The sequence below is a fragment of the Pseudomonas sp. B14(2017) genome (assembly GCF_002113255.1).
In the GTDB taxonomy this organism is placed as follows: Bacteria; Pseudomonadota; Gammaproteobacteria; order Pseudomonadales; family Pseudomonadaceae; genus Aquipseudomonas; species Aquipseudomonas putida_Z.
Genome location: NZ_NEJY01000011.1, coordinates 56,919 through 172,261, shown reverse-complemented (window position 1 = coordinate 172,261; position 115,343 = coordinate 56,919). Strand labels below are relative to the sequence as shown.

The following is a 115,343-nucleotide window of genomic DNA, read 5'->3' as shown; positions in this document are numbered from 1 at the left end:
GCTGTTGGCCGACGTCGCCAAGGGCGCGGACGTGCTGGTGCACGAGGCCACGTTCACCCAGGCGGTGGTGGAGCGCACGGGGGTCACCTTCGGCCACAGCACCGCGGCTGCAGTGGCGCGCTTTGCCGAAGCTGCGGGCGTGCGCAACCTGGTGCTGACGCACTTCAGCGCCCGCTACCAGAACGACCCACGGCGCAGCCCGAGCATCGACAACGTGCGCGACGAAGCCCTCGCCTACTACAGCGGGCAGCTGACCCTGGCGCAGGACCTGCAGCGCTATCACATCGGGCGCGATGGCTGTCTCGAACCGGCCGGATGATTTAGCATGGCCGGTTTTCCAAAAGGACTTGGCCATGCAACGCATCGTGATTCTGGGCAACGCCGGCAGTGGCAAATCGACCCTGGCCCGGCAGATAGGCGCACGCTTGGGCGTGCCCGTGGTGCACCTCGATACGTTGTTCTGGGAGACCGGCTGGGTCGAGCCGGATGCCGAGACCTTCCGTACCCGCGTGCGCGATGCGGTGGCTGGGGAGGCTTGGGTATGCGAAGGCAATTATGCCCGCCGCACGTTCGACCTGCGTCTGCCGCGGGCCGACCTGATCATCTGGCTGGATACGCCGAGACTGACATGCCTCAAGCGGGTGATCCTGCGCAGTGTGCTGAACAAGCCCCGACCGGACCTGCCGGCAGGATGTACCGAGCGGCTGGACCGGGCGTTTCTGACCTTTTTGAAGTTCGTATGGACGTTCGACCGGGGGTATCGGCCGGGGATCGAGGCGAGCCGCCAGGCCACAGGGCCGCAGGTGCCGGTGGTGCATTTGCGAGGTGAACGGCAGATTGCGGCGTGTCTGGCGAGCCTCTCATTGCCTGTTCCGGCCTAATCGCCGGCAAGCCAGCTCCCACAGGTACTGCACATGCCTCAGGGCCAGTGCATCCTGTGGGAACTGACCCAGAGGCATACGCAGTACCTGTGGGGAATATGCAGTCCCTGTGGGAACTGGCCTTTGGGGCATATGCAGTACCTGTGGGAGCTGGCCTTTGGGGCATATGCAGTACCTGTGGGAGCTGGCTTGCCGGCGATAGGGCCGGCGCAGGCGCCTTCTATCTCCGCTCAGGCCGCCAACCGCCCACTGGCAATCGCCTCCGACGCCGCCAGCATCGCGCGCAGCAACACCGCGCAGCCCGCGGCCAGGTCCTCGGGCGTGGCGTTCTCGATCTCGTTATGGCTGATACCGTTCTCGCACGGCACGAAAATCATCCCCGCCGGCCCCAGTTCGGCCAGGAAGATCGCGTCGTGCCCCGCGCCGCTGACGATATCCATGTGCGGCAGGCCCAGCGCCTGCGCCGATTCGCGCACGGCATCGACACACCCTTGGTCGAAGTACAACGCCGGGAAATCGGCCGTGGGTACCAGTTCGTGGCTCAGGCCATGCCTGGCACAGGTCGCCTCGATCACCGCGCGCACATCAGCAATCATGGCATTCAGCTGCTCACCCTCCAGATGACGGAAATCCAGGGTCATGCGCACTTCGCCCGGGATCACGTTGCGCGAGCCCGGGTAGGCCTGCAGGCAACCCACCGTGCCACAGGCATGGGGCTGGTGGCCGAGGGCGGTGCGGTTGACTGCCTCCACCACCGCCGCCGCGCCGACCAGGGCGTCCTTGCGCAGGTGCATGGGCGTAGGGCCGGCATGGGCCTCGACACCGCGCAGGGTCAGGTCGAACCACTTCTGGCCCAGCGCGCCCAACACCACGCCGATGGTCTTGCGCTGATCTTCGAGGATCGGGCCCTGCTCGATATGCGCTTCGAAATAGGCCCCCACCGGGTGGCCTGATACGGCGCGCGGGCCGGCGTAGCCGATGGCGTTCAACGCCTCGCCAACGCTGACACCCTGGGCGTCGCGCTTGGCCAGGGTTTCCTCCAGGGTGAACTTGCTGGCGAACACCCCGGAACCCATCATGCACGGCGCAAAGCGCGAACCTTCTTCGTTGGTCCACACCACCACTTCCAGCGGTGCTTCGGTTTCGATGCCCAGGTCGTTGAGGGTGCGGAGCACCTCCAGCCCAGCCATCACCCCGAAGCAGCCGTCGAACTTGCCACCGGTGGGCTGGGTGTCGATATGGCTGCCGGTCATCACCGGGGGCAGCTTGGGGTTACGCCCCGGGCGACGGGCGAAGATGTTGCCGACAGCGTCGATGCTGACCGTGCAACCGGCGGCCTCGCTCCACTGCACGAACAGGTCGCGGGCCTGGCGGTCGAGGTCGGTCAGGGCCAGGCGGCACACGCCGCCTTTGGCTGTGGCACCGAGGCGGGCCAGGTCCATCAGGGACTGCCACAGGCGGGTGCTGTCGATGTGGTGGGCGGTGGTCTTCAGGATCTCTTTGACTGGGGTCACGGGTTTCTCCTTCAGGCTTTTTGTTGTCTGTGCCGGCCTCTTCGCGGGCATGCCCGCTCCCACAGGATCACCACAGGTCTGGAAAACCGTGCAGTACCTGTGGGAGCGAGCGAGCCCGCGAAGAAGCCAACGCGGTCTCACGGCAAGGGCTTGGCCACCCGCGCCGGGCTGCGCGCGACCACGCCGGCGAAGAGGTAATACAGCGCCCCACCCAGCAGCGAACCGGTGAACCAGCCGTAGTCGTAGAACCAGCTGAAACTGCTGTTGCCAATGGCCATCACGGTCAGCGCCACCGGCAACGCAAAGGCGGCAAAACCGGCCCAGTTCCACGCCGGGTACACGTCGTCGCGGTACAGCCCGGCCAGGTCCAGCTTCTGCCGGCGGATCAGGAAGTAGTCCACCACCATGATCCCGGCGATCGGCCCCAGCAGGCTGGAATAGCCCAGCAGCCAGTTGGAGTACACGCTCTCCAGGCTCAGGTCGGAGACGATCCAGCCCAGCTTCTTCAGCAGCTCATGGCCCATCAGCGCCAGGCCGATGAAGCCGGTCAGCCACACCGCGCGGGTGCGCCCGATCAGGCGTGGGGCGATGTTCTGGAAGTCGTTGGTCGGCGACACGATGTTCGCCGCGGTGTTGGTCGACAGCGTGGCGATCACGATCAGCGCCATGGCCAGGGCCACCCAGAACGGGCTGTGGATCTTGCCGATCAGGCTGACCGGGTCGGACACGGTCTCGCCAACCAACGACGCCGAAGCAGCGGTGAGTACCACGCCCAGCGCGGCGAACAGGAACATGGTCAGCGGCAAGCCGAAGATCTGCCCGAGGATCTGGTCCTTCTGGCTGCGGGCGTAGCGGCTGAAGTCGGGGATGTTCAGCGATAGCGTGGCCCAGAAGCCGACCATGGCGGTAAGCCCGGCGCAGAAGTAGCCGAGCATGTTCGCCCCTTCCGGGCGCTTGGGCGGCTGGGCCAGCAGTTCGGTCATCGACATGTGCGGCAAGGCCCAGAACAGCAGGCCGACGCCGACCGCCACCAGCAGCGGTGCCGAAAGCGTTTCGAGCCACTTGATCGACTCGGCGCCGCGCAGCACCACCCACAGGTTCAGGCACCAGAAGATCATGAAGCCGATCACCTCGCCGGTGCCGCCCAGGGCCTTCCAGCCGTCGAACACCGAGCCGAGGAACAGGTGGATGGCCAAGCCGCCGAACATGGTCTGGATGCCGAACCAGCCACAGGCGACCACTGCCCGGATCAGGCATGGCACGTTGGAGCCAAGGATGCCGAACGACGAACGCAGCAGCACCGGGAACGGAATGCCGTACTTGGTGCCAGGGAAGGCGTTGAGGGTGAGCGGGATCAGCACGATCAGGTTGGCCAGCAAAATCGCCAGCAGGGCCTCGCCCACGCTGAGGCCGAAGTAGGCGGTGAGCACGCCGCCGAGGGTGTAGGTGGGCACGCAGATGGACATGCCCACCCACAGGGCGGTGATATGCCATTTGTTCCAGGTGCGCTGGTGCACCTTGGTCGGGGCGATGTCGTGGTTGTAGCGCGGGCTGTCGAGGACATCGCTGCCCTCGGACAGCTCGAACAGGCCATCCTGCTCGACCACTTCCGATCTGCTCTGCTGCATGGGGGCCTTCTCCAGATGTTCTTGTAGTTGTTTGCCCATCGGGTTGATGCGATGGCCGGAGTACACACGCTTTATGTGCTTGAAAATCTCGACCAGATTTTCATCTTGTCAAGTCAGTCAAAGTTTCAAAAAGCCCCGTAGTCAGCACCGAAAAACAAATAATTTCCTTAATTTCAATGAGTTAAAAACCACAAAATTAATGGGAAAATTTTCTTGCTGAATGCCGTATCTGCATCTAGCCTCCAATCTTGTCAGGTCTGACAGGATTAACCGCCCTGTACGCCCTGCACCCAGACAATTCCAAGAACCGGCCCAGACCGGTCAGCCTGCGAGGAAAACGGCATGTCCCTGTTGATCCGTGGCGCCACCGTGGTCACCCACGAAGAGAGTTACCCCGCCGATGTCCTGTGTGCCGATGGCCTGATCCGCGCCATCGGGCAAAACCTCGAACCGCCCACCGACTGCGAGATCCTCGACGGCAGCGGCCAGTACCTGATGCCCGGCGGCATCGACCCGCATACCCACATGCAGCTGCCGTTCATGGGCACCGTGGCCAGCGAGGACTTCTTCAGCGGCACCGCCGCGGGCCTGGCCGGTGGCACCACCTCGATCATCGACTTCGTCATCCCCAACCCGCAGCAGTCGTTGCTGGAGGCCTTCCACACCTGGCGCGGCTGGGCGCAGAAAAGCGCCAGCGACTACGGCTTCCATGTCGCCATCACCTGGTGGAGCGAGCAGGTGGCCGAAGAAATGGGCGAACTGGTGGCCAAACATGGGGTGAACAGCTTCAAGCACTTCATGGCCTACAAGAATGCGATCATGGCCGCCGACGACACCCTGGTGGCCAGCTTCGAGCGCTGCCTGCAACTGGGTGCGGTGCCCACAGTGCATGCCGAGAACGGCGAACTGGTGTACCACCTGCAGAAAAAACTGCTGGCCCAGGGCCTGACCGGGCCGGAAGCCCACCCGCTGTCACGCCCGTCCCAGGTCGAGGGCGAGGCGGCCAGCCGCGCCATCCGCATTGCCGAGACCCTGGGCACGCCACTGTACCTGGTGCATGTTTCCAGCCGCGAAGCGCTGGACGAAATCGCCTATGCCAGGGGCAAGGGCCAGCCGGTGTATGGCGAAGTGCTGCCAGGCCATCTGCTGCTGGATGACAGCGTCTACCGTGACCCGGACTGGGCCACCGCCGCAGGCTACGTGATGAGTCCACCGTTCCGCCCGCGCGAACACCAGGAGGCGCTGTGGCGCGGGCTGCAGTCGGGCAACCTGCACACTACCGCCACCGACCATTGCTGCTTCTGCGCCGAGCAGAAAGCCATGGGCCGCGACGACTTCAGCCGTATCCCCAACGGTACTGCCGGCATCGAGGACCGCATGGCGGTGCTGTGGGATGCCGGGGTGAACAGCGGGCGCCTGTCGATGCATGAGTTCGTCGCGCTGACCTCCACCAACACCGCGAAAATCTTCAACCTGTTCCCGCGCAAAGGTGCCATTCGTGTTGGTGCCGACGCCGACCTGGTGCTGTGGGACCCGCAAGGCACCCGCACCATCTCGGCCAAGACTCACCACCAGCAGGTGGACTTCAACATCTTCGAAGGCCGTACCGTGCGCGGCATCCCCAGCCATACCATCAGCCAGGGCAAGGTGCTCTGGGCCGATGGCGAACTGCGTGCGGAAAAAGGCGCGGGCCGGTATGTGGAACGGCCGGCGTATCCGTCGGTGTATGAAGTGCTGGGGCGCAGAGCCGAAGTGCAGCGGCCGACGCCCGTGCAGCGTTAAGGCCATTGGGGCTGCTGCGCAGCCCATCGCCGGCAAGCCAGCTCCCACAGGAATAGTGCTGCTCTCAAGGGCATGGCTCTCCTGATGGAACCAGCTCTTACAGGGATGGCAATGCTCTCAAGGACAACACTGTACCTGTGGGAGCTGGCTTGCCGGCGATTGGGGCGCACCGCGCCCCCATTCCAAGCCCCATATAAAAAGAGAGGCTACAACCGTGATCGACGCCCTGAACCACTTGCCGCGCCCACGGGCCGGCGCCGACCAGCTGGCCGAGCGCTTCAGCGACCTGGCCCCACCCCTCACCGCCCGCCAGGCCGCCGTCGAAAGCGCACGCTGCCTGTATTGCTATGACGCCCCCTGCGTCAACGCTTGCCCCAGCGACATCGACATCCCGTCGTTCATCCATCGCATCAGCGACGAAAACCTGCAAGGCGCCGCCGAGCGCATCCTCTCGGCCAACATCCTCGGCGGCAGTTGCGCCCGCGTCTGCCCCACCGAAATCCTTTGCCAGCAAGCCTGCGTACGCAACAACGCGCAGGAATGCGCACCGGTGCTGATCGGCCAGCTGCAGCGCTATGCCCTGGACAACGCCCAGTTCACCGAGCACCCGTTCCAGCGCTCGCCGGCCACTGGCAAGCGCATCGCCGTAGTTGGGGCCGGCCCCGCCGGGCTGTCGTGCGCCCACCGCCTGGCCATGCACGGGCATGATGTGGTGGTGTTCGAGGCCAGTGACAAGGCCGGTGGCCTCAACGAGTACGGCATCGCCCGCTACAAGCTGGTGGACGACTACGCCCAGCGTGAAGTGGAATTCCTGCTCGGCATCGGCGGCATCGAGATCCGCCATGGCCAGCGCCTGGGCAGCAACCTCGGCCTGGGCGAACTGCGCGATCAGTACGACGCAGTGTTCCTCGGCCTGGGCCTGAATGCCGTGCGCCAGCTCGGCCTGCCGGATGAAGAGGCCCCCGGCCTGCTCGCCGCCACCGCATACATCCGCGAACTGCGCCAGGCCGACGACCTGAGCCAGCTGCCCCTGGCCGACCGCTGCCTGGTGATCGGCGCCGGCAACACCGCCATCGACATGGCCGTGCAGATGAGCCGCCTGGGAGCCCGTGACGTCAACCTGGTGTACCGCCGTGGCCATGCCGACATGGGTGCCACCGGCCACGAGCAGGACATCGCCAAGGCCAACCAGGTACGCCTGCACATCTGGGCCCGCCCCGATGCCGTGCTGCTGGACGACAGCGGCAAGGTGCGCGGCATGCGCTTTGCCCGCACCGAACTGGCAGACGGCCGCCTGCGCGACACCGGCGCAACCTTCGAACTGGCCGCCGATGCCATCTTCAAGGCCATCGGCCAACGCTTCGACGACGCCAGCCTCGGCGACCCGGTGGCCGCACAACTGGCTCGCGACGGCGAGCGCATCCGCGTCGACGAAAGGATGCAAACCAGCCTGCCTGGCGTATATGCCGGCGGCGACTGCACCGCCCTGGGCCAGGACCTTACCGTCCAGGCGGTGCAACACGGCAAGCTGGCCGCCGAAGCCATCCATGCCCAACTCATGCTCAACGTGGAGGCTGCGTAAATGGCCGACCTGTCCATCGAATTTGCCGGCATCAAGGCACCCAACCCCTTCTGGCTGGCCTCCGCACCGCCGACCGACAAGGCCTACAACGTGGTCCGCGCCTTCGAGGCCGGCTGGGGTGGCGTAGTGTGGAAAACCCTGGGCGAAGACCCGGCGGCAGTCAACGTGTCGTCGCGCTACTCGGCGCATTACGGCCCCAACCGCCAGGTGCAGGGCATCAACAACATCGAGCTGATCACCGACCGCTCGCTGGACATCAACCTGCGCGAAATCACCCAGGTGAAGAAGGACTGGCCCGACCGCGCGCTGATCGTGTCGCTGATGGTGCCGTGCGTGGAAGACTCGTGGAAGTTCATCCTGCCGCTGGTGGAAGCCACCGGGGCCGATGGCATCGAACTGAACTTCGGCTGCCCGCACGGCATGCCGGAGCGCGGCATGGGTGCGGCGGTCGGCCAGGTGCCGGAGTACGTGGAAATGGTCACCCGCTGGTGCAAGACGTACTGCTCGCTGCCGGTGATCGTCAAACTCACGCCGAACATCACCGACATCCGCCAGTCGGCCCGTGCCGCGCACCGTGGCGGGGCCGATGCGGTGTCGTTGATCAATACCATCAACTCGATCACCAGCGTCGACCTCGACCGCATGGTCGCCCACCCTATCGTTGGCGACCAGAGCACCCATGGCGGCTACTGCGGTTCGGCGGTAAAGCCGATTGCCCTGAACATGGTGGCGGAAATCGCCCGCGACCCGCAAACGCGCGGCTTGCCGATCTGTGGCATTGGCGGCATCGGCAGTTGGCGTGACGCAGCCGAGTTCATGGCCCTGGGCAGTGGCGCCGTGCAGGTGTGCACGGCAGCGATGCTGCACGGCTTCCGCATCGTCGAGGACATGAAGGACGGCCTGGCGCGCTGGATGGACCAGCACGGGCACCGCAACATCGAGGCGTTCCGCGGCCAGGCGGTGGGGCATACCACCGACTGGAAGTACCTGGACATGAACTACAAGTCGGTGGCGCACATCGACCAGCAAGCATGCATTGGCTGCGGGCGCTGCCACATTGCCTGCGAGGATACTTCGCACCAGGCGATTGCCAGTACGCTGAAGGCAGATGGCACGCATGCCTACAGCGTGATCGAGGAGGAATGCGTGGGCTGCAACCTGTGCCAGATCACCTGCCCGGTGGAGAACTGCATCGAGATGGTGGCTCAGGATACCGGCAAGCCGTACCTGAACTGGACGCAGGACCCGCGTAATCCCTACTGCGAGGCCAGTTGAGGCAATTGGGGCTGCCTTGCAGCCCTTCGCGGGCACGCCCGCTCCCACAGGGATCGCGCTGCTTGGGAGGACAGCGAAACACCTGTGGGAGCGGGCGTGCCCGCGAAGGGCCGCAAAGCGGCCCCAATCGCTCAGCGTACACCGACCTCAAGGCTCCAGCCCGATCCCCCGCAAGATCACGCTGGTCACCGTCTGCACGGCATTTTCAAAGGCCATGTCCGACAACGCCTCCCCGCCATTGAGCAACGTCACCTGGTAACCAAAGTCGGCATAGTGTTGGGTCGAGGCCCAGATCATGTACAAAAGCGCCGACGGCTCCACCGGCAGGATGCGCCCCTCCTCCACCCAGCGGCGGATCTTGGCTTCCTTCAACTTGGCCCAGGGCACCAGGCTTTCATCCAGGTTCACCCCCAGCACCGGCGCCCCATGCAGCATCTCTTCGGCCCAGATCTTCGAGCCCAGCGGCCGCGAGCGCGAGTGGCCCATCTTCGCCCGGATGTAACTGGTCAGCACCACGCGCGGGTCGTCGAAGTTCTCGAAGCACAGCGCGTCCTGCTTCCACACATCCAGCAGGTCCTGCAGCACCGCGCGGAACAGGTCGTCCTTGGTGCTGAAGTAATAATGCAGGTTGGAACGCGGCAACTCGGCCTGCTCGGCGATATCACCCATCGAGGTGGCGCCGTAGCCCTTCTCGGCGAACACCTTTTCCGCCGCCTGCAGGATCTTCTCGATATTGCGCCGGCGGATTTCGATCTTGTGGTTGGCCATCAGGCTTGGGCCGTCCACACCGCCAGCTCATAACCGTCTGGGTAGATGAAATTGAATTCGATGTTGTCGATCTGCCGATCAGTACCGCGAATGCCCATGTGTGCTCCGTGCCGAAGGGGTTTGCCCTAGTCTACTCCGCTTACTCCAAGCCAGCGCAATCCCTGTAGGAGCGGCCTTGTGTCGCGAAAGGGGTGCGTAGCGCCCCCGGGATTTCAGCCTCGCTGCATGAACTGCCGGGGCTGCTTTGCAGCCCGATCGAGACACAAGGCCGCTCCTACAGGGGGAGACCGCCACCTGACTTAGCTACAACTCGCCCGATCACGCACCGGGCACTGTGCGCGGTGCAGGTTCAGTGCGGTGTTGATGATGCCGATATGGCTGAACGCCTGGGGGAAGTTGCCGAGCATGCGCTGGCCCGCCGGGTCGTACTGTTCAGCCAGCAGGCCAAGGTCGTTGCACAGGCCGGTCAGGCGTTCGTACAGTGCCTGCGCTTGTGCCTGGCGGCCCAGCAATACATACACGTCGGCCAGCCAGAACGAACACACCAGGAAGGTGCCCTCCCCGGGTGTCAGGCCGTCGCTGCAGCGGTCACTGTCATAGCGCAGCAGCAGGCCGTTTTTCAGCAGGCGCTGTTCGACCTGTTCGAGCGTGCGCAAGAAGCGTGGGTCATCCGCCGGCAGGAAGCCGGTCAGGGCGATGTGCAACAAACTGGCATCCATCTCGGTCGAGCCATAGGCCTGGACGAAAAAGCGGCCGCTGGGGTCCAGGCCCTGCGCGCACACCTCACGACGAATCTCGTCAGCTACCTGGCGGTAATGCCGCCCGCGCTCGCGGCCTTCCTCGGTGGTGTCGGCCAGCCCCGCGGCACGGTCGAAGGCCATCCAGGCCATGACCTTGGAGTGCACGAACTGCTGCCGGCCGCCGCGCACTTCCCAGATGCCCTCGTCCGGCTGGCGCCAGATGCGCTCTACGTAAGGCAGGATCGAGCGGGCGATGGCGGCGCTGCGCGGGTGGCGGGGCAAGCCGCCCTTGATTGCCTGGGTCATGGCATCGGCGAGTTCGCCATAGATGTCCAGTTGCATCTGCGCTGACGCTGCATTGCCCACCCTCACCGGTTGCGAGTGCTCGTAACCGGCCAGCCACGGCAAGGTGTATTCCTGCAGGTCACGTTCGCCCGCCAGGCCATACATGATCTGCATCTGCTCGGGGTTGCCGGCCACCGAGCGCAACAGCCACTCGCGCCAGGCCTGGGCTTCGTCGAAGTAGCCGAGGTTCATGAAGGCCAGCAGGGTCATGGTCGCGTCGCGCAGCCAACAGAAGCGGTAGTCCCAGTTGCGCTCGTGGCCGATGCGCTCGGGCAGTGAGGTGGTGACGGCGGCAACGATGCCGCCGGTGGGCGCGTAGGTCATGGCCTTGAGGGTCAGCAGCGAGCGGCGCACCAAGGCGGAGTATGGGCCCACCTGTGGGCAGCGGGCGGCGAAGGCCTGCCATTGGTCGATGGTCTGCGCCAGCGCTTCATCGCTATCACAGCCGGGCTGCACCGGCAGGTGCGAGGGCTGGTGGCGCAGGCTGAACACCTGGCGTTCGCCCGCGCCAACGCGAAAGCGGGCGACGGTGTGCTGGTCACGGGCATGCGGGGGGACGGTGCTGCACAGGATCAGCCGGTCGGGGCCGGCGACGGCGCTGAGGGTCAGCGGGTCGAGCCGTTCAACCCAGGGCACGCTGCGGCCGTAGTCGAAGCGCATGACCAGGTCCATTTCGAAGTTGGTTTCGCCAGCGAGGCCCTCGACGATGCGCACCAGCGCGTTGGCCTCGCCCAGCGGCATGAAGTCGAGCACGCGGGCGCGGCCGGTGGCGGTGACCCAGGTGGTTTCCAGCACCAGGGTGTCGTCCAGGTATTGGCGGCTGCTGTGTTCGACCGGGTCGCAGGGGGCCAGGCGCCAGCGGCCGTTTTCCTCGTTGCCCAGCAGTGCGGCGAATACCGCGGGGGCGTCGAAGCGTGGCAGGCACAGCCAGTCGAGCGAGCCATCGCGGCTGACCAGGGCGGCGCTGCGGCAGTTGCCCAGCAGGGCATAGTCTTCGATGTGGGCAGGCATTGAGGCTCCTTTGTGTGGTTGCCTGTGACGGCCTCTTCGCGGGCATGCCCGCTCCCACAGGTGCACCACAGCCCGTGAAGGCGGTGCAATACCTGTGGGAGCGGGCGTGCCCGCGAAAGGGCCGGCACAGGCTTTACAAAAAACTCACCCCAACCGATGCCACTCGCGCTTGTCCCGCGCCAGCAATTCATTGCCGGCATCGGGCCCGTCCTCACCGGCCGGGTACTCATGCACCTCGCCACCCTGGGCCCAGGCATCGAGGAACGGCTGCACCGCGCGCCAGCCGTTCTCGATGTTGTCAGCCCGCTGGAACAGGGTCTGGTCACCGGTCAGGCAGTCGTAGATCAGCGTCTCGTAGCCGGTCGCCGGGGTCATCTTGAAGAAGTCCTTGTAGGCAAAGCCCAGCTCGACGTTCTCCATCACCAGCTCCGGCCCGGGGCGCTTGGCCTGCAGGTCGAACCACATGCCTTCGTTGGGCTGGATCTGGATCTTCAGGTAATTGGGCTTGGGCCGCTCCAGCTCCGACTCGCGGAACTGCGCATAAGGCGCCGGCTTGAAGCAGATGGCGATTTCGGTATCACGCACGCTCATGCGCTTGCCAGTGCGCAGGTAGAACGGCACGCCAGCCCAGCGCCAGTTGTCGATCATCACCTTCAGCGCCACATAGGTCTCGGTCTGGCTATCCGCCGCGACGTTGGCCTCGTGGCGGTAGCCGGGCAACTGCTTGCGCCCCTGCTTGCCGGCACTGTACTGGCCACGCACGGAGTTTTTCAGGGCCATCTTCGCCGACCATGGGCGGATGGCGCCGACCACCTTGGCCTTTTCGCTGCGCACGGCATCGGCGGCGAACGCGGCCGGGGGTTCCATGGCCACCATCGCCAGCAACTGGAACAGGTGGTTGGGCACCATGTCGCGCAACGCCCCGGTGCTGTCATAGAACGCACCACGGGTCTCGACGCCGACGGTTTCCGCGGCGGTGATCTGCACATGGTCGATGTAGTGGTTGTTCCAGAACGATTCGAACAAGCCGTTGGAGAACCGGCTGACCAGGATGTTCTGCACCGTCTCTTTGCCCAGGTAATGGTCGATGCGGTAGATCTGCCGCTCGCCCATCACCTTCAGCAGGCAGGCGTTGAGCGCCTCGGCGCTGGCCAGGTCGGTGCCAAAGGGCTTTTCCACCACGACCCGGCGAAAGCCGCCGGCCGATTCGTCGAGCAGCCCGGCCTGCCCCAGGCGCTGCGCCACTTCGGGGAAGAAGCGCGGCGAGGTCGCCAGGTAGAAGATGGCGTTGCCGTGGCGGGTTGTGTCGATGCGCTTGGCGAGGGCCTGGTAGGTGGCCGGGTCGAGGAAATCGCCGGTCTGGTAATCCAGGCGCTTGGCCAGGCGTGCCCAGAGCTTCTCATCCAGGCACTTGGCCGTGCCCTCGCCACCTTTGTCACGCTCGACCATGAACGCATGCAGGCGCTCGGCGAATTCCTCGGCAGTGGCCGGGTTGTGGTCGACACCGACGATACGCAAGTTACGGTCCAGCAGACCGTCACGGCTGAGGTTGTAAAGCGCCGGCATCAGCAAGCGCTTGACCAGGTCGCCATTGGCGCCGAACAGGAACAGGGTGCATGGCGGAGCGGCCGGAATGCTCTGTTTGGTCATTCGGCTTTTTTCTCGACGTGGCCACCGAAGCCCAGGCGCATGGCCGAGAGAATCTTGTCACCATAGGTGCCTTGCTGCTGGCGCGAGCGGAAGCGGGCGAACAGCGCGCTGGACAGCACCGGCACCGGCACCGCCTGCTCGACGGCGGCGTCGATGGTCCAGCGGCCCTCGCCACTGTCGGACACCGAGCCACTGAACTGCGACAGCTGCGGGTCGGCCACCAGCGCATCGGCGGTGAGGTCGAGCAGCCACGAGGTGACCACGCTGCCACGCCGCCACACTTCGGCGATTTCGGCCACGTTCAGGTCGAAACGCTGGTCTTCCGGCAGTTCGTTGCCGCCCTTGCTGCGCAGCAGGTCGAAACCTTCGGCATAGGCCTGCATCAGGCCGTATTCAATGCCGTTGTGCACCATTTTCACGTAGTGCCCGGCACCGGGTGGGCCGGCGTGGATGTAGCCGTGTTCGGCACGCTGGTGCTCGCCGCTGCGGCCATGGGTACGCGGGATGTCACCCACGCCCGGGGCCAGCGCCTTGAACAGAGGCTCCAGGCGCTCGAACACGTCCTTTTCGCCACCGATCATCATGCAGTAGCCACGGTCCAGGCCCCACACACCGCCCGAGGTGCCGACGTCCAGGTAATGCAGCCCGCGCTTGGCCAGCTCGGCGGCGCGGCGCATGTCGTCCTTGTAGAAGGTGTTGCCGCCGTCGATGATCGCATCGCCCGGCTCCAGCAGCTCGGCCAGCTGGGCGATGGTCTGCTCGGTGGGCTCGCCGGCGGGCAGCATGACCCACACCGCGCGCGGTGCTTTCAGCTTCTGCACCAGTGCGCCGAGGTCGTGCGCACCCTGGGCACCCTCGCCCTCCAGGCCAACGATGGCCTCACGGTTGCGATCGTGTACCACGGTGCGGTGGCCGGCGCGCATCAGGCGCCTTGCGATATTGCCGCCCATGCGGCCCAGCCCGATGATTCCCAGTTGCATGAGCCGATGCTCCCCTTTCGAAATAAATGACAACACAAATTAGCTTTTCAGCTTAGTCCAGCGAACCGCTCGAGGGTTCAGCGACGAACGGCGAGACCACGATAAACAAAAAAGTTCCCAAGACTTGCAAAAGAATTCAGAATGCGCCCGCGTGAAGCGTCTACGCTTTAACTTGTCACCAGCCAAAACCGCGAGGTGTGCTCATGGGTACCTTGATGCCTGCAACCCCAACCCAGACCCTCTATGTCTCCGTGCGCCGTGATGAGCTGCGTAAACTGAAGGACGAACGTGACCAGCTGCGCCAGCAGGTCGCTCAACTGAACCTGCTGCTGACACAACAGCGCGCTGAAGACAAAGCTGTCAGCCTCTGATTCTACCTTCTTCTTGTGGGGGCTGAATGGCTCCCACTCTGCTTGTCTCTCTCTGAATCCTCTTTTCCAGGCCCGGCCTCTTCGCGGGCACGCCCGCTCCCACGAAGATTGCGAAAGAATCCAACATCTGCCTTGCGCCCTACTCTGGTGCATCAGCACTTGAAAGCCACAATTTGGCGCACCATCCCTATCCCCCCTCCGCCCCTTTCCACCTCCGGTCACAAACGCCAACGTTTGCGTCTATTCCGCGGCATGACAATAGTGACCAGCGGGTCACCTTTTTATCTCTTTCTCTCCTACACTCGGGTTTCGGCCCGCCATTTGCTCAACGGAAGAGTGACGAAAAAAAGTCGAACTTTCCGGAACGCGGGCAGGTCAGGAACTAAGTAGGCCAAACGCAAAGGGACTTCCCAGCATCGGCCCACACACCCCAACCAGCGCAATCGCCTTCGGCCGGAATGCCGATCGCGCCGTGCCTGCGCGCACGACCCTGGGGCATGGAACGCACTACGCAGAATCCAGAATCAGAGAGAACCAACACGAAACATCGCCACGGGTGCCAGCACCCGGCCAAGCATAGGGACGGAGAGAAGTATGATCAGTGCCGCTGTCGAGCCTCACGTAGATTCATTCAACCCGGACAACCGCGAACCGCTCACCCCGGACTTCGCCACGACAGGCAAGGCACCCGGCGCCCAGCGCCAGCACAACCGCAACAAGCGCAAGATTTTGTTCGTGACCTCGGAAATCGCCGACCTGGTGAAAACCGGTGGCCTGGGTGACGTGTCTGCAGCCCTGCCCCGTGCCCTGGCGCACCTGCACGATGTGCGGGTGCTGATCCCCGGCTACCGCCAGGTGATGGAAAGCGACAACCCCATCCACATCGTCGGTGAACTGGGTGGCCACGCCGCCCTGCCACCGTGCAAGATCGGGCGCATGGACATGGCCGACGGCCTGGTCATCTATGTGCTGATCTGCCCCGAACTGTACCAGCGCGACGGCACCCCCTATGGCGCCAACAACGGCCGCGACTGGCCCGACAACCACATCCGCTTCGCCCGCCTGGGCCTGGCCGCCGCCGAAATCGCCGCCGGCGAAGGCAGGATCCACTGGAAGCCCGAAGTGGTGCACGCCCACGACTGGCCCGCCGGCCTGGCTCCGGCCTACATGCACTGGCGCGGGCTGAGTACGCCAACCCTGTTCACCATCCACAACCTGGCCTACCAGGGCGTGTACAGCCGCGGCTGCAGCCCGGAGCTGGCAATCCCCGAACATGCCATGCAGCAGGAAGGCATGGAGTTCTACGGCAAGCTGTCGTTCCTCAAGGCCGGCCTGGCCTACGCCAGCCACATCACCACGGTCAGCGCCACCTATGCCCGGGAAATCACCACCCCGGAATTCGGCTGCGGCCTGGACGGCTTCCTCGCCAGCAAGGCCCAGCAAGGCCTGCTCGGCGGCATTCCCAATGGCATTGACGAAAGCTGGGACTCGGCCACCGACAAGCACCTGCAGCACAACTTCAGCATCAACGACTGGGAAGGCAAGGCGCGCAATGCCCAGGAAGTGCGCGAGCTGTTCAAACTGCAGCCCTCCGAAGGCCCGCTGTTCGCCGTGGTTTCGCGCCTGGTCTACCAGAAAGGCCTGGACCTGACCCTGGGTGTGGCCGACTACATCGTCGAGCAAGGCGGGCAGATCGCGATCATCGGCCGTGGCGAGCCGGAAGAAGAGCAGGCCATGCGCGAACTGGCGCTACGCCACCCGGGCCGTATCGGCGTACGCATTGGCTTCAACGAGACCGATGCCCGGCGCATGTTCGCCGGCAGCGACTTCCTGCTGATGCCGTCACGCTACGAGCCATGCGGCCTCAGCCAGATGTACGCGCAGCGTTTCGGCTCGCTGCCGGTGGCGCGCAACACTGGCGGCCTGGCCGACACCATCGAGTGCGGCGTCACCGGCTTCCTGTTCAACGAGTCCACCGTCGAGAGCTATCGCCAGGCACTCAGCCGCGCCTTCTATGTATATGGCAAGAAGGACCTGCTGAACGCCATGCGCTGCCTGTCGATGACCCAACCGTTCAACTGGTGCCAGGCCGTGGAACCCTACGCACGCCTGTACGAAGAGTTGGTCAAGCAGGCACAGCACAGCCACTATTGAACGGGGAATCGAAGATGCACAGACATGGCGCACACCTGCTGGACGCCACGTCGGCGCGCTTCGCCCTCTGGGCCCCGGATGCGCGCAGCGTGAGCGTGGAACTAGAGCAACAGCCGGCCATCGAGCTGTTGCCCGACGATGATGGCTGGTTCACCGGCGTGGCCCCGTGCCAGGCCGGTGACCGTTACCACTACCGTATCGATGGTGCACTGCAGGTAGCCGACCCGGCCTCGCGCTACCAGCCCGATGGCGTGCAGGGGCCGAGCCAGGTAGTGGATGTGGCCAGCTATGCCTGGCAACACCCCTGGCAAGGCCGGCCCTGGCACGAAGCGGTCATCCAGGAGCTGCATGTCGGCCTGCTCGACGGCTACGCCGGGGTCGCCCGGCAACTGCCGCGCCTGGCCGAGCTGGGCATCAGCGCCGTCGAGCTGATGCCGCTGGGGCAGTTCCCTGGCGAGCGCAACTGGGGTTACGACGGCGTGCTGCCCTATGCGCCGCAAAACACCTATGGCAGCCCCGAGCAGCTGTGTGCGCTGGTCGACCAGGCACATGGCCACGGGCTGATGGTGCTGGTCGATGTGGTGTACAACCACTTCGGCCCCGACGGCAATTACCTGCACCAGTACGCCAGCCCGTTCTTCCGCGAAGACCGGCAGACCCCCTGGGGCGCAGCCATCGACTTCCGTCGCCCGCAGGTGCGCGAGTACTTCATCCAGAACGCCCTGATGTGGTTGTGCGACTACCGCTGTGACGGCCTGCGCCTGGATGCCGTGCACGCCATCGACCAGCCCGACTTCCTGGTCGAGCTGGCGCAAAGGGTACGTGCGGCGGTGGAACCCGGCCGCCACGTATGGCTGGTACTGGAGAACGAGCACAACCAGGCCTTCCTGCTGGAGCAAGGCTTCGACGCCCAGTGGAACGACGACGGCCACAATGCCCTGCATGTGCTGCTCACCGGCGAAACTGAAGGCTACTACGCCGACTACCAGCAGCGCCCCATCGACCAGCTGGCCCGCTGCCTTGCCGAAGGTTTCGTGTTCCAGGGCCAGGCCAACCGCCATGGCACGCCCCGCGGCGAGCCCAGCGCGCACTTGCCACCCAGCGCCTTCGTGCTGTTTCTGCAGAACCATGACCAGGTCGGCAACCGTGCCCTGGGCGAGCGCCTGACCCGCCTGTGCCCACCGCAGGCGCTGCGGGCGGCCACCGGGCTGTTGCTGCTGGCACCGATGATCCCTCTGCTGTTCATGGGCGATGACGATGGCAGCTGCCGGCCGTTCCTGTTCTTCACCGACTTCCATGACCAACTGGCCGACGCCGTGCGCGAAGGCCGGCGCGGCGAGTTCGCCCATTTCGCCGCCTTCGCCGACCCCGAGCAACGCCAAAGCATCCCCGACCCCAACGCCGAACAGACCTTCGAGGCCTCCCGCCCGCAAGGCAAGGAAGTGATCGCCGGCTGGCACGGCCTGTACCAGCACCTGCTCGAACTGCGCCGCCGCCATGTGATCCCGCACCTGCCCGGCAGCCGCGCGCTGGGCGCCGAAGTACACGGCGACAAGGCCCTGACCGCACGCTGGTGCCTGGGCAATGGCACCACCCTGCGCATCGACCTGAACCTGGCCGCCACCCCACAGGGGGTCGAGTTGCCCGCGCCGGCCAACCGCCTGTTCGACAGCAGCGACACCCGGCACCCCGATACCCACCTGGCCGCCTACAGCTGCGTGGTCAGCCTGCTTCCCCCTGCCCTGGAGCGCCCATGAGCGAAACCGCCCTGCACCGCCTGGCGACCCGCGTCGGGCTGAGCCGCGACTGGATCGACGCCAATGCCCGGCCCCAGCGTGTCAGCGACGAGGTACTGCGCAACATCCTTGAAGGCCTTGGCCACCCGGCCAGCGATGACGCCGCCATTGCCGCCAGCCTGCGCGCCGTGGACGCTGCCGAAGACAGTGAGCACCTGCCGCCGCTGCTGACCGCCGACCTCGGCCAGCCACTGGCACTGGCGCGCTACTTCAGCGCCGCCAGCGTCGCGCACTGCACCTTGGAGGACCACAGCGCCCTCACCCTCAGCCTTGACGACCAGGCCCGCCTGCCCGGAGCGCTGCCCATCGGCTACCACCAGGTGGAAATCGACAGCCGCCGCTTCACCGTGGCTGTGGCCCCGCCACGCTGCCACAGCCTTGAAGACCGCGTGCAGCAGCCGCCACCGCGCTGCTGGGGCCTGGCGGTGCAGCTGTACAGCTTGCGCCGCCCCGGCGATGGCGGCTATGGCGACTGCCTGGCCCTGGAACAACTGGCTCGCGCGGCCGCCGAGCGCGGTGCCGATGCCTTGGCCATCAGCCCGATCCACGCCCTGTCGGCCATCGACCAGACGCACTACAGCCCCTACTCGCCCTCCAGCCGCCTGTTGCTCAACACCCTTTACGCCAGCCCTGCCGCGCTGCTGGGCGAGCGGGAGGTGCGCGTGGCCATCGAAACCTGCGGCCTGGAGCAACAGCTGGAAGACCTGGAGCAAGGCCCGCTGGTTGACTGGCCGCGTGCCGCCAGCGCCCGCCTGCGCCTGCTCGAAGCCCTGTACCAGGGCTTCAGCCAGGGCGACCACCCGCTGCGCAAGGATTTCGACAGTTTCCGCGAAGCCGGTGGCCAGGCCCTGGAGCACCATTGCCGCTTCGAGGTGCTGCAGGCCCAGGCCGTGGAGCATGGCCTGGGCGCCGACTGGCGCCACTGGCCCAAGGCCTGGCACGACCCGTACCACCCGGAAGTGGAGGCCTTCGCCAACGCCTACCCGGCCAAGATCGAGTTCCATGCCTTTTGCCAATGGCTGACCGAACGGGGCCTGCAACGCGCCCAGGAAGCAGCGCGCGGCAACGGCATGGCGGTGGGCCTGATCGCTGACCTGGCGGTGGGCGCCGACGGTGCCGGCAGCCAGGCCTGGAGCCGCCAGGACGAGCTGCTGGCAGGCCTGAAGGTAGGCGCACCGCCCGACATCCTCAACCGTGCCGGCCAGGACTGGGGCATCTGCGCCTTCTCGCCCGAAGGCCTCAAACGCAACGGCTACCGCGCCTTCATCGAAATGCTGCGGGCCAACCTCGCCCACGCCGGCGGCCTGCGCATCGACCATGTCATGGGCCTGCGCCGGCTGTGGCTGATCCCGCAGGGGGCCAAGCCCAGCGAAGGCGCCTACCTCAACTACCCGCTGGACGACCTGCTGCGCCTGCTGGCGCTGGAGTCGGTGCGCCACCAGGCAATCATCCTCGGCGAAGACCTGGGCACCGTGCCGGAGGGCCTGCGCGAGCAACTGGCGGCCAAGGCCGTGCTGGGCATGCGCGTGCTGCCCTTCGAGCAGACCCAGCCCGGCCATTTCAAGCCGATTCTCGACTGGCCGGACAACGCCCTGGCCACCACCGGCACCCACGACCTGGCGCCGCTGGCCGGCTGGCTGGAAAACCGCGACATCGACTGGAGCCACCGCCTGCAACTGATCGATGCTGCCACCGAACTGCACTGGCGCCACGAGCGGCAGAAGGAGCACGACGGCCTGCGCCGCACCCTGGAGGCCAACTACGGCACGCTACCGGACAACGATGCGCTGATCGACGCCGCCATTCGCTACGTTGGCCACACCCGCGCACCGCTGGTGCTGGTGCCGCTGGAAGACCTGCTGGGTTGCGACGAGCAACCCAATCTGCCGGGCACCACCGCCGGCCACCCCAACTGGCGCCGACGCTTCGCCCGGCCGGTACGTGAACTGCTCGACGACGAAGACGCCGCACGGCGCCTGGAACTGCTGGCCCAGGCCCGCGAACAAGCCTGGGAGCGTGACCGATGAAAGCGCTGACCGCGACCCTGCGCCTGCAGTTTCACAGTGATTTCACCCTCGATCACGCCGTGCCGCTGGTGCCGTACTTCGCCCAGTTGGGTATCAGCCACCTGTATGCCTCGCCCATCCTCAAGGCCCGCGCCGGTTCGCGCCACGGCTACGACGTGGTAGACCCGACCTGCGTCAACCCCGAGCTGGGCGGCGAAGCGGCGCTGCAACGGCTGGTCGCCGCCCTGCGCCAGCACGGCATGGGGCTGATCCTCGACACGGTGTCCAACCACATGGCCGTGGGCGGTGCCGACAACCCCTGGTGGCAGAGCCTGCTGGCCTGGGGCCGGCGCAGCCCCTATGCAGAATTCTTCGACATCCAGTGGCATTCCAGCGACCCACTGCTGGCCGGCCAGCTGCTGTTGCCGTTCCTCGCCAGCGACTATGGCGTGGCGCTGAAAAATGGCGAGATACCGCTTGAGTTCGACAAGCACCATGGGCTGCTGCAAATCGCCCATTACCAACACCGCTTCCCGATCTGCCCGGTCGACTATGGCTGGATTCTTGCCCTCAGCCCGGAGCCGGCGCTCAAGGCCCTGGCCGAACGCTTCACCGCGTTGAACGCATCGGCCACGCCGCTGGCCGACGCCCTGCCCCTGCAAGCCGAACTGGCGCGCCTGGCAGGCGAAGGCGCCGACCTCGAATCGGCCCTGGTGGCGTTCGACAGCCGTAGCGAGAATGGCTTCAAGCGCCTGCACCTGCTGCTGGAGCGCCAGACCTACCGTCTGGCCAGCTGGCGTACCGCCGCCGACGACATCAACTGGCGGCGCTTCTTCGACATCAACGAGCTGGGCGGCCTGCGGGTGGAACGCGCGGTGGTGTTCGAGGCCACCCACGCCAAGCTGTTCGAACTGATCGAGCGCGGCCTGGTGGACGGCCTGCGCATCGACCATATCGACGGCCTGGCCGACCCGCGCGGTTACTGCCGCAAGCTGCGCCGGCGGGTCGATGGCCTGCTGGCACGGCGGCCGTTGAACGCCGCCCTGGAGCATTTCCCGATCTATGTGGAGAAGATCCTCGGCGCCAACGAGCACCTGCACCGCGACTGGCTTACCGACGGCACTACCGGCTATGAATTCATGAACCAGGTTTCGCTGCTGCAGCACGACCCGGCGGGCGAAGCAGCGCTGACCGAGCTGTGGGCCAGTGTGAGCGAACGCCCCGACTTCCCCGAAGAAGTGCGCCAGGCCCGCCACCTTGTGCTCAATGCCAGCCTGGCCGGCGACTGTGAGTCGGTGGCCCAGGCGCTGTTGCAGGTGGCGCGCAACGACCTGATGACCCGCGACCTGACCCTGGGCGCGATCCGCCGTGCCTTGCAGGCACTGGTGGCGCATTACCCGGTGTACCGCACCTACTTCAGTGCCTGCGGGCGCCCGGCAGAAGACGAAGGGTTTTTCCAGCAGGCCCTGGCCAATGCCCGGCAGGACCTGGGCGAAGCCGACTGGCCGCTACTCGAGCACCTGCAACAATGGCTGGGCGGGCAAGCCTGGCGCCGCCTGCCAGCAGGCCGGGCACGCAAGCAGCTGCGCCACGCCTGCGTGCGCTTCCAGCAACTGACCGCGCCCAGTGCCGCCAAGGCCGTGGAAGACACCGCGTTCTACCGCAGCGCGCGGCTGCTGTCGCGCAACGATGTGGGCTTCGACGCCGAGCGTTTCAGCGCCCCGCTCGAGCACTTCCACAACGAGGCCCAGCGGCGCCTGCGTGACTTCCCCGACAACCTGCTGGCCAGCGCCACCCATGACCACAAGCGCGGCGAAGACACCCGTGCGCGCCTGGCCGTGCTCAGCGAGCGCGGCCCGTGGCTGGCCAGCCGCATGGAACACTGGCGCGAACTGGCCACGCCGTTGCGCACGCAACTGGATGACGGCCCGGCGCCCAGCCCCGGCGACGAGCTGATGCTGTTGCAGACCTTGCTGGGCAGTTGGCCTCTGGACCTCGACCTGCACGATGACAACGCCCTTGGCCAGTACGCCGAACGCATCAGCAAGTGGCAGCAGAAGGCTTTGCGCGAGGCCAAGCTGCGCAGCAGCTGGAGCGCGCCGAACGAAGCATACGAAAACGCCTGCGCCCGCTACATCGATGGGCTATTGCTGGACGGCGAGAACCAGCAGCTGCGCAAATCGCTGGCCGATGCCGCCCATCTGCTGGCCTGCCCCGGTGCCCTCAACGGCCTGGTCCAGGCCCTGCTGCGCATGACCACGCCGGGCGTGCCGGACCTGTACCAAGGCAACGAATACTGGGATTTCAGCCTGGTCGACCCGGATAACCGTCGCGCCGTGGACTACGCCTGCCGGCGTCGCACCCTGGACGATGCAACGCCGGTAGCCGAGCTGCTGGAACACTGGCGCGACGGCCGCCTCAAGCAGGCGCTGATCGCCCGGGTGCTGGACTGCCGCCAGGCCCACGCCGAGCTGTTCCGCCGTGGCGCCTACCTGCCGCTGACCGTGCATGGCCGGCATGCCGACAAGGTGGTGGCGTTCGCCCGCCTTGGCGAAGGCGAACGGGCCGTCATCATCGCGCCACGCCTGGCCAGTACCCTGCTGGCAGGTGCACCGATACCCCTGATCCCGGCACAGAACTGGGACGACACCCGGGTAAGCCTGCCGTTTGCCTTGTCGCCTGCCAACTCGACGGGACTTTTCCCCAGTGCTGCTGTCAGCTCTTGCAGGGAGCTGTTGTTGAGCGCCGTGCTGGCGGAGTTTCCGGTCAACCTGCTGATACAACAATCTTGAGCATCAGGAGCGTCATGATGAGTGTTGATGAAAAACGTATCCGCGAATTTGCCTACCAGATCTGGGAATCCGAGGGTAAGCCCGCCGGCCAGGAGGACCGCCATTGGGACATGGCGCGCAAGCTGGCCGAAGCCGAGGCGCTGGCACCCAAGGCGGCGCCGCGCAAGCGGGCGCCGGCCAAGCCCAAGGTAGCGGCTGAACCGAAGGCGCCTGCCGAGCCCAAAGTGGCTGCCCTGCCGGGGGTTAAACCGGCTATGGCGAAAAAGACCCGGGCGGTGAAAAAGCCTTCTGCCGGTTAAGCCTGTCCTGGCCCTATCGCCGGCAAGCCAGCTCCCACAAGTACAGCGCCGGTTTTGAGACCTGTGGAGACCTTGTGGAAGCTGGCTTGCCGGCAGTAGGGCCAGGACAGGACTACACAACCCCCCCTTCACCACGGCCACTAGAGGACCGCCATGAGCCCCCGCACCCCGAAGAAAACCCGCTCGGTCGCCCCGTCGCGTATCCGCGAAGGCCTGCCCTTCCCCCTCGGCGCCACCTGGGATGGCCTTGGGGTCAACTTTGCCCTGTTCTCGGCCAACGCCACCAAGGTCGAGCTGTGCCTGTTCGACTCCACCGGCGAGCACGAAATCGAACGCATCGAGCTACCCGAATACACCGACGAGATCTACCACGGCTACCTGCCCGACGCGCACCCAGGGCTGGTCTACGGCTACCGCGTGCACGGCCCGTACGAGCCGGAGAACGGCCACCGCTTCAACCCCAACAAACTGCTGATCGACCCGTATGCCAAGCAACTGGTCGGCAGCCTGCAATGGTCCGAAGCACTGTTCGGCTACACCATCGGCCACCCCGACGGCGACCTGTCGTTCGACGAGCGCGACAGCGCGCCGTTCGTGCCCAAGTGCAAGGTGATCGACCCTGCCTTCACCTGGGGCCGCGACCAGCGCGTGCTGATCCCCTGGGAGCGCACGATCATCTACGAGGCCCACACCCGTGGCATCAGCATGCGCCACCCGGCGGTACCGGAAGAACTGCGCGGCACCTTCGCCGGCCTGGCCAATGACGAGTTGCTCAAACACATCAAGGAGCTGGGCGTTTCCAGCATCGAGCTGCTGCCGATTCACGCCTTCGTCAACGACCAGCACCTGCTGGACAAGGGCCTGAACAACTACTGGGGCTACAACAGCATCGCCTTCTTCGCCCCACACCCGCGCTACCTGGCCAGCGGCAAGATCGCCGAATTCAAGGAAATGGTCGCGCACCTGCACGACGCCGGGCTGGAGGTGATCCTCGACGTGGTCTACAACCACACCGCCGAAGGCAACGAGCGCGGCCCGACGCTGTCGATGCGCGGTATCGACAACGCCTCCTACTATCGCCTGATGCCGGACGACAAGCGTTACTACATCAACGATTCCGGCACCGGCAACACCCTGGACCTGAGCCACCCCTGCGTGCTGCAGCTGGTCACCGACTCGCTGCGCTACTGGGCCGGCGAAATGCACGTGGACGGCTTCCGCTTCGACCTGGCGACCATCCTTGGCCGCTACCACGACGGCTACAGCGAACGCCACGGTTTCCTCGTCGCCTGCCGCCAGGACCCGATGCTGAGCCAGGTGAAGCTGATTGCCGAGCCCTGGGACTGCGGCCCGGGCGGCTACCAGGTGGGCAACTTCGCCCCGGGCTGGGCAGAGTGGAACGACCGCTTCCGCGACACCGTGCGCGCCTTCTGGAAAGGCGACGAAGGCCAACTGGCCGACTTTGCCTCCCGCATGACCGCCTCGGGGGACATGTTCAACAACCGTGGCCGGCGCCCCTATGCCTCGGTCAACTTCGTCACCGCCCACGACGGTTTCACCTTGCGCGACCTGGTGTCGTACAACCACAAGCACAACGAAGACAACGACGAGAACAACCAGGACGGCACCGATAACAACCTGTCGTGGAACTGCGGTGTCGAGGGGCCAACCGACGACCCGGCCGTGAATGCCCTGCGCATGCGCCAGATGCGCAACTATTTCGCAACCCTGCTGCTGGCCCAGGGCACGCCGATGATCGTCGCTGGTGACGAGTTCAGCCGCACCCAGCACGGCAACAACAATGCCTATTGCCAGGACAGCGAGATCGGCTGGGTGAACTGGGACCTGGACCAAGAGGGCAAAGAGCTGCTGGCTTTCGTCAAGCGCCTGACCCGCCTGCGCCTGGCCTACCCGGTACTGCGCCGCTCGCGCTTCCTGGTTGGCGACTACAATGAGGCGATCGGCGTCAAGGATGTGACCTGGCTGGCACCGGATGGCAACGAGATGAGCGTGGAGCAATGGGAAGACCCGCACGGGCGTTGCCTGGGCATGCTGATCGATGGCCGTGCCCAGGTCAGCGGCATTGCCAGGCCAGGCGCCGAGGCCACCGTGTTGCTGATCGTCAATGCCCACCACGACATCGTACCGTTCGAGTTGCCGACCGTGCCCGAGGGGGATTACTGGAGCTGCCTGGTCGATACCGACCGGCCAGAGCTGCGCAAGGGGCAGCATCTGCAGTTCGACAGCACCTTTGAGGTGAAGGGGCGATCGTTGCTGCTGATGGTGTTGCAGCGTGATGAGGAGTGAACCCCGGGGGACCATCGTCGGTCCCATTGTGTATCGGTTGCCTGTACTGGCCTCATCGCCGGCAAGCCAGCTCCCACAGGTAATCCGCTGGCCGACGGGCCTGTGCGTTACCTGTGGGAGCCGGCTTGCCGGCGATAGGGCCGGGACATACAACACCCATGCACCCGCCATTGAGGAGTAACCGTGAACCCCGAAGCCGGCAGTAAAGGTTTCGCCAGTGTCAACCAGGCCCCGGCCGTGAAGCGGCTGCAGGTACTGACGGTGAATACCCACAAGGGCTTCACCGCCTTCAACCGGCGCTTCATCCTGCCGGAACTGCGCGAGGCGGTGCGCAGCACCCAGGCCGACATCGTCTTCCTCCAGGAAGTGCTCGGCAGCCACGACCGCCACGCCGCGCGCTACCCCGGCTGGCCGCAGACTTCTCAGTACGAGTTCCTCGCCGACAGCATGTGGAGCGACTTCGCCTACGGCCGCAACGCGGTCTACCCCGACGGCCATCACGGCAATGCGCTGCTGTCCAAATACCCGATCATCGAACATCGCAACCTCGACGTGTCGATCACCGGCCCCGAACGACGTGGCCTGCTGCACTGCATCCTCGACGTGCCCGGCCAACACCAGGTGCATGCCATCTGCGTGCACCTGTCGTTACTGGAAAGCCATCGCCAGAAACAACTGCAACTGCTGCGCAAGCTGCTCGAGTCCTTGCCCGCCGAGGCCCCGGTGATCATCGCCGGCGATTTCAACGACTGGAAATCCCACGGCAACCGCACCCTGGGCCTGCAGCGTGACCTGCACGAGGCCTTCGAGCGCCACCATGGGCACCTGGCCCGCACCTATCCTGCGCGGCTGCCGCTGTTGCGCCTGGACCGTGTCTACCTGCGCAACGCCGAAAGCCATGGGCCGCGGATTCTGGGGCACAAACCTTGGTCGCACCTGTCGGACCACCTGCCGTTGTCGGTCGAAGTCAGGCTTAGCAATCATTCTTCATAGCCACGCCACGACAAATAGCGAACCCCGCTATACCTCGCAGATTTATCAAAAGATTCAACACGTTGAACAAAACCACGGATCCTGAACACTTCCTTCACACTTTCTTGACGCAAGCGGCGGCCTCTCCTTAGCTGAACATATCAAGCAGTAAAGATCTCGCGCCGGGCCTCTAGCTCGCGCCTTCGTGCGCGCTGGCGAAAGCCTGGCGTGCTGGTTTGGGTCGCCCACTGTTTTTGCCGTACAGCTCGTGACAACAGGCCAGGTCCTAGGGCTGTAACACAAAAACAAAGGAGATCCGCCATGAAAAGCACCTCGAACCTCTTGCGCTTCGACAGCATTTTCTACGCGGTTTCCACGTCGCTGCTTCTGGCAACCCCGGTGGAAACTATCGCGTATGAACTGCAGGACGACCCGGCCTCGCCCGGTTTCCTGCACCAACCGGCAGTACCACAGCTGTCGCTCGACCCGGTCAGCGCCAGTGGCTTGAGTATCGGTACCTTGAATGCGTTCTCGCAGAAGATGAGCGAACGCCATGGGCAGGCTGCACCGGACCTGGTCGCCAGCCAGTGGGCGCAGTTCTTCCCCACCACCGCGCGCGGTGGCGCGCAGCCCCCGGAACAGCTGGAGGCACCCAGCCAGCAACTGACGATCGGCCCGGACCTGTTCGTGCGTGAAACTGCAGCGGGCAATGTGCACCGCGCGGGGATCTTCGTGGGGCAAAACAACCTGCAGACCAGCTTCAACGGCATGCGCCGGCTGTTGGGCGACAAGCAACGCAACGCCGTGAACCTCAGCGGTGAAAGCCTGGGGGTTTACTGGAGCATGACCCATGAACAGGGCTGGCACCTGGATGCCGTGGCCATGGGTTCGCGCATCGACGTCAATGGCCGTGGCGAGAACGGCCAGCGACTGGATGACAGCGGCCACGCGATGACCTTCTCGCTGGAAGGCGGCATCCCCATCGGCCTGGGTGGCGGCTGGGTGATCGAGCCGCAGGCGCAGTTGATCAACCAGCAGTTCTTCCCCGGCAGCCGGGCGCAGGAAGAGACCTTGCAGGCCTTCGACAGCCAGCCGAGCTGGAGCGGCCGGGTCGGCGCCAGGCTGTCCGGGCGTTATGAAGTACGCGGCATGCCGATCGAACCCTATGTGCGGACCAACGTGTGGTATGACTTCAGCAATGCCGATGAGGTGAAACTGGACCAGGTCGACAAGATCTCCAGCTCGCGCTACTCGACCACGGTGGAACTGGGGTTGGGGCTGGTGGCGCGGGTGACGCCTTCGGTGGCGCTGTTTGTCAGTGCCGACTACAGCAGTGATGTGGACGACAATGATCTGAACGGGTTGATTGGCAGCCTAGGGGTGCGGATGCGGTGGTAGGCGGCGCGGTCGAACGCAGCAGTTTGCCCACTCGGAAGATGACTACCTGATATTTCTGCCAGTTGTGTCGTTTTTGCTGCAACCCCAGGATTCGGATAAAGGCTCGCGCAGACCGCTCAAACAGTAGCGGGCCATTTCGATGACAGGGGAACAGTATGTCCAGCACATCGGCCTTGGTAGGTACTCGGCGATACAGATCCCAAGGAGTATCTTTACTCGCTGCAGGCATGGCATTGCTGTGCCTGCAGCCGCTTTCCGCCAGCGATGTTTACGCCGAAGCGGCGCCGAGGAGCGAGCCCTTCATCAAGAACAAATACCTGGTAGATGAGGGCAACCCAGCCAGCTGCCTGCGCGCGAAACGTGAAGGTAATGAACTTGAAATGGGCAATTGCACGATCAACGACTCGTTCGCCAGCTGGTCTGCGCGCGAGCAGGACGGACGTATTCTGCTGGTGAACGGTCACAAGGCATCCGACGGGACCGAGCGGTGCCTGATCAACGTGGGTTGGCAAGCGCGAACAGGGGCCTGCGATACCTCCAGGGATGAATCACTCTGGATCCTCAGAGACGGCTCTTCAGGCCATGTACGCCTGCAAAACAGCTACCCCACCGAGGAGCGTTGCCTGGACTATCAGGGCAGCAAGGTCGTGCTAGCAATCTGCGCCCCGACAGCGGCGCGGACGGCCCTGTGGTCACCGGCGGTATTACCGCGCAATCCTTCTTACACCCAGACAATGCCCGAAAGGTATCCACAACCCCGCAACTTTACTGTTTCGGCACTGCCGACGGACACCTCCGAGCGTAACCGTCTGAAACAGAACATGCTCTGGGCTGACTGGCAGCCCACAGGGTTCTACGTTACCCCCTTCACTGACCTGACCATCAATGTAAGCGGGTCGACAGCAAGCGCGAAAACAGAGTTGATGGTCGGTACCACATCACTGGTCCATCCGTGGAAGACCGAGCAAAATGAGCCCATACCGTCGCGCTATACGTTGAAAGAAGGGGCCAATGACCTGTTTTCGGTGCGCGGCGGGTTGATTTGGGTGCGCCACGTTACCGATTCGATCGACCAGAAGGCTCCAGACATCCAGGTCAGGCTTGGCGCGGCAGCGCAACCGATACCCTATTTCATCGCCAACTCGACCCAGCAAGCTGACTGGCAGTTCATGCTTGCCAACTCGGCCATCCCCTATGCCTTGCTGTCGAGCCAGCACGTTCTGGTCGTGGGTTCGCTGCAAAGTGCCAGGCAGGCCAACCCGGACGGGCAAGTGCTGCTGGATATCTATGAGCAAGGTATCAGAAAAGGCCAGGATGCTATCTCTGGGCTGGATAGCGTGCATCCTCGCAACAGACCCAGCCCACTAAGACCCATGGTCGTTGAATCGCGTTCGGGGATCAATCCTTCCGCCAGCGACTATCGGGCCATGCTGCCCTTTCCCGACTCGGGAATGTTCACCCCGGCGACTGTCAGAAGCAGTTGGGGAATTTGGCATGAACTAGGCCACCAACGCCAATCACCGATCTGGACATGGAGTGGGTCCAGCCTCGGCGAGGTCACGGTCAACGTGTATACCCTGGCTACTTTGCGCAACAATGGCTGGACGTCGCCTGAACAACCGGGCCCTGGCCATTGGGACAAGGCGCTTGTGCACCTGGCGGCGCCTGATGCAGACCGCGATTTCGATAACCGCAGCAAGACTGAAAACGCAGTCATGCTCGTCATGTTCGAGCAACTGCGCAATATCGACGGCCTGGGCGACCAGTTCTACCACCGGCTCGAACAGAGCGTCCGTGCGCAAGCCGACCCCGGAACCGAAGCTGGCCGGAAGAAACTGTTCCAGGTCGAAGCGAGCAAAGCGTCAGGGTACGACCTGACGGACTATTTCAAGAGGTGGGGCCTGCGCCCGGACGCCGACACTCTTGCAGCCATTGCTGCGCTCAACCTGCCAAAGCCCGGCAGGGATCTCACCACCATACCTGTCTTTGGCGGCAACAATGACGACAAGCTCCTGGACCTCTGGGGTTTCTGGCTACCTTCGCGCGACCTGCTCGTCGATGGCCACGCCAGCCCGCAAGGGAAACATATTCAGGTTCTGGACCGGCCCGGAAACCTCCCCTTGATTGCCACGGTCGACCAGCACCTGCAGTTCGTCAACGACCATTTGACAGCTGACTATCTGGAGGACGGCGAGCATCTGCTCAAGGCCCGGATCGAAGGCAAGCCCGATACCCTCAAGACGTTCCAGGTGGTCGAATACCCAACGGTGACGGAGCTTGTCGCGCAGCGGCAAGCGAACGGCAAGATCCGTCTGAGCGGGCAGGCTACCCCGCCAGGCGCCAAGATCGAGGTGTTCGCCGCCGGTGGTTCGTGGCCAGGAGTCGCGCATGTCGGTGGTGATGGCAAGTTCGAGAATGATCACCTTGAAGACCACCACATGTCCGATGGACGAGAAACCTTCGAGGCGCGGATGGAATACAAAGGACGGTCGTTCAAGGAACGATTCACAACCAAACTGCGTGAGTGAACCCCAGCGCCATCGCACCCGGCAGGAGGCTGTTGCTCCTGCCGGGCGACGCCACAACCTCAGGCCGGTTTCAACACCAGCACACCCAGCGGCGGCAGGTTCAGGGCCAGTGACTGCGGCTGCCCATGGCTGGCTATCTGGTCACTCTCCACCACCCCCAGGTTGCCGACATTGGACCCCGCATACAGCTCTGCGTCACTGTTCAACAGCTCCTGCCAGCGCTCGCCAAACGGCACGCCAATGCGATACCCCTCGCGCGGCACCGGGGTGAAGTTGGCCACCACCAGCACCGGCTCGCCACTGCTGCTCCAGCGCAGCCAGGCATACACGCTGTTCTGCGCATCGTCACCTATCAGCCACTGGAACCCCTGTGGCTGGCAATCCTGCTCGTGCAACGCCGGCACCTCGCGGTACAGGCGGTTGAGGTCGCCGACCAGGCGCTGTACGCCCTGGTGCTCAGGGTACTGCAGCAGGTACCAGTCCAGCTCGCCATCGTGGTCCCACTCGCGCCACTGGCCGAACTCGCAACCCATGAACAGCAGCTTCTTGCCCGGATGCGCCCACATGAAGGTGAGGTAGGCACGCAGGTTGGCGAACTTCTGCCAGCGGTCGCCGGGCATCTTGTCGATCAGCGAATGCTTGCCGTGCACCACTTCGTCGTGGGAGATGGGCAGAATGAAGTGCTCGGAATAGGCATAGATCAACCCGAAGCTCATCTCGTTGTGATGGTAAGTGCGGTGCACCGGGTCGTTCTGGATGTAATGCAAGGTGTCGTGCATCCAGCCCATGTTCCATTTGTAGGCAAAGCCCAGGCCGCCCTGCTGGGTCGGCTGGCTGACGCCGGGCCAGGCGGTGGACTCCTCGGCGATGATCAGCGCGCCCGGGGCCTCGTGGGCCGCCACGCCGTTGAGGTGGCGGATGAAGTCGATGGCTTCCAGGTTCTCGCGCCCGCCGTGGCGGTTGGGCACCCATTCGCCGGCCTTGCGCGAATAGTCGCGGTACAGCATCGAGGCCACTGCATCGACACGCAGGCCATCGATGTGGAAGTGCTTCAGCCAGTGCAGCGCCGAGGCCATCATGAAGCCGCGCACTTCGTTGCGGCCAAGGTTGTAGATCAGCGTGTTCCAGTCCTGGTGGTAGCCCTCCAGGGGGTTGTCGTATTCGTATAGGGCGGTGCCGTCGAAACGCGCCAGGCCGTGTTCGTCGGTGGGAAAATGCGCCGGCACCCAGTCGAGCAGCACGCCAATGCCGCCCTGGTGGCAGGCGTCAACGAAGGCGGCGAAGTCCTCGGCGCTGCCGTAGCGCGAGGTGGGCGCGAACAGCGACAGTGGCTGGTAGCCCCAGGAGCCGCCGAACGGGTGCTCCATGATCGGCAGCAGTTCGATATGGGTGAAGCCCAGCTCCTGAACGTACGGTACCAGGCGCTCGGCCAGCTCGCGCCAGTTGTAATAGCGCCCCACCTCGCCCGCCTCGTCCAGCTCGCAGCGCCACGACCCCGGGTGCAGCTCGTAGATCGACAGCGGCGCGCTGTAGGCATGGTGCTGCGCGCGTTGCACCATCCAGTCGTGGTCCTGCCAGTCGTGGCTGAGCGCCCCCGCTACCTTGGAGGCGGTGCTCGGCGGCAGTTCGGTGGCACGCGCCAACGGGTCGGCCTTCAGAGGCAGTATGCCGTCCTTGCCCAGCACCTCGAACTTGTAGGTTTCGCCCACGCCCAGGCGCGGCACGAACAGCTCCCACACCCCGGCGCTGTGGCGCAGGCGCATGGGGTGGCGGCGGCCATCCCAGTTGTTGAAGTCACCCACCACCGACACCCGCCGCGCGTTCGGCGCCCACACCGAGAAACACACGCCGTCGACCCCATCGACCTGGATAGGCTGGGCGCCGAAGCGCCCGGACAGGTCGCGGTGGTTGCCTTCGGCGAACAGGTACAAGTCCATGTCGCCCAGTTGTGGGCCGAAGCTGTAGGGGTCTTCGGTAATCTGCTCGCCACCGGCCCAGCCGATCTGCAGCAGGTACGGGTGTGCCTCATCGAGGTGCGCGGTGAACAGCCCCGGTAGGCTGCCCTGCTCCATTTCGGCGAGGATGCGCCCGTCATGCCGGGCCAGGATGCGCACATTCAGGGCAGTGGGCAGGAAGGCGCGGACCACCTGCCCGCCCGCGCCATCGCCATGGGGGCCGAGTACCGCAAATGGATCGGCGTGCTCGGCGCGGGCCAGGGCGTCGAGGTCCCGTTGCCGAAGGCCGCCGTTTTCACGCGTGGTTGCATTCATCTATGACTCTCCCCAGGTACTGATCAGTCCATGCAGGCCATGCAAAGGCACGGCCAGCCAGCTCGGACGGTTCTCGGCTTCGTATGTGATTTCGTAGGCAGCTTTTTCCAGGCAGAACAGCTCCAGTGCGGCGCGCTCGCCCTCGGCCTGTTGCCAGGCGTGAGGCATGGCCGCGGTGGCCAGGCCATAGGCTTCGACAAAGGCATGCCGCGATTGGTGCAGGTACTGCCTGGCAACCCGTTGCCGGGCTAGGCGCGCCGGGTCGGAAAGGTCGACCGCAGACGCGCTGCGCAAGATCATGGCAGCAGCATAGTCGAAGGATCGCAGCACGCCGCTGACATCCTTGTACGGGCTGTGTTTTGCCCGACGCTCTTGCAGCGGCCGGGCCGGTTCACCTTCGAAATCGATGAGGTAGGCGTCGCCCTGCACCACCAGCACCTGGCCCAGGTGCAGGTCGCCGTGCACGCGCATCAGCAGGCCGCCCTGGGCCTGGCGGGTCAGGTTGGCGATGTGCTGGGCCAGGCCGTCGCGCTGTTGCTGCAAGTCGTCGACCAGCGCCTGGCTTTCGCTGTCGAGGCTGTCGCGGTGCTGGGCCAGCAGGTCGAGGGCATGGGTGAGTTCGGCGCTGATCTGCGCACTCCAGCGTTCGCTGTCGTCGGCATCGCTTGGGCGCGGCTGAAAGGCCTCGTCATTGGTCGGTGCGGCCAGCAGCAGGTGCATCTCGCCCAGGCGCTGGCCGAGCAAGGCAGCAAAGCCGGTGAGTTCGGCCAGTGCATCGGTGTGCGCATCGGCGTCGAGGCTGGAAGGCTCCATCTGGTCGCGGATGGCCCGTTCCAGGGTGTTCTGGGTCCAGGCCCAGGCGTCACCCTGGTTGCTCAGGTAGCCCTGGGCGATCATCAGCAGGTGTGGCGCGCCCTGCTCATCCACCCGGCTAACCCAGGCCAGCAACGGCGAAATATTGGCAAAGCCTGCGGCGGTCAGGTAGGCACTCATTTCCAGCTCGGGGTGCACACCCGGGTTGACCCGGCGAATCAGCTTGAGCACCACCTGGTCGCCGATCACCACCGAGCTGTTGGACTGCTCGGCGCTGAGGTAGCGCACGCTGCTTTCGTCGTTCAACGCCAGGCCCGCCAACTGCTGCGTGCTTTCGAAGCGCAGCTCGCCCTCGCCGTTGCCACAAGGCAGATGCATGCCGCCCTCACAGGCACGCAGCACCGCGCGGATGAATGGCTCGAGGACGAAGGCATCGGTAATCAGCCCAACCTGATGGGCACGGCGCACCCGTGACAGGGCCAGCTGTTGTGGCAGCGCGCTGTTGATCTGCTCTTCGGGCAGCAGGCCGAACGGCAGTTGGTAGCGGTTGGCCACACCGTCGCTGAGCACTTCGATTTCACTAAGCAGCACCGGTGTGGTGGCGGTGCCGAAACGCACGCCGTAGCACAGGCGCACCTGGTCGATCGGCCCTTCCTTGCCGGCGAACCAGCGCCGCTTGGGCAGGTACTGCGGCAGGATGGCGCTTTGCAGGGTATCGCTGGAGGGGGCCTCCAGCAGTTCTTCCAGGCGTTTGCGCAATACCAGTGTGGTCAATTCGGGTAACCCCTCGGTGGCCTGGATGTGCCAGCTGGGCATGCGATCGTGGCTGGCCAGCAGGAACCAGTAGAAGGCGTAGGGTGGCAAGGTCAGCAGGAACGGCAGTTGCCCGATTGGCGGGAAAGCGCTGCCGCCGAGCATCTCCACCGGTACTTTGTCGGCGTATTGTGACAATTCCAGTTCAGCCGCCTGGGCGGCGCGGGAAACGTTGGCCACGCACAGGATGACTTCGGTGTTGCCATCGGCGTCGGTGTACTCGCGCAAGTAGGCGAGGATGCGCCGGTTGTTCGGCGTGAGGGTGCGCAGGCTGCCGCGGCCGAAGGCCTTCTGCTGCTTGCGCACCGCCAGCATGCGCCGGGTCCAGTTCAGCAGCGAGTGCGGGTCGTTGGCCTGGGCTTCGACGTTGACGGTCTGGTAGCCGTACAGCGGGTCCATGATCGGCGGCAGCACCAGGCGCTGTGGGTCGGCGCGGGAGAAACCGCCGTTGCGGTCCGGCGACCATTGCATGGGCGTGCGCACACCGTCGCGGTCGCCCAGGTAGATGTTGTCGCCCATGCCCAGTTCGTCGCCGTAGTACAGGGTGGGCGTGCCGGGCATCGACAGCAGCAGGCTGGTGAGCAGTTCGATGCGCCGCCGGTCACGCTGCAGCAACGGCGCCAGGCGGCGGCGGATGCCCAGGTTGATGCGGGCGCGGCGGTCTTCGGCGTAGTAGTTCCACAGGTAGTCGCGCTCGCGGTCGGTGACCATTTCCAGGGTCAGCTCATCGTGGTTGCGCAGGAAGATCGCCCATTGGCAGTTGGCGGGGATTTCCGGGGTCTGGCGCAGGATGTCGGTGATCGGGAAGCGGTCTTCCATGGCCAGGGCCATGTACATGCGCGGCATCAACGGGAAGTGGAAGGCCATGTGGCATTCGTCGCCCTCGCCTTCGCCGAAGTAAGGGCGGGTGTCCTCGGGCCATTGGTTGGCCTCGGCCAGCAGCATGCGGTCGGGGTAGTTGGCGTCGATTTCGGCGCGGATCGCCTTGAGCACGTCGTGGGTTTCGGCAAGGTTCTCGTTGTTGGTGCCGTCGCGCTCGATCAGGTAGGGGATGGCGTCCAGGCGCAGGCCATCGACACCCAGGTCCAGCCAGAAGCGCATCACCCCGATCACTGCCTTGAGCACTTGCGGGTTGTCGAAGTTGAGGTCGGGCTGGTGCGAGTAGAAGCGGTGCCAGAAGTACTGGCCGGCGACCGGGTCCCAGGTCCAGTTGGACTTCTCGGTGTCGAGGAAGATGATGCGCGTGCCGTCGTACTTCTGGTCGTCATCCGACCACACGTAGAAGTCCCGTGCCTTGCTGCCGCGCTTGGCATGGCGGGCGCGCTGGAACCAGGGGTGCTGGTCGCTGGTGTGGTTGATGACCAGCTCGGTGATTACCCGCAGGCCGCGTTTGTGCGCCTCGGCGATGAAGCGGCGGGCATCGGCCAGGTTGCCGTAGTCGGGGTGCACGGCCTTGTATTCGGCGATGTCGTAGCCGTCGTCGCGGCGTGGCGAGGGATAGAACGGCAGCAGCCACAGGGTGTTGACGCCCAGCTCGGCAATGTAGTCGAGCTTGCTGATCAGGCCGGCGAAATCGCCGATGCCGTCGTTGTTCGAATCGAAGAACGACTTGATGTGCAGCTGGTAGATGACGGCGTCCTTGTACCACAGCGGGTCGTCGATGAAGGCTGCCGGGCGGGAACGCTTGGCCATGTGCGACTCCTTTCATTGCTGGGGAACCGTGTCGCCTGGTTTTGGGCTGCTGTGCAGCCCATCGCCGGCAAGCCAGCTCCCACAGGTTTCATACAGGTATCACAGGCAGCACCAGGCCTGTAATTGGTATGCAAAACTCACAACAGACGCCAGCCCCTGTGGGAGCTGGCTTGCCGGCGATGGGCCGCAAAGCGGCCCCATGATTCAATGCCCTATCGGGCTCTTTCGATACGCCAGATACCGAATGGCTGGTGCCAAGGCTCGATGCGCATGAACTGGGTCTTGCCTTGCCAGGTCCAGCGATGGCCGTTCATCAGGTCTTCACCCCGGGTTTCGGCGTTGTCATCCAGCCCCAGCTCCCACAGCGGCAGCTCGAAATGCGCCTCCTGGGCGTTGTGCGGGTCGAGGCTGATTGCCACCAGGATGTAGTTGTCGCGCTCGGGCGTGCGCTTGGCGAAGTACAGGATGTTGTCGTTCCAGCAGTTGAAGAACGCCACGCCCAGGTGGGTTTGCAAGGCGCGGTTCTGCCGGCGGATACGGTTGAGCTGGGCGATCTCGGCAATGATGTTGCCGGGTTGGCTGAAATCGCGTGGGCGAATTTCGTACTTCTCCGAATCCAGGTACTCCTCCTTGCCCGGCAGCGGTGTGCCTTCGCACAGTTCGAAGCCCGAGTACATGCCCCACAGCCCGGAACCCATGGTGGCCAGCGCCGCGCGGATGAGGAAGCCGGCACGGCCGGAGGTGTGCAGGAAGTACGGGTTGATGTCGGGCGTGTTGACGAAGAAGTTGGGCCGGTAGCACTGGCTCCATGGCGGCTGGTTGAGCTGTTCGAAGTACTCGCGCAGTTCCTGTTTGTGGTTGCGCCAGGTGAAGTAGGTATAGCTCTGCGCGTACCCGACCTTGCCCAGGCGGGCCATCATCGCCGGCTTGGTGAAGGCTTCGGCGAGGAAGATGACCTCGGGGTGCCGGCTGCGCACATTGGCGATCAGCCATTGCCAGAACGGCAGTGGCTTGGTGTGCGGGTTGTCGACGCGGAAGGTTTTCACCCCCTCCTCGACCCAGCCGACCACCACGTCGCGCAGGGCCAGCCACAGCGACGGCACGGCCTCGGGTGCATAAAAATCGACGTTGACGATGTCCTGGTACTTCTTCGGTGGGTTCTCGGCATAGCGGATGGTGCCGTCCGGTCGCCAGCTGAACCAGCCGGGGTGCTGCTTGAGCCAGGGGTGGTCCTGGGAGCACTGGATGGCGAAGTCGAGGGCGATTTCCAGGCCATGCTCGGCCGCCGCGGCCACCAGGCGGCGGAAGTCGTCGCGGCTGCCCAACTGCGGGTGAATTGCCTCGTGGCCGCCTTCCGCGCTGCCGATGGCATACGGGCTGCCCGGGTCGCCGGGCTCTGCCGTGAGGGCGTTGTTGCGGCCCTTGCGGTGCTGCATGCCGATCGGATGGATGGGCGGGAAGTACAGCACGTCGAAGCCCATGTCGCGGATCATCGGCAGGCGCTCGTGCACATCGTTGAACGTGCCGTGGCGCTCGGGGCTGTCGGTGATCGAGCGCGGGAACAGCTCGTACCAGCTGGCGAACTGCGCGGCCGGGCGGTCGACATCGACGGGGAATTCACGGCTGCGGGCCAGGTAGCTGCGGTGTTCGGCATCGCTCATCAGGCGGGCGGTGGCGGGGTCGAGAAAAAGCGCTACCTGGTCGTCGGCATTCAGCGTGGGCAGGCGCTGCTGCAAGGCCTGGAGCTCCTCGCGCAGGGCACCGTTGCACAGCTCGATGCCCTTGCCCAGCATCAATCGGCCTTCCTCCAGCTCCAGCCGAACCTCGACACCGGCGTGGTACTTCTTCTCCAGGTCGTGGCAATAGGTAGCGAACGGGTCGATCCAGGCCTCGATGCTGAACAGGTGCGGGCCCAGTTCGGTGGGGGTGAACTCGGCCAGCCACAGGTCGTTGCCCGGCGAGTGCATGGGTATGCAATGCCAGCGCCGGCTGTGGGCCTGGCGCCAGTTGAGCATCACCGCCAGGCGGTCGTGGCCGTCGCTGTAGACCTTGCTGCTGACTGCCACCGGTTGGCCGCTGATGGCCTTGGCGGCGAAGGTGCCGGCTTCGAGCACGGGTTGGGTGTCTTCGATCACGATGCGCGGCGCCAGCAGCGCCTGGGACAGGCTGATGGCCTGGTCCGGGTGATCGTTGGCCATGGGCACGCTTTCGAAGGGCTCGTTTCGTGACATCGGACCTTGCTCCCTCAGGCTGGTGGCGGTAAGGGTTCAGAGCCGGGCACAGGCGTGGGGTTCAAAAAAATTGAGCGAACGGCAGCTGCCAGGGGTCGAAGCCTGCAGCACCTCTTCAATTACCCAAGCGAGGTCAGGCCATGAACATTCCCATTCCACCGGAGACTCCCGATCCCAACATCGACGACCCGAGCCTGCCGCCGCCCGTGCCGGAGGAAGACCCGGACGAGCTGCCGATCAAGCCGACCGTACCGCCGACGGTGGGCGACCCGCCGAGCCAAGAGCCACCGGTGAAGGCTTAAGGGTAGACCAGGATCGACATAGGCAGGACCGGCCCTTTCGCGGGTGAACCCGCTCCCACAGGGACCGCGCCGACCTCGAACGCGGCGCTGTGCCTGTGGGAGCGGGTTCACCCGCGAAAGGGCCGGCAGCATCAATACATCAACCAGCAGTTAAAGCCGATATCTCCGCCACACTAATCTCCCGCATGCGGAACTTCTGCACCTTGCCGGTCACCGTCATCGGGTACTCGTCGACAAAGCGGATATGCCGCGGCACCTTGAAGTGGGCAATGCGCGCCTTGCACCAGCCCTGCAACTCTTCGACCGTGGCACTGTGCCCTGGGTGCAGCTTGATCCAGGCGACGATCTCCTCGCCATAACGGCTGCACGGGATGCCGATCACCTGCGCATCAGCCACGGCCGGGTGGGTGTAGAAGAACTCTTCCAGTTCACGCGGGTAGATGTTCTCGCCGCCGCGAATGATCATGTCCTTGTTGCGCCCGACAATGCGCACGTAGCCGTGCTCGTCCATCACCGCCAGGTCGCCCGAATGCATCCAGCCGGCCGGGTCGATGGCATCTGCCGTGGCCTGGGGGTTGTCCCAGTAGCCGAGCATCACGCTGTAGCCGCGGGTGCACAGCTCGCCGATCTCGCCGCGCGGGACGATGCAGCCGTCGGCGTCCACCAGCTTGTTCTCCAGCTGCGGCTGGGTGCGGCCGACGGTGGTCACGCGCAGCTCCAGGTCGTCGTCCGGGCCGGTCTGCAACGACACCGGGCTGGTTTCGGTCATGCCGTAGGCGATCTGCACTTCGGCCATGTGCATCTGGTCGATGACCCGGCGCATCACCTCGATCGGGCAAGTGGCGCCGGCCATGATGCCGCTGCGCAGGGTCGACAGGTCCATTTGCGCGCGCGCGGGGTGGTCGAGCATGGCGATGAACATGGTTGGCACGCCATAGAGAATGCTCGCGCGCTCTTCGGCCACGGCGCGCAGGGTGAGCTCGGCGTCGAAGGCGTCGTTGGGGTAGATCATGGTGCTGCCGTGGGTGATGCAGCCGAGGTTGGCCATGACCATGCCGAAGCAGTGGTACAGCGGCACCGGGATCACCATGCGGTCGCGCGCAGTCAGGCCCAGGCTTTCGCCGACCATCAAGCCGTTGTTGAGGATGTTGTAGTGGCTGAGCGTGGCGCCCTTCGGTGCGCCGGTGGTGCCGGAGGTGTACTGGATGTTCACCGGCTGGTCGAACTGCAGGCTTTGCTGGCGCTTCGCGTAAGCCTCGACGGAGGTCTGCCCTGCCCGCTCGGCCAGCGCTTGCCAAGGCAGGAAGCCTGCCGGCGGGTTGGCGGCCAGGCTGACCACACCGCGCAGGTCGGGCAGGCGTTCACTGGCCATTTCACCCGGGGTGGCACTGGCCAGCTCCGGCGCCAGTTCCTGGACCATGGCGTGGTAATCGGACGTCTTGAAGGCATCGGCACACACCAGCCAGCGGCAACCGGACTGGCGCAGCACGTATTCCAGCTCGCCCACGCGGTAGGCCGGGTTGATGTTGACCAGAATCGCGCCGACCTTGGCGCTGGCCAGCTGCAGGATGCACCACTGGGCGCAGTTGGGCGACCAGATGCCGACCCGATCGCCGGTGTTCACGCCCAGGGTCATCAGGGCACGAGCATGCACCTCGACCTGCTCGGCCAACTGCCGCCAGCTGTAGCGCAGGCCCTGATGGCGCGACACCAGGGCCTCGCCGTCGGCACAACGGGCCACGGTGGCGTCGAAGGCCTGGCCGATGGTCTGGGTCAGCAAGGCTTGGTCCTGGCGACCGCGGGTATAGCTTGGTTGACTCATGGGTGTCCCTTCTTGTGGTTGTTCTGGGCACGACTGAAGCAAGCGGGAATACTCTGGCGCAGATTTACGTTTACGTAAAGGTGATGAGTCGATTGACAGTGAGCGCATGCAGGTTTACGTTAACGTAAAGGTGAAAACGACATCGGGTTTGTCGGCGCACCACCGACCCTGTGGGAGCGGGTTTACCCGCGAATGCGATCATCCAGGCAATGACGGTGGCCCTGCTGACGTATTCGCGGGTAAACCCGCTCCCACAGGGCCGGTGGATAGCCCTTGAGCTACGGTGTTACCCAATTTCAAGAACAAGAAGGTGCCCCCAGCATGCATTACCCCACCCTGAACTTCGCCCTGGGCGAAACCATCGACATGCTCCGCGACCAGGTGCGCACCTTCGTCGCCGCCGAACTGGCCCCGCGCGCCGCGCAAATCGACCACGACAACCTGTTCCCGGCCGACATGTGGCGCAAGTTCGGCGACATGGGCCTGCTGGGCATCACCGTGCCGGAAGAATACGGCGGCGCCGGCCTGGGCTACCTGGCCCACGTGGTGTCGATGGAAGAAATCAGCCGTGGCTCGGCCTCGGTGGCCCTGTCCTACGGTGCCCACTCCAATCTCTGCGTCAACCAGATCAACCGCAACGGCAGCCACGAGCAGAAGCTCAAGTACCTGCCCAAGCTGATCAGCGGCGAGCACATCGGCGCCCTGGCCATGAGCGAGCCCAACGCCGGTTCCGACGTGGTGTCGATGAAGCTGCGCGCGGAAAAGCGCGGCGACCACTACGTGCTCAACGGCAGCAAGACCTGGATCACCAACGGCCCGGACGCCAACACCTACGTGATCTACGCCAAGACCGACCTGGACAAGGGTGCGCACGGCATCACCGCGTTCATCGTCGAGCGTGACTGGAAAGGCTTCAGCCGCAGCAACAAGTTCGACAAGCTGGGCATGCGTGGCTCCAACACCTGCGAGCTGTTCTTCGACGGCGTCGAAGTACCGGAAGAAAACATCCTCGGCCAGCTCAATGGTGGCGTGCGCGTGCTGATGAGCGGCCTGGACTACGAGCGCGTGGTACTGTCCGGCGGCCCGACCGGCATCATGCAAAGCTGCATGGACCTGGTTGTGCCCTACATTCACGACCGCAAGCAGTTCGGCCAGAGCATCGGCGAGTTCCAGCTGATTCAGGGCAAGATCGCCGACATGTACACCCAGCTCAACGCCAGCCGTGCCTACCTGTATGCCGTGGCCCAGGCCTGCGACCGTGGCGAGACCACCCGCAAGGACGCCGCCGGGGTGATCCTGTACACCGCCGAGCGCGCCACGCAAATGGCCCTGGAGGCGATCCAGATTCTCGGTGGCAACGGCTATATCAACGAATTCCCGGCGGGCCGCCTGCTGCGCGACGCCAAGCTGTACGAGATCGGTGCCGGCACCAGCGAAATCCGCCGGATGCTGATCGGCCGCGAACTGTTCAACGAAACCCGCTGAGCACAAGGGACGGGCGCACATGGCTACCTTGCACACCCAGATCAACCCGCGTTCGGCGGAGTTCGCCGGCAACAGCGCGGCCATGCTCGAACAGGTCCAGGCCCTGCGCGGCCTGCTCGCCCAAGTGGCCCAGGGCGGTGGGCCCAAGGCTCAGGAGCGGCACACTTCGCGTGGCAAGCTGCTGCCGCGCGAGCGTATCGACCGCCTGCTGGACCCGGGCTCGCCGTTCCTCGAAATCGGCCAACTGGCTGCCCATGAGGTATATGGCGAAGATGTGCCCGCTGCGGGCGTGATCGCCGGCATCGGCCGCGTCGAAGGCGTGGAATGCATGATCGTGGCCAACGACGCCACGGTCAAAGGCGGCTCCTACTACCCGCTGACGGTGAAGAAGCACCTGCGTGCGCAGACCATCGCCCTGCAGAACCGCCTGCCGTGCATCTACCTGGTGGACTCCGGCGGCGCCAACCTGCCACGCCAGGACGAAGTGTTCCCCGACCGCGAACACTTCGGGCGGATCTTCTTCAACCAGGCCAACATGAGCGCACTGGGCATTCCGCAGATTGCCGTGGTGATGGGCTCGTGCACTGCCGGCGGTGCCTACGTGCCCGCGATGGCCGACGAAGCGATCATGGTGCGCCAGCAAGCGACCATCTTCCTCGCCGGCCCCCCACTGGTAAAGGCCGCCACCGGTGAAGTGGTGAGCGCCGAAGACCTCGGCGGCGCCGATGTGCACTGCCGCACCAGCGGCGTGGCCGACCACTATGCCGACAACGACGAACACGCCCTGGCCCTGGCCCGACGCAGCGTGGCCAACATCAACTGGCACAAGCTGGGCAAGCTGCAGCGCCTGGCCCCGGTGGCACCGCTGTATGCCGCCGATGAGCTGTATGGCGTGGTGCCGGCCGACGCCAAGCAACCGTTCGACGTGCGCGAGGTGATCGCGCGCCTGGTCGACGGCTCGGTGTTCGACGAGTTCAAGGCGCTGTTCGGTACCACCCTGGTGTGCGGCTTCGCCCACCTGCACGGCTACCCGGTGGCGATCCTGGCCAACAACGGCATCCTGTTCGCCGAAGCGGCGCAAAAGGGCGCGCACTTCATCGAACTGGCCTGCCAGCGCGGCATCCCGCTGCTGTTCCTGCAGAACATCACCGGCTTCATGGTCGGCAAGAAGTACGAAGAAGGCGGCATCGCCAAGCACGGCGCCAAGCTGGTCACTGCCGTGGCCTGCGCCCAGGTGCCGAAGTTTACGGTGATCATTGGCGGCAGCTTTGGCGCCGGCAACTACGGCATGTGCGGCCGTGCCTACGACCCGCGCTTCCTGTGGATGTGGCCCAACGCGCGGATTGGCGTGATGGGGGCCGAACAGGCCGCCGGCGTGCTGGCCCAGGTCAAGCGCGAACAGAGCGAGCGCAGTGGCCACCCGTTCAGCGCCGAAGACGAAGCCCGGCTCAAACAGCCGATCCTCGACCAGTACGAGCACCAGGGCCACCCCTACTACTCCAGCGCCCGCCTGTGGGACGACGGTGTCATCGACCCGGCACAGACCCGCGACGTGCTCGGCCTGGCGTTGTCCGCCGCGCTGAACGCACCGATCGAACAGAGCCGCTTCGGCATTTTCCGGATGTGACCCATGAGCGATTTCAGCACCCTCGAAGTGATCCGCGACCCGCGCGGCTTCGCCACCCTGTGGCTGAGCCGCGAGGACAAGAACAACGCCTTCAACGCCTTGATGATCCGCGAGCTGATCGTCGCCCTCGACCAGTTGGCCGAGGACGCCAGCCTGCGCTTCGTGCTGTTGCGCGGCCGCGGCCGGCACTTCAGCGCCGGCGCCGACCTGGCCTGGATGCAGCAGTCGGCGCAGCTGGACTTCAACACCAACCTGGATGATGCCCGCGAGCTGGGCGAGCTTATGTACGCCCTGCACCGCCTCAAGGCGCCGACCCTGGCCGTGGTGCAAGGCGCGGCCTTTGGTGGCGCGCTGGGCCTGATCAGCTGCTGCGACATGGCCATCGGCGCCGAAGACGCCCAGCTGTGCCTGTCGGAAGTACGCATCGGCCTGGCCCCGGCAGTGATCAGCCCGTTCGTGGTCAAGGCCATCGGCGAGCGTGCCGCGCGCCGCTATGCCCTCACCGCCGAGCGTTTCAGCGGCGTGCGGGCCCGCGAGCTGGGCCTGCTGGCCGAGGTCTACCCGGCCAGCGAACTGGACGCCCAGGTCGAAGCCTGGGTGAGCAACCTGCTGCAGAACAGCCCGCAAGCGCTGCGCGCCACCAAGGACCTGCTGCGTGAAGTGGACGACGGTGAACTCAGCCCGGCCCTGCGCCGCTACTGCGAAAACACCATCGCCCGCATCCGCGTCAGCGCCGAAGGCCAGGAGGGCCTGCGCGCCTTCCTGGAAAAACGCCGCCCCGCCTGGCAAACCGACGACAAGAAGGAGCCGCGCCCATGAGCCGCCCCGCTTTGACCACCCTGCTGGTCGCCAACCGCGGCGAAATCGCCTGCCGGGTGATGCGCACCGCCAAGGCCATGGGCCTGACCACCGTGGCCGTGCACAGCGCCACCGACCGTGATGCCCGGCACAGCCGCGAAGCCGATATCCGCGTCGACCTCGGCGGCACCAAGGCTGCCGAAAGCTACCTGCTGGTCGACAAGCTGCTGGCCGCAGCCAAGGCCAGCGGCGCCCAGGCCATCCACCCGGGCTATGGCTTCCTGTCCGAGAACGCAGGCTTCGCCCGCGCCATCGAAGAGGCCGGGTTGATCTTCCTCGGCCCACCGGCCAGCGCCATCGACGCCATGGGCAGCAAGTCGGCGGCCAAGGCACTGATGGAAGCCGCTGGCGTGCCACTGGTGCCGGGCTACCACGGCGAAGCCCAGGACCTGGACACCTTCCGCGCCGCCGCCGAACGCATCGGCTACCCGGTGCTGCTCAAGGCCAGCGCCGGCGGCGGTGGCAAGGGCATGAAAGTGGTCGAGGAAGAAAGCCAGCTGGCCGATGCCCTGGCCTCGGCCCAGCGTGAGGCGCAGTCGTCGTTCGGCGATGCGCGCATGCTGGTGGAAAAGTACGTGCTCAAGCCGCGCCATGTGGAAATCCAGGTATTCGCCGACCAGCACGGCAACTGCCTGTACCTCAACGAGCGTGACTGTTCGATCCAGCGCCGCCACCAGAAGGTGGTGGAAGAAGCCCCTGCGCCAGGCCTGTCAGCCGAATTGCGCCGGGCCATGGGTGAAGCGGCAGTACGCGCGGCCCAGGCCATCGGCTACGTGGGCGCCGGCACCGTGGAGTTCCTGCTCGATGCCCGTGGCGAGTTCTTCTTCATGGAGATGAACACCCGCCTGCAGGTGGAGCACCCGGTCACCGAGGCCATTACCGGGCTCGATCTGGTGGCCTGGCAGATTCGCGTGGCCTGCGGCGAGGCCCTGCCGATCACCCAGGAACTGGTGCCGCTGATCGGCCATGCCATCGAAGTGCGCCTGTATGCCGAGGACCCGGCCAACGAATTCCTGCCCGCGACCGGCAAGCTGGCGCTGTACCGCGAGTCGGCAGCCGGCGAAGGGCGACGGGTGGACAGCGGGGTCAGCGAAGGTGATGTGGTGTCGCCATTCTACGACCCGATGCTGGGCAAGCTGATCGCCTGGGGGGAAGACCGCGAGCAGGCGCGCCTGCGCTTGCTGACCATGCTCGACGAGTTTGCCATTGGCGGGTTGAAGACCAACATCGCCTTCCTGCGGCGCATTCTCGCCCACCCGGCGTTTGCTGCCGCGGAGTTGGATACTGGCTTCATTCCGCGTCACCAGGAGGTTTTGCTGCCTGCGCCTCAAGCGCTGCCGGCAGGCTTCTGGGAAGCCGCGGCCGAGGCCTGGTTGCAGGGCCAGGCCGCACACCAGCGAGAGGACGACCGCAGTTCACCGTGGGCCGAGCGCAACGGCCTGCGCCTGGGCCTGCCGGCGCGCAGCAGCCTGCACCTGGCGAGTGGCGGGCAGGACCAGGCAGTTGCCTTGGAGCGCAGCGCAGCGTCTACCTGGCAACTGGTGGGCGAGCAGTTGGTGCATGACCAGGCGGGTGTGCGACGCCAGCATCTGGCGATCCGCCGCGGTGGCACGCTCTACTTGCAGTGGGATGGCGAGATGCATGCCATCGAAGCCTTCGACCCGATCGCCGAGGCCGAGGCCAGCCACAGCCACCAGGGCGGCCTGGGCGCGCCCATGAACGGCAGCATCGTGCGGGTGCTGGTGGAGCCTGGGCAGGTGGTGGAAGCAGGTACGGCGCTGGTAGTGCTGGAGGCCATGAAGATGGAGCACAGCATTCGCGCGCCGCATGGCGGCACTGTGAAGGCGTTGTTCTGCCAGGAAGGGGATATGGTCAGCGAAGGGACGGTGCTGGTCGAGTTGGCGGAGTAGTGCCAGCGGGGGCGCCTTGCGCCCCATCGCCGGCAAGCCAGCTCCCACCCCGACCGCATGGAATTTCCCGCCGGGCGCCGTACCTGTGGGAGCTGGCTTGCCGGCGATGGGCTGCGCAGCAGCCCCGGCAATCTAGAAGGAGCCATGCACTCGCACGACCACACCCAGAAACTCGCAGCCTTCCTCACACAACAGCGCCGGGTAGTTGCTGTTGAGTGCCTTCAGGTACCGTTGCCCACCTTCCTCCGCCAACTCACGGAAAATCGCCGGTTTGCCCGGCTGACGAGCGATAACCAGACGCCCTGGCTCGGCATCTACCCCAGGGTCCACCAACATCCGCATGCCCTGCGGCACACTGCGGCCACTGGCGGCACTCATCGCATCATTCTCGACAGTCAGCCAGAACGCCTTGCCTTGGGCCAGGTAGTCCGTCTGCTCGAACACACCTGGCTCCTCCCCCTCTGCGATACCTAGCTCATCCCAGCCCAGCACCGGGTAGCGGAAGCACACGATGTATTGCATGAGGTCCAGGTCATCATCGGAGTCATCGACCTCGTAAACGCTCCGCTCCCCGACAACCTGCCCCTGAATGCGCAGCTGCAAGCTGACGATATAGTGCGGCATGCCAATTTCGATGAGGGTGCGGTTCATCGACTCGATCTTCGGCTGCCGCCGCTTGTTCACCCAATGCCCCACGCTGCCTTGAGACACGCCAACGCGCTCGGCAAGCTGCTCTTGAGTGAGCCCTAGCTCCTCCATCCGGTCACGGACCAGGGCAATCCATCTATCCATATTCATCACTGCCATCAGCCTCCTGCAAAGGCGCGCGTCTCGATCGAACCCACTGCGGCCGCTGTAGGAGCGGCCTTGTGTCGCGACAGGGCTGCACAGCACCCCCGGCAAGCTAGAAGACCCCATGCCCCCGCACGACCACACCCAGAAATTCGCAGCCGTCTTCACACAGGACTGTCGGATAGCGGGTATTCAGCGGTTTGAGCATCCTGTCTCCGCCCTCCTCGACCAACTGCCGCAACACTGCCGGCCGCCCGGGCTGCCGCGCAATCACCAACCGGCCTGGCTCTGCCGGCAGGCCAGTATCCACCAGCACACGCATACCCTCAGGTATGCTCCTGCCACTGGCGGCATTCATCGAGTCGTTTTCCACCACCAACCAGAACGCATTGCCAGCGGGCATGTAGTCAGTCTGTTCGTGGGCCTTGCTTGTTTCTGGCAAGGCCCCCTGCAAGTCAGCCCAACTCAGCACCGGGAAGCGAAAGCTCGCGTAAAGCAATGCTTCTGCCGAAACCGGCTGCTCGGCCGCATAGTGACCAGGCGATTCGCGCACGATATCGCGCTCCACCACCATGACTTGGGCTTCCAGAAACACCAGCCCAAGCTTTTCGAGCTTTTCGTTGATGGTTTCCAGCGTCGGCCGCCGCGTGCCACGCAGCCAATGCCCCACGCCCCCCTGAGTCATGCCCAGGCGCTCGGCCAGCTTGAGCTGGCTGAGATTGTGTTCGCGCTTGTAGCGCTTGAGAAATGCGTTCCAGTTTTCCATGAGCGGCAACAATACGGACTGTATTACTCGCAGCAATACACAATCTGAATTATTTATTTTGAGATAGATAGTACAGACTGACCTATCCTCTGATTCCTGTGTGTTTGAAGGGAAATCAGAAGGTATCGCGATGAAACCACCGAAAAACGACGAAACAGATCTCGACAGCGAAGCCGCCCGCCGCGCCCTCGACTACTACCTCAACCCCAACCCGCCGCGCCCCACCCTGGACAACAGGATCTGGACCCTGCACGAGGGTGTAACCGGCGACCAGGCCCAGGAACACGCCATCGCCCTGCTGCGCTGCGCCGCCGCCACCGCGCAGGAAACCGCCACCCACCAGCACGGCAGCCAGCGCGAACTGACCTTTGCCCTGATGCACATGATGGACATGGCGCGCGCACTGCTCGAGCACAAACGCACCGTGGAGTCGGGTTTGTAAGCAGGAAAGAAGGGAGAGAACGTGATGGCCGGGTAACGGCGAAGGCCCCGATTGCCGGGACAAGGAAGCGCACCGGTAAAACTTTTTTACCGGATTAGCGAAAATTCATTTGACTGGCAAATGATAACGATTATTATTGCACTCAGCTGATCGCGAGATCTGCTGGATAACCTGGAGCTTAGGTCGCTCTCAGATTATCTCCTCATCAGGCTAATCACGGTTTTTGACCCAGCTTTTTGCTGGGTCTTTTTTTTGGCTCTTCAGGCTAATGAAGATCGTGATGGCGCGCATGATAGCAAAGGTGTTTCAGAGCGTGAACGCTCATTACAAAACTTTGCGGAATCAGCACTTGAGAATCAATCTCGTTTAACCTACGCTGATCACGCATCACGGAAGATGCCCCCATCCCTCCCCCTCCATAGAGCAAGGAGCTGTCCATGAGCCGTCTGCTGCTGCCCCTTGAGCACCCAACCCCTGTTGCCGAACATCATGCCGACCACGCCCTGCTGCACGCCCTGAAACGCCTGCCACGGCGTGTGCAACAAGTATTCCTGCTCAACCGCCTCGACCAACTGGACTTCGCCAGCATCGCCGCCCGCCTCGACCTGCCATTGGCGAGCATCGAGCGGCACATGGACCAGGCACTGCAGGCCGGTCGCTCGCGCCGGGATGTGCTGGCGAGTGTTGCCGGGCAATGGTATGTGCGCTTGCAGAGCCCACAGGTGACGGCATGCGAGCGGATCGATTTTCGCCGTTGGCTGGATGCGGACATGGCGAATCTGCAAGCGTTTCATGACACGGAACTGCACTGGCGTAGCCTGTTGGCACCGGCACGGCAGCTGGGCCAGGATGGTTGGTACCGGCAAGGTCGGGCGGCACTGTCGTTGGGCGGCTGTTCGGTTGCGGTCGGGCTTGGCGTAGCGGCGTTGGTACTGTTTGGTTTCTGGGCCTGATCAACACCTGCGCTACACCGTAATCATTTTCACCGCGGATGGCTCGTTTGTTATCAAGTTCGAGTGCTGGTCAGCGTTTCCGTCAGGCATGCAAGCAGTAGCCATCCGCACAAACTGACACCCAGGAACAGAAGCGCCAGGCTCATCGGCAGTTCGCTTTCGACGCCCGCAACCAGACTGCCGGCCAAACCACCACCTGCGAACAACAATGTCGTATTGAGCGACGCTGCCGCACCGGCTTGCTGCGGGTAACGCGCCAGGGCCTGGGTCGTCGCAGCAGGACGCACCAGCGTTGTCCCCGTCGTGCAGATGATCATCGGCAGCAGAAGGCCCGCCACCGTCAGTCCCGCTACCTGCTCCCAGACCAACAGCGTGATACCCCCGGCAGCTATGAGCAGGAATCCTGTCTTGATCTGAACCTGCGGGGTTACGCGGTTGTTCAAATAGGTCGCGGCTACTCCGCCAGCGATATACGCAAGCCCATAGGCGATAAATACCACCGAGAATTGATATGGCGTCAGCCCCAGGCTGTCCATCAACGCCAATGGCGCGACCACGATGAAGGAAAAATGGCAGGCAAACGCGAGGCTGGACAGCAGGGAGTGCGCAAGATAGGTCGTATCACGCAGCATGACCCAATAGCTGCGCATGCCCGAAGTACGGCCTCGCGATGCAGGCGTGTCCTGCAACAGTGCATACGAAAGACATGAAACGATCACGGCGATGAAAGCGAATACCGTAAAGCTGCCCTTCCAGCCAAAGGATTGTTGGAGAAAAGCGCCTGCGACCGGTGACAACGAGATGAACAGCCCACTTGCGCTGGTCAGCAGGATACGCATGGCATTGCGCTGTTTTCCACTGTACAGATCCTGCACGAGCGCCTGGCCCAGCACGAAACTCCCGCAACCCAGGGCCTGCAACAAACGGAACGCCATGAACGTCTCATAGCGGGTTGAAAGTACACAACCCACTGCCCCTGCAATGGACACTCCCAACCCAGCGAGCAACAACCGCTTGCGCCCCATGCCATCCGACAATGGCCCGATCACGATTTGCGCCAGGGCGACACCAAACGCAAAGAAGCTCACCGAGTAGGCTATCTGCTTTGGCTCGACGTGAAACTCGCCTGCGAGCGCCGGGAATGACGGCAGGATCACATCCAGAGGGAATACGCCCAATAGACACAATAGAATCAGCAAGGCCGAGCGCAGAAAGCTAGTGAACGAACCCAAGGGCTGATTCACGCTACCAACCCCGCCTTCTTGTATTGCCGGAAGTAGTCACTGGAATCTCCATGGAAGCGCCGAGCCCTGATGGTAGCGAGACCCTGAAGATGTACAACCCGAACCGGGCAGCGAAACTTCCGATAGAGTTGTAGGGCTTTTCCCTTGCCACTTATCACCGTTGAGTTCTGGTGCTATCCAGCCTTCTGCTGACTTGATAGCCGGCCCCTACCGCAGTTCATCTGTTGTGCAAACTGCTCTCAGTAGTTGAAGTCATGACCGAGCTGGCCCTGCACCCATTCAAGGAATTGTCGAACCCTGGGGGTTTCAGCATGGCCTCGCGGAAATACCAGGTGGTGGGCACTGACGGGCGTCGCCAAGTCTTCCGCAAATACCGGTACCAACTCGCCCCGGGCGATATAGTCCTGCGCCAGCAGGGAACTCTCCAAGGCCAACCCATACCCATGGCTGGCGGCCTCCAGGCTCATGTAGGAGCGATCGAAGCTCAGGGCGTAGGGGGTTTGTGGCAACGCCACGCCTTGCTGGGCGAACCATTGGGGCCATTGCACCAATGCGGCTTCCGACAGGATCAGGTTCTGCCCCAGCAGATCACCCGGCTGCTTGATAGGCGTACGCTCCAGAAGCTGTGGCGAGGCCAGCACAGTTGCACGTTCATGCCGGATGGTGCGCACTTCCAGGCTGGGCCAGTTGGGGTAGCCATGACGGATATCCAGATCGATCTGATGGCGGCCGAAGTGCAGCGACTCGTAGGAGCACGACAGGTTGATCTGGATCTGCGGATGACTGTTACGAAAATGGTCCAGGCGCGGCAGCAACCAAAGCAGGCCGAAGCTGGGCGCGGAATGAAGCCGCAAGCAATCGAAGCCCACCGAGTTGCCGGCGCGCTCGGTGGCCGTAGCCAAGCTTTGCAATATGCCTGACACCTCGCGCAGGTACTGCTCTCCGGCCGGGGTCAATGCAACACCGCGCGCTTCGCGAATGAACAATGGACGACCGATCAAGGCTTCCAGATTAGCGATCTGGTGGCTCACCGCAGAGGGCGTGAGGTTCAACTGCTCTGCGGCCCGTGCAACGTTGGCGAAGCGAGCGACTTGCTCAAAGGCCTGAATTGCTTTCAGGGAAGGGATCTGAGGCGATTTTCTGAGGATGTCCAGGCTCATGACCATTTCCTGAAAGATTCGAAGCGATGCCAAGGCTTTTACCTTCCTGTAAGCCCAAGGCACAAGTCGAGGGCTGAATTTTTTTCAGCACCGGGTGAAGGAGGCAGCGTTGCTCGGGGTGCTGTCCCGGACGAAGCTGTGCCTATCGGTTCTGCCGGAACCGCCGCTCACAACAACAACCATCTGGAGCACCTTCGATGCTGTTAACAGGAAAATTTGCCGTGATCACTGGCGCGGCCTCTGCCCGCGGTATCGGCCGCGCAACAGCCCAGGCGTTTGCCGCTCAGGGCGCCAAAGTCGCGATCCTGGACCTGGACGCCTCTGCCGCAACCGAGGCTGCCGCTTCACTCGGCGAAGGCCACCTCGGCGTGGCTGCCAACGTTGCCGATGAAGCACAAGTGCGTGATGCCATCGCTCAAGTGCTCGCGCAATTCGGCCGGATCGACGTGCTGGTAAACAACGCCGGCATCACTCAACCGGTGAAAACCCTGGAAATCACAGGGGCTGACTATGACCGGATTCTCAACGTGAACCTTCGTGGCACCTTGCTGATGTCCCAGGCGGTGATCCCAACCATGCGGGCGCAACGCGCTGGCAGCATCATCTGCATGTCTTCTGTGTCTGCCCAGCGTGGTGGCGGCATCTTCGGTGGCCCTCACTACAGCGCGGCGAAGGCTGGCGTGCTTGGATTGGGCAAGGCGATGGCCCGTGAACTGGGACCGGACAATATTCGCGTCAACTCGATCACACCAGGCCTGATTCACACTGACATCACCGGTGGTCTCATGCAGGATGAGCGCCGCCACGCCATCATCGAAGGCATCCCGCTGGGCCGCCTGGGTGAGGCGCGCGATGTCGCCAATGCGGCTTTGTTCCTGGCCAGTGACCTGTCCAGCTACCTGACGGGCATTACCCTGGATGTCAACGGCGGGATGCTGATCCACTGAGCACCCGGTGCATCGTGACCTGCACCCGAGCCCGGCGCAGGCCACGCGTTCGATAACAACAAGAGATCAGAACGAATGACCACATTAGCGCTCGATGCGGTATCCGCCGCGCGCAGCAGTGCCTACCGTAAAACGGCCTGGCGACTGATGCCTTTTCTCATGCTCTGCTACCTGTGCGCCTATCTGGACAGGGTCAATGTCGGCTTTGCGAAGCTGCAGATGATGGACGACCTGGCCCTTTCCGAAGCGGTCTACGGACTGGGCGCCGGCATGTTCTTCATTGGCTATTTTCTCTGCGAGGTGCCCAGCAACATCATTCTGCACAAAGTGGGCGCTCGACGCTGGATCGCTCGCATCATGATCACCTGGGGCATCATCTCGGCGATGTTCGCCCTGGTGGAGACAGCCTGGCAATTCTATACCCTGCGGTTTTTGCTGGGGATCGCCGAAGCAGGCCTGGCACCAGGGCTTCTGCTGTACCTGACCTATTGGTTCCCGTCTTACCGCCGGGCAAAGATGACCGCGCTGTGGTTCATCGCGATTCCGCTCTCGGGCATGGTCGGTGGCCCCTTGTCGGGTTGGATCATGGAGCGCTTTGCCGGCGTTCACGGCTGGGCGGGCTGGCAGTGGATGTTCCTGCTCGAAGCCATCCCAACGGTACTGGTGGGCGTTCTGGTGCTGAGCTACCTGAAGGATGGCGTCGATCAGGCTCACTGGTTGAGCGACGAAGAAAAAGCCTTGGTGCGCAAGGAACTGGCTGAAGACGAGCAACACAAGGTAAACCACGGCTCGGTGGCCGACTTCATCCGCGACCGTCGGCTCTGGTTGCTGGCGGGCATCTACTTCTGCGTAGTGATGGGCCAGTACGCAATCACGTTCTGGCTACCCACACTGGTACGTAATGCCGGCGTCAGCGAACCTTTGCACATCGGCCTGCTGACCAGCCTGCCGTACCTGTGTGCCATCGTCGCGATGCTGTGGGCCGGGCGCAGCGGCGACCGTCACCGTGAACGCCGCTGGCATCTGGCGATCCCCATGCTGATCGGCGCACTGGGCCTGAGCCTCGCCGCAGCACTGGGCAGCAGCCTGACGCTTTCGATCCTCAGCCTGTGCCTCGCAGCGGCTGGAGTGCTATCCGCCTCTTCACTGTTCTGGATGCTGCCCACCACGCTGCTGGGAGGTGTATCGGCGGCGGCAGGCATCGCTGCGGTGAACAGTTTCGCCAACCTTGCCGGCTTCTGCTCGCCGTACCTGATCGGCTGGGTCACTACCACCTTGGGCAGCAATGCCATCGGCATGTATCTCATCACGGCCGTACTCATGTTTGGCGCCTTCCTGGTGTCACGAGTACCGGCTCATCTGGTCAATCGTTGATTCGATAAAGGAGTCACTTCAATGACTGCTGTGCCTACCTACACCGAGGCGCTGCCGCTGGCTGTGCGCGCTCGCAATATCCGCCGCCATGCATTGCGCATGGGGCAAGTCCAGGGCCAGGGCTACGTCGGCCAGGCGCTGGGCGCCGCCGACCTGCTGGCGGTCGCGTATTTCCATGCGCTGCGCCTCGACCCCGGCAACCCCGAATGGGAGCAGCGCGACCGTTTCTACCTGTCCATCGGGCACTACGCGATTGCCCTCTATGCCGCACTGATCGAGGCCAGCGTAATCCCAGAGGATGAGCTTGAAACCTACGGTAGCGACGATAGCCGCTTGCCCATGTCTGGTATGGCTGCCTATACCCCAGGCATGGAGATCACCGGTGGCTCGCTCGGCCACGGCTTGGGCATCGCCGTCGGCGCTTGCCTCGGGCTCAAACGCAAGGGTTCGGACAGCTGGGTCTACAACCTGCTGTCCGATGGCGAGCTCAACGAGGGCTCGACCTGGGAGGCCGCCATGTCGGCCAGCCATTGGCGCCTGGACAACCTGATCGCCATCATCGATGTGAACAACCAGCAGGCGGATGGCCATTCCAGCGAGGTACTGGCCTTCGAGCCAATCGTCGACCGTTGGCAAGCCTTTGGCTGGTTCGTTCAACGCGTGGACGGCAATGACCTGGATGCGCTGGTCGGCGCCTTCGACCAGGCCCGCGCCCACACCGGGGCGCAACCGCGCGTGATCATCTGCGATACCCGCATGGGCAAAGGCGTGCCTTTCCTGGAAAACCGCGACAAGACGCACTTCATTCGCGTCGATGAAAACGAATGGGACCTCGCCCTCAAGGCGCTGGACGCCGGGAGCCAAGCATGAGCACTGTGAACTCACCCAAGAAACGCCTGACCACCTCGGCCATGATCGCTTCGATTGCCGCCGACGGCCAGCCGACCCGCCCTGCCCCGTTTGGCCATGCCTTGGCAAGCCTTGCCGAGCAACGTCAGGATATAGTTGGGCTAAGTGCCGACCTGTCCAAGTACACCGACCTGCACATCTTCGCCAAAGCCCACCCCGAGCGCTTCTATCAAATGGGCATGGCCGAACAATTGCTGATGAGCGCCGCTGCTGGCATGGCACGGGAAGGCATGACACCCTTTGCCACCACCTATGCGGTATTCGCTTCCCGTCGGGCCTATGACTTCATCTGCATGGCAATCGCAGAAGAGAACCTCAACGTCAAGATCGTCTGCGGGCTGCCTGGCCTGACCACCGGTTATGGTCCTAGCCACCAGGCCACGGATGACCTGGCCATCTTCCGGGCGATGCCCAACCTGATGATCGTCGACCCCTGCGATGCGCTTGAGATCGAACAGGCTGTGCCAGCGATCGCTGCCCATCAAGGGCCGGTCTACATGAGGCTGCTGCGCGGCAACGTACCCTTGGTGCTCGATCGCTACGATTACCAGTTCCAGCTGGGCAAGGCACAGGTGCTGCGCGGTGGCCGGGATGTGTTGTTGATTGCCAGCGGCCTCATGACCATGCGTGCGCTGGAGGCTGCCGAGCAGTTGCAAAAGGACGGTGTGGATGTATCGGTGCTGCATGTACCCACCATCAAACCGCTCGATGAGCAGACCATCCTCGCCGAGGCACGCAAGCCTGGTCGCCTGGTGGTCACTGCGGAAAACCACTCGATCATAGGGGGCCTGGGAGAGGCAGTTGCGGGCGTGCTGTTGCGCAATGGGGTCACTCCAACCTTCCGCCAGATCGCGCTACCGGATGCATTTCTCGATGCGGGTGCACTTCCGACCTTGCATGACCGTTACGGGATCTCCACTGACGCTGTGTCCAGGCAAATCAAGGCGTGGCTTTAACCGCAGTTATGGGTAGCATTTTCTGAAGCAACGAAGATAGCGTTAACGGGGCTGCTACGCAGCCCGTCGCCGGCAAGCCAGCTCCCACAGGTACTGCGCAGAACTCAGGAGTTGCGCGATCTCTGTGGGAGCTGGCTTGCCGGCGATGGGCCGCAAAGCGGCCCCCAATTACTTAGCTGACAGGTATTAGCCTTCCAGCCCTTTCTTCAGCGCCGCCAGGCCATCTTCATAGATGCCAGCGAACAACGCAGTTGCCTCAGCATCGCTGACACCCACCGGCACGAACGAACCGGACCATTCCACACGAGACCCGCTACCTTCAGCCACCACGCGCAGGGTCGACTGGTAGTCACGCACCGGCGCCGGCCCCGTGAGGATGGTGTAGCTGTAGCTGCGGCCGGCTTCGTTGAAGTCCAGCAGGCGCTCGATGATGGTGTCGCCAGCCACGCTCTTCAGGGTGCGGACGCGGCCGCCTTCGCTCAGGGCGCTTTCGGGAATGAACGGCAGCCAGTCGGGCAGCGCGTCGAAACCGCCAATCAGTTGCCAAACGCGGTTGGCATCAGTTGCCAGGGTGATGGAAGCTTGTGCAGTTGCCATGATGATTCTCCCGGGGCGTGGCCCCATTGATTCGGGTAGGCAGGGCCGCGCAGCGGCCCTTAAAGATCGGTTTAAACAGCAGGTACCGGGGCCTGGGCGTTGATCAGCCCTTGCTGGCGCAGGTCGTTCCAGAAGGCCATCGGGATCACCTTGCTCAGGGCGGCGAGGTCTTCGTTGGCGTGTGCCGGACGGGTGGAGCCCGGGATCACCGAGACCACGGCCGGGTGGGCCAGGGCGAACTGCAGGGCAGCCGCCTTCACATCCACACGATGGGCACGGGCCACGGCGCGGATGCGCTCGAGCTTGGCCAGCACGGTCGCGTTGGCCTTCTGGTATTCGAAGTGCTCGCCGCCGGCGGTGACACCCGAGCTGTACGGGCCACCCACGACGATGCCTACACCCTGCTCCACCGCTTGCGGCATGACGCGTTGCAGTGCGCGGTCATGGTCCAGCAGCGAGTAGCGGCCGGCGAGCAGGAAGCCATCCGGACGGGCTTCTTCCAGGTCGAGGGTCAGCTCGATCGGCTCGACGCGGTTCACACCCAGGCCCCAGGCCTTGATCACGCCCTCTTCACGCAGACGGGTCAGTACGCGGAAGGCACCGGTACGGGCGGTTTCGAACTGGCTGAGCCATTCGTCACCGTAGAAGTCCTGGGCGATGTCGTGGATCCAGACGATGTCCAGGCGATCGGTCTTCAGACGACGCAGGCTATCCTCGATGGAACGCAGGGTGGCATCGGCGCTGTAGTCGTTGACGATGCGGTTGCGGTTGCCGTGTTCGAACAGGCCGCTTTTTTCGCCCAGTTCACGGGCTGCCGGGTCTTCCAGTTCGTCGAGGATGATGCGGCCGACCTTGGTGCTGAGCACGTACTCGTCACGCGGGCGGCCGACCAGGGCGTTGCCCAGGCGAGATTCGGACAGGCCGGCGCCGTAGAACGGGGCGGTATCGTAGTAGCGCACGCCGTTGGCCCAGGCGGCGTCGATGGTGGCCTGGACTTCGGCCTCGGGAACATTGCGGAACATGTTGCCCAGCGGTGCGGCACCGTGGCCCAGTGGATTGGCGATAAGGGATTTGAGGTTCATGTGCGTTTTCCTGATGGGGGAGTCGGTTGTGAACTCCAGTGGCTGCAATCCTATGCCCCACCCACCAAGACCGTCCAAGTCATATTTCGAACGACTTGAGACCTTTTATGCAACACCCAACAACCCCCGGAATGGACTGATGCATGCCCCGCCCAATGACTAGTCCGCCAAACGCCGGAACACCAAACCGGAAATTCCACACATGACAGCGCACAGCAACATCACCGTGGCGATATCTGCCACCGAGGTTTCGCTACGCCCATCCATCTCGGCCAGCATCCCCAACAGCCCCCCTGCCAGGCTCACCGACATGGCCATGGTCAACTGCACGGACATCGCCGACAACGAACTGGCCGCCGCCGAACGCTCACCGGGCACGTCCTGATAACTGGCAGCCCCCAACGTCGAGAACTGCAGTGAACGCACCAGGCCTGCGGCGAACAGCACCGCAGCCATCAGCCACACAGCGGTATCACGATCGAAACTGGCGCACAGGGCAATCCCCACACCACTGAGCACGGCATTGCAACTGAGCACCCGTCGATAGCCGTAGCGCCGTACCAATGGCACTGCCAGCAGCTTCATCAGCAGTGCGCCGACGCCACCACTGACCACCAGCCCCCCCGCCGCCAACGGGCTCAAGCCCAGGCAGTTCTGCAGCAACAGCACGATCAGGAACGGCTGGGCTGCCGAACCCAGGCGGAACAGCCCGCCACCCGCCTGGGCCACGCCAAAGCTGCGCAGGCGCAGCAGCGACAGGTCCACCAGCGGACTGGGGTGTCGCCGCGCGTGCAGCAGATACCCCAACGCACAGGCTGCTCCACCGGCCACCAGCACCATGGCCCAGGCCTGCGGCAACTGCCCCAGCCCCAGCGCTTCAAGGCCGAACACCAGCATGGCCAGGGCCCCGCCGCTGAGCAGCAAGCCACGCACGTCCAACGGTGGCACCGGCCGTGCCGGATAGTCCGGCACATGGCGCAGGATCAGCCAGCAACCGAGCAGGCAGATTGGCAGGTTGATCAGGAAGATCCAGTGCCACGACAGCACCGTCACCAGCAAGCCGCCGAGCAACGGCCCCACCAGCGGCCCCACCAGCGCCGGCAGAGCCAGCCACGACATGGCCTGCAGCAGCTGCTCGCGGCTCGACCAACGCAGGATGATCACCTGCCCCACCGGTGTCATCAATGCCCCGGCCGCCCCCTGCAGCATGCGCCCCAGGCACAGTTGCCAGAGCGTATCGGCCAGGGCGCAGGCCAGCGAAGCGCAGGTAAACAAGCCCATCGCCGACAACATGACCTGGCGCGGGCGAAAGCGCTCGGCGGCCCAACCGCTGACCGGCACGCACAGGGCCAGGGCAAGCATGTACAGCGACACCACCAGATTCATGCGCAGCCCCGGCTCGCCGAAATCGGCGGCCATCTGCGGCAGGGCGGTCATCACCGCTGTGCTGTCGAGCAGCTCCATGAACAAGGCGGCACCGATGATCACCGGGACTTTGGGGCTTTGCACATGGCCGGCCAGCAAGGCCGGCTGCGCAGTCAAAACAGCCCCGAAACTGGTGGGCGAGTGCCCTTGAGCTGCCAGGCACCAACCACCGCCGCCTTCCATTGGCGCGGGTTATGATTGGCCACGGTGCGAGCGTTGCGCCAGTGGCGGTCGAGGTTGTGCTGGCGGCCGGTGGTGGAGGCACCGCCAACGTCGAACAGCGTTTGCGCAGCCTTGAGCGCCAGCTCGGCGACCAGGTACTGGGTCTGCGCCACCTCGATCGCAGCTTGCTCCACGGCGGCTTCATCCAGTTGCGTGGCCCAGGCCTTGTCGATGGTTGCAGCAGCCTTGAGGACCATGGCTTGCGCGCCATATGCGCGGGCGGCGATATCGCCTACCGACAGCTCCACATAGGGGTCGTCCACCGAGCGGCTGGCCGTGCTGTGCTTGATCGGGCGGGCATGCTCGCGGGCGAAGCGGGTGGCGTCGTCCAGCGCATTGCGGGCGATACCGGCCAACACGGTGGCAAGGAACAGCTGCAGGAACGGCGTGACGATGGTGCGCTTGCCCTCCTCCACGGTACGCGTGCGGATATCGCTGGCCTCGACGCGCACATTGCGCAAGTGGGTGGTGCCGCTGGCGGTCAGGCGCTGGCCCATGGCGTCAAAGTCATCGACCAGCTCCAGGCCCTCGCGGTCGCGCGGCAGGATGAACGAAACCGGCTGCTCGTCCTCGTCCAGGGCAACAGCGCTGACGTAATCGGCGAACAGCGCACCCGTGCTGTAGAACTTGCTGCCATTGGCGCGAAAATGCTCGCCCTCGCGCACCAGGCGCGCGGCGATGGCGCCGTTGGCACCGCCCAGTTCCCAGCCGGCATTGCCGATTACCGCACCCTGCAGATAGCGCGCAAACCAACGCTCGCGCTCCTGCTCGGCGCCTTCGGCCTGTGAAGCCAGCAGGCCTTCGACAAAGGCAAAACCCGGGCGCAGGGCCTGGGCCACGTTGGAGTCGACCGAGGCGATTTGCAGCAGCAGTTCGATCACATCGCTGACCGTGCCGCCGGGGCCGCCGTACTGACCGGGGATACGCGCGGTGTACAGCCCGGCTGCCGCAAGCTGGGCAATGGCCTCATGGGGCAACAGGCGTTCGCGTTCGCGCTGCGCGGCGCCTGCGCCGATGGCGGGCAGCAGGGCCGCGATGCGGGTTTTCAGCTCCGCGACGCTGGTGGCCGGAGCCTGGGTCGGGAAACGTTGAAATGTGGTCATGGTTCAGTCCTTTAAGTACATCTTTCGTTTAGGCGACCCGAGCCCTGTGGGAGCAGCGCTCTTGCCAATTTCCTGAAGCTGGCGCTATCCCCTGTGGGAGCCGCGCTTGCCGGCGATAGGCCGCGAAGCGGCCCCGGCGATTCATGCAACAGCCTTGAAATCGTGGGGCCGCTTCGCGGCCCATCGCCGGCAAGCGCGGCTCCCACAGGGGTCGGTGCAGGGCTTGGCGTCTCAGTTCAAATGGCGATCTTCCACAGGCGGGTTTCGTCGAACAGGTCGAAGGCTTCGTGTTCCAGGTCCAGCGGCGGCACCACCAGTTCGGCGCCGCTGCCGGGCAGGCGCGGCACCGCGCCGAGCAAGCGCTGGGTGTATTCGTGGGCCGGGTTATCGAACAACTGCTCGACCGGTGCCTGCTCCACCACCTGACCGTGGCGCATCACCAGCACGTCGTCGCTGACATGGCGGATCACCCCCAGGTCGTGGGAGATGAACAGGTAGGCCAGGCCCAGTTCGTCCTGCAGGTCGGCCAGCAGGTCGAGCACCTGGGCCTGCACCGACACGTCCAGGGCCGACACCGGCTCGTCGCAGATGATCACCTTGGGTTCGCTGGCGATCGCCCGGGCGATTGCCACCCGCTGGCGCTGGCCGCCCGACAGTTGCAACGGCCTGCGCTGGCCGAGATCTGCCGGCAAACGCACCTGGTTGAGCAGCACAGCGATACGTGCTGGCCTGGCTGGTGCCTCGATACCGGCTACCTGCAAGGCGTCATCAAGAATTTGCGCCACGCTCCAGCGCGGGTCGAACGAGCCCAGCGGGTCCTGGTAGATCACGCTGATCTCGCGACGCAACGGCCTGCGCACTGCCTCGCTCACGGCGTTGGCCGGGCGGTTCCAGGGTTGCCCGCGATAAAGCACTTCGCCCTCATCGGGCTGCAGCAGGCCGAGGGCGATGCGTGCCACGGTGGTCTTGCCCGAGCCGGACTCGCCGACAATGCCCAGGGTGCGCCCGGCACGCAGGGTAAAGTCGACGCCCTGCACCACCTGCCGCACCAGCCCGTCCGGGCCGAGGTAGCGCTTGCCCAGGCCACGGCCTTCGAGCAAAACGTCGCTGTGCGAGCGTGCCCGCGGCTCACTGCGCACGCCAACCCGCTCGGGTGACAGCCGGCTGCCGCGCGGGTGCTCGGCCGGTACTGCCGCCAGCAAGGCCTGGGTGTAGGCGTGACGCGGCTGGCGCAGCACCTGCTGCATCGGCCCCTGCTCCACCACTTCGCCATGGCGCAGCACCACCACCTCATCGGCCAGTTGGGCGACCACTGCCAGGTCGTGGCTGATGATCAGCAGCGAGGCGCCACGGGCCTTGATCTGCTGGAACACTTCAAGAATCTGCGCCTGCACGGTGGCGTCCAGTGCGGTGGTCGGCTCGTCGGCGATCACCAGCGCGGGGTCCATGGCCAGGGCACTGGCAATCAGTGCACGCTGGCGCAGGCCACCGGACAACTGCCCGGGCCGCTGGCGAGCACGCAGTTCGACATCCGGCACGCCTACCCGCTCGAGCAACTCATGCACGCGCGCAGTACGGGTGTGGCGGTCACCGTATCCGTGGGTCTGCAGCACTTCGAGAATTTCCTTGCCCACCGGCCGCAGTGGGTCCAGCGACACCAGCGCATCCTGCAGCACGAAGCCGATATCTTTGCCACGCACGGCGCGCCACTGGCGCTCGCTGAGGTCGAGCAGGTCGTGGCCGCCGAAACTCAAGCGACGGGCACTCACCTGCGCTCGCCCACCGGCCAGCCCGACCAGGCAGCGGGCACTGACGCTCTTGCCCGAGCCAGACTCGCCGACCAAGGCCAGGCAACGGCCAGGCGACAAGATGAAGGACAGATCACGGACCACGCTGGCGCCATCAAAGGCCACGTTCAGCCCTTCGACGATCAAGGTCTTGTCGCTCATGGCAGGCGCCCCTCCAGGCGTTGTTGGATGTAGCGGCCAGTCACGGTGGTCGCCAGGGTGGTGAGGACGATGAACAGGCCAGGGAAGAAGGTGAGCCACCAGGCATTGGCGATGAAGTCACGCCCCATGGACAACATGGTCCCCCACTCCGGCGCCGGCGGCCGCGCGCCCAGGCCGAGGAAGCTCAGCGCCGAGGCCCAGACGATGGCCTGGCCAACACCCATGGTCAGCGTCACCACCATTGGCCGCATGGCGTTGGGCAGCAATTGGCGCAGCACGATGCGCGAAGTCGGGTGCCCCAGCGCCCGCGCCGCTTCGATGTAGCCAGCGTTGCGTACCGCCAGCACCTGGCCACGGACCATGCGCGCGTACCCCGGCGCACCGCCCAGCCCGGTGGCGACGATCAACGGGCCGACACCGCTGCCGAACACCGCCACGAACAGCAGCGCCAGCACCAGGCTGGGGAAGGCGAACAGCACTTCCAGCAACCAGCCCACCGCACGGTCCACGCGTGCGCCGCCAAGGCCACCGAGCAGGCCGAGGGCGATGGCGATGGCCATGGAAATGGCCGTAGCCGCCAGGCCGATCAGCAGGCTCTGGCGGGCGCCGTGGATGATCCGCGCGAAGATGTCGCGGCCCGACTGGTCGGTGCCCAGCCAGTGCGCCCAGCTGGGTGGCTGGAAAGCCTCTCGCGGCACGATGGCCAGTGGATCGATGCGGGTGAACAGCCCCGGCGCCAACGCGGCCAGAAGCAATGCGAACAGAAACAGGATCGCCAGGCTTGCGCCCAACGGCGGCAGTTTCACTTGGCGCTGCCGGCGCAATGGCGCGAGCACTTGGCCATGGGTCAGGTCTGTCATGCTGCAGCCTCCTGCTGCCGAGGGTCGATCCACTGGTACAGCAGGTCGACCAGAATGTTCGCCAGCACATAGCCGGCCGCCACTACCAGGCTGATGCCGATCACCAGCGGCAGGTCCTGGGCCTGCACCGCCTGGTACAGCTGGCGGCCCACCCCCTTGCGGGAAAAGATCACCTCGCACACCACCGCCCCACTGATCAGCGCGCCGATGGCCCAGCCCGACAGCGACACACCTGGCAGCAAGGCATGGCGCAAGGCGTGCCGAAAGCGCACGGCCAGGTCACTGAGGCCACGTGTGCGGGCGGTGAGCACGAAGGGTTGATCGAGGGTCAGTTCCAGCGACTCCCGGGTGACCTGGGCAATGAAACCGGCCAACGGAATCGCCAGGGAAAACGCCGGAAGTATCAGGCTGGCAAAGCTGTCGCTACCGGCCGGCGGGAACCAGCGCAGGCCGAAGGCGAATACCGCCAGCAGCACCACGCCGAGCCAGAAGTGCGGCAGCGCCGCGCTGAGGGTTTCCGCCAGCGAGGCGATGCCGCCGACCAGCCTGCCGCGCCCGGCGGTGACCACTGTCAGCAGCAGCACCAGCAGCCAGGCCAGCAGCAGGGCGGCGATGGTCAGTTCCAAGGTCGCCCCGCCCTGCTCGGCCAGCACACGGGTAACCGGCAGGTGCTGCGAGTAGGACACCCCCAAGTCACCTTGCAGCAGGCGCCCGAGGTAGAGCACGTACTGCACGGCCAACGGCTTGTCGAGGCCGTACTCCACGCGCGCGGCTTCAATCGCTTCCGGCGTCGGGTTGCCACTGGGGCCACCGAGAATCGCCAGCACCGGGTCACCCGGCATCAGCCGCAGTGCGAAGAAGGTCAGGGTCGCCACCGCCCACAGCACCAGCACGCCACCGGCCAGGCGGATGGCGGCGCGCCGGCCCAGGGCGGCAAGGCGTTCGCGACGCGGGTCGGTCACCGCGAGTGTCGTCGTAGTCATTTGTTCACCCATGCGTCATAGAGGTAGGTCACCGCCAGCGAAGGTTCCAGTCGCACGCCATGGGCGGTCTTGTAGATACCCAGGCGCGTGCTTTGTGGGTACGTGGTGAGTTGCAGGTACTGCGCGGCGGCCTGTTGCTGTGCCTGGAAGTAGCGCTGGCGGCGCAGGTCCGCATCCTGGGTGGCCAGGGCACTGTCGAGCAGTGCGTCGTAGCCCGGGTCGGCGTAGCCGGAGGAGTTCTGGTGATAGCCGCCAACCCCGGCTGGCTGCACGAACGCGGTGGTGAAGATGATGCGCAGCACGTCAGGGGTGTTGGTATTCCAATAGCCGGTGCGGATGTCATAGTCCCAGGCGGCCTGGCGGGCGGTGACCTGGGCATCGCTCATCTGGTCCAGCACCAGCTCCAGGCCGGCCTGCCGGGTAGTGGCCTGTACCTGCTCCCACAGGGTCAATTCCGACGGCGGCGTGCGCGCACCGATCAGCACGACGGCGCGCAGCCGCTGGCCGTTCCTGGTGCGGTAGCCTTCGCTGTCGCGGCCGGTCCAGCCAGCCTCGTCGAGCAGCCTGGCGGCGCGGGCCGGGTCGTAGTCCTGGCTGCGCTCGAAGTCACCGCTGTAGAACGGCGTGGCCAAGCTCAGCGGGCCACCGGCGCGGGGGAACTCGCCGAAGTACACACTCTTCAGTGCACCCTCGACATCGGCGCTGCGAACGAAGGCCTCGCGTACACGGATGTCGTCGAACGGTGCGCGGCGCAGGTTGAAGGTGCCATTGGTGGGGTTGCCCGGGCGCTGGGCGATGATCAGTTCCACGTCCGGGTTGCGCCGTGCTGCTTCGTGCGACTCTGGTGGCAATGCTTCGATCACATCGACCTCACCGGCCTGCAGCGAGGCGAAGCGCACCGACGGCTCCTGGATGAACTTCCAGACGATGCGTTCCAGGTACGCCGGGCCTTGGTGGCGTGCGGTAGGTGGCGCCCAGTTGTAGGCCGGGTTGCGCACCAGCTCCACCTGATTCTGCCGGTCCCAGCGCACCACCTTGAACGGCCCGCTGCCAACCGGGCTTTCGCAGTTCTGGTCACGGCTGCGTTGCAATGCGGTGGGCGACTGGATGCCGAGAAAGCCCTGGGCCAACACTTCGAGGAAAGCCGCATAGGGCGTCGCCAGAGTGACTTCGGCCGTGTAGGTGTCGAGCACCTTGGTGCCGCGGTACTGGCGGATGTAGCCACCGGCGGTACTGGATTGGGTCTTGGGGTTGGCCATGTGGTCGAGGTTGGCCTTGACCGCTTCGGCATTGAACGGTGTGCCGTCGGTAAATTGCACGTCGCGGCGCAGGTGGAAGGTGTAGCGCAGGCCATCTGGCGAAACCTCCCAGCTTGTCGCCAGCCAGGGGCCGATCTGGCCGTTGCTGTCCATCGACACCAGCGAATCGAGGTACTGCTGGGCAATGAAAACCTGCGGCATGTCGCCGGCCACATGCGGGTCCAGGCAGGTGGGCTCGCGGTCGGTGGCATAGACCAAGGTGCCGCCCTGCTGCGGCTGGGTACTTTGCGCCGTGTGCTGCTCGTTCGGCTTGCAGCCGAGCAAGGCCAGTGCGGTGCAGAGCGGAATCAGGGGGAGGATGGGTGTGTTCAAGGGCGCTCCTGCGGTGACTGGGCTTCGATAGGCCTGTTGCAGGAGTTGTGCCGGGTTCAATGTATTGATTTTATTGGGGTTTGACGGGCGTTAGATGCTGGCGCGGGGGCAAAGTGTCTGCTGTGTGTTGGTGGAGCGACAGTGATACGCCCTTAAGCCCTCACGGAACTGCATGCACTCATTCATTGGCTGGGACTTTGCGAGAGCAACTGTCTTGTTCAAAAATCCAAAAGTTTGCGCAGTTTTTGTGGGAGCGGGCGAGCCCGCGAACACCGGCAAAGCCGGTGCCATCCAATGCGTCGACTGTTTCGCGGGCTCGCCCGCTCCCACAGGTGCGCGAATGGCTTGCGAGCTCAGTTCTCTGCGCCTGCATCAAGGCTGGCACAGGTTTACACGGCAATCCGCGCAAACCAGCTTGGCTGCGCCGCCGGAAGATGAGGTACGGCGTCGAGCAAGGCGCGGGTATAGGCCTGACGCGGCTGGCCGAGCACCTGGGCTGCCGCCCCTTGTTCCACCACCCTTCCCCCTTGCATCACCAACACGTGGTCACTGACCTGCTCCACCACCCCAAGGTCGTGGGAGATGAACAGGCAAGCCAGGTTCAGCTCCGCCTTGAGTTCGGCCAGCAATGCCAGGATTCGCGCCTGCACCGACACATCCAGTGCCGATACCGGTTCGTCCAGCACCAGCACCCTGGGCTTCATGGCCAGCGCCCGGGCAATCGCGATGCGCTGCCGCTGCCCGCCCGACAACTCCAGCGGGCGGCGGTCGAGCAACCCCACCGGCAACTGCACCCGCTCCAGCAACGCCGCCGCCTCGGTGCGCTGCAACGCACGCGGTACACCCGCATGCGCCAGCGCCTCGGCCAATACCCGCAGCACGGTGTAGCGTGGGTCGAACGAGGCCTGCGGGTCCTGGAACACCACCTGGATCCCCTGCCGTGCCTGGCGCTGCTGCGCGGCAGACAACGCAAGCCAATCCTGCCCGGCCAGTTGCAGGCTGCCTTGCTCCGGCCGCTCCAGCCCCAGCAGGATGCGTCCCAGCGTGCTCTTGCCGGAACCGGACTCGCCCACCACGCCAAGGGTTTGCCCGGCGCGCAACTGCAGCGACACATCGTCCAGCACCTGACGCAGCCGGCCGTCCGGCCCGACAAAGGCCTTGCTCAGGCCACGCGCCTCCAGCACCACGGGTTGTTCGTCCACGCCATTCTCCACCAGCGCCAGGGCCGGCGCCGCCGGACGTTTGAAATGTACCGCCCGAGCCGCACCCAGCAGGCGCTGGGTGTAGGGGTCCTGCGGGTCCTGCAGGATCTGTTCGACACTGCCCTGCTCCACCACCACCCCATGGCGCATCACCGCCACCCAGTCGGCCAGGCGCGCGACCACGGCCAGGTCATGGCTGACCATCAACAGGCTGTTGTCGCGCTCGCGCAGGTGTTCCAGCAGGTCGAGAATCTGTGCCTGCACCGTGGCGTCCAGCGCGGTGGTGGGCTCGTCAGCGATCAACAGGCGTGGCTGACAGGCAATGGCCGAGGCGATCAGGGCGCGCTGCCTGAGGCCTCCGGAAAGCTGCCACGGGTATTGCCGGGCACGGACTTCGGGTTCAGGCACCCCGACCTGGCGCAACAGCTCAAGTACCCGCAGACGGCGCTGCTCCGCGGCCAGGTCGGTGTGCAACAGCAATGGCTCTTCGATCTCTGCACCCACGCGTCGCAGTGGGTCGAGCGAACCCAGCGCATCCTGCATGACAAAGCCGATGTGCTCGCCACGCAAGCGCTGCCACGCGCGCTCATCGAACTGGCGCAGGTCCTGCCCGGCAAAGGCCAGGCGCTGCGCCTGCACATGGGCACCGGCACCGGTCAGGCCGACCAGGGTACGCGCCGTGACGCTCTTGCCCGAGCCCGATTCGCCCACCAGTGCCAGGCACTGCCCTGCGCGCAACTGCAGGTCGACGCCGTGCACCACTGGCACACCATTGAAGCTCACGTGCAAGCCGCGGATGTCCACCAGCGGTGCCTGGTTCTTCTCGAAGATGTTCATGCGCGTCTGCCCTCGCTACGGCGCAGCCAGTCTCGGCCGATGACGGTGATGGAAATGACGGTCAGGGTGATCGCCAGCGCAGGCCAGGCCATCAGCCAGGGCGCGTTGGCCATGAAGTTGCGCGCCACTGCCATCATCGCGCCCCACTCCGGCACGGGAGGTGGTGCGCCGAAGCCGAGGAAGCTCAGCGCAGCGGCGGCGGTGATGGCGCCACCCAGGCCGATGCAGGCCAGGATCAGCACGGGTTGGACTGCGTTGGGCAGCACATGCCAGAACACCACAGCCAAGGGCCTGCGGCCCAGCGTGACGGCTGCATCGACGAAGCCGGCACGCCGGATGGTCAGGGTCTGGGCGCGTACCAGGCGCGCATAGCGCGGCACCGAGGCGATGCCGACGGCAAGGATCAGGTTGCTGGTGCCTTGGCCGAACAGGGTGATTATGACCAGCGCCAGTAGCAGGTCCGGGAAGGCCAGCAGCACATCGACAGCGCGCATCAGCAGGTTGTCCAGCCAGGCTGGAGCCAGGCCGGCGAGCAAGCCGAGCAGCGTGCCCAGGCCAAGCCCGACCAGGGTGGCGGCCAGGCCGATGAAGAGCGATGGGCGGGCGCCATGGATCAGGCGGCTGAGGACGTCGCGGCCGTTCTCGTCGCTGCCCAGCCAGAAGGCGGGGCTTGGCGGGTGGTAAGCCAGGCGGGCGTCGGCGGCCAACGGGTCGGTTGGCGAGAGCCAGTTGGGGAAGGTTACTGCCAGCAGTATCAGGCCCAATGTGATCCAGGCCAGCGCCAGGCCAGGGCGAACCTGCCAGCTGCTGGTCACTGTGTTTGGTATGGATACGATCGCGTTCATGTCTGTCCTTCTTGTGTCGCCTGTACTGGCCTCTTCGCAGGTAAACCCGCTCCCACAGGATCACCGCAAAGGCTGAATCCGTGCGGTCCCTGTGGGAGCGGCTTCAGCCGCGAACAAGGGCGAAGCCCTTGCCATGTGGGCTACGGCGCCGGGTTGGGAATACGGCGGTGCACGGCCTGGATCTCGGCCAGTACTTCATCGCTCAGTTGCACATCCAGTGCACTCAGGTTTTCCTGCAGCTGCAGCAAGGTGGTCTGCCCGGTAATGGCACTGGCCACGAACGGCTGGCGTATGACGAAAGCCAGGGCCAGTTGCGCCGGTGTCAGCCCATGCTCCCGCGCGATCCGCACGTAGCTGGCAATCGCGTCGTTGGCCTCCTCGCTGCCGTAGCGATTGAACGTGCGATACACCGACGACAATCGCGAACCCTCCGGCCTTGCCCCGTTCAGGTACTTGCCGGTCAACGCCCCGAACGCCAGCGGCGAATAGGCCAACAGGCTGATCCCTTCGCGATGGCTGAACTCCGACAGGCCGTTCTCGTACAAGCGATTGAGCAGGCTGTACGGGTTCTGAATGCTGGCAATGCGCGCCAGGCCCTTGTCCTCGCTGTGCCGCAGAAACTGCGCCACACCCCACGGTGTTTCGTTGGAGACACCGATATGGCGCACCTTGCCGGCCTTTACCTGCTCGTCCAGCACCGCAAGGGTTTCTTCGATGGCTGCCGTCTGCGGATGGTCGTCGACGTAGGGGTATTCACGGATGCCGAAGAAGTTGCTGGTGCGGTCGGGCCAGTGCAGTTGGTAGAGGTCCAGGTAGTCGGTGTGCAGGCGGCGCAGGCTGCCCTCCAGGGCCGCGACGATGTTCTTGCGGTCGTGGTGCGACAGGCCATCGCGAATGTGCACCTGGCCGCCTGGGTCACGGGCCGGGCCGGCGATCTTGCTGGCCAACAGGACCTTGTCGCGGTTGGCGCGGGCCGCCAGCCAGGTGCCGATGTAGCGCTCGGTGGTGGTCCAGGTTTCAGCGCGGGTGGGCGTGGGGTACATCTCGGCGGTGTCGATGAAGTTGATGCCTGCAGCAAGGGCAGCGTCCAGTTGCTGGTGAGCATCCTGTTCGCTGTTCTGGTGCCCCCAGGTCATGGTGCCGAGGCTGAGCAGGCTGACTTGCAGGTTGGTGTGGCCGAGTGGGCGGTAGCGCATGGGTGCATCCTTTTGAATGTGTGTCGGGTTTCAGATCCTGGGGCTGCCTTGCAGCCCATCGCCGGCAAGCCAGCTCCCACAGGATCACCACAGGTTTCAGGTTTGCCCGGCACCTGTGGGAGCTGGCTTGCCGGCGATTGGGGCGCAAAGCGCCCCCTAAGCAGCGAACTGGTTGTGTGCCTTGGGCAACCCCAGGTGCTCACGCAGGGTGGTGCCGGTGTATTCGGTGCGGAACAACCCACGCTTCTGCAGCAGCGGCACCACCTCTTCGACGAACACCCGAGCACCCGACGGGAACATGTCGGGCATGATGTTGAAACCATCCCCCGCCCCCGCCAGGAACCACTCGGCCAGGGTATCGGCGACCTGTTCCGGGGTACCGACGGCCAACCGGTGCCCGACCAGAATCCGCCGCGACAGCTGGCGAATGGTCAGGTTCTCGCTGCGCGCCAGGTTCAACTGGGCCTCCAGAAAACCATGCGACCCCCGCTCGAAATCTGCCACCGCGCCAATTCGCGCCCAGGGCAATGGCGCATCCGGGTCCAGCTCGCTGGCATCGATGCCGATACGCCCTGCCACCTGCTGCAACAGGCCGTGCTCGCCATGCCAGGCATTGAGCTCGTCGAAACGTGCATGGGCCTCGGCCTCGGTGCTGCCGATCACGGTCGACAGGCCGGGCATGATCTTCAGGTGCTGCGGGTCACGGCCCCAGGCTTTGGCCCGTGCCTTCATCTCCCGATAGAACGCCTGCCCGTCGGCCAGGGTGGTCTGGGTGGTGAAGATCGCATCGGCATAGCGCGAACCCAGTGCCTTGCCACCTTCGGAAGAGCCGGCCTGCACCAGTACCGGCCTGCCCTGCGGCGAGCGCGGCAGGTTCAGCGGCCCCTTGACCTGAAAGTGCTTACCCTTGAAATCCAGGGTGTGGACCTTGCCCGGGTCGGCAAAACGGCCGGCGCTGCGGTCACCGATGATCGCGTCGTCCTCCCAGCTGTCCCAAAGCTTCAGGGTCACGTCGACGAACTCCTCGGCCCGCCCGTAGCGGTCCACATGCAACGGCGCACCAGCCAGGCCGAAGTTGTGTGCTGCCGCGTCACCGGCATTGGTCACCACATTCCAGGCTGCGCGGCCGCCGCTGATGTGGTCCAGCGAGGCAATTCGCCGGGCCAGGTTGAAAGGTTCGTTGTAAGTGCTGGAGCAGGTCGCGATCACGCCGATGCGCTCGGTGGCGGCCGCCACTGCGGTAAGCAGCACGGTCGGCTCCAGGCGCCCGCCAGGCTGGGCGGACACATCCGGCGGCAACGCCGGGCCATCGGCAAGGAAGATCGCATCCAGGCAACCGCGCTCGGAAATACGCGCGATATCGCGGTAATAGTTGACGTCGATATAGGCGTCGATTGCCGCCTCACCCTGGCGCCAGGCGCCGGAATGCGAGCCGAAGCCGAGGATGTTCATGCCCAGGCTCATCTGTTTCGTGGTCATGCCGGTTCTCCTGATCAGACTGCGCTGGCTTCGTCGCCGCTGCCCTGCCCTTCGCTGGCGCTGGCATGAAGAGCACGCCAGGCCTGGGCCGGGCTGATGCCATTTAGGTAGTAGTTGCCCAACGCCTGCTCGCGGTAGATCGCCGGGTTGTGCGAAGCCAGGGTGCGGGCATTGCGCCAGTGGCGGTCGAGGCGCCGGGCATTGCTGGTGGCCGATGCGCCGCCGACTTCGAACAGCAAGGTGCTCGCTTCCAGCACTTGCGGCAGAACGATCTGCTGCGCCTGAAAGGCATGGATCTCGGCGTTGGTGTAAAGCTGCTCGGCTACCTCCCCTTGCTGGCCGGCTTCGTACACCGCCTGCAGGCTCTGGCCCACGGCGGTGACTTGCGCATCGGCGGCGAAGGCCAGGCTCGACAGGCGACCGATCACCGCCTGCACCCGCGGGTCTGCGGCCGGCTGCGACTGCCCCGGCACACCGAAGGCGCGGGTGCGGCCCTGGACGAACGCTACGGCATCGGCCAGTACCGCCTGGCCGATACCCGCCAGGGTGGCCAGATGCACCGCCTGGTAGAACGCGGTGAGGTACGACTCGGCACGCAACTCGCCCTTGGCGAAACGGCGCAGCAAATGCTGCGGCTGCACGCTGACCCGGGTGAAACGGGTGGTGCCACTGCCAGTCAACCGCTGGCCGAAGCCGTCCCAGTCGTCGACCCGCTCCACGCCCGGCGCACGGGTCGGCACCACGAGGCTGACAAAGTCGTCGCCATGGTTGGCCACTGCCGCCACCCAATCGGCGTACAACGTGCCGGTGCAGTAGTACTTTTCGCCGTCCAGGCGGTAACCGCCTTCGTCTTCGCTCAACTGCACGCTATTGCCGGTACTGTCGGTGCGCTCGGCCATGGCCGCGCCCCACAGTTCACCGGCGACCACGCGGGCGAACCAGTAGTCCTGGGAGGCGGCGTCGCCGGACGACAGCCGCCCTTCGACGAAGCCGAAGTGGGCGCGGAATATCTGCGGCAGGTTGGAGTCGGCCTGCCCCAGGCGCACCAGCTGGCGCAGCAACTGCGGCAAGGTTGCGCCTGAGCCGCCGTGGCTGCGTGGCACGCGCAGGGCGCCGAAGCGGGCCTCGCGCAACCAGGCCACCGGCTCATGGGCCAGGGTGCGCTGCTGCTCGCGGGCCACCGCGCCTTCGGCAATACGCGCATAGATCGGCGCGAAACGCGCATCCAGTTCGGCATCGGTAATCGTTGTTTGGCTCATGATGGTTCCTTTCTCGTGAATTCAGACGCGTGCGGTGCGCGGGTCGATGGCCTGGGTCGCCAGGTCCACCAGCAGGTTGACCAGCACGTAGATCGCTGCCGCCAGCAGGGTTACGCCGAGTACCAGTGGCACGTCCTTGCTGGCGGTAGCGTCGAGCATCAAACGGCCAATGCCTTGGCGGCCGAACAGCAGTTCCAGCACCACGGCGCCGCCGAGCAGGCTGGCGAACACGTAGCCGGCCAGGGTCACCAGCGGCACCAGGGCATGGCGCAGGGCGTGGCGCAGACGCACAGCGATATCACCCATGCCACGTGCACGGGCCTGGGTGATGAAGGGTTGTTCCAGCACCTGCTCCAGCGACTGGCGCAACACCTGTGCAAGCACCGCCGCGATCGGCAGCGCCAGGGCCAGGCTCGGGAGCACCAGCGAGCGCCAACCGCTGGACCCGGACGGCGGTAGCCAATGGAAGTGAAACGCGAAGGCCAGCAGCAGCACCGTGCCGATCACGAAGTTGGGGGCCGAGGACAGCAACAGCTCGATGCCCGACACCACCGCGCGCAAACGCCGCCCGCGGTTGGCGGTGAGCAGCGCCGAGGCCACCGCCAGCAGCACCGCCAGCACAGCCGCGCTGCTGGCCAGCGCCAAGGTCGCGGCGGCCTGCTCGCCAATCGCCTGGCCGACCGGTATGCGCAACCGGTACGACTCGCCCAGGTCGCCCTTGGCCAGGCGCGCCAGGTAGTGGCCGTATTGCACCCACAGCGGTTGATCGAGGCCGTATTCGGCGCGCACCTGGGCCAGCAGCGCTTCGCTCGGCATGGCATCCGGGCCGCCGAGGATCGCCAGGGCGGTGTCGCCACCGCTGTGTTGCATGCCAAGGAAGGTCAGGCTGGCCGCCGCCCATAGCACGATCACACCGTCACGCAGGCGGCGCAGCAAGATGATCAGCAGTTTCATGGTTGCTCCTTTGCCAGCCACACGCTGGTGAACAGGGGAACGTTGTGCGAACCATCGAACAGCACACCGCCGACCGCGTTGCGGTAGGCCAGCAGCATCTGGCTTTCCACCGAGGGCACGGCCGGCACGGTCTCGCCCAGGCGTTGCTGGGCCTGGCGATACAGCTCGCGGCGTTGCGTCGGGTCGGTGCTGCGTCGGGCGGCACCGAGCAACTGGTCGAGGGTGGCATCACGGAAGTGGCCGACGTTCTGGCCGATCATTCGTGCGCTGGGGATGGATTGGCTGTGGTAGAGGATGTACAGGCCATCGGCCGTGTTGGTGTGCCAGTAGCCGCCGCCGATGGCGTCGAAGTTGCCGAGGTAACGCAGCTCCATGACCTTGCTGAGCGGCAGCAGCTCGATGCGCAGGTCGAAGCCGACCTTGCGCAGGTCTGCCTGGGCAGCCACCGGGACATTGGCCGGGAACGCCGGGTTGTCATAGGTCAGCAAGGTCGCCCCGAGGCGCCGGCCATCACGGCTGCGATAGCCTTCGCCGTCACGCCCGGTCCAGCCGGCGGCGTCGAGCAAGCGCCCTGCTTCGACCGGGTCGAAGGCCAGGGCCTCGCGGGCCACCGGGTCATAGCCGGGGGTATTCACGGCGAGGAAATCCCCCTTGGCCAGGTACTCGCCGAAGCCGGAGATCCATGCCAGGCCATCACGGTCGATGGCCTTGGCCACGGCCTGGCGCACCCGCACGTCATCGAACGGCGCACGGTCGACATTGAAGGTGATGCTGCGCGACGGGTTGCCCTTGCGAATGCGGTTGCGCAGGGTCAGCTTCGGGTTGGCGCGGATCGCCGCGGCATTCTGCGCCGGTGCGTCCAGGGCCATGTCGTTGTCGGCAGCTTCCAGCGAGGTGTAGCGGATCATCGCTTCGGGCACGTAGCTCAGCTCGATGCCGTCCAGGTAGGCCTCGCCCTGGTGGTTGATCGCCGGCGGTGCCCAGTCGTACCCCGGGCGGCGGACAAAGCTGGCACGCTGGTCGCGCACCCAGCCGGTCAGCACGAAAGGCCCGGTGCCGATGGGCTGGCTGGCGATGGTCTTCGGCGCCTCGAGGATCTGCCGTGGCGAGATCATCCCCAGCCAGGCCTGCGACAGCACATCGAGAAACGGCGCATAGGGCGCACGCAGGGTCGCCTCGAATGTGTACTCGTCCACCACCCGCCCCTGCAGGTACGGCGCGATGTAGGCGGCGGCCAGTGGCGACTTGGTCACGGGGTCACGCATGTGTTCGAGGTTGACCCGCACCGCCTCGGCGTTGAAGCGCTCGCCATCGCTGAAAGTGACGTCGTCACGCAGGTGGAAGGTGTAGGTCAGGCCGTCGGCGCTGATGTCCCAGCTTTTCGCCAGCCACGGCGTGAGGGTGCCGTCCTCGGCCTGGTACACCAGGCAGTCGAACAGGATGCGGCCCATCCACTGCATGTTGCCGTTGGACAGCGCGTGTATATCGAAGCTGCCAGCGTCGCTCGCCGCCGACACGCGCAGGGTGCCACCGCGCTTGCCGGGCTGCTGCTCGACGAAGTCGCTGGCCGGGTAGCGCATCACGCCGTTCACTTCGCTGAGCGCTTCACCCTTGAACAGCGCCTGGCTCTGCGCGGACGTGGCGGGTGAGCAGACGGCAACCAACAGCGCACTGGCCACCAGGCATGTATTGAATAATCGGGAATTCGGCTGCACAACGGGCCCTTTATATAGACGGCTACATAAAGGGCTATTGCAGTTGTCGTGCCAGCGCTAACACTGCGCATTCACTGAGGTTAGTTCAAACCGCCTGACGCATTAACCATACAAACTGTTTAATCCCTGTTGCGCTGACAACATCCAACCCTGTGGGCTGCGCTGTCGCGTAGATAACTGAAATTGCAAGCAATCCGCATCCCCTGTGGGAGCGGCTTCAGCCGCGAAGAATCCAACGCGCTGAATGGCACCGGCTGCGCCGGTGTTCGCGGCTAAAGCCGCTCCCACAGGTTGCGACATAGCATTCGGATATTTGGATATAACCTGCACTGTTCCGCAAACAACAGGGGCGCAACAAAATTTGCTGTTTTATTCAGCACTTCACACTAAAACTTTGGCCACACCCCCAAACTTCCGGCCTTTCGCCAGCTGGCACAGAAACTGCTCTTACACATTTCGACAGGCCTGACTATTCCCATAGAACGCCGAGGACCTACGATGACTTGCAAGGAATTGAACGATGCGTGCGATTCAACCCCAACCACTGCGCCTGGCCATCCGCCACGCCGCCCTGGCCACCGCGGCCACGGCCCTGCTGGCCCCGGTCACGGTACTGGCCGCTGAGCAAACCCTGGGCACGGTGACCGTGCAGGCCGCCAAGCAATCCGAAGTGCAACAGGCCGCCAGCGCCCTGGCCGAGGTGCCCGGCGGCACCAGCGTGGTCGACAGCGAAGAGGTCGCCAAAGGCCGCACTGCCACACTGCAGGACACCCTCGGCTACCAGCCCGGGGTATTCGTGCAGTCAACCGGCGGCAACGACGCGGCGAAGATCTCGATCCGCGGCTCCGGTGCCAACACCTCGCCCGGCTATTTCCGTGAGGGCATCAAGTTCCTGTTCGACGGCCTGCCGCTGACCGGCCCTGGCGGCACACCCTACGAATTCCTCAACGCCAGCGGCGTGAACTACACCGAGATCCTGCGCGGCGCCAACGCCTTCCAGTATGGTGCGCTGACCCTCGGCGGCGCGGTCAACTTCGTCAACCACAGCGGCTACAGCGCCCCCGGCCTGCGCGTGCGCGCCGAAGCCGGCAGCTACCACTACCAGAAGCAGAGCATCAGCTACGGTGGGGTCGAGGGCGACCTGGACTACTACCTGCAGGCCGACAACTACCGCAACGAGGGTTTCCGCGACTACAGCCTGTCGAAGAGCTCGGGCATCGTCGCCAATGCCGGCTACCGCTTCAGCCCCAAGCTGGAAACCCGCCTGCTGCTGCGCTACCGCGACGAAACCCACAACGACCCAAGCGCCACCACCCTCGACGCCGCGCTGCACCACCCGCGCCGCGCCAGCGCCACCGCCGAGAGCAGCGGTGCCGGTGCACGCCGCCCGGGCAGCATCTGGGTGGGCAGCAAGACCACTTATACCTTTGACGACGATGCACGGCTGACCTTCGGCCTGTCGTATCACGACTATCGCCATACCAACAGCCCGCGCAGCCCGAGCAATCCCAGTTACTGGGACTGGCACGACCTCGGCCTGCTGCTGGGCTACGACCGGGTCGACTACCTGTTCGGCCACGAAAGCCGCAGCAGCATCGCCTTCACCTCCACCCAGCACCTGCGTGGCGGGGTGAACTCGGCCAACGACGACAAGCTGTCGCTCAAGCAGGTCAACTACAAGGATTCGTTCGACCGGGTGATCGCCCTGGGCAACGATATCAACCTGGTCGACAACCTCTGGCTTACCAGCGGCGTGTCGTTCATCAACGTGCGGCGCAAGATCAACATCGACCACGCGGTGAACCCCAACACCACCAACTTCCCGCAGCACGTGGACTACGACAACTGGAGCGTCGCCCCGCGCATCGGCCTGCGCTACGAGTTCAGCCCGAACCTGCAGGTATTCACCAACTTCAGCCGCAGCATCGACCCGCCTGCTTCCTGGGAATACTCGGGCTCCGGGCCGACCCTGCCTTACATCCGCCCGTTGGTGGAGCAGAAGGCCAACACCTTCGAGGTCGGTATCAAGGGCTCGCACGGCATCTTCGATGGCAGCCTGGCACTGTACCGCTCGTGGATCCACGACGAGCTGCTGAATGTGCAGATCATCCCCGCCACGTCATCGTCGGCTGCGGTCACCGGTGCCTTCAACGCCTCACCGACCATCCACCAGGGTGTCGAGGCCGGCCTGAACACCCGCCTCTGGGAAAACCCGCAGGGCGACCTGGTACGCTGGCGCCAGGTGTACACCTACAACGACTTCTACTACCGGCATGACGACACCTTCGGCGACAACCAGTTGCCGGGCGTGCCCAAGCACATCTATCAGGGCGAGTTGCAGTACCAGGACCACAGCGGCTGGTACACCGGAATCAACGTGCAGTCGGCCTCGCGCACGGCAGTGGACTATGCCAATACCCTGTATGCGCCGTCGTACACCATCTGGGGGGCGAACCTGGGGTATGAGGCGCCGAAGGGCAACTGGAAGGTGTCGCTGGACCTGAAGAACCTGGCGAACAAGGCGTACGTGACGGCGGTGACGCCGGTGTACAACGCGCGCGGGCAGGATACTGCGTCGTTCTGGCCGGGGGATGGGATTGGCGCGTACGTGGGGGTCGAGTTCAGGTACTGACCACGCAGCAACGTGTTTGATGGCACGTCCATTGCGCATTCGAAATCGAGCGCCGCCCCACGGCGCTCGGTTTCCAGGAGCGCTGTTCGTACCGAAGGGCTTCACGGTGCAAGTGGAAGGTTTCAGCATTGACCTGAATCAATCAAACGCCATAGGCGGTGTTGTAAACAGCACACCAAACATATGGGAATGCAGTTTGATGAGCGAGTCCAACCAGGCAACCAGAATTATCTGCAACAATCTTGAACTGGCCGATCAATTGCGCCAGCTGTTGGCGCCCATAGCACCCGATTGCGAAGTGCTGAGTACGCCTGGCAATTGCAGCGCCGTACCGCTTTGCCGCTGGCTCGGTGAAGCAAAGTTGGGCTCGGCTGGGCAGGTACAGGCCGCTTTGCTGGATGCCACCGAGGTTCTCGAACAGACCCGACACGCCTTCAAATCCCGCGAACTGGGGCTGCTGCGGCGACGCTTGGTTGCATTGCTGGATAAATTGTCGGAAGATCCCCAATGATGTGAATGTGCCATCACCAGGTTCCGCCCTGCGGGAACCGGCTTTGCCGAGCAGGATAATAGGCCTGAAAGACGAAGCGCCGTGGCAACAAGTTCTTGAGCAGAACTTGTTGCCACGGCGCTTTTTTTTGGTTCAGCGGAAAGGAATCTTCACCAACACCGGGGGATGCGAATGAAGGTGACAAAAGACCTCGAGGAATTGCTCAAGCGTATCCGTCTCGATCACGCAGAGATTGCCGAACGCTTTCGCTTTCTCGACTGGAGCGCCGAAGACGCCAGGCGACTAGGCGCGGCAGCTCAGTACATGGCCCCGTCCCAGCAGGCTTTCGTCGACCATTTGTACCGTCACCTGGCCGAATTCTCCACGCCGTCTGCATTGCTTCGCACGCCGGAGGTCACCGCCCGTTTGAAGCAGAGCCAGGCCGAGTACTACCAGTGCCTGTGGGGCGGCCCCTACGATGAAACCTACGTCAACGGCCGCCTGCGTATCGGCGTGATCCACCAGCAGATCGGCCTGGAACTGAAGTGGTACCTTGGCAGCTATCGGCTGTACCTCGACGACATGCTGGAAAGCGTGTTCGGCGACAGCCCGGATGCCACGCTCTATTCAAGCCTGTTGAAGGCGGTGTTCTTCGACATGACGTTGGCCATCGATACCTACAGTGCGGCCCAGCACAAGGCGCTGGAAGATAGCGAGGCTCGCTTTGCCCGCGCGCTACGCGGTGCCAACGACGGGCTGTGGGACTGGCACGTCGACCAGGATCGGCTTTACGTCTCGGAGCGCTGGGCCAGCATGCTCGGCCTCAGCCGCGATAGCATCGGCGAGAGCAGTTCCAGTTGGTTCGGCCGCGTGCACCCGGATGACCTGCCGGATTTTCGCCATGCCATCGATGCCCATCTACAAGGGCAGACATCGTCCGTTCACCATGAGTACCGTATCCGCAAGCACAACGGTGACTACATCTGGGTCCTCGTGCGGGGGGTCGCCGAAATGACCACCCCTGGCGAGCTACGCATGGCGGGTTCGCAGTCCGATATCAGTGCACGCAAGGATGCCGAGCAGCGCCTCCAACATACCGCCCAGCACGACCCGTTGACCGGCCTGGCCAACCGCATCCGGCTTGACGAGCAGATGCAGAAGACCTTCAGGAAGCAGCGCAAGGGCGGTGACTACGAAGCGTTGCTGTTCATCGACCTGGACCGCTTCAAGTTGATCAACGATAGCCTCGGCCACAACGTCGGTGATCGCGTGCTGGTGGAAGTGGCTGTGCGCTTGAAAGAATCCCTGCGCCCCACTGACCAACTGTTCCGCTTCGGCGGCGACGAATTCATCGTCCTGCTTCACGACCTCACCTGCGACCGCGACGCCGAGCAGATATCCCAGCGCATCCTCGACAACCTGCATCAACCGCTGCACATGGACGGTCGTACCCTGGTGGTCAGCGCCAGCATCGGTATCGCGCCATTGCACGACAATGGCAAAGCCCTGGATGTGCTGCAGGCTGCCGACCTTGCCCTCTACCGAGCCAAGTCTGCCGGCAAGGCGCGCTTCGCCCACTACGACGAAACATTGCAAGACACGGCACAGCAGCATCTGGAACTGGAGTCCGCGCTAGGCCAGGCACTGCAACAGAATGAATTCGAACTGTACTACCAGCCAATCTATCGCCTGGACCAAGGGGCACCGCGGGTGACCGGGGTCGAAGCGCTGCTGCGGTGGCGCCATGGCGAACGCTTGATCTCGCCACTGGAGTTCATCCCTGCGCTGGAGGAGTCGGGAGCGATCATCCGCGTCGGCGAATGGGTACTGCGCCAGGCCTGTCAGCAGACCCGAGCCTGGCAACTGGCCGGGCATGAGCGTCTGCGCTGTTCGGTGAACATTTCCAGCACCCAATTGCAACAAGCCGACTTCACCCTCCGGCTGATCGATATCCTGCAAGAAAGCGGCCTGCCTCCCGCCAGCCTGATCCTGGAGATCACCGAAAGCCAATTGATGCATGACGACATCGGCACATTGGCCTGCCTGCATGAGTTGACCAGCCTTGGTGTTCTGCTGGCGCTGGACGACTTCGGCACGGGTTACTCCTCGCTTGGCTACCTCACACGCTTTCCGCTGCACATCCTCAAGCTCGACAAGAGCTTCATCACCGGCGTTCCTTACGAGAACAAACAGAGCGCGATCAGCCAGGCGATCATCGTTCTCGGCCGTAGCCTTGGCCTGGAAGTAGTGGCCGAAGGCATCGAGAGTTCGGCACAACTCGAATTCGTGGTTGGTGAAGGCTGCCATTACGCCCAAGGCTACTGGTTCAGTCGGCCACAACCTGCCGCCCAGATACAACATCTGCTCAGCACAGAAGACCGTTTCGAGGGGAGCGCAGTTACCCGGCGGGTACCCATCAGTTCAGGAGAAAAACAATGAAAACCAATCTTCCGGTCAGTGGTCGTGCCGTCGAGTTCAGTGCAAACGCGAACATTCTTTCAACAACCAACCCCAAGGGCGCCATCACCTACGTCAATCCCGACTTCATCAACATCAGCGGTTTCAGTGAAGCCGAATTGCTCGGCGTCAATCACAACATCGTGCGCCACCCGGACATGCCGCCAGAAGCTTTTGCGCATATGTGGCAGACACTCAAGGATGGGCGCTCGTGGATGGGGCTGGTAAAAAATCGCTGCAAGAATGGTGACCACTACTGGGTCAGCGCCTACGTCACGCCGATGCAGCGCAATGGCGAAACAGTGGAGTACCAATCGGTTCGCACACTCCCGACCAAAGCGCTGGTGGAAGCCGCTGAACATCTCTATGCACAGTTGCGTAGTGGTAGAAAGACCAACTGCCTGCGTATGTCACGGCTGTCCGTCGGCATGCGCCTGGCACTTGTCAGCACTGGCGTGAACCTGCTGTGCTTTGCGGCCTTGGGCTTGCTGGGCGCGTTGTCCTGGAGCCATGCCGCCCTCTCCATGCTGCTATCGAGCTTGCTGCTCGGCGGCCTGTTGCGCTTCAGCCTGCGCCCCCTCGACGCCCTTGCCCGAAAAGCCAGGAATATCGCCGACAACCCTCTGAGCCAGATACTCTACAGTGGCCGCCGCGACCAATTTGGCCAGATCGATTTCACTTTGCAAATGCTCGAAGCCGAGACCCGGGCAATAGTCGGACGCATTGCCGATTCGTCCCGCCAGTTGAGCAAGGAAGCCGAAGAGCTCGTGTCTGCAGTGGACAACAACAATTGCGCGACCCTCCGCCAGCAGGGGGAAACTGCCCAGGTAGCCAGCGCAATAACCCAGATGGCCAGCAGTGTGCAGGAAGTGGCGCGCAACGCTCAGCTCACCGCCAGCGCCGCGAACCTGGCCAATCAGGAATCCGACCGCGGCCAGCAACTGGTCGAGCAGACCCGCCAGCACATTGATAGCCTCGCCAACGAGGTGCAACAGACCAGCATGGTGATTCATCAACTGGAACAGCATGGCAATGAAATTGACCGCGTACTCGAGGTGATTCAAAGCATCGCCGAACAGACCAACCTGCTTGCCCTCAATGCCGCCATCGAGGCTGCCCGCGCCGGCGAGGCCGGCCGCGGTTTTGCGGTGGTCGCCGACGAGGTGCGCGGGCTGGCTTCGCGGACCCAGCAATCCACCGCGCACATCCAGGGCACCATCGATACCTTGCGACGCTCCACCGGGGATGCCGTACTTGCGATGCAGCGCAGCCACAGCAAGGCCGGCGTCAGCGTGGAGCAGGCACTGCTGGCCGCCCGGGCGCTGGACGGGATCACCCAGCGCGTCGATGAGATAAGCGGCATGAGTGTGCAGATCGCTGCCGCTGTAGAGGAGCAGAGCGCGGTGGGTGACAGCATCCAGTGCAACCTGGCCGGTATCAGCCAAACCACTCAGAAAAGCGTGCTTGCCAGCAACCAGAGTCGCACCACTGCCGCCCACGTCGCCAAGCTGGCCGAACGCCTTCAACTGCTGTCGACGCAACTTTGGCGGCGCCAGCGCAATGGGTGACGGGTTCGCACCAGACTCCCAAGCCAACCCTCACAAGCCGGCCTGCGTGGTCGACCCCAGCTTGGGCGACTTCTGCAACAACCCTCGTGGCAACTGGAAACCTTTGAAAGGCTCTTGCGTAATAGGGTTGAAGGCTTTCTGCGCGTTAAGCCTGTAGCGCATCACGCCATCGCCGGTCCTGAAGCTCAGGTCCACGCTGGTCGCCGTGCGCCCATTGAGCGAGCCACGGCTGAGCAAGCGGAACATGGACCAGGGGCCACGGTACTCAAGCCTGCTGCTGTTCCCGTTCTGCCGGAGCAAGGTCAGGTTACTGCGCACCTGCTGCCCCAAGGTATTGGGCCAGACGATACCGGTGATCTGGCTCGGGCCATGGGTGTAGGGAATCAATTGACCGTCAAGGTCCAGCAAGCTTGTACGCTGGTTGGCACTCAGGCCCAACGGCTCGATGCTGAACTGCACACTGAGGTTGCCGCGCTGATCGAAGAAGGTCTCACGGATACGATCTGCCCGCTCCAGCTGTTCGAGCACATCACTGCGGATCAGTGACTGCCCCTGCTGGCCGGCCTGCAGGGCTTCGAGGTTATCCCTCAGGAAGACCTTCAGGTATTGATCATGGAACTGCTGCAGCCGCCCCTTCGGCCCGAAGAAGGCTTCAAAGTCGTCCAGCGAAGCGTCGGGAGCTTTCACGACGAAGGGGTAGCGCCCTGCCAGGCGCTGCTGGAAGAAGCTGTACACCTCGGCGTCCCAGCGTCGTTCCAACTCGCGCAGGGCTTCGACATTCAGCACTTGTGCTGTTTGATCGGCCATTTTTCTGACCTGGTGGTTGATCGGTTCGGGTAAGCCGGTGGCCACCCGCTGCAGGGTGCCGATGGGGTCTTGCCCTGCCATCGAGAATCGCTGATGCACGGCCTGCAGCGCGGCCTTGCCTCGGTCGGGGCTGTCCTGCACCGCCTTGGCATAGTCGTGCACGGCCGCGATGGCAGCAAGGGTCTCGTCGTAGTAGCTGGGTTTCTCACCGGTTGCCTGCAGCATGGCACTCAGCCCGGCAAAGGCCCGCTGAATGGCCCAGGCCTGTTGTTGATCAGGCCTGCCACTTGTCGGCTGCAACGCTTCGACCTCCCCGGCTGCCTCAGCGACAACGGCTGATGAAAGCGAAGTGTTGTTCCTCACTGTGTCCAGCAACCGATGCAGAGGTGCTGCTGGCCCGGTCAACTGCTGCAGGATCGCGACACCATGATCCAGGTCGCGGAAGTCGGCCACCGAGAAGGCGTTCAAGGCTCGACGCCAACTGTCAATGAAATCGGCGCTGTACAGGTTACGTAGCCGCTCGCCCAGCGCCTCCCGGTCGGCATCCGAGTAATCGAGCTGGTCGCGCTCGCCCAGTGCCCACTGGTCGATCATCGCCATCTCTGCAAACCGCTGGCTACGTGGTTCGAAGTACTCTTTGAAGCCCTTGGCGGTGAGCATTGGCGCTATCAAAACACCCTCCCCCTGCCTGAAGCCGGGTGAGGACTGATACACCACATCGAACGCTGGCCCCACCTGATGACGCAGGTCCAGGCCGGCATTCAACTGCTCGCCAGCCTGCTGTTTCAGGCTCGCGTAGACCCGCTCTGGCAGTGGTACCTTGCGCAGCACCTGCTGCACCTGTGCCATACGCTGGCTGTACTGCGGAAGTTCGGTATCGGCATAGGCCAAGGCATACTTCAGGTGCCGCATGAGGTCGCGTTGCAATTGCCCCTGCCCGGGGAAGTTCTGTTGCCACTGGCGGGCCATCCAGTCCTCGACCCATTCGGGGCGGCGGCTCTGGCGGTCCTCCAGCATTCGATAAACCCGAAGCGCAGCCATCTGCTGTTCGCTGCCCGGCGGCGCGGCGTCCATGGCATCGATCACACCGCTGGCCAAGGCTGGCAGAAAGCGCCTGGAGAGCAAGCTCAGGTAGGCCTCGTCGACGCGTGGGCCAATGGCGCGCCCCTGATACAAACCAAGGTCGGAAACACCCGGCCACGCGGCACGATAGTTGCCAAACACCGACACGGCATCGCGTATCTGGTCCAGCGGTTCCAGCAGGTTGCGCCCGGTGGGGTCCAGACGCTGGTCCACTTCGTGATGACTGTACTCTCTGCTCTTGGCGAGCACATTGGCGGCCTTGGCGCCATTGATGTCAAAGTAGCGTTGCCAACTGGCGATGGCGACACTGAAGGCCAGCACGCCTACTGCAGAACCAACCCAAAGCAACCGACGTTTGCTGCGCGCTACCTTTATGTTGTCCCCGGCAAGGCCGGCCTCCTGGTAGATGACGCGCCGGAAGGCGTGCTGAATGAAGTAGACCAGCGCCTGCCCCTGCGCCTTGCCTTCACGCAGCGGAAACTCGGTCTTGTACGGCTGTGCCGCCTCACGCACGAACGCATTGAGCATGTCGCCCTGCTGCAAGACCGAAGACCAGTACACGCCGCGTACCAAGGCAGGCGTGGTGAAGCGGTCACTTGCGAGGGTTTCTTTCAGGAAGGCCAACAGTATCGGACGCAGCCCGATCAACTGGGCATGCAACGAGAACAAGCGAATTCGCAATGGCGCACCGCCCAATACATCGAGCCGGTCCACTACCTGTTCAAACAATTGCCTGATCAACCGATCGTAATGATCGCCATATTCATCCAGCCAGGCATCGAACGTGCCGACCGCATCCAGCTTGAAGGTGAAGCCCAGCATGTTTTCCCGCATGGCGGCGGGAAGCCCAGCGTAAAGCTGGTCGAAACCGTCCAGCAGATCGAATTTGGCCAGTACCACATACAGCGGCAAGCGCGAGCCCGACTGAATGCTCACTTCATACAGCCGCGTGCGTAGCACATGCGCCAAGGCGACACGTTGCTCAGGCGTGCCATGCAATAGCGCAGGCAGGTCAACGACCAACAGCAAGCCGTTTAGTGCTCTCTGGCTTCGGTTACGCACCAGCCAGCCCAGCATGTGTTCCCACAACCTGGCCGACGTGGCGGGTGGTGCTTTCGACGTGTCCGACTCCTCGGCTGATGAACCTGCCAACGATTCCTGACGGACGAAAGCGCCCGGCGGGTCGATGATCACCGCATCGTTGCTGACCCACCAGCCTATCGGATAAGCCAGCACTTGCGCTTGCCTGCCTCGCGCTTGTGCCTTGTCGATGCGGGTCAGGGAAAAACTCTGTTCGGTACGGTCGATAAAGCTGGTCTTGCCGGCCTGTTGGTCGCCCACCACCAGATACCACGGCAGCCGGTACAAGGCACGCCTGCCACCCGCATTGTCCAGATAGCGTGCCAGCCCTTGGTCCAAGGCTTTTTCCTGTGCCTGGACGAAAGGCAACACGTTGTCCAGTTCAGCGTCCACCGCCTGCTTGCGTTCGGCCTGCAAACGGCGAAAACGCCTGCGCAGCACCACAAGCCAGCAGAGTAGCGGAACCAATACAAGCGCCAGGCTGGCCAAGCCACGATGCGCCACGCTAGCCAGCGGCTGCTGCTCGCGCCAGACCCATTGCGGGCCGAGCCACCAGATTGCAACCAGCATCAATGCAGCACCCAGCCCGAGCAGCAGCGGCATGGCCAGGCCGATGCGGGCCAGCAGGGGCAAGCCCCAACGTTTAAGATGCTTCCACATTTGATTCATCCTGACTCCCGTTCCTTGTTCCAATCAGCCCGTGATGGACCGTGCACGCGTACTGCTGAAGGCGTTGAAACACCTCAGGCTCCCAGGCGCTGGCGGTGGTTTCCTGCATCGTTCGGGCAACGCCTGCGCACAAGTCCTGGGCCAACCAGGACACGCCCCGAGCAGCCAGCAGGTCAGCGGCGATCACCGTGGTATGGCAACGCTCACGCAGGCTGCGGAAGTCCGCCTGCATGCCCTGCAGCCTGAGCAACACCGCTTCCACGCCGCTGGTTTCCAGTTGGCAGGCCAGCTCCTCTCGCAACGTGGCGAATTCCTGAGAGGCCCCGTCCGAATCGGATTGCCCTTGTGCGCCCCTGAGCCACGCAAGACATTGGTCATCGACAAATACCTTGCCGTCGCTGAAGCACAACTGCTGCAGCGCGGGCATGCGCTGCACGAAGCGCGCGGTCGCAGCGCGAATGGCCTCAGCCACCTCGCCCATCGCCAGCCGCGTGGCAGCGCTCGCTGCCAGAAAGCTGCCGCGAAACCAGTAGGGGCAAGCCGTCACGCTCTTTTCGATCCGCTGCAGCAGGGCCGCGTCGATTGCAGTAGCGGCAATGGCATCTTCATAGTCCCCGGCAATGTCCTGCGGCACCGCCATCAGTTCCGTGCGGTTGCCCTGCCTGGTTTGAGGCGGCGTCTGGATGTGCGCCCACAAGCCGAACCGACGCAATTGGTAGCCAGCAGGATCGTAAGGGTCCTGTTGGTTGATCAGCTCGGCCATGGTCAGCATGGCCCTTCGTGATTCCCGCTCGTTGCCCAACGACACACGGGGCATTGGCGTGGCGATGACCTCGGCCAGGGGCGCAGCCTTGATGCCCTTGGCAGGGGGCTTGTCCGTGGTGGGCTCGGCAAGGCCGTTTGAAAGTTCCGTGTGCTTGCGTAGCAGGCGCTCCAGTTCGCCAAGGGCCGCTTCATCGAGCTGCGCTGCTTCCCGCTGCTGTTGCAGGCGTTGCAGCGCGCCCTGAGCCGCCGCGGCGTGCGCGGGGCTGAACGTGAAGCGGTCCAGGCGCGGCAACGCCACGAGCAAACGGTTGAGCATCAGGCCAACCAGCTTGCGCTTGCCGAGGAACCCTTTGGGGCCCGGTTTCGGGTATGCGCTTTCCCAATAGGCTTCGACCATGCCGGCCAGCAGTGCGAGGGTAAAACCCCAGCGCTCCCAGCATTGGCTGCGCAGCCAAGCGACACCCAGGTGGGCGACGATGCGCAGATGCTTGCACTCCTGGCCCAGGTACTGGCGGGACGCTTCTTCGATGTACGCCCAGTCGATGGAAGGCTCCTGCAACCCACCCAGCTTGACCATTTCCTGGTCGATGGCCTGGTAGGTTTCGTTCTCCACGTCGAACAGGCCGGCAGGGTTCTGCGCGTCGATGGGGGCAAGCAACCGGGCAATTTCCTGTGCGGTGACCTCTGCTACCAGCGACATGCCTTGCGCGCCTCATCGATGAGTGGGTCCAGCCCCTGAGCGTCGAAAACCAGCCCATCAACGGCTGGGTGGTCGCTCTCGACCTGAATGCGATGGGCCCCGATCAGTGGCTTGATCTGCTCGATGCCCGGCAAGCCCCTGCCAGCGTCAAGCACCTGGCCGTTCTCCGTCACCTGCCAGGGGGTAGCGAGAGTGGAGCCACGCTCCCCCTGCAATCGCACCATCACCCGGCCGGCATCGATGGGTTGTGCGGTAACCAGTTGCAACCTGGAAATGTTCTGCACACAACTGATCACCAGGTAGGGGGACGGTGCGACCGAAGCGATTGCGGGCGCCGAGATCATCAGCCCGTCATCCCCTTTTTCGAGGCGAAACGTCAGCTCCTCCGGCGACCGCCCCGCTTCATGGGTCATCACACGACGCAGCGTGGGCGAATCCTGCTCTGGCGCGGACCATTGCAGTTTCGTCACATGCGCCGGGGTGCCAGCGGCCTGGTCGAAACAAGCCAGACGCTCGACGTTGGAAACGATCTGCGGGCAGTCGCTGGCCTGGCTTGCCAAACTTGGCGCCTGGGAGAGCAACATCGAAAGCCCAACGCCATATGCATAGCGGACAATCATTGGTTTCACTCACTCATCAAATACGGCAACAGCGCTACCCGACTGGCCAGTCACGCTTCAACAGTAGTCATCAAATACAATTACTGGATAGTGGAGCATCGAAACGAAACAAAGGCTAGTACAGACAAAACAATATTCACAACCAAATATTTCCTTACACTTTCACGCTCGACGCACAATATTTTTTCGGCGCATGGTTTTTTACACGCACATAGCGAGAAGCCAATTACGTTTAAATTTAAACATAACTTTGTAGGACGCTTCCTACATATATTCAAACTTCACGAAGGCTGAAACTCATGAGTAAACGCTCAGGCTCCGTTGCACCCAAAGAACGCATAAACATCAAGTACGTACCGGCCACCGACGGCGAACAAGCCGAGGTAGAGCTGCCGCACAAGATGTTGGTACTAGGCGATTTCGGCCTGGATGATGCCCGCGCGCTGGAAGACCGTTCGATCATGCGAATCGACAAACACAGTTTCAACAATGTGTTGAACGACGCCGATGTCAGCCTCGCCATGTCCGTGCCATCCATGCTCAGCACTGCCCCCGACGCAGAGCTGGCGGTCAACCTGCAGTTCAAGTCCATCAACGATTTCGGGCCAGACAGCATCGCCCGCCAGGTACCGGAGCTGAACAAGCTGCTGGAGCTTCGCGAGGCATTGGTCGCACTGAAAGGCCCACTGGGCAACGTGCCCACGTTCCGCAAGCAACTGCAGCACCTGCTGAACAACGAACAGGCACGCAAACAACTGGCAGAAGAACTTGACCTGGTGCTCGAGGCGCCAAAAGAAGACTGAGACAACGGAGCGTCCCCATGCCAAAGCAAAACAGCACGACCGTCGCGGTTGAAACAACAACCGAAACACTGAGCAACGCCACCCTGCTCGACCAGATCATGGCAGAAACCAAGTTGGTGCCTACTCAAGAGGGCTATCAAGTCGCTCGCCAGGGTGTATCTGCTTTTATCGCCGAAATCCTTAAAAGCCATGACCCTGATCAACTCATCAACAAACATCGCGTCGACCAGATGATCGCTGAACTGGATCGGGTGCTCAGCAGGCAGATGGATGCCATCCTGCATCAGCCCGAGTTCCAGCAACTTGAATCCGCGTGGCGCAGCCTCAAACTTTTGGTCGACCGAACCGACTTCCGCGAGAACATCAAGCTTGAAGTCTTGCATGTCAGCAAAGATGACTTGCTCGATGACTTCGAGAATGCCGCCGACATCACTTGCAGCGGCATCTACAAGCATGTTTACACCGCAGGTTATGGCCAATTTGGTGGTGAACCCGTTGCAGCGATGGTTGGCAACTACAGCTTCGGCCCCTCTTCTCCCGATATAAAACTGCTGAGTTACATGGCCTCGGTCGGTGCCATGGCACACGCACCTTTTCTCGCGGCGCCCTCTCCTGAGTTCTTCAACCTGAGCAGCTTTGAAGAGCTGCCCAATCTGAAGGAGATCAAGGACATTTTCGCCGGCCCCCGGCATGCCAAGTGGCGTGCGTTCCGTGAAAGCGAGGATGCCCGTCATACCGGGCTGACCGGGCCGCGATTCATGCTCCGCTCTGCCTATCACCCGCAAGAAAACCCGGTCCAGAGCTTCACCTACGACGAGGACATCGCCGGGCGGCACGACAACTATCTGTGGGGCAACTCCGCCTTCCTGCTGGCCAGCTGCATCAATGACAGCTTTGCCCGCTACCGCTGGTGCCCGAACATCATCGGCCCGCAGTCGGGTGGTGCCGTCGAGGACCTGCCGGTGCACCTGTACGAGTCACTGGGTCAGCTGCAGGCCAAGATTCCGACCGAAGTCCTGATCTCCGACCGCAAGGAGTTCGAGCTGGCCGAAGAGGGCTTCATCGCCCTGACCATGCGCAAGGACAGCGACAACGCCGCGTTCTTCTCGGCCAACTCGGTACAGAAGCCGAAGAACTTCCCCAAGACCCCGGAAGGCCTGCAAGCGCAAACCAACTACAAGCTCGGCACCCAGCTGCCCTATCTGTTCATCGTCAACCGGTTGGCCCACTACATCAAAGTGCTGCAGCGCGAGCAGATCGGTAGCTGGAAAGAGCGCAAGGACCTTGAGTCCGAACTGAACAAATGGATCAGGCAGTACGTCGCCGACCAGGAGAACCCGTCAGCCGATGTGCGCAGCCGTCGCCCATTGCGTGCTGCAAGGGTCGAGGTGTCGGACGTTGCCGGCGACCCGGGCTGGTATCAGGTCTCGCTCGCCGTGCGCCCGCACTTCAAGTACATGGGGGCGAATTTCGAGATCTCCCTGGTCGGTCGGCTTGATACCCAATGAGTGGATTTTTCGACCGTTTGGTGACGGATCAACTCGCAAGCCGGGTGCCCTCCAGGCAAGAGAACGCTACCCATAAGTTCGCCGCCATCAAGCGCCACCTGGAAACGCTGCTCAATGCTCGCCAAGGTTGCTCGCAAAGCAGCCCTGAGCTGGGCCTGAGTGACTTCAACGGGCATGACGCAAGCAGCGGCGACCTGCTGAAACAGGTGAGCGCGGATATCCGCCGCACCATTCAGCGCTTTGAGCCGCGTGTGCACGTGCGCGCGCTCAAGGCCGTCCCCGATTGCCATGCCCCGCTGGAACTGCATTTCAGGCTGGACTGCCACGTGCAGGTCAACAACCACACGGAGCAGCTGCAACTGGAGCTGCTGGTCAATGGCCATAACCGCCACACCCGAGTGAGGTGACCTATGTCACTCAAGGACCGATTCAGCGAAGAGTTGCGTTACCTCCATGAACTGGGGAACGACTTCGCCCAGGACAACCCACAACTTGCCCGCCTGCTCGGCAAGGGTGGCAGCGACCCGGATGTCGAACGCCTGATGGAAGCCTTTGCATTCCTCACGGCCAAACTGCGGCTCAAGCTGGAGGACGACCTGCCCGAGCTGACGCACCCCATGCTGCAGTTGCTGTGGCCCAACTACCTGCGGCCCCTGCCGAGCGCCACGATCATCCAGTTCACGCCGCGCAAGCAAGCGCTCAGCCAGTCGCAACCCATCGCCAAAGGCTCGCGGTTGTTCTCCAGCCCCGTGGATGGGGTGCCCTGCGAATTCCGCACCTGCACGGCGGTGGACATTCACCCGTTCGAGATCGAGTCGGTGAACGCAACCCAGACACTCGACAGTTCGGTGGTTCGCATCGGCCTGCAAACCTTGGTCGAGCGGCCGCTGAACACCCTGGGCTGCGCCAGCCTCGACTTTCACCTGAGCGGTGATACCCAAACTGCCCGCACGCTGTACCTGTGGATCGCTCAATACCTCAAGCATGTCTGCGTGACAGTCAATGGCGGGGTACGCCGGCTGCCGGCCAGCAGCATCGTGTTCCCAGGCTTCAGCCCGGACGAAGCGCTGCTGCCTTACCCACAGAACGTCTTTGACGGTTACCGGATCCTGCAGGAGTACTTCGTATTTCCCGAGCGTTTCCACTTCGTCAGCATCACCGGCCTGGAGAAAATCTGGCCTGATCAAGCGACTCAGCGGGTCGACCTCGAGTTTCACTTCACCCGACAGTTACCGGATTCGCTGCGTGTTGGCAAAGCAGACTTCAGCCTGTTCTGCACCCCGGCAGTGAACCTGCTCAGCCACAGCGCCGAGCCCATCGACCTGTCCAACCGGCCCGCCCAGGTCGAGCTTGTGCCCAGAGGCAAGGAGCGGCACGCCTATGAAATCTTCAGTGTCGATCGGGTCATCAGCACCCGCACCACGACTGACGGAAGTACCGGCGAGCACCTGAGAACCTTCCGCCCCTTCGAGTCGTTCGCCCATGAGATCGAGCATGTGCAAGGGCGCACGGCGCTGTACTACAGCTACACACTCGAGGACTCCCTGCGCGGCGATGGCGTCACCCACCGCATCGCTTTCGTGCGCGCCGATGCCAACGCCTACATCGGCGAACTGGAAACAGCGTCCATCGACCTGACCTGCACCAACCGCGACCTGCCGCTGGCGTTGGGTATCGATGACATCAACGTGCTCACCGAGATCACGCCGCCCCTGGCCACCTATACCAACATCCGTGCCCCCACCCGCCCCTACCGGCCGGTGCTGGATGGCCAGTTGCAGTGGGCCCTGATCTCCAACATGTCGCTCAACTACCTGTCGCTGCTCTCGGCCGAGCCGCTGAAAGCGGTCATCCGCGCTTACGACTTCGCGGCCTTGCACGACATCCAGCGGACACGCACCACCCGCAAACGCCTCGATGGCATCCGTGATGTGCAAACAGAGCCGCTGGACTGGCTGATCAAGGGCCAGCCCATTCGTGGCTTGCGCACGCGGCTGAAGCTGGATCAAAGCGCATTCCTCTGCGAAGGCGACCTGTACCTGTTCGGTTGCGTGCTCGCGCACTTCTTCGCCCTGTACGCCAGCATCAATTCCTTCCACCAACTGGAAGTGATCAACACCACCAACAACGAGCACTACACATGGCCAATCCAGACCGGCAAACAACCGCTGATCTAGCCGACAAGCTGTTCGCCGAGGCGCACCAGTACAACTTCTTCCAGTTGCTGGAACGCCTGCACGGCTTGCACGGGGATGACCTGGAACCACGCTGGCCAGATCAGGCCACCCGGTTGAGGGTGCGGCTTGCCAGTGACCCGCGGCTGAGTTTCCCGGTTTCCGACATATCCAAGGTCGAACGCATGCCCGGGGAAGCTGACCGCTATCGCGTGTGCACCACCTTCATGGGTTTGCATGGCACCGACTCGCCGTTGCCCACCTATTACCTGGAGCAGGTGGCATACGAGCATGCACAGGGCATCGGTGTACGGCCGGCGTTCTTCGATTTCTTCAACCACTACCTGCTCAGCCTGCTGCATCGCATCTGGCGTAAATATCGCTACTACATCCGCTTTCAGCCGGGAGCTACCGATGGGTTCTCCCAGTACATCTTTGCCCTGCTCGGGTTGAATGACAGACAGTTGCGCGGGGACACGGCACTGCCGTGGAGCCGGCTGCTCAGTTTCGCCGGCGTCATTGCCAGCCGCAGCCGTGCGCCGGGCACGGTCGCCGGCATCATCGCCCACTGCTTCGACTTGAAGCAGGTACAGATCCGCGAGTTCGAAACCCGCTCGGTCCCCACTGCCGCCAGGCAACTGGTCAGCCTTGGCCGCAGCAACGGCGAACTGGGCAGCACTTTCATGGTGGGCAGCCGCACGCGAACACGCAGCAGCAAGTTCACCATCGTGATCAGCGAACTCGACCCAGCGCAATTGCGTGACCTGCTGCCCAGCGGCATCAACTTCGGCCGGTTACGGGCATTGATCGACTTCCTGCTGCGTGATGGCCTGGCCTACGACCTGGAGCTGCGCCTGAAGCAGAACGCACTGCCGCCCTTCTGCCTGCACCGTAGCCTGGGTGCCTACCTGGGCTGGACCAGCTTCGTCGATGACCGTCACGGCCAGAGCAGCCCTGTGGTGCGGTTCCGGGGGCGCTCATGAGCACTTTGACCTTGAGCATCACCAACCTGGATCAGTTGCAACACAACGTCACTGCCCGACATCAGTTCGATCGCACAGGCGGCACCATCGGCAGCGCGAAGGCCACCTGGCAGATCAACGACCGTGAGCAGAGCGTTGCACCGATCCATTGCGAGATCCGCTGGATCGAGGGCAGCTTCTGCGTCATCGATCGCTGTCAGCGTACCTACCTGAACGACAGCCTCCACAGCCTGGGGTCGCTTACCGCCAGGCGCCTGCTCGAGGGTGACCAGTTGCGCATTGGCGCCTATCGGCTGCAGGCCCAGCTTGCGCAGGCCGATGCACGCTCACTGGAGGACCTGTTCAGCCCTGAACAGAGAACCCTTGATCACTGGTTGCTGGATGTTCCACCCGAGGCTTGTCATGCCGCTGCAACCGCCCCCCAGGCTGTCGCGGACATCTGCTCGGCATTCGAACCGGGCATGGGCAACGACCCCTTGGCGGCACTGGACACCGAGGCAGCGCCGGCGCAGCAGAGCCCACTGGAACGGCTGATTGCAGGAGAACGCCCATGATGCGTCCAACATGCGTGGCCGGCCTGCTGACGGCGCTGATCGGGCTCTCGGGTTGCACGTCCCTGAGCAAGATTGGCCAGGTGGTGATGGACCCGTCATTGCCCGTCGGACCGCCCGGGGAACACCCCACCCAGGTCGCGTTCAGCATCAACGCCAGCCCAACGCTCAATGGCAACCCGAACAGCCTTGAGGTGGCGCCCGAGCCCGGGCCGGTTGTGGAGCCCAGCCCTTACGCGGTCAGCCTGAGTGCAGGCGACCCCTACGTGCTGACCGAAAAAGTCGGGGCCCTGTTCGAGTACCTGCAGGAACAATTCCCGGCCATGTCACCCGTCGATTCGCCAGTTGACGATGGCGAGGATCCGGCGCGCTCCCCCATGGAAGAAAGTACCCCGGGCAGCTACGACGACCCTACCGTGGTGCTGACCTTGCCGCGCACCACCACCGTGGCCGCCGAGCCCGTCGCTACGCCCATGGCCGTGAAGATCCTGCAACTGCGCGACGACTCTCTCTTGCGCAACAGCGTTTACGAACTGCTGGACAAGGACCCTGCCGAGGCGCTGCGCAGCACCTACATACGCGATGACGATTACCTACTGCGCCCTGGCCAGTTCAAGTTCATCCCCTTTGCGCCCATCGAGCCCGAAACGCGCTTCGTCGCGGTGATCGCCGACTACCGGAACCAGGAAAATGCCACCTGGAGCCAGGTGCTGCGCATTCCGCCCCGCGGGCACCAGATCATCCTGTCGGTGTTGCTCAACGACACGCAGCTCCTGCTCAAGGAGGAAGACTGATGGCGCCTGTAACCCTGCCCTTCTCGCTTACTCACGCTGACATGGAGCGCTCATGAGTTCACGTAACCCTGTGCTGTGGCCGGAAGGCCTGTTCGTCAAACCACAGCATTTCCAGCAGGCCGCCCGTGCCGCCGAAGCGGCCCTGCATCAACGTCTTGGCAGCCTGAATGCAGCTTTCTATGGCTTCAGCGAGCTGCAGTTGAACGACGAGTATCTGAGCCTGGGCAAGGTCGCCATCACCCGTGCACGGGGCATCATGCCGGACGGCACGGTGTTCGATATCCCTGCAGACCTGCCACCACCGCCACCGCTGGAAATCGAAGACGACGGCGCGAAAGACAGCGAGATCTACCTGTGCCTGCCGCTGCGCACCGAAGGTGGCCGTGAAGTAAGCTGGCCCGATAACCCCGCCAACTTCCGTTACAGCGCCCAGGCCCTGGAAATCAAGGACACGCACAGCGCCGACGGTGACCTGGTGCAGGTTGACCTGGCGGTGCCCAACCTGCAGCTCAAACGCAAGGCCGACGACAGCAGCGCCTACACCCGCCTGGCCGTAACGCGCATTCTGGAACGGCGCCCCGATGGCAGCCTGCAACTGGATGAAGGCTTCTATCCCACCAGCGTTTCAGTGCGCGCCGTACCCGCGCTGCAACGGTATCTGGAAGAAATCACCAACTCCCTGCGCGAACGTGCGCGCAACCTCGCCGCCCGCATTGGCGCCTCAGGGCAGTCCGGCATCGCCGACATTCGCGACTTCAATCTGCTGCAGGCCATGAACCGCTGGTGGCCATGCTTCCAGCATCTGGCCAGACAGGGGCAGACCCACCCCGAACAGTTGTACCTGTGCATGAGCCAGGCCTGTGGCGAGTTCGTGACGTTTACCGACGAGAGCCGGCTGCCACAGGAATACCCCGCCTATCACCATACCGCGCTGCGCACCTCCTTCAAGCCGCTGGAGGACACGCTACGCCGGGCACTGAGCACGGTGCTGCAACCCCGCGCCGTTTCGCTGCCGCTGGAGACGCTGGAGTACGGCTTGCTGACAACCACGCTGGAGGATCGGCGCCTGATCGACGAGGCCGACTTCATTCTGGCAGTGCGAGCCCACATGCCGCCTCAGACATTGCGTCGGATGTTCGTGCAGAAGGCAAAGGTCGTCTCCCTGGAGTCGTTGAACGAGGTAGTGCCGCTGCAGCTGCCAGGTATTCCGCTGGTGCCGCTGCCCGTGGCTCCTCGGGATCTGCCCTTCCATGCAGGCTTCACCTACTTCGAGCTGGACCGTCGCACCCCGGCCTGGGCGGGCATGGAGGCATCCAGTGGCTTCGGTATCCATGTCGCGGGGGAGTTCCCGGGGCTGGAACTGCAGTTCTGGGCGATCAGGAGTGAATGAAATGAAAGAAGAAAACAGCCCCCCAACTGATGCCGAACAGGTCGAAAGCGAGCAACTGCACGCGATGCTCGAGGCGTCATTGTCCAACGACTCACCCGCACCAACAGCGGCTGATGGCGCTGAGCGAAAGCCGAAGGCAGAGCCGGTGTATGAAGGCTACCCGGCAGACCCAGACTTCCAGCTACGTGGCGGCTACGACAACCTGATGCTGGATGCAGCCGCGCCGCTGTTCGGCCTGGTGATACGCCTGCGCACACTGGATGCGCTGCCCAACATCAAGGAGGTGCACCAGCAGGTGCGCAACCAGATCGAAAACGTGCGGGAAGAGATGCGCCAGCACGGCTACGAGCCCGCTCAGTTGCTGGCGTACTCATACGGTCTTTGCCTTTTCATCGATGAAGCTGTCATGGACAGGCCTTGGGGTAAAACCAGCTGCTGGAGCCAGGAACCCCTGCTCAGCATTTTCCACGACGAAACCTGGGGTGGAGAGAAAGTCTTCACCATACTGTCGCGCCTCATGCAGGAACCCAAACGTTATCAGGACGTGCTGGAGTTCATGTACTTCGCGCTGTGCCTTGGTTTGAAGGGCAAGTACGCCATCGCGCCGAAGGGCGAAGAATCCCTCAACGCATTGATACACCAACTCCACGGGATTATCCGAGAACTGCGCGGCCCGACTCCGGAGACCGTCTGCGACCCGTACACCAACGTCGCCCCAAGCAACTTCCGCATGAACCGGCAATGGCCGTGGTGGAGCCCGTTGGTCATTTCCGCCCTCGCCATGGCGGTGGCGTACGGCATCTACAGCTACCGCCTGCACCTCATTACCACCGAGGTGCTGGAGTCGCTGAACGGCATCTTGCAGCAGTAACAGATCGGCGCGTGTCGCCACGGATTTCAACGAATTAGCGAAGCGTTTGCTTCGTTGACAAGCCCATCGTTCCCGATGGCCACGCCACCCTGGGTGCGCGTGTTTTATCCACATGGACGCAGGAGAAACTGCCATGGCTACACCCGCATACATCAAGATGATTGGTCAAACTCAAGGCAACATCACGGCCGGGGCCTTCACCGCTGAATCTGTCGGCAACGTTTACCAGCAAGGCCACGAGGATGAAATCCTGGTTCAGGAAATCAAGCATGAAGTGACCACACCCACAGACCCACAGAGCGGCCAGCCCACCGGACAACGCGTACACAAACCATTTGTCTTCACCAGCTCATTAAACAAGGCGACGCCGCTGATGTATCAGGCTTTGGCTACCGGCGAAATGTTGCCTAGCGTCGAAGTCAATTGGTATCGCACCTCGGTAGAGGGCAAGCAAGAGCACTTTTTCACCACCAAGCTCGAGGACGCCACCATCGTCAGTATCAACACCGTCCTGCCGCACGCCCAAGACAAGGAGAACGAAAACTACACCCAGCTGATCGAGGTAGCGCTGGCCTATCGGAAGATCTCCTGGGCACACGATGTCGCAAACACCGAAGGGTCTGACGACTGGCGCGCACCGGCCGCCTGATATCTGCACATGCTCCGGGTGGGTGCTCCTGCCCGGACTTGGTGTCACCTCAGACGGCGGACAAGGATTGCTTATGCCTAGCCAATCTGATTTGCGTTACAGCTTCCAGCCCTTAGTTGGAAAAGCTGAATTCGAAGTGGTGTCGTTCGAACTCCGAGAGGGGATCAGCATGCCCTTCGAGTTGGAGCTGAAACTCATCAGCTTCGAAAACGATATCGACTTCGGCCACCTGCTCGACAAGCCCGTACTTTTTACCATCTGGGACGGCGAACGCCCGGTGCGCTACGTGCATGGCCTGGTCAGCCGCTTCAGCCAGGCTGAAAGCGGCTTCTACCGCACCTACTATCACGCGCTGGTCGAGCCCCTACTGGCCCGTGCCGACCTGCGCTCGAACTGGCGCATCTTCCAGCAAAAGACCGTCCCGCAAATTCTCGAGCTGATGCTCCAGCGCCAGGGCATCAACCAGTACGAATTGCGCGCCAGCATGGACCATCAGGTTCGCGAGTTCTGCGTTCAGGCCGGTGAGACGGACCTGGCGTTCATCGCCCGCCTGGCTGCTGAAGAAGGCTTCGTCTACCGCTTTGCGCACAGTGAAAAGCTGCACAAGCTGATCATTACCGATCGGCTGCAGTCATTCGGGCTGATCAGCCATGGGACCATCACGGCCGAGGATGACGACGAGGGTTTCTTTGATGCCGACGAGCCTGTAGACCCTGACAGCGTGCTGTACCAAGCCACCGGCGGTGGCGATCAAGCCATGCCGTGCCTTCGCCGCTTGCGCTACAGCGAACAGGTGCGCACCGCTCGCCAGGTTCAGCGCGACTACACCTTTACCAACCCGGCCTACCGCCAGGAACACAGAGCTGCCGGGCCCTTCCTGGAGCATCAGTCCAAAGAGTACGAATTCTTCGATTACCCAGGCCGTTACAAACGCGATGCGGTCGGCAAGCCGTTCACTGAAAACCGCATCACTGCGTTGCGCCACGATGTGCGTATTGCCGAGGTTGAGGGTGACGATGTTCGCCTGCAACCGGGCCTGAGCTTCACCCTGACAGGTCACCCACGTGATGACCTCAACGCGCATTGGCGGGTGAACACGGTTACCCACAAAGGCAAACAATTCACCAGCCTGCAGGAAGAAGCCGCTGGCGCAGATGTAAGCACGCACTACGAGCAGACCGCCGTGCTGGTCCCCGGCCGGACCGAATGGCGCCCTGCCCCACTGTCAAAACCACGCGTTGACGGCCCGCACATGGCTACGGTGGTCGGCCCGAAGGGAGAAGAGATCTATTGCGATGAGTGGGGCCGGGTGAAGGTCAGCTTTCCCTGGGACCGTGAAAGCCAGAACAACGAGTTCAGCTCCTGCTGGGTGCGCGTGTCGCAAGGCTGGGCCGGTGGCAGCTGGGGCGCGATGGCGATCCCGCGCATCGGCCAGGACGTGATCATCCAGTACGTCAATGGCGACCCCGACCAGCCGATGATTACCGGGCGTACCTACTGTGGTGATCAGCTCCCGCCGTACGATCTGCCAGACCACAAGACCCGCATGACCATCAAGAGCCAAACCCACAAGGGGGATGGTTTCAATGAACTGCGCTTTGAGGACGAACTGGGCAAGGAAGAGGTGTTCATCCATGCCCAGAAGGACCAGAACACCCAGGTCAACAACAACCAGTCTCTCACCGTCGGTGTTGATAGGACCCAGAGCATTGGCCAGGACGAGTCCGTTGCCATCGGCCGCAATCGCCTGCGCGTGGTGAAAGCCAACGACACCCTGAAAGTCGGCGGCGGCAAAAACGACCTCATCGCCGGCGACTACGAGATCGAAGCAGGCAACACCCTGCGCCTCAAGTGCGGCAAGACACTGATCGAGATGCAGGCCAACGGCACGCTCAATATCACCTGCGAGACCTTCAACCTCACCGGGCAACAGACCGGACAGATCAACACGCCCGCAGCGAAGCTCGACCTCAACCCTGAGGGCGGAGCGGCAGGTGCCGCAGCGGATGGACGCGATAGCAGTGCACTGAAAGCCGATGTGGATGGGCATTTCAAGTAGCTGCTTGCACTTGCCCGTACGTAAAGACCTCCTGAAAGGACTCCCGCAATGACGGAATACCTGACTCACGACCTGATCCTCAATCTAGGCGAGGAAGCACCTGAAGACCTCACGCTCAACATGCTGCGCTTTCGTGCCCGAGACACCACGTTGGTAATGGCACGCAGCCCCGTTGCCAATGACAAGACCCTGGACCAAGCCATCGATGACCAACTGCGGATGCTGCGAAAAAAGTCCGGGGCAATGACCATCACACCCACGAAGATCGCGCGTTTGGGGGGCGGTGAGCACTCCGTCGAAGCCCGCGAAATGGCCATTGAATTCAAGGTAGGGGACAAGCCCAATTTCCAGCTCCAGGCCGCCTGCATGATCCCAGGTCAGCACCGGCTGCTGGTGATCAACTACAGCAAGCCAAGCCCTTTGAGCAGCGACGACATCGAGCACTGGCGCGCAATCAAACAACAGCTCCGGTTCACCTGACCCCTTCACCACCCAGGTCAACCTCATTCAGAACTTTTGGAGCTTGCAAGCCATGGCGCAGATCGTTCACGCCGCCCGCATGGGCGATGAAATCCTGCATCCGTCCCTGATCGCCGAAATGGTCAGTGCAGTTGCAGAGGCCGTCATTTATGCCGCAGCCACCGCCGCCGTGGCTGCCGCTATCAGCCTGGCCGTTGTCGGTACTGTCGCGACGGGGGGCGCAGCTGGCATCGCCATCGCCGCCGTTGCGGGGGTGGCGGTCGGTGCGATGAGCACCCTTTCGGTCGGTGAAGACCAGACTGTCGGCGATGCCATCTCCCGCTTTTGCGACAGCCTTGGCAACAGCGTGGATGCACCCGACCCCTATGGAAAGATCGAAAGCGGGTCACACAACGTGTTCGTCAACAGCAAGCCCGCCGCTCGCGCAGCCGGTATCACAGGGCCGCCAGGAGGGGGAGCGGCCGACGCAGAGCAAGCAGAGCCTTCGATTCTGGAGAACGTGGGTTCCATGGCCATGGCGGCGGTGCCCTACCTGTTCCCCGTGGTGGGGCTGGGCATGGCGATACGCGACATCTTCAACCCGCCCGTCACCACGCCAAAGGACCCTGGCGCGGAATCCAAAGAGCAGGACAAGATTTCATGCAGCCGCCACCCGCCTCTGCCCGAAAACCATATTGCGCAAGGGTCAGACAAGGTCTTCATCAACGGCCAGCCTGCAGCGCGATCGGGTGACAAGACCACCTGCGATGCCACGATCGATGTGAATGAGAAAGTATCGCCGAATGTGCGCATTGGCGGCGGGACAGCGACGGTTCGGGATATTCGCAATGGCAAGAGCAAGATTGCGATGTTTACCGGGATTATTGCGGGGATACTCATTTCACGACGTTTTGGGCGCATCAAAGGTTGTAAATTGGGCAACCCCGTTGCGGTCGCCACGGGTAGCAAGTTCCAGGACGGTCCGGAGGATGTTGATTTCAACTTACCTGGCTTGCTGGGAATCCAATGGGCTCGTAGTTACGACAGTAGAGACTTACGCACCGGCGGCCTGTTCGGAAAGGGCTGGAGTGTTCCCTATGAAGTTGAACTGGTCCGCGTCCCGCATCCTGAAGGCGGCGAGTTGTGGATTTACGTCGATGAAGAAGGCAATCGCCTGGAACTCGGGCGCCTGCGCGCCGGCGATGCCTTTGTCAGTGTTGTGGACGGCTTGGCGTTCTTCCAGTTGGAGGATGGCCAAACAGTTGTCGAGGACATTCATGAGGGGCGCTACAAGGTTTTTGATGTCGACCCGCACGAGCCCAGTCGTTCAAGACTCATCAGGCTGAGCGACCGCAATCTCAATTACGTAGATGTGCTTTACGACAAACAAGGTCGCCTTCAAGCACTCTATGACAAGTACGGCCAGACGGTTGTCCAGCTTCACTATGATGCTGCGCATACAAGGCGCGTATGCAAGGTGTCGCGGCTCTTCCTGTCAAATAACGGTGAGCCCGTTATCGAGCGGAACGAGCTGCTGGTCAGCTACAGCTATACCGACAGTGGCCAGTTGCAAGAAGTTCTGGATGCAACGGGCCAGGTGGTGCGTAACTTCGGTTATACCGAAGAGGGCTATCTGAAGCGTCACCAACTGGCCAGCGGCGCCGTCCGCGAGTACGAGTGGGAGCGCTACACCATCCCTGAAAAACGCCCTTTGCCTGTAAAAGCAAATGGCACACCCTATCGCCTGCCACCGTTACTTGAACCGCAACCTGACCACGAATGGCGGGTGGTTCGCCACTGGGGTAGCGATGGGGAGGAGTACAAGTTCGAGTACAACCTCGAAGAAGGCGAAACCCTCGTAACAGACGGACTGGGACGTATAGACCGCTATTTCTGGGGCCCGCTGTACGACGTTTACAAGCACGTCGATGCACTTGGGAACTGCTGGCAAGCAGAGATCGTCGCCGGCCAGTTGGTCAAACGAACTGATCCACAGGGCGGCGAGTGGCAATACAGCTATGACGATATCGGGCGTCTGATCGAGACACGTGACCCGCTTGGGCGAAGCGAACGCATAAGCTATCTGCGCCACTGGGCTTTGCCCGTTCAGGTCACAGACGGAGCAGGACGTACCCGGCGCTGCGGCTACGATGCTCATGGCAATTTGCTGTGGGAGCAGGACCCACTGGGCCGGAGCACACAGTATCAATACAACCCGGAAGGTCGTGTTACCCGCGTCACCGATGCCCTCGAAAAGACCAAGCACCTGGGTTGGAACACCCGTGGCCAGTTGCTCAGCTATCGCGACTGCAGCAACAACCAGACGCTGTACCACTACGACTTGCATGGCCGCCTGAGCGAAAGCATCAATGCCCGCGGAGAGCAGACCCACTTCCGCTATGACGCTCGCGGCTATCTCATAGAAAGCGAACGACCCGATGGTCGTATCGACCGCTACGAAGTTGATACCGCCGGCCAGCTGACGCGCTACATCGATCCTGCGCAAAAGAAGCTGCAATTTCGCTACGACCGCAGCGGGCGTATGGTCGAACGGCTGGACGCCATGGGTCACAGCGTAAGATTTCGCTATGACGCCTACGGCCGACTGCTACAGCTCACCAACGAGAATAATGAGTCGTATCGCTTTGGTTGGGACAAGCTGGACCGCCTAATCGCGCAGGAAGACCTGGATGGCAGTGGTCGCATTTATGAATACGACGTGCTGGATGGGGTCACCAGCCTCACCCACGTGCCCTCTCTCCATGAACAAGCGCCTTTGTCCGAGAACGCCCCAGCAACTCGAACAACGCCGATTCGCCACGACTTCGAACGTGATGCCGTCGGCCGCCTGCTGAGCAAGCGCACCGAGGATGGCATTACCGACTACAGCTACAACACCGCCGACAACCTGTTGTCCATCACTTTCACAAATAATCAGGGTGAAGAACAGCAGCTTGAATACACCTACGACCCCGCAGGGCAACTGTTGAGCGAAACTAGCAGCGCCGGGCTGTTGCAGTATCTCTACGACGAGTTGGGCAATCTGCAGACGCTCACCCTCCCCGATCAACGCAATATCAATTACCTCTACTACGGCAGTGGGCACCTGCACCAGATCAATCTGGACGGCCGGGTCATTAGTGACTTTGAGCGTGATGCCGAGCATGACGAAGTCATGCGCACCCAAGGCAACCTGATTACGCGCACCCGTTATGACAAAAGCGGGCGCTTGAGTGGCAAGGCAATCCACTACCGCGATGCCCCCGCTGAAGTTTTGCCATTACTGGACAAAACCTATCGTTATGACGCCAGCGACAACCTTGTCGCCGAAGTGCTGACTCAGACCCAGCGCAAAGGCATGTCCTGCGCTGCCAGTGATGAAGATGCCCACCTCGAACAGGTCATCGGTCGCTTTCACAACCAACCCCATACGGGTAGGAGCTACACAGGCAGCAATCGGTATGGCTACGATCCCAACCAACAACTTCAAACCGTCCAACAGGCACGTCTCAACTGGCAGGCGACACAGGTCGAGGATTTCAAGTACGACAAGGCAGGAAACATGTTCGACGGGCCAAAGCTCAACGGACTATTGGAGCACAACCGTGTCCTCGCCTATCAGGACAAGCGCTACCGCTACGACCGCTTTGGCCGCTTAAGTGAGAAGCGAATCGGTAGCCATCGGTTGCAGCGCTTCGAGTATGACGCCGAACATAGGCTGGTGTGCCTGGAGCAGGAGAGATATGGTGAGGTTGAACGCATTGTATTCTCCTACGACCCGCTGGGGCGACGGGTCAGCAAGGCGATCTACAAGCCAGGCGAAGCTGAGCCATTATGCCGGACGCTGTTTCACTGGCAGGGATTACGCTTGCTACAAGAAGTACAGAGCTCACTGCCCACCCTTTATATCTATGCGAGCCCTAACAGCTATGAGCCACTAGCACGTATAGACGAGAATCTGAATGAAGAAGAAATACGGCATTTCCACTCCAACTTGGCCGGGTTGCCCGAACAGTTAACGGATGAAGATGGTCATACATTGTGGCGCATCGATTATCACGGTTGGGGAGCCACACGAGATGAATGGCGCAGTCCACAGCAAGAGCGCGAGCAGAATTTGCGATACCAAGGTCAGTACCTTGACCGAGAGACGGGGCTACACTACAACACGTTCAGATTTTATGATCCAGATGTGGGAAGGTTCACCACACCGGATCCTGCAGGGTTGGCAGGTGGAATAAACCTCTACCAGTACGGCCCCAACACCGCCGCATGGATCGACCCTCTGGGGCTTTGCCGCCGGGGGAATACACTAACGAAACGTCACATGGATCAAATTAGAGATCAGTTCTTACGTGACAATAAACTCTCACCTATGTCGCATACTCAAGGGGGACGACAGACAGGGACTGGCATTGAACTTAGAGAGACATACTTAAAGCCTCTACCTGGAGGATTAGGTCGGAAGGGAGGTTCATATACAGACATGACATTCACTGATGCCAAGGGCCGAACCGTATACATTCAAACAGTGGACAAAGGGAAAATCAACGGAATGTCACAACGCGAATGGGATAATGCCATCCGAATCACGAAACAAGACCCTAGCGCTATCGTAATCACCATCGTCAAAGGGAAAATTACCAGCCCAGGATCTTTAGACACCACCAACATGCCAGTCGGGCAAATCATAATAAGGTAATCAATAATGGCCAACAAAACACCAACACTCCTAGTATTTATGACGAAAGCCGATGAACTTAGCTTCTCCAAAGAACTGCTATCTCAACTTCCCGAGATAACATTTATCGAGACAGGAAAATGGGAGGAGCGATCACCCAAAATAATGCCCACGTTAAATGAATGCCACAATGACAGCCCACAGCACTCCATATGGAACAAACTAATACTACCAGAGCACATATACAGCAAAAATTATATATTCCCCAACGAGGATAGAAACTCCTACTTCGGGGCGACGATCGGCCCTGGTCTCATCCAGTACATCAGACCCAACATAGCAGACTACGATCCCACCTGCCTTCGAAATGGAAGACTATCTGCTTCATACGACCCCAAGAAAGACCCGGCAACCGATTTGTTTGTAAAAACAGTATTTAAGATAGCTAGGAAGGGAGCGATGCAACTTTTTTCAATTGACCGCAAAAGCGGCAACATTTCCGAAAAACCAGAAAATAATTTCCTTGCATGGCCAGACGCTGCTAGTTATTACAGCGGACAAAATGGAAAGTACCTCACGAATAACGCCTTTGCATATTTCGTAGCAAGTAAAAAGCAACCCGATATCAAATAACCCTAACGAGTTCAGGAAAAGCATCTCATGACGACAACAGTTGTCACCTCAAAGCAGCGCCTAGGGCATGTACTCACCAGTAAATATGTTCAGAGTGCGCCTAGGCCTTGCCCCAAGAATTCGAGTCAGAGAGTTTCATTTCAAAACCCAAGAGGAAAGAAATAGAAACGTCTCGATCGAGCTATACCACCGCCACTGACCTCAACGCGACGGCAAACACATTCACACCCCATACAACCTTGAAAAAGTAACAGCTTGGAAGCATGCAGCCAAAGATCCCTGCAGACACCCAGGGAGTGAGTTAATTGAGGTATTGCGAGATCTAATAATTACAAAGGATTTTAAATGAAACTTTCCGAACTTATGCAGTCCGACACCTACACTACCTTCCTTGACGACTTAGACAAGCACATCCCTGAGAAAATAGATAGAAGCTCAAAAGTTCACAAACCCATTATAAATCTAATGGAAAAATGGATGCAACATGCCTCGCTTTCTTGCGAAGATTTGCTGCACGCCATATCAAACCACCAAAAACATTTAATTGCTTACATCATAAAAAAACAAGCCACCTACAGAGAGCCAAATGGAGGCAGAGACAATATAATCAATCACGCCCCCAAGGTAAATTTCCCAATCGGCCACACTATTGAATACTACATAATATCGAAGAGAAAAATCGAACTACCAGAATACATAATAAAGATCCGAATACCCTACCCCAGACAATACGCAAGGGAAATTGAAAGAATATTCACTGAAACCAAGCCCTCATGACCAAAGTTGCTGTACCGGGAAAATTCTAACAATTTTCCCCGAGCTGCAATAAGCAACTTCTTGACGCAGCAAAGTCGATTTTCAGGCATCGATCGCCTCCAAACCAGGGCTTTGCCCTAGTTCGTGGATGCTGCAGGCGCCCCCACCTTCAGCCGGTAGCTGCTGGGCTTGATGAAGAAGATCGGAGACCACACCTCACACCTCGTCCGAATATTCACAACGCTTAGCCATCACAGAATGCCTTTCCGTCGATGCGGGGGGACTCTACAAAGTTTCAGCGTTCGAGGGGCGGTGATTGGGTTTCTTGGGATTTCGTACAAAGCCTGGAAAGGCCCGAATGCCCGCGGATCCTGATGGATCTGACTGAAACGAAAAAAGACGCCGAAGCGTCTTTTTTCAATGATTTACAGACTTCCATGAAACCCTGTAAATCTATATTTGGAGCGGGAAACGAGACTCGAACTCGCGACCCCGACCTTGGCAAGGTCGTGCTCTACCAACTGAGCTATTCCCGCGTCGTGATGGGTGCCATTCTAGCGATTTCTAAAACAGCGTCAACCCCTTGATTCAAAAAAACTTTTATTTCTGCTCAGAGCCTTCGCGCAGGTGCGGCCAGGCGGCCAGCAGGTAGTGCACCATCGACCACAGGGTCAGCCCCGCCGCCACCAGCAGCAGCGCGTAACCGAGGATTACCCAGAAGGTCACCGCTGGCGGGTTGCCCAGCAGGATCACCAGCGCGAGCATCTGCGCCGCGGTTTTCCACTTGCCGAGGTTGGACACCGCCACATGCGCCCGCGCGCCCAGCTCGGCCATCCACTCGCGCAGCGCCGAAACCACGATCTCGCGGCCGATGATCACCGCGGCCGGCAGGGTCAGCCAGAAGTTGGCGTGGGTCTGCACCAGCAGCACCAGGGCCACCGCCACCATCAGCTTGTCGGCCACAGGGTCGAGGAAGGCACCGAACGGCGTGCTCTGCTGCAGGCGGCGCGCCAGGTAGCCGTCCAGCCAGTCGGTGGCGGCGGCAACGGCGAACACGCTGCTGGCGGCCATGTAGCTCCAGTGATAGGGCACATAGAACAGCAGGATGAAGATCGGGATGAGCAGGACGCGTAGAACGGTGAGCAGGTTTGGAATATTCATCGGTACGACTGGCCGCAAGTTGAGCCCGCATTCTACTCGCTATGCAGGCTGGCATAAATCGACTCGGCAAGCTTTTTACTGATGCCGGGTGCTTTGGCGATTTCATCGACACTGGCGCGGTTGAGCTCCTGCAGGCCGCCGAAATGTTTCAGCAGGTCGCGCCGGCGCTTGGGCCCGACCCCGGCCACATCCTCCAGGCTGGACACCCGGCGGGCCTTGCCGCGGCGGGCGCGGTGGCCGGTGATGGCGAAACGGTGGGCCTCGTCGCGGATCTGCTGAATCAGGTGCAAGGCCGGTGAGTCGCCCTTGAGGGTGAACTCATGGTGCACGTCGTTCAGGTACAGGGTTTCAAAACCGGCCTTGCGCGTCACGCCCTTGGCCACGCCAAGCAGGGTCAGGTCGCTGAAGCCCAGCTCCTGCATCACGTCACGGGCCATGTTCAGCTGGCCTTTGCCGCCGTCCACCAGCAGCACATCGGGCAGCTTGCCCTCGCCATCCTTGATGCGCCCGTAGCGGCGGGTCAGGGCCTGGTGCATGGCGGCGTAGTCGTCACCAGCGGTGACGCCTTCGATGTTGAAGCGGCGGTAGTCGGACTTGAGCGGGCCTTCGGGGCCGAACACCACGCAGCTGGCCACGGTGGCTTCGCCGCTGGAATGGCTGATGTCGTAGCACTCCAGGCGCTGCGGCACCTCGTCCAGGCCCAGCACCTCGGCCAGGGCCTCGAAACGTGCGGCCATGTGCTGGCGGTTGGCCAGGCGGGCATTGAGCGCCTGCTCGGCGTTGGTCACCGCCAGCTGCTGCCAGCGGGCGCGGGTACCGCGTACCCGGTGGCTGATGGTCAGCTCACGGCCGCGCAGGGTCTGCAGGGCTTCGCTGATGGCGGCGAAGTCTTCGTGCACCACGTTGACGATCAGTTCACCCGGCAATTCACGCTCGGCATTGCCCAGGTAGTACTGGGAAAGGAACGCGGCCATCACTTCGGCCACCTCCTCCTCGATGCCTACCTGCGGGAAGAAGTTCTTGCTACCCAGCACCCGCCCGCCGCGCACGCTGATCAGGTGCACGCAGGCGCCGCCGGGGTTGACGAAGGCGGCGATAACGTCGACGTCGCCGCTGCCGCCTTCGATGTACTGCTGGTCCTGGACGCGGCGCAGCAAGGCGATCTGGTCGCGCAACTCGGCGGCCTTCTCGAAATTGAGGGCCATGGCGGCCTTCTCCATCTCGGCGTTGAGCTCGTTGCCCAGTTGCTGGCTACGCCCTTCGAGGAACATCACCGAGTGGCGCACGTCCTCGGCATATTCCTCGGCGGTCACCAGGCCCGTGCAGGGCCCTTTGCAGCGTTTGATCTGGTACTGCAGGCATGGCCGGGTGCGGTTGGCGTAGTAGCTGTCTTCGCACTGGCGCACCGAAAATGCCTTTTGCAGCAGGCTGAGGCTTTCGCGAATGGCGCCGGCGCTGGGGTACGGGCCAAAGTAGCGGCCCTTGGCCTTCTTCGCCCCACGGTGAATGCCCAGCCGCGGGAACTCGCCGTCGGAAAGGAACACGTAGGGGTAGGATTTGTCATCGCGCAGCAGGATGTTGTACGGCGGCCGCCACTCCTTGATCAGGTTCTGCTCCAGCAGCAGCGCCTCGGTTTCGTTGGCGGTGATGGTGGTTTCGACCTGGGCGATGCGGGCCACCAGCGCGGCGGTCTTGGGCGCCAGGCCGGTCTTGCGGAAATAGCTGGCCAGGCGCTTCTTGAGGTTCTTGGCCTTGCCCACGTAAAGCAGCCGGGCTTCGCCGTCGAACATCCGGTAGACGCCCGGGCGACCACTGCAGGTAGCCAGGAATGCGCTGGCATCGAAAACTTGGGACATGAGGTTTTACAGGCTTGCGTCGACCATACCGTGGCGAACGGCCAGCAAGGTCAGTTCGACGTCGCTGGTGACCGAGAGTTTTTCAAAGATCCGATAACGGTAAGTATTGACGGTCTTGGGCGAGAGGCACAACTTGTCGGAGATGATCTGCACTTTCTGGCAGCCGACGATCATCAGGGCAATCTGGATTTCCCGTTCCGACAAGGCATCGAACGGCGAGCCCTGTGGCTGGAATGGCTTCAGCGCCATCTGCTGGGCAATCTGGGGGCTGATGTAGCGCTGGCCGGCGAAGGCCAGGCGGATGGCCTGGACCATTTCGTCAAGGCCGGCACCCTTGGTCAGGTAGCCAGCAGCGCCGGCCTGCAGCAGGCGCGTGGGGAACGGGTCTTCCTCGCACACGGTCACGGCAACCACCTTGATGTCCGGGTGGCTGCGCAGCAGCTTGCGGGTGGCCTCCAGGCCGCCGATGCCGGGCATTTTCACGTCCATCAGCACCACATCCGGCTTCAGTTCACGGGCCAGCCTGAGCGCCGACTCGCCCGAATCGCCCTCACCCACCACCTGCAGGCCATCGATGTCGGCCAGCATGCGTGTAATACCGGTTCGTACCAGATCGTGATCGTCGACCACTAAGACCCTAATCAAGCACACACCTCGTCAGCAGGGCGATTGGATCCCGCCACCTTAACAAAATTTTTCACGGCGGACCTAACGCATTCCTTCTGTAAGAAACACCTGACGTTCAACCGTAAGCGGCCTCACTGTCTGCCGGGATTTGTCGTTGTTGGTCAAACGCCGCAACAAGTGCCAGAGTGCCGCCTGATCGTCGCACGACAACTGCCGAAAAGCCCCCAGCAAACCGGACTCATCGGCGCTCAGCCCTTCGAGCGGTGCCGGGGTGCGGATACCGCTGAGCACATAGAGTGCATCCACGCCCCGGGTTGCCAATGCCGCCAGGTAATCGACCCGCGGCGAGCGTTCACCACTCTCGTATTTGCCCTGGGCATTGGGTTCGACCCCGCCGATATCGCCAAACACGCGCTGGGTCATCCCCAGACGCTCACGCTCTTCCCGCAGCCGCGGACCGATTCCATTCATGGGGGCTCCTTATCCCTGATCACACTCATGTACGGCCTACCCACCTGCAGGCGGCCGTGAACGCCTGGGTTCACTATGCCGATGCTCACCAGTCGCGACAAGCCATCATTGAGCTATTAGTCGATCGTGCGCTGCATGCGCACAAAGCATTCGTCCTCACCCATTTCGACGAAGCCGTGGCGCTGGTAGAGCACACGCGCCGGGTTGCTGCGAAACACCATCAGCCGCAGCAGCGGCAGGTGCCGCTGGCGGGCCCACAGTGCCAGCTGCTCCAGCACCCAGCTGCCGACCCCACGCCCACGGTGTTCGGGTAGCAGGTGCAACTCGCGGATGAACAGCGCCTGGCGGTCCTGGCTGAGGCTGCAGAAGCCGAGTACCGCGTCGCCTTCGGTCACCAGCCACTGCTCGCGCCAGCCCCAGGCTTCGTCGAAGGCTTCCTCTAGCCACAGCAGGTCGTATTCGCGGTAGTACGGCAGCATGGCGCGGCGCGTGAGGTCGCGGGCGAAGGTGCGGTGGGTGTCGTTGGCGGGGGTCAGTTTCAGGGACATCACATTTCAGACTCTTCGGTTTGCCAGGCCCGGCCCTATCGCCGGCAAGCCAGCTCCCACAGGTACAGCGATAGCCTTGAAGGCAGCGCTGTACCTGTGGAGCAACTGTCTTGTGTTGCCTGTTTTGGCCTCATCGCCGGCAAGCCAGCTCCCACAGGTACAGCGATAGTCTTGAAGGCAGCGCCGTACCTGTGGAGCAACTGTCTTGTGTTGCCTGTTTTGGCCTCATCGCCGGCAAGCCAGCTCCCACAGTTACAACGATCGCCTTGAAGGCAGCGCTGTACCTGTGGAGCAACTGTCTTGTGTTGCCTGTTTTGGCCTCATCGCCGGCAAGCCACACACAGGTACAGCGATAGCCTTGAAGGCAGCACCGTACCTGTGGGAGCTGGCTTGCCGGCGATAGGGCCAGTACAACGAATACCAATCATTGGGCGTAGCACACGGGCGAACTACCAGGCCCACGCCGGTCCAGTTCATCTTCCAGCCATTCGGCCAGCACCCGGGCATTGTTGTGCTCGGTATCCTTGCCCGCATAAAGCAATGTCAGCGTGCCCTTTCCAGCCAAGTCCAGCAGCGGGTACCAGTGCTCGGGGTGGGCCGCCAGCTCTTGCTGGTAACGCTGGGCGAAGCCGGCGAAATCCACTTCACCCTGGTGAAACGCCTTGCGCAACTCATCCGAAGGTGCAACTTCGCGCAACCACTGCCCGTGCAGGTCGTCCTTGCGTTTGTTACGCGGCCAAAGGCGATCGACCAGCACGCGCTGACCGTCGTCTTGCTCAACCGCATCGTAGACACGCTTGCAGCGAATCATGGGTTTCTCCTGCCACTACCGTCCGTCTTGAGCCTAGATAAATCATTGATCGAGGTCACGGCCGGGTTACGAATTGTTTCTATGCTCAAGGCCTTCGGCACCCTTGCCCCCCGACCGGAGCCACCATGGCAACCCCTTCACTGGCCAGCCTGCCGCAACTGGCCCAACGCGATGCCCGCCCGCAACTTGCCCACAAGCCCGGGCGAGCCACCCTGGTGTTGTTCTTCGGCCTGCTGCTGGCCGGTATCGCCTACACCGCCTGGAGCCTGAAGCAGGATGTGACGGCCAGCGGCACGGTAATCACCACGGTCACACCATTCCTGCTGCTGGGCCTGGCGTTGCTGATTGCCCTGGGCTTCGAGTTCGTCAATGGCTTCCATGACACCGCCAACGCAGTGGCCACCGTCATCTACACCCACTCGTTGCCTGCCCCCGTCGCCGTGGTCTGGTCCGGGCTGTGCAACTTCCTCGGCGTGCTGCTTTCCAGTGGCGCGGTGGCGTTCGGCATCATCGCCCTGCTGCCGGTGGAGCTGATTCTGCAGGTCGGCTCCTCGGCCGGTTTCGCCATGGTCTTCGCCCTGCTGCTGGCGGCGATCATCTGGAACCTCGGCACCTGGTGGCTGGGCCTGCCGGCCTCATCCTCGCACACCCTGATCGGTTCGATCATCGGCGTGGGCGTGGCCAATGCGCTGATGCACGGGCGCGACGGTACCAGCGGCGTGGACTGGGCCCAGGCCAGCAAGGTCGGTTATGCCCTGCTGTTTTCGCCACTGATCGGCTTTGCCTGTGCCGCCCTGTTGCTGCTGGCCCTGCGCGCGCTGGTCAAGCGCAAGGCGCTGTACCAGGCGCCGGAAGGCCAGACACCACCACCGTGGTGGATTCGCGGCGTACTGATCCTGACCTGCACCGGGGTGTCCTTTGCCCACGGCTCCAACGACGGCCAGAAAGGCATGGGCCTGATCATGCTGATTCTGGTTGGCACCCTGCCGATGGCTTACGCATTGAACAAGACCATGCCCAATGAACAGGCCTTGCAGTTTTCCGCAGTCGCCGAGGTAACCCGCCAGGCACTGGTGCGCGGCGCCCCGCAAGCAGCACCGGCCGACCCACGCCAGGTGCTGACCACGTTCATTGCCGAGCCCAGAGCCAACCCGCAACTGATACCGGCGCTGGCGGCACTGGCCGGCATGATCGGCGAAGAGGTCAAAGGTTATGGCTCGCTCAAGCGGGTACCGGCCGAAGCCATGGCCAACGTGCGCAACGACATGTACCTGACCAGCGAAGCCATCCGCCTGATCGAGAAGAACCAGCTGGTGGTGTTCGATGCAGGCACGCGCCGCCAGGTGCTGCTGTTCAAGACCCAGCTGGACGACGCCACCCGCTACATCCCGCTGTGGGTGAAAGTGGCCGTGGCCATCGCACTGGGGCTGGGCACCATGGTCGGCTGGCGGCGCATCGTGGTGACGGTAGGCGAGAAGATCGGCAAGACCCACCTCAGCTATGCCCAAGGGGCTTCGGCCGAAGTGGTGGCAATGTGCACCATTGGTGCGGCGGACATGTTCGGGTTGCCGGTGTCGACCACCCACGTGTTGAGTTCCGGGGTGGCCGGGACCATGGTGGCCAACGGGTCGGGGATACAGAAGCGCACGCTGGTCAACCTGCTGATGGCCTGGGTGCTGACCTTGCCGGCAGCGATGCTGTTGGCCGGCAGCCTGTACTGGCTGCTGCACCACATTTTCTGAACCTGAAGTCAGTTTCGCCTTCACTGGCCCTATCGCCGGCAAGCCAGCTCCCACAGGAACACCACAGACCTCAAGCCCTGTGCATTACCTGTGGGAGCTGGCTTGCCGGCGATAGGGCCCTTACAGCCAACATCAACCTGGAATTTTCAGCCCGCGTTGCACGGCCGGCCGCTCGAGGAACGCCGCCAGCACCCGCTGCACTTCCTTGAACTGATCGAAGCCAACCAGGTCTCGGGCGTTGTAACGCTCAACCAGGTTACGCACCCACGGGAAGATCGCGATGTCGGCAATACTGTACTCGTCGACCATCCATTCCCGGCCTTGCAGATGCCGGTCCAGAACACTGAGCAGGCGCTTGGACTCGTTGACATAACGGTCCCGCGGGCGCTTGTCCTCGTATTCCTTGCCAGCAAAGAAATGGAAGAACCCGACCTGGCCGAACATCGGCCCGATGCCGCCCATCTGGAACATCAGCCACTGCAAGGTCTGGTAACGCTGGGCCGGGTCCTGGCTGAGCAACTGGCCGCTCTTCTCCGCCAGGTACTGCAGGATCGCCCCCGACTCGAACAGCGGCAGCGGCTGGCCGCCAGGGCCATTGGGGTCGAGGATGGCGGGGATCTTGTTGTTGGCGCTGAGCGAGATGAACTCGGGGCTCAGCTGGTCATCGTTGTCGAAGCTGACCTTGTGCGGCTCATAGGCCAGGCCGATCTCTTCGAGCATGATCGACACCTTGACGCCGTTGGGCGTCGGCAGCGAATACAGCTGCAGGCGCTCGGGGTGTCTGGCGGGCCACTTGCGGGTAATGGGGAAAGCACTGAGATCGGTCATGATCAACCTTGCCTGGGGAATGAACCTCTCACTCTAGAGACATCCCCGGCCGCTGACCATCACCGACCACTTATCAGCAACGGCGGCTCAGGCCTGGCCGTGGGCCTTGAGCTTGAGCTTTTCGGTATCGACACGAACGAACACCGAGTCGGCAGTCACTGTCAGCACATCGTCGGCCCAGACTTCGCAGAGCACCCGGGTCTTGCGCCCTACCTCACCTTCCACACGCGCCTTGAGCAACAATTCGACGCCCATGGGCGTGGGCTTGAGGTAGTTCAGGCCAAGGCTGCCAGTGACACAGTCGATGCGCGGCAGGCTGCCCGCTTCGCGACCTTCGTTGCGGTAGTGGTAAGCCATTGCCGTCCAGTTGGAGTGGCAGTCGACCAGCATCGCCAGCAGCCCGCCGTAGACCAGGCCGGGCCAGCCGATGAAGGTGCTGTCGGGCGCGTGCCGGCACACCAGGTGGATGCCGTCGGCGTCCCAGTGGCTTTGCAGATGCAGGCCGCTGGGGTGGGAGCAACCGCAGCCGTAGCAGGTGCCGTCGGGTGCGGCAAGGGCCTGGAGGGAAAGGGGGTGGTCGTTCATACGCTTCCTGTGCTTATTGATATGGGGGGCGCGCAACGCCCCCACATT

86 protein-coding genes, 1 tRNA gene and 1 pseudogene (1 of these 88 only partly in view) are annotated in these 115,343 nt (G+C 63.2%); 47 read left to right on the top strand and 41 right to left on the bottom strand.

The features are described 5' to 3' along the window. Positions 1–319: the end of a ribonuclease Z gene (locus CAG34_RS13580; RefSeq protein ID WP_085590551.1), read on the top strand. The gene continues 641 nt to the left of window position 1, outside the view; only the last 319 of its 960 coding nucleotides appear in the window; its start codon lies beyond the left edge, outside the window; its stop codon occupies positions 317–319. Positions 320–353: 34 nt separating this feature from the next. Further along, positions 354–881 (top strand): AAA family ATPase, encoded by a 528-nt coding sequence (locus tag CAG34_RS13575; protein WP_085590549.1) that lies wholly within the window; start codon positions 354–356, stop codon positions 879–881. Between the two features lie 230 nt (positions 882–1,111). Here the strand turns inward: CAG34_RS13575 and CAG34_RS13570 are convergent, their stop codons facing one another. After that, on the bottom strand, positions 1,112–2,395 hold the full coding sequence (locus CAG34_RS13570; protein ID WP_085590547.1) for a Zn-dependent hydrolase: 1,284 nt from the start codon (positions 2,393–2,395) through the stop codon (positions 1,112–1,114). A gap of 137 nt (positions 2,396–2,532) precedes the next feature. Further along, a complete protein-coding gene (locus CAG34_RS13565) occupies positions 2,533–4,023 on the bottom strand; it encodes an NCS1 family nucleobase:cation symporter-1 (RefSeq protein ID WP_085590545.1) in 1,491 nt (496 codons plus the stop codon). A 342-nt stretch (positions 4,024–4,365) separates the two neighbouring features. On the opposite strand from CAG34_RS13565, the gene hydA reads away from it, so the two are divergent. The 3 genes from hydA to preA all read left to right on the top strand — a co-directional run bounded on the left by hydA (position 4,366) and on the right by preA (position 8,662). Further along, positions 4,366–5,805, top strand: a complete 1,440-nt coding sequence (gene hydA, locus CAG34_RS13560) for a dihydropyrimidinase (RefSeq protein ID WP_085590543.1) — start codon at positions 4,366–4,368, stop codon at positions 5,803–5,805. Between the two features lie 214 nt (positions 5,806–6,019). Continuing rightward, positions 6,020–7,387, top strand: coding sequence for an NAD(P)-dependent oxidoreductase (locus tag CAG34_RS13555; RefSeq protein WP_085590542.1), 1,368 nt, complete (start codon positions 6,020–6,022; stop codon positions 7,385–7,387). Further along, on the top strand, positions 7,388–8,662 hold the full coding sequence (preA, locus tag CAG34_RS13550; protein WP_085590540.1) for an NAD-dependent dihydropyrimidine dehydrogenase subunit PreA: 1,275 nt from the start codon (positions 7,388–7,390) through the stop codon (positions 8,660–8,662). It begins immediately after the preceding gene. A 147-nt stretch (positions 8,663–8,809) separates the two neighbouring features. Here the strand turns inward: preA and CAG34_RS13540 are convergent, their stop codons facing one another. The 4 genes from CAG34_RS13540 to gnd form a co-directional block, all read right to left on the bottom strand. Further along, positions 8,810–9,430 (bottom strand): TetR/AcrR family transcriptional regulator, encoded by a 621-nt coding sequence (locus CAG34_RS13540; protein WP_015270992.1) that lies wholly within the window; start codon positions 9,428–9,430, stop codon positions 8,810–8,812. Between the two features lie 299 nt (positions 9,431–9,729). After that, positions 9,730–11,526 (bottom strand): glycoside hydrolase family 15 protein, encoded by a 1,797-nt coding sequence (locus CAG34_RS13535; protein WP_085590538.1) that lies wholly within the window; start codon positions 11,524–11,526, stop codon positions 9,730–9,732. Between the two features lie 144 nt (positions 11,527–11,670). Continuing rightward, positions 11,671–13,176: a glucose-6-phosphate dehydrogenase gene (gene zwf, locus CAG34_RS13525; protein ID WP_085590536.1), complete on the bottom strand. Its 1,506-nt coding sequence runs from the start codon at positions 13,174–13,176 to the stop codon at positions 11,671–11,673. Beyond that, positions 13,173–14,156, bottom strand: a complete 984-nt coding sequence (gnd, locus tag CAG34_RS13520; RefSeq protein WP_085590534.1) for a phosphogluconate dehydrogenase (NAD(+)-dependent, decarboxylating) — start codon at positions 14,154–14,156, stop codon at positions 13,173–13,175. Before gnd ends, zwf begins: the two co-directional genes overlap by 4 nt. A gap of 203 nt (positions 14,157–14,359) precedes the next feature. Here gnd and CAG34_RS29010 point away from each other — a divergent pair, with 203 nt between their 5' ends. The 10 genes from CAG34_RS29010 to CAG34_RS13475 all read left to right on the top strand — a co-directional run bounded on the left by CAG34_RS29010 (position 14,360) and on the right by CAG34_RS13475 (position 30,779). Further along, on the top strand, positions 14,360–14,527 hold the full coding sequence (locus CAG34_RS29010; protein ID WP_256573554.1) for a DUF6026 family protein: 168 nt from the start codon (positions 14,360–14,362) through the stop codon (positions 14,525–14,527). 594 nt (positions 14,528–15,121) lie between these two features. Next, positions 15,122–16,681: a glycogen synthase GlgA gene (gene glgA / locus CAG34_RS13515; RefSeq protein ID WP_085590532.1), complete on the top strand. Its 1,560-nt coding sequence runs from the start codon at positions 15,122–15,124 to the stop codon at positions 16,679–16,681. A gap of 14 nt (positions 16,682–16,695) precedes the next feature. Next, positions 16,696–18,438, top strand: a complete 1,743-nt coding sequence (treZ, locus tag CAG34_RS13510; protein WP_085590530.1) for a malto-oligosyltrehalose trehalohydrolase — start codon at positions 16,696–16,698, stop codon at positions 18,436–18,438. Beyond that, positions 18,435–20,504 (top strand): 4-alpha-glucanotransferase, encoded by a 2,070-nt coding sequence (gene malQ, locus CAG34_RS13505; protein ID WP_085590528.1) that lies wholly within the window; start codon positions 18,435–18,437, stop codon positions 20,502–20,504. Before treZ ends, malQ begins: the two co-directional genes overlap by 4 nt. Continuing rightward, positions 20,501–23,275, top strand: a complete 2,775-nt coding sequence (locus CAG34_RS13500; protein ID WP_085590526.1) for a malto-oligosyltrehalose synthase — start codon at positions 20,501–20,503, stop codon at positions 23,273–23,275. Before malQ ends, CAG34_RS13500 begins: the two co-directional genes overlap by 4 nt. Before the next feature lie 14 nt (positions 23,276–23,289). After that, the gene (locus CAG34_RS13495) at positions 23,290–23,574 is read left to right on the top strand and encodes a DUF2934 domain-containing protein (protein ID WP_085590524.1); all 285 of its coding nucleotides are present in this window, start codon (positions 23,290–23,292) and stop codon (positions 23,572–23,574) included. A 153-nt stretch (positions 23,575–23,727) separates the two neighbouring features. Continuing rightward, positions 23,728–25,881 carry a glycogen debranching protein GlgX gene (gene glgX / locus CAG34_RS13490; RefSeq protein ID WP_025339814.1) on the top strand — a complete coding sequence of 718 codons (2,154 nt, stop codon included), beginning with the start codon at positions 23,728–23,730 and terminating at the stop codon, positions 25,879–25,881. 183 nt (positions 25,882–26,064) lie between these two features. Further along, on the top strand, positions 26,065–26,874 hold the full coding sequence (locus CAG34_RS13485; protein ID WP_025339815.1) for an endonuclease/exonuclease/phosphatase family protein: 810 nt from the start codon (positions 26,065–26,067) through the stop codon (positions 26,872–26,874). 300 nt (positions 26,875–27,174) lie between these two features. Beyond that, positions 27,175–28,251, top strand: coding sequence for an autotransporter outer membrane beta-barrel domain-containing protein (locus tag CAG34_RS13480; protein ID WP_085590522.1), 1,077 nt, complete (start codon positions 27,175–27,177; stop codon positions 28,249–28,251). A gap of 227 nt (positions 28,252–28,478) precedes the next feature. Then, positions 28,479–30,779 (top strand): M60 family metallopeptidase, encoded by a 2,301-nt coding sequence (locus CAG34_RS13475; RefSeq protein WP_158091097.1) that lies wholly within the window; start codon positions 28,479–28,481, stop codon positions 30,777–30,779. Between the two features lie 59 nt (positions 30,780–30,838). On the opposite strand, the gene glgB is transcribed toward CAG34_RS13475, so the two are convergent. From glgB to CAG34_RS13460, 3 genes are all read right to left on the bottom strand, one after another. After that, positions 30,839–33,049 carry a 1,4-alpha-glucan branching protein GlgB gene (gene glgB, locus CAG34_RS13470; RefSeq protein WP_085590518.1) on the bottom strand — a complete coding sequence of 737 codons (2,211 nt, stop codon included), beginning with the start codon at positions 33,047–33,049 and terminating at the stop codon, positions 30,839–30,841. Beyond that, positions 33,050–36,367 (bottom strand): maltose alpha-D-glucosyltransferase, encoded by a 3,318-nt coding sequence (treS, locus tag CAG34_RS13465; protein WP_085590516.1) that lies wholly within the window; start codon positions 36,365–36,367, stop codon positions 33,050–33,052. A 212-nt stretch (positions 36,368–36,579) separates the two neighbouring features. Then, a complete protein-coding gene (locus tag CAG34_RS13460; protein ID WP_085590514.1) occupies positions 36,580–38,598 on the bottom strand; it encodes an alpha-1,4-glucan--maltose-1-phosphate maltosyltransferase in 2,019 nt (672 codons plus the stop codon). Positions 38,599–38,738: 140 nt separating this feature from the next. Here CAG34_RS13460 and CAG34_RS29005 point away from each other — a divergent pair, with 140 nt between their 5' ends. Then, a complete protein-coding gene (locus CAG34_RS29005) occupies positions 38,739–38,900 on the top strand; it encodes a hypothetical protein (protein ID WP_003251307.1) in 162 nt (53 codons plus the stop codon). 139 nt (positions 38,901–39,039) lie between these two features. Here the strand turns inward: CAG34_RS29005 and CAG34_RS13455 are convergent, their stop codons facing one another. Then, complete coding sequence (locus CAG34_RS13455; RefSeq protein WP_085590511.1) at positions 39,040–40,722, bottom strand: AMP-binding protein; 1,683 nt, start codon at positions 40,720–40,722, stop codon at positions 39,040–39,042. Positions 40,723–41,043: 321 nt separating this feature from the next. Between CAG34_RS13455 and CAG34_RS13445 the strand changes: the two genes are divergently transcribed. From CAG34_RS13445 to CAG34_RS13430, 4 genes are read left to right on the top strand one after another with little or no spacing between them, the layout of a single operon-like run. Then, on the top strand, positions 41,044–42,207 hold the full coding sequence (locus tag CAG34_RS13445; protein WP_025339821.1) for an isovaleryl-CoA dehydrogenase: 1,164 nt from the start codon (positions 41,044–41,046) through the stop codon (positions 42,205–42,207). 19 nt (positions 42,208–42,226) lie between these two features. Then, a complete protein-coding gene (locus tag CAG34_RS13440; RefSeq protein ID WP_085590509.1) occupies positions 42,227–43,834 on the top strand; it encodes a carboxyl transferase domain-containing protein in 1,608 nt (535 codons plus the stop codon). Positions 43,835–43,837: 3 nt separating this feature from the next. Beyond that, on the top strand, positions 43,838–44,653 hold the full coding sequence (locus CAG34_RS13435) for a gamma-carboxygeranoyl-CoA hydratase (RefSeq protein WP_039613144.1): 816 nt from the start codon (positions 43,838–43,840) through the stop codon (positions 44,651–44,653). After that, positions 44,650–46,602 carry an acetyl/propionyl/methylcrotonyl-CoA carboxylase subunit alpha gene (locus CAG34_RS13430; RefSeq protein WP_085590507.1) on the top strand — a complete coding sequence of 651 codons (1,953 nt, stop codon included), beginning with the start codon at positions 44,650–44,652 and terminating at the stop codon, positions 46,600–46,602. The genes CAG34_RS13435 and CAG34_RS13430 overlap by 4 nt, the downstream gene beginning before the upstream one ends. A gap of 132 nt (positions 46,603–46,734) precedes the next feature. Here CAG34_RS13430 and CAG34_RS13425 read toward each other — a convergent pair whose 3' ends face one another. Then, on the bottom strand, positions 46,735–47,400 hold the full coding sequence (locus CAG34_RS13425) for a LexA family transcriptional regulator (RefSeq protein ID WP_178080884.1): 666 nt from the start codon (positions 47,398–47,400) through the stop codon (positions 46,735–46,737). Between the two features lie 106 nt (positions 47,401–47,506). Further along, positions 47,507–48,160: a LexA family transcriptional regulator gene (locus tag CAG34_RS13420; RefSeq protein WP_025339826.1), complete on the bottom strand. Its 654-nt coding sequence runs from the start codon at positions 48,158–48,160 to the stop codon at positions 47,507–47,509. 130 nt (positions 48,161–48,290) lie between these two features. Here CAG34_RS13420 and CAG34_RS13415 point away from each other — a divergent pair, with 130 nt between their 5' ends. Next, complete coding sequence (locus CAG34_RS13415) at positions 48,291–48,602, top strand: DUF6124 family protein (protein ID WP_025339827.1); 312 nt, start codon at positions 48,291–48,293, stop codon at positions 48,600–48,602. Between the two features lie 437 nt (positions 48,603–49,039). Next, the gene (locus tag CAG34_RS13410; protein ID WP_085590503.1) at positions 49,040–49,555 is read left to right on the top strand and encodes a DUF4880 domain-containing protein; all 516 of its coding nucleotides are present in this window, start codon (positions 49,040–49,042) and stop codon (positions 49,553–49,555) included. Positions 49,556–49,608: 53 nt separating this feature from the next. Here the strand turns inward: CAG34_RS13410 and CAG34_RS13405 are convergent, their stop codons facing one another. Next, on the bottom strand, positions 49,609–50,799 hold the full coding sequence (locus CAG34_RS13405; protein ID WP_085590500.1) for a Bcr/CflA family efflux MFS transporter: 1,191 nt from the start codon (positions 50,797–50,799) through the stop codon (positions 49,609–49,611). Between the two features lie 239 nt (positions 50,800–51,038). Further along, positions 51,039–51,959: a LysR substrate-binding domain-containing protein gene (locus CAG34_RS13400; protein WP_085590498.1), complete on the bottom strand. Its 921-nt coding sequence runs from the start codon at positions 51,957–51,959 to the stop codon at positions 51,039–51,041. A gap of 197 nt (positions 51,960–52,156) precedes the next feature. On the opposite strand from CAG34_RS13400, the gene CAG34_RS13395 reads away from it, so the two are divergent. The 4 genes from CAG34_RS13395 to CAG34_RS13380 all read left to right on the top strand — a co-directional run bounded on the left by CAG34_RS13395 (position 52,157) and on the right by CAG34_RS13380 (position 56,145). Next, on the top strand, positions 52,157–52,906 hold the full coding sequence (locus CAG34_RS13395; protein WP_013973349.1) for an SDR family NAD(P)-dependent oxidoreductase: 750 nt from the start codon (positions 52,157–52,159) through the stop codon (positions 52,904–52,906). A gap of 75 nt (positions 52,907–52,981) precedes the next feature. After that, entirely contained in the window at positions 52,982–54,280 is a 1,299-nt protein-coding gene (locus CAG34_RS13390; protein WP_025339858.1) for an MFS transporter, read from the top strand. 21 nt (positions 54,281–54,301) lie between these two features. Continuing rightward, the gene (locus tag CAG34_RS13385) at positions 54,302–55,150 is read left to right on the top strand and encodes a transketolase (RefSeq protein WP_075045686.1); all 849 of its coding nucleotides are present in this window, start codon (positions 54,302–54,304) and stop codon (positions 55,148–55,150) included. Continuing rightward, entirely contained in the window at positions 55,147–56,145 is a 999-nt protein-coding gene (locus CAG34_RS13380; RefSeq protein WP_015271019.1) for a transketolase family protein, read from the top strand. The genes CAG34_RS13385 and CAG34_RS13380 overlap by 4 nt, the downstream gene beginning before the upstream one ends. Before the next feature lie 186 nt (positions 56,146–56,331). Here the strand turns inward: CAG34_RS13380 and CAG34_RS13375 are convergent, their stop codons facing one another. The 15 genes from CAG34_RS13375 to CAG34_RS13300 form a co-directional block, all read right to left on the bottom strand. After that, the gene (locus tag CAG34_RS13375) at positions 56,332–56,742 is read right to left on the bottom strand and encodes an SRPBCC family protein (RefSeq protein WP_075045688.1); all 411 of its coding nucleotides are present in this window, start codon (positions 56,740–56,742) and stop codon (positions 56,332–56,334) included. A gap of 71 nt (positions 56,743–56,813) precedes the next feature. Further along, positions 56,814–57,824: an aldo/keto reductase gene (locus CAG34_RS13370; protein WP_085590496.1), complete on the bottom strand. Its 1,011-nt coding sequence runs from the start codon at positions 57,822–57,824 to the stop codon at positions 56,814–56,816. Between the two features lie 159 nt (positions 57,825–57,983). Next, positions 57,984–59,366, bottom strand: a complete 1,383-nt coding sequence (locus CAG34_RS13365; protein WP_085590494.1) for an MFS transporter — start codon at positions 59,364–59,366, stop codon at positions 57,984–57,986. Further along, positions 59,363–60,574 carry an acyl-CoA dehydrogenase family protein gene (locus CAG34_RS13360; RefSeq protein WP_085590492.1) on the bottom strand — a complete coding sequence of 404 codons (1,212 nt, stop codon included), beginning with the start codon at positions 60,572–60,574 and terminating at the stop codon, positions 59,363–59,365. The genes CAG34_RS13365 and CAG34_RS13360 overlap by 4 nt, the downstream gene beginning before the upstream one ends. Before the next feature lie 236 nt (positions 60,575–60,810). After that, on the bottom strand, positions 60,811–62,523 hold the full coding sequence (locus tag CAG34_RS13355; RefSeq protein ID WP_085590490.1) for an ABC transporter ATP-binding protein: 1,713 nt from the start codon (positions 62,521–62,523) through the stop codon (positions 60,811–60,813). Further along, positions 62,520–63,383: an ABC transporter permease gene (locus CAG34_RS13350; RefSeq protein ID WP_085590488.1), complete on the bottom strand. Its 864-nt coding sequence runs from the start codon at positions 63,381–63,383 to the stop codon at positions 62,520–62,522. Before CAG34_RS13350 ends, CAG34_RS13355 begins: the two co-directional genes overlap by 4 nt. Beyond that, positions 63,380–64,366 (bottom strand): ABC transporter permease, encoded by a 987-nt coding sequence (locus CAG34_RS13345; RefSeq protein WP_085590586.1) that lies wholly within the window; start codon positions 64,364–64,366, stop codon positions 63,380–63,382. The genes CAG34_RS13350 and CAG34_RS13345 overlap by 4 nt, the downstream gene beginning before the upstream one ends. Further along, positions 64,363–65,997 (bottom strand): ABC transporter substrate-binding protein, encoded by a 1,635-nt coding sequence (locus tag CAG34_RS13340; protein WP_085590486.1) that lies wholly within the window; start codon positions 65,995–65,997, stop codon positions 64,363–64,365. Before CAG34_RS13340 ends, CAG34_RS13345 begins: the two co-directional genes overlap by 4 nt. A 389-nt stretch (positions 65,998–66,386) precedes the next feature. After that, a complete protein-coding gene (locus CAG34_RS13330) occupies positions 66,387–68,036 on the bottom strand; it encodes an ABC transporter ATP-binding protein (protein WP_085590481.1) in 1,650 nt (549 codons plus the stop codon). Then, positions 68,033–68,881 (bottom strand): ABC transporter permease, encoded by an 849-nt coding sequence (locus CAG34_RS13325; RefSeq protein WP_085590479.1) that lies wholly within the window; start codon positions 68,879–68,881, stop codon positions 68,033–68,035. The genes CAG34_RS13330 and CAG34_RS13325 overlap by 4 nt, the downstream gene beginning before the upstream one ends. 140 nt (positions 68,882–69,021) lie before the next feature. Continuing rightward, complete coding sequence (locus CAG34_RS13320) at positions 69,022–70,077, bottom strand: NADP(H)-dependent aldo-keto reductase (RefSeq protein ID WP_085590477.1); 1,056 nt, start codon at positions 70,075–70,077, stop codon at positions 69,022–69,024. Between the two features lie 156 nt (positions 70,078–70,233). Beyond that, a complete protein-coding gene (locus CAG34_RS13315; protein WP_085590475.1) occupies positions 70,234–71,556 on the bottom strand; it encodes an LLM class flavin-dependent oxidoreductase in 1,323 nt (440 codons plus the stop codon). A gap of 14 nt (positions 71,557–71,570) precedes the next feature. Further along, the gene (locus CAG34_RS13310; protein WP_085590473.1) at positions 71,571–72,815 is read right to left on the bottom strand and encodes an acyl-CoA dehydrogenase family protein; all 1,245 of its coding nucleotides are present in this window, start codon (positions 72,813–72,815) and stop codon (positions 71,571–71,573) included. A 21-nt stretch (positions 72,816–72,836) separates the two neighbouring features. After that, the gene (locus CAG34_RS13305) at positions 72,837–73,769 is read right to left on the bottom strand and encodes an ABC transporter permease (protein WP_025339885.1); all 933 of its coding nucleotides are present in this window, start codon (positions 73,767–73,769) and stop codon (positions 72,837–72,839) included. Next, positions 73,766–75,349 (bottom strand): ABC transporter substrate-binding protein, encoded by a 1,584-nt coding sequence (locus CAG34_RS13300; RefSeq protein WP_143516474.1) that lies wholly within the window; start codon positions 75,347–75,349, stop codon positions 73,766–73,768. Before CAG34_RS13300 ends, CAG34_RS13305 begins: the two co-directional genes overlap by 4 nt. A 655-nt stretch (positions 75,350–76,004) precedes the next feature. Between CAG34_RS13300 and CAG34_RS13295 the strand changes: the two genes are divergently transcribed. The 5 genes and pseudogenes from CAG34_RS13295 to CAG34_RS13280 all read left to right on the top strand — a co-directional run bounded on the left by CAG34_RS13295 (position 76,005) and on the right by CAG34_RS13280 (position 82,631). Continuing rightward, positions 76,005–78,116, top strand: coding sequence for a TonB-dependent receptor domain-containing protein (locus tag CAG34_RS13295; RefSeq protein ID WP_025339887.1), 2,112 nt, complete (start codon positions 76,005–76,007; stop codon positions 78,114–78,116). Positions 78,117–78,315: 199 nt separating this feature from the next. Continuing rightward, positions 78,316–78,627: a hypothetical protein gene (locus tag CAG34_RS29460; RefSeq protein ID WP_085590469.1), complete on the top strand. Its 312-nt coding sequence runs from the start codon at positions 78,316–78,318 to the stop codon at positions 78,625–78,627. Positions 78,628–78,798: 171 nt separating this feature from the next. Then, a complete protein-coding gene (locus CAG34_RS13285) occupies positions 78,799–81,045 on the top strand; it encodes a bifunctional diguanylate cyclase/phosphodiesterase (RefSeq protein WP_085590467.1) in 2,247 nt (748 codons plus the stop codon). After that, a pseudogene (locus tag CAG34_RS29455) lies at positions 81,042–81,371 on the top strand (PAS domain-containing protein); the annotation flags it as partial. The gene CAG34_RS13285 and the pseudogene CAG34_RS29455, both read left to right, overlap by 4 nt. Beyond that, the gene (locus CAG34_RS13280; protein WP_371858044.1) at positions 81,345–82,631 is read left to right on the top strand and encodes a methyl-accepting chemotaxis protein; all 1,287 of its coding nucleotides are present in this window, start codon (positions 81,345–81,347) and stop codon (positions 82,629–82,631) included. The pseudogene CAG34_RS29455 and the gene CAG34_RS13280, both read left to right, overlap by 27 nt. A gap of 30 nt (positions 82,632–82,661) precedes the next feature. Here the strand turns inward: CAG34_RS13280 and tssM are convergent, their stop codons facing one another. Genes tssM through vasI form a run of 3 tightly spaced genes read right to left on the bottom strand, consistent with a single transcriptional unit; the run spans position 82,662 to position 88,355 of the window. Continuing rightward, positions 82,662–86,270: a type VI secretion system membrane subunit TssM gene (gene tssM / locus CAG34_RS13275; RefSeq protein ID WP_085590463.1), complete on the bottom strand. Its 3,609-nt coding sequence runs from the start codon at positions 86,268–86,270 to the stop codon at positions 82,662–82,664. Next, positions 86,245–87,735 carry a type VI secretion system protein TssA gene (gene tssA, locus CAG34_RS13270; RefSeq protein ID WP_085590461.1) on the bottom strand — a complete coding sequence of 497 codons (1,491 nt, stop codon included), beginning with the start codon at positions 87,733–87,735 and terminating at the stop codon, positions 86,245–86,247. The genes tssM and tssA overlap by 26 nt, the downstream gene beginning before the upstream one ends. Further along, positions 87,723–88,355, bottom strand: a complete 633-nt coding sequence (gene vasI / locus CAG34_RS13265; RefSeq protein ID WP_178080883.1) for a type VI secretion system-associated protein VasI — start codon at positions 88,353–88,355, stop codon at positions 87,723–87,725. Before vasI ends, tssA begins: the two co-directional genes overlap by 13 nt. A 299-nt stretch (positions 88,356–88,654) precedes the next feature. Between vasI and tssB the strand changes: the two genes are divergently transcribed. The 15 genes from tssB (at position 88,655) to CAG34_RS29000 (ending at position 106,687) form a co-directional block, all read left to right on the top strand. Beyond that, on the top strand, positions 88,655–89,158 hold the full coding sequence (gene tssB, locus CAG34_RS13260; protein WP_085590459.1) for a type VI secretion system contractile sheath small subunit: 504 nt from the start codon (positions 88,655–88,657) through the stop codon (positions 89,156–89,158). A 17-nt stretch (positions 89,159–89,175) separates the two neighbouring features. Further along, entirely contained in the window at positions 89,176–90,666 is a 1,491-nt protein-coding gene (tssC, locus tag CAG34_RS13255) for a type VI secretion system contractile sheath large subunit (protein ID WP_025339894.1), read from the top strand. After that, positions 90,663–91,073: a type VI secretion system baseplate subunit TssE gene (gene tssE / locus CAG34_RS13250; RefSeq protein ID WP_085590457.1), complete on the top strand. Its 411-nt coding sequence runs from the start codon at positions 90,663–90,665 to the stop codon at positions 91,071–91,073. The genes tssC and tssE overlap by 4 nt, the downstream gene beginning before the upstream one ends. A 3-nt stretch (positions 91,074–91,076) precedes the next feature. Then, positions 91,077–92,843 (top strand): type VI secretion system baseplate subunit TssF, encoded by a 1,767-nt coding sequence (gene tssF, locus CAG34_RS13245; RefSeq protein ID WP_085590455.1) that lies wholly within the window; start codon positions 91,077–91,079, stop codon positions 92,841–92,843. After that, positions 92,807–93,823 (top strand): type VI secretion system baseplate subunit TssG, encoded by a 1,017-nt coding sequence (gene tssG, locus CAG34_RS13240; protein WP_085590453.1) that lies wholly within the window; start codon positions 92,807–92,809, stop codon positions 93,821–93,823. Before tssF ends, tssG begins: the two co-directional genes overlap by 37 nt. Then, positions 93,820–94,377 (top strand): FHA domain-containing protein, encoded by a 558-nt coding sequence (locus tag CAG34_RS13235; RefSeq protein WP_085590451.1) that lies wholly within the window; start codon positions 93,820–93,822, stop codon positions 94,375–94,377. The genes tssG and CAG34_RS13235 overlap by 4 nt, the downstream gene beginning before the upstream one ends. After that, positions 94,374–95,168, top strand: a complete 795-nt coding sequence (gene tssJ / locus CAG34_RS13230; protein ID WP_085590449.1) for a type VI secretion system lipoprotein TssJ — start codon at positions 94,374–94,376, stop codon at positions 95,166–95,168. The genes CAG34_RS13235 and tssJ overlap by 4 nt, the downstream gene beginning before the upstream one ends. Before the next feature lie 52 nt (positions 95,169–95,220). Then, on the top strand, positions 95,221–96,558 hold the full coding sequence (gene tssK / locus CAG34_RS13225; protein ID WP_085590447.1) for a type VI secretion system baseplate subunit TssK: 1,338 nt from the start codon (positions 95,221–95,223) through the stop codon (positions 96,556–96,558). Between the two features lies 1 nt (position 96,559). After that, a complete protein-coding gene (gene icmH, locus CAG34_RS13220) occupies positions 96,560–97,429 on the top strand; it encodes a type IVB secretion system protein IcmH/DotU (protein ID WP_085590445.1) in 870 nt (289 codons plus the stop codon). Positions 97,430–97,562: 133 nt separating this feature from the next. Beyond that, positions 97,563–98,078 carry an Hcp family type VI secretion system effector gene (locus tag CAG34_RS13215; protein ID WP_085590443.1) on the top strand — a complete coding sequence of 172 codons (516 nt, stop codon included), beginning with the start codon at positions 97,563–97,565 and terminating at the stop codon, positions 98,076–98,078. Positions 98,079–98,151: 73 nt separating this feature from the next. Beyond that, positions 98,152–100,137 (top strand): type VI secretion system Vgr family protein, encoded by a 1,986-nt coding sequence (locus CAG34_RS13210; RefSeq protein ID WP_085590441.1) that lies wholly within the window; start codon positions 98,152–98,154, stop codon positions 100,135–100,137. 48 nt (positions 100,138–100,185) lie between these two features. Then, positions 100,186–100,617 (top strand): DcrB-related protein, encoded by a 432-nt coding sequence (locus CAG34_RS13205; protein WP_025339904.1) that lies wholly within the window; start codon positions 100,186–100,188, stop codon positions 100,615–100,617. A gap of 52 nt (positions 100,618–100,669) precedes the next feature. Then, positions 100,670–105,298, top strand: coding sequence for an RHS repeat-associated core domain-containing protein (locus CAG34_RS13200; protein ID WP_256573552.1), 4,629 nt, complete (start codon positions 100,670–100,672; stop codon positions 105,296–105,298). Positions 105,299–105,304: 6 nt separating this feature from the next. After that, a complete protein-coding gene (locus tag CAG34_RS28045) occupies positions 105,305–105,910 on the top strand; it encodes a hypothetical protein (RefSeq protein WP_139833460.1) in 606 nt (201 codons plus the stop codon). Positions 105,911–106,255: 345 nt separating this feature from the next. Beyond that, positions 106,256–106,687 (top strand): hypothetical protein, encoded by a 432-nt coding sequence (locus tag CAG34_RS29000; RefSeq protein WP_178076926.1) that lies wholly within the window; start codon positions 106,256–106,258, stop codon positions 106,685–106,687. A 439-nt stretch (positions 106,688–107,126) separates the two neighbouring features. Here the strand turns inward: CAG34_RS29000 and CAG34_RS13190 are convergent. From CAG34_RS13190 to CAG34_RS13160, 7 genes are all read right to left on the bottom strand, one after another. After that, positions 107,127–107,202, bottom strand: a tRNA-Gly gene (locus CAG34_RS13190). Positions 107,203–107,266: 64 nt separating this feature from the next. Further along, complete coding sequence (gene pgsA, locus CAG34_RS13185) at positions 107,267–107,827, bottom strand: CDP-diacylglycerol--glycerol-3-phosphate 3-phosphatidyltransferase (RefSeq protein ID WP_025339908.1); 561 nt, start codon at positions 107,825–107,827, stop codon at positions 107,267–107,269. 32 nt (positions 107,828–107,859) lie between these two features. Then, entirely contained in the window at positions 107,860–109,683 is a 1,824-nt protein-coding gene (uvrC, locus tag CAG34_RS13180; RefSeq protein WP_013973365.1) for an excinuclease ABC subunit UvrC, read from the bottom strand. A gap of 6 nt (positions 109,684–109,689) precedes the next feature. Beyond that, positions 109,690–110,328, bottom strand: coding sequence for a UvrY/SirA/GacA family response regulator transcription factor (gene uvrY / locus CAG34_RS13175; RefSeq protein ID WP_015271036.1), 639 nt, complete (start codon positions 110,326–110,328; stop codon positions 109,690–109,692). 63 nt (positions 110,329–110,391) lie between these two features. Continuing rightward, the gene (locus tag CAG34_RS13170) at positions 110,392–110,781 is read right to left on the bottom strand and encodes a helix-turn-helix domain-containing protein (protein ID WP_025339909.1); all 390 of its coding nucleotides are present in this window, start codon (positions 110,779–110,781) and stop codon (positions 110,392–110,394) included. Between the two features lie 116 nt (positions 110,782–110,897). Then, positions 110,898–111,329 carry a GNAT family N-acetyltransferase gene (locus tag CAG34_RS13165; RefSeq protein ID WP_075045798.1) on the bottom strand — a complete coding sequence of 144 codons (432 nt, stop codon included), beginning with the start codon at positions 111,327–111,329 and terminating at the stop codon, positions 110,898–110,900. Positions 111,330–111,753: 424 nt separating this feature from the next. Further along, positions 111,754–112,140 (bottom strand): DUF488 domain-containing protein, encoded by a 387-nt coding sequence (locus CAG34_RS13160; protein ID WP_085590439.1) that lies wholly within the window; start codon positions 112,138–112,140, stop codon positions 111,754–111,756. 125 nt (positions 112,141–112,265) lie between these two features. On the opposite strand from CAG34_RS13160, the gene CAG34_RS13155 reads away from it, so the two are divergent. Continuing rightward, positions 112,266–113,882, top strand: coding sequence for an inorganic phosphate transporter (locus tag CAG34_RS13155; protein ID WP_085590437.1), 1,617 nt, complete (start codon positions 112,266–112,268; stop codon positions 113,880–113,882). Positions 113,883–114,014: 132 nt separating this feature from the next. On the opposite strand, the gene CAG34_RS13150 is transcribed toward CAG34_RS13155, so the two are convergent. Beyond that, complete coding sequence (locus CAG34_RS13150; protein ID WP_085590435.1) at positions 114,015–114,710, bottom strand: glutathione S-transferase N-terminal domain-containing protein; 696 nt, start codon at positions 114,708–114,710, stop codon at positions 114,015–114,017. 87 nt (positions 114,711–114,797) lie between these two features. After that, positions 114,798–115,295, bottom strand: a complete 498-nt coding sequence (locus CAG34_RS13145) for a PaaI family thioesterase (RefSeq protein ID WP_039613110.1) — start codon at positions 115,293–115,295, stop codon at positions 114,798–114,800. Positions 115,296–115,343 lie beyond the last annotated feature (48 nt).

Bases quoted from the DNA above. Each gene is read 5' to 3' on its own strand.
- CAG34_RS13575 (WP_085590549.1), top strand. From the start codon at position 354: ATGCAACGCATCGTGATTCTGGGCAACGCCGGCAGTGGCAAATCGACC.
- CAG34_RS13565 (WP_085590545.1), bottom strand. From the start codon at position 4,023: ATGCAGCAGAGCAGATCGGAAGTGGTCGAGCAGGATGGCCTGTTCGAG.
- hydA (WP_085590543.1), top strand. From the start codon at position 4,366: ATGTCCCTGTTGATCCGTGGCGCCACCGTGGTCACCCACGAAGAGAGT.
- preA (WP_085590540.1), top strand. From the start codon at position 7,388: ATGGCCGACCTGTCCATCGAATTTGCCGGCATCAAGGCACCCAACCCC.
- CAG34_RS13540 (WP_015270992.1), bottom strand. From the start codon at position 9,430: ATGGCCAACCACAAGATCGAAATCCGCCGGCGCAATATCGAGAAGATC.
- CAG34_RS13535 (WP_085590538.1), bottom strand. From the start codon at position 11,526: ATGCCTGCCCACATCGAAGACTATGCCCTGCTGGGCAACTGCCGCAGC.
- zwf (WP_085590536.1), bottom strand. From the start codon at position 13,176: ATGACCAAACAGAGCATTCCGGCCGCTCCGCCATGCACCCTGTTCCTG.
- gnd (WP_085590534.1), bottom strand. From the start codon at position 14,156: ATGCAACTGGGAATCATCGGGCTGGGCCGCATGGGCGGCAATATCGCA.
- CAG34_RS29010 (WP_256573554.1), top strand. From the start codon at position 14,360: ATGGGTACCTTGATGCCTGCAACCCCAACCCAGACCCTCTATGTCTCC.
- glgA (WP_085590532.1), top strand. From the start codon at position 15,122: ATGATCAGTGCCGCTGTCGAGCCTCACGTAGATTCATTCAACCCGGAC.
- treZ (WP_085590530.1), top strand. From the start codon at position 16,696: ATGCACAGACATGGCGCACACCTGCTGGACGCCACGTCGGCGCGCTTC.
- malQ (WP_085590528.1), top strand. From the start codon at position 18,435: ATGAGCGAAACCGCCCTGCACCGCCTGGCGACCCGCGTCGGGCTGAGC.
- CAG34_RS13500 (WP_085590526.1), top strand. From the start codon at position 20,501: ATGAAAGCGCTGACCGCGACCCTGCGCCTGCAGTTTCACAGTGATTTC.
- CAG34_RS13495 (WP_085590524.1), top strand. From the start codon at position 23,290: ATGATGAGTGTTGATGAAAAACGTATCCGCGAATTTGCCTACCAGATC.
- glgX (WP_025339814.1), top strand. From the start codon at position 23,728: ATGAGCCCCCGCACCCCGAAGAAAACCCGCTCGGTCGCCCCGTCGCGT.
- CAG34_RS13480 (WP_085590522.1), top strand. From the start codon at position 27,175: ATGAAAAGCACCTCGAACCTCTTGCGCTTCGACAGCATTTTCTACGCG.
- CAG34_RS13475 (WP_158091097.1), top strand. From the start codon at position 28,479: ATGGCATTGCTGTGCCTGCAGCCGCTTTCCGCCAGCGATGTTTACGCC.
- glgB (WP_085590518.1), bottom strand. From the start codon at position 33,049: ATGAATGCAACCACGCGTGAAAACGGCGGCCTTCGGCAACGGGACCTC.
- treS (WP_085590516.1), bottom strand. From the start codon at position 36,367: ATGGCCAAGCGTTCCCGCCCGGCAGCCTTCATCGACGACCCGCTGTGG.
- CAG34_RS13460 (WP_085590514.1), bottom strand. From the start codon at position 38,598: ATGTCACGAAACGAGCCCTTCGAAAGCGTGCCCATGGCCAACGATCAC.
- CAG34_RS29005 (WP_003251307.1), top strand. From the start codon at position 38,739: ATGAACATTCCCATTCCACCGGAGACTCCCGATCCCAACATCGACGAC.
- CAG34_RS13455 (WP_085590511.1), bottom strand. From the start codon at position 40,722: ATGAGTCAACCAAGCTATACCCGCGGTCGCCAGGACCAAGCCTTGCTG.
- CAG34_RS13445 (WP_025339821.1), top strand. From the start codon at position 41,044: ATGCATTACCCCACCCTGAACTTCGCCCTGGGCGAAACCATCGACATG.
- CAG34_RS13440 (WP_085590509.1), top strand. From the start codon at position 42,227: ATGGCTACCTTGCACACCCAGATCAACCCGCGTTCGGCGGAGTTCGCC.
- CAG34_RS13435 (WP_039613144.1), top strand. From the start codon at position 43,838: ATGAGCGATTTCAGCACCCTCGAAGTGATCCGCGACCCGCGCGGCTTC.
- CAG34_RS13430 (WP_085590507.1), top strand. From the start codon at position 44,650: ATGAGCCGCCCCGCTTTGACCACCCTGCTGGTCGCCAACCGCGGCGAA.
- CAG34_RS13425 (WP_178080884.1), bottom strand. From the start codon at position 47,400: ATGAATATGGATAGATGGATTGCCCTGGTCCGTGACCGGATGGAGGAG.
- CAG34_RS13420 (WP_025339826.1), bottom strand. From the start codon at position 48,160: ATGGAAAACTGGAACGCATTTCTCAAGCGCTACAAGCGCGAACACAAT.
- CAG34_RS13415 (WP_025339827.1), top strand. From the start codon at position 48,291: ATGAAACCACCGAAAAACGACGAAACAGATCTCGACAGCGAAGCCGCC.
- CAG34_RS13410 (WP_085590503.1), top strand. From the start codon at position 49,040: ATGAGCCGTCTGCTGCTGCCCCTTGAGCACCCAACCCCTGTTGCCGAA.
- CAG34_RS13400 (WP_085590498.1), bottom strand. From the start codon at position 51,959: ATGAGCCTGGACATCCTCAGAAAATCGCCTCAGATCCCTTCCCTGAAA.
- CAG34_RS13395 (WP_013973349.1), top strand. From the start codon at position 52,157: ATGCTGTTAACAGGAAAATTTGCCGTGATCACTGGCGCGGCCTCTGCC.
- CAG34_RS13390 (WP_025339858.1), top strand. From the start codon at position 52,982: ATGACCACATTAGCGCTCGATGCGGTATCCGCCGCGCGCAGCAGTGCC.
- CAG34_RS13385 (WP_075045686.1), top strand. From the start codon at position 54,302: ATGACTGCTGTGCCTACCTACACCGAGGCGCTGCCGCTGGCTGTGCGC.
- CAG34_RS13380 (WP_015271019.1), top strand. From the start codon at position 55,147: ATGAGCACTGTGAACTCACCCAAGAAACGCCTGACCACCTCGGCCATG.
- CAG34_RS13375 (WP_075045688.1), bottom strand. From the start codon at position 56,742: ATGGCAACTGCACAAGCTTCCATCACCCTGGCAACTGATGCCAACCGC.
- CAG34_RS13370 (WP_085590496.1), bottom strand. From the start codon at position 57,824: ATGAACCTCAAATCCCTTATCGCCAATCCACTGGGCCACGGTGCCGCA.
- CAG34_RS13360 (WP_085590492.1), bottom strand. From the start codon at position 60,574: ATGACCACATTTCAACGTTTCCCGACCCAGGCTCCGGCCACCAGCGTC.
- CAG34_RS13355 (WP_085590490.1), bottom strand. From the start codon at position 62,523: ATGAGCGACAAGACCTTGATCGTCGAAGGGCTGAACGTGGCCTTTGAT.
- CAG34_RS13350 (WP_085590488.1), bottom strand. From the start codon at position 63,383: ATGACAGACCTGACCCATGGCCAAGTGCTCGCGCCATTGCGCCGGCAG.
- CAG34_RS13345 (WP_085590586.1), bottom strand. From the start codon at position 64,366: ATGACTACGACGACACTCGCGGTGACCGACCCGCGTCGCGAACGCCTT.
- CAG34_RS13330 (WP_085590481.1), bottom strand. From the start codon at position 68,036: ATGAACATCTTCGAGAAGAACCAGGCACCGCTGGTGGACATCCGCGGC.
- CAG34_RS13325 (WP_085590479.1), bottom strand. From the start codon at position 68,881: ATGAACGCGATCGTATCCATACCAAACACAGTGACCAGCAGCTGGCAG.
- CAG34_RS13320 (WP_085590477.1), bottom strand. From the start codon at position 70,077: ATGCGCTACCGCCCACTCGGCCACACCAACCTGCAAGTCAGCCTGCTC.
- CAG34_RS13315 (WP_085590475.1), bottom strand. From the start codon at position 71,556: ATGACCACGAAACAGATGAGCCTGGGCATGAACATCCTCGGCTTCGGC.
- CAG34_RS13310 (WP_085590473.1), bottom strand. From the start codon at position 72,815: ATGAGCCAAACAACGATTACCGATGCCGAACTGGATGCGCGTTTCGCG.
- CAG34_RS13305 (WP_025339885.1), bottom strand. From the start codon at position 73,769: ATGAAACTGCTGATCATCTTGCTGCGCCGCCTGCGTGACGGTGTGATC.
- CAG34_RS13300 (WP_143516474.1), bottom strand. From the start codon at position 75,349: ATGCGCTACCCGGCCAGCGACTTCGTCGAGCAGCAGCCCGGCAAGCGC.
- CAG34_RS13295 (WP_025339887.1), top strand. From the start codon at position 76,005: ATGCGTGCGATTCAACCCCAACCACTGCGCCTGGCCATCCGCCACGCC.
- CAG34_RS29460 (WP_085590469.1), top strand. From the start codon at position 78,316: ATGAGCGAGTCCAACCAGGCAACCAGAATTATCTGCAACAATCTTGAA.
- CAG34_RS13285 (WP_085590467.1), top strand. From the start codon at position 78,799: ATGAAGGTGACAAAAGACCTCGAGGAATTGCTCAAGCGTATCCGTCTC.
- CAG34_RS13280 (WP_371858044.1), top strand. From the start codon at position 81,345: ATGCAGCGCAATGGCGAAACAGTGGAGTACCAATCGGTTCGCACACTC.
- tssM (WP_085590463.1), bottom strand. From the start codon at position 86,270: ATGAATCAAATGTGGAAGCATCTTAAACGTTGGGGCTTGCCCCTGCTG.
- tssA (WP_085590461.1), bottom strand. From the start codon at position 87,735: ATGTCGCTGGTAGCAGAGGTCACCGCACAGGAAATTGCCCGGTTGCTT.
- vasI (WP_178080883.1), bottom strand. From the start codon at position 88,355: ATGATTGTCCGCTATGCATATGGCGTTGGGCTTTCGATGTTGCTCTCC.
- tssB (WP_085590459.1), top strand. From the start codon at position 88,655: ATGAGTAAACGCTCAGGCTCCGTTGCACCCAAAGAACGCATAAACATC.
- tssC (WP_025339894.1), top strand. From the start codon at position 89,176: ATGCCAAAGCAAAACAGCACGACCGTCGCGGTTGAAACAACAACCGAA.
- tssE (WP_085590457.1), top strand. From the start codon at position 90,663: ATGAGTGGATTTTTCGACCGTTTGGTGACGGATCAACTCGCAAGCCGG.
- tssF (WP_085590455.1), top strand. From the start codon at position 91,077: ATGTCACTCAAGGACCGATTCAGCGAAGAGTTGCGTTACCTCCATGAA.
- tssG (WP_085590453.1), top strand. From the start codon at position 92,807: ATGGCCAATCCAGACCGGCAAACAACCGCTGATCTAGCCGACAAGCTG.
- CAG34_RS13235 (WP_085590451.1), top strand. From the start codon at position 93,820: ATGAGCACTTTGACCTTGAGCATCACCAACCTGGATCAGTTGCAACAC.
- tssJ (WP_085590449.1), top strand. From the start codon at position 94,374: ATGATGCGTCCAACATGCGTGGCCGGCCTGCTGACGGCGCTGATCGGG.
- tssK (WP_085590447.1), top strand. From the start codon at position 95,221: ATGAGTTCACGTAACCCTGTGCTGTGGCCGGAAGGCCTGTTCGTCAAA.
- icmH (WP_085590445.1), top strand. From the start codon at position 96,560: ATGAAAGAAGAAAACAGCCCCCCAACTGATGCCGAACAGGTCGAAAGC.
- CAG34_RS13215 (WP_085590443.1), top strand. From the start codon at position 97,563: ATGGCTACACCCGCATACATCAAGATGATTGGTCAAACTCAAGGCAAC.
- CAG34_RS13210 (WP_085590441.1), top strand. From the start codon at position 98,152: ATGCCTAGCCAATCTGATTTGCGTTACAGCTTCCAGCCCTTAGTTGGA.
- CAG34_RS13205 (WP_025339904.1), top strand. From the start codon at position 100,186: ATGACGGAATACCTGACTCACGACCTGATCCTCAATCTAGGCGAGGAA.
- CAG34_RS13200 (WP_256573552.1), top strand. From the start codon at position 100,670: ATGGCGCAGATCGTTCACGCCGCCCGCATGGGCGATGAAATCCTGCAT.
- CAG34_RS28045 (WP_139833460.1), top strand. From the start codon at position 105,305: ATGGCCAACAAAACACCAACACTCCTAGTATTTATGACGAAAGCCGAT.
- CAG34_RS29000 (WP_178076926.1), top strand. From the start codon at position 106,256: ATGAAACTTTCCGAACTTATGCAGTCCGACACCTACACTACCTTCCTT.
- pgsA (WP_025339908.1), bottom strand. From the start codon at position 107,827: ATGAATATTCCAAACCTGCTCACCGTTCTACGCGTCCTGCTCATCCCG.
- uvrC (WP_013973365.1), bottom strand. From the start codon at position 109,683: ATGTCCCAAGTTTTCGATGCCAGCGCATTCCTGGCTACCTGCAGTGGT.
- CAG34_RS13170 (WP_025339909.1), bottom strand. From the start codon at position 110,781: ATGAATGGAATCGGTCCGCGGCTGCGGGAAGAGCGTGAGCGTCTGGGG.
- CAG34_RS13165 (WP_075045798.1), bottom strand. From the start codon at position 111,329: ATGTCCCTGAAACTGACCCCCGCCAACGACACCCACCGCACCTTCGCC.
- CAG34_RS13160 (WP_085590439.1), bottom strand. From the start codon at position 112,140: ATGATTCGCTGCAAGCGTGTCTACGATGCGGTTGAGCAAGACGACGGT.
- CAG34_RS13155 (WP_085590437.1), top strand. From the start codon at position 112,266: ATGGCAACCCCTTCACTGGCCAGCCTGCCGCAACTGGCCCAACGCGAT.
- CAG34_RS13150 (WP_085590435.1), bottom strand. From the start codon at position 114,710: ATGACCGATCTCAGTGCTTTCCCCATTACCCGCAAGTGGCCCGCCAGA.
- CAG34_RS13145 (WP_039613110.1), bottom strand. From the start codon at position 115,295: ATGAACGACCACCCCCTTTCCCTCCAGGCCCTTGCCGCACCCGACGGC.